The 113992-nt window shown below is 57.4% G+C and carries 107 protein-coding genes and 5 pseudogenes (1 of these 112 cut by a window edge); 64 read left to right on the plus strand and 48 right to left on the minus strand.

Annotated elements, in window-relative coordinates; all coding sequences use genetic code 11:
* The 3 genes and pseudogenes from R6X40_RS17070 to R6X40_RS17080 all read left to right on the plus strand — a co-directional run.
* Positions 1-709 (plus strand): DUF4082 domain-containing protein (locus R6X40_RS17070; RefSeq protein ID WP_318415001.1); only part of this gene is annotated, 709 nt, incomplete at its 5' end.
* Positions 710-799: 90 nt separating this feature from the next.
* Positions 800-1984 (plus strand): GTP-binding protein, encoded by a 1185-nt coding sequence (locus R6X40_RS17075; RefSeq protein ID WP_318415002.1) that lies wholly within the window; start codon positions 800-802, stop codon positions 1982-1984.
* A gap of 260 nt (positions 1985-2244) precedes the next feature.
* Positions 2245-2441: pseudogene (locus R6X40_RS17080) on the plus strand (IS6 family transposase); the annotation flags it as partial.
* 158 nt (positions 2442-2599) lie between these two features.
* Here the strand turns inward: R6X40_RS17080 and R6X40_RS17085 are convergent.
* Together R6X40_RS17085 and R6X40_RS31610 are read right to left on the minus strand one after the other, a co-directional pair.
* Positions 2600-3883, minus strand: coding sequence for a type II toxin-antitoxin system HipA family toxin (locus R6X40_RS17085; RefSeq protein WP_318415004.1), 1284 nt, complete (start codon positions 3881-3883; stop codon positions 2600-2602).
* Positions 3873-4214, minus strand: coding sequence for a helix-turn-helix domain-containing protein (locus R6X40_RS31610; RefSeq protein WP_412178400.1), 342 nt, complete (start codon positions 4212-4214; stop codon positions 3873-3875). Before R6X40_RS31610 ends, R6X40_RS17085 begins: the two co-directional genes overlap by 11 nt.
* A 1034-nt stretch (positions 4215-5248) precedes the next feature.
* Here R6X40_RS31610 and R6X40_RS17090 point away from each other — a divergent pair.
* The 5 genes from R6X40_RS17090 to R6X40_RS17105 all read left to right on the plus strand — a co-directional run bounded on the left by R6X40_RS17090 (position 5249) and on the right by R6X40_RS17105 (position 7125).
* Positions 5249-5725 carry an Hsp20 family protein gene (locus R6X40_RS17090; RefSeq protein WP_318415006.1) on the plus strand — a complete coding sequence of 159 codons (477 nt, stop codon included), beginning with the start codon at positions 5249-5251 and terminating at the stop codon, positions 5723-5725.
* A 74-nt stretch (positions 5726-5799) separates the two neighbouring features.
* On the plus strand, positions 5800-6099 hold the full coding sequence (locus R6X40_RS17095) for a DUF982 domain-containing protein (protein WP_318415007.1): 300 nt from the start codon (positions 5800-5802) through the stop codon (positions 6097-6099).
* A 20-nt stretch (positions 6100-6119) separates the two neighbouring features.
* Positions 6120-6365 (plus strand): hypothetical protein, encoded by a 246-nt coding sequence (locus tag R6X40_RS17100; RefSeq protein WP_318415008.1) that lies wholly within the window; start codon positions 6120-6122, stop codon positions 6363-6365.
* Between the two features lie 256 nt (positions 6366-6621).
* Positions 6622-6726, plus strand: a complete 105-nt coding sequence (locus tag R6X40_RS31615) for a hypothetical protein (RefSeq protein WP_412178401.1) — start codon at positions 6622-6624, stop codon at positions 6724-6726.
* Positions 6727-6945: 219 nt separating this feature from the next.
* Positions 6946-7125 (plus strand): ATP-binding cassette domain-containing protein, encoded by a 180-nt coding sequence (locus R6X40_RS17105; protein ID WP_318415009.1) that lies wholly within the window; start codon positions 6946-6948, stop codon positions 7123-7125.
* 202 nt (positions 7126-7327) lie between these two features.
* Here the strand turns inward: R6X40_RS17105 and R6X40_RS17110 are convergent, their stop codons facing one another.
* Entirely contained in the window at positions 7328-8221 is an 894-nt protein-coding gene (locus tag R6X40_RS17110; protein ID WP_318415010.1) for a LysR family transcriptional regulator, read from the minus strand.
* Positions 8222-8330: 109 nt separating this feature from the next.
* Between R6X40_RS17110 and R6X40_RS17115 the strand changes: the two genes are divergently transcribed.
* Together R6X40_RS17115 and tnpC are read left to right on the plus strand one after the other, a co-directional pair.
* Positions 8331-9437, plus strand: coding sequence for an aldo/keto reductase (locus R6X40_RS17115; RefSeq protein ID WP_318415011.1), 1107 nt, complete (start codon positions 8331-8333; stop codon positions 9435-9437).
* A 1-nt stretch (position 9438) separates the two neighbouring features.
* Positions 9439-10098, plus strand: a pseudogene (gene tnpC / locus R6X40_RS17120) (IS66 family transposase); the annotation flags it as partial.
* On the opposite strand, the gene R6X40_RS17125 reads toward tnpC, so the two are convergent.
* A complete protein-coding gene (locus tag R6X40_RS17125) occupies positions 10067-10312 on the minus strand; it encodes a DUF6429 family protein (protein ID WP_318415012.1) in 246 nt (81 codons plus the stop codon). The pseudogene tnpC and the gene R6X40_RS17125 sit on opposite strands and share 32 nt — an antisense overlap.
* A 32-nt stretch (positions 10313-10344) precedes the next feature.
* On the opposite strand from R6X40_RS17125, the gene R6X40_RS17130 reads away from it, so the two are divergent.
* Positions 10345-10584, plus strand: a complete 240-nt coding sequence (locus tag R6X40_RS17130; protein ID WP_318415295.1) for a PfkB family carbohydrate kinase — start codon at positions 10345-10347, stop codon at positions 10582-10584.
* Here R6X40_RS17130 and R6X40_RS17135 read toward each other — a convergent pair.
* The 4 genes from R6X40_RS17135 to folE all read right to left on the minus strand — a co-directional run bounded on the left by R6X40_RS17135 (position 10581) and on the right by folE (position 13967).
* Positions 10581-11747, minus strand: coding sequence for a DUF3095 domain-containing protein (locus tag R6X40_RS17135; RefSeq protein WP_318415013.1), 1167 nt, complete (start codon positions 11745-11747; stop codon positions 10581-10583). The two genes, R6X40_RS17130 and R6X40_RS17135, sit on opposite strands and share 4 nt — an antisense overlap.
* A gap of 286 nt (positions 11748-12033) precedes the next feature.
* Positions 12034-12399, minus strand: a complete 366-nt coding sequence (locus R6X40_RS17140; RefSeq protein WP_318415014.1) for an SIS domain-containing protein — start codon at positions 12397-12399, stop codon at positions 12034-12036.
* A 208-nt stretch (positions 12400-12607) separates the two neighbouring features.
* On the minus strand, positions 12608-13315 hold the full coding sequence (locus tag R6X40_RS17145; RefSeq protein ID WP_318415015.1) for an SDR family NAD(P)-dependent oxidoreductase: 708 nt from the start codon (positions 13313-13315) through the stop codon (positions 12608-12610).
* 43 nt (positions 13316-13358) lie between these two features.
* Positions 13359-13967: a GTP cyclohydrolase I FolE gene (gene folE / locus R6X40_RS17150; RefSeq protein WP_318415016.1), complete on the minus strand. Its 609-nt coding sequence runs from the start codon at positions 13965-13967 to the stop codon at positions 13359-13361.
* A 158-nt stretch (positions 13968-14125) separates the two neighbouring features.
* On the opposite strand from folE, the gene R6X40_RS17155 reads away from it, so the two are divergent.
* The 4 genes from R6X40_RS17155 (at position 14126) to R6X40_RS17170 (ending at position 17168) form a co-directional block, all read left to right on the plus strand.
* Positions 14126-15115 carry an NAD(P)/FAD-dependent oxidoreductase gene (locus R6X40_RS17155; protein WP_318415017.1) on the plus strand — a complete coding sequence of 330 codons (990 nt, stop codon included), beginning with the start codon at positions 14126-14128 and terminating at the stop codon, positions 15113-15115.
* Entirely contained in the window at positions 15112-15552 is a 441-nt protein-coding gene (locus R6X40_RS17160) for a DUF3429 domain-containing protein (protein ID WP_318415018.1), read from the plus strand. Before R6X40_RS17155 ends, R6X40_RS17160 begins: the two co-directional genes overlap by 4 nt.
* 309 nt (positions 15553-15861) lie before the next feature.
* Entirely contained in the window at positions 15862-16527 is a 666-nt protein-coding gene (locus tag R6X40_RS17165) for a sigma-70 family RNA polymerase sigma factor (RefSeq protein ID WP_318415019.1), read from the plus strand.
* On the plus strand, positions 16491-17168 hold the full coding sequence (locus R6X40_RS17170; protein WP_318415020.1) for a ChrR family anti-sigma-E factor: 678 nt from the start codon (positions 16491-16493) through the stop codon (positions 17166-17168). Before R6X40_RS17165 ends, R6X40_RS17170 begins: the two co-directional genes overlap by 37 nt.
* 367 nt (positions 17169-17535) lie before the next feature.
* On the opposite strand, the gene trpB is transcribed toward R6X40_RS17170, so the two are convergent.
* The 4 genes from trpB to R6X40_RS17190 all read right to left on the minus strand — a co-directional run bounded on the left by trpB (position 17536) and on the right by R6X40_RS17190 (position 23210).
* Entirely contained in the window at positions 17536-18741 is a 1206-nt protein-coding gene (trpB, locus tag R6X40_RS17175) for a tryptophan synthase subunit beta (RefSeq protein WP_318415021.1), read from the minus strand.
* A gap of 567 nt (positions 18742-19308) precedes the next feature.
* Positions 19309-20451, minus strand: coding sequence for a Fic family protein (locus R6X40_RS17180; RefSeq protein ID WP_318415022.1), 1143 nt, complete (start codon positions 20449-20451; stop codon positions 19309-19311).
* A 504-nt stretch (positions 20452-20955) separates the two neighbouring features.
* Positions 20956-22164 carry an MFS transporter gene (locus tag R6X40_RS17185; protein ID WP_318415023.1) on the minus strand — a complete coding sequence of 403 codons (1209 nt, stop codon included), beginning with the start codon at positions 22162-22164 and terminating at the stop codon, positions 20956-20958.
* 59 nt (positions 22165-22223) lie between these two features.
* Complete coding sequence (locus R6X40_RS17190; RefSeq protein ID WP_318415024.1) at positions 22224-23210, minus strand: AraC family transcriptional regulator; 987 nt, start codon at positions 23208-23210, stop codon at positions 22224-22226.
* A gap of 1174 nt (positions 23211-24384) precedes the next feature.
* Between R6X40_RS17190 and R6X40_RS17195 the strand changes: the two genes are divergently transcribed.
* Positions 24385-25473, plus strand: a complete 1089-nt coding sequence (locus tag R6X40_RS17195; RefSeq protein WP_318415025.1) for a GSU2403 family nucleotidyltransferase fold protein — start codon at positions 24385-24387, stop codon at positions 25471-25473.
* A 95-nt stretch (positions 25474-25568) separates the two neighbouring features.
* Here R6X40_RS17195 and R6X40_RS17200 read toward each other — a convergent pair whose 3' ends face one another.
* Positions 25569-26264 carry a GntR family transcriptional regulator gene (locus R6X40_RS17200; protein ID WP_318415026.1) on the minus strand — a complete coding sequence of 232 codons (696 nt, stop codon included), beginning with the start codon at positions 26262-26264 and terminating at the stop codon, positions 25569-25571.
* 188 nt (positions 26265-26452) lie between these two features.
* Here R6X40_RS17200 and R6X40_RS17205 point away from each other — a divergent pair, with 188 nt between their 5' ends.
* From R6X40_RS17205 to R6X40_RS17230, 6 genes are all read left to right on the plus strand, one after another.
* A complete protein-coding gene (locus R6X40_RS17205) occupies positions 26453-28390 on the plus strand; it encodes an ABC transporter substrate-binding protein (RefSeq protein ID WP_318415027.1) in 1938 nt (645 codons plus the stop codon).
* A 78-nt stretch (positions 28391-28468) separates the two neighbouring features.
* Entirely contained in the window at positions 28469-29455 is a 987-nt protein-coding gene (locus R6X40_RS17210) for an ABC transporter permease (RefSeq protein WP_318415028.1), read from the plus strand.
* The gene (locus R6X40_RS17215; protein ID WP_318415029.1) at positions 29452-30603 is read left to right on the plus strand and encodes an ABC transporter permease; all 1152 of its coding nucleotides are present in this window, start codon (positions 29452-29454) and stop codon (positions 30601-30603) included. Before R6X40_RS17210 ends, R6X40_RS17215 begins: the two co-directional genes overlap by 4 nt.
* Positions 30600-32303, plus strand: coding sequence for an ABC transporter ATP-binding protein (locus R6X40_RS17220; RefSeq protein ID WP_318415030.1), 1704 nt, complete (start codon positions 30600-30602; stop codon positions 32301-32303). Before R6X40_RS17215 ends, R6X40_RS17220 begins: the two co-directional genes overlap by 4 nt.
* A 4-nt stretch (positions 32304-32307) precedes the next feature.
* Positions 32308-33516 (plus strand): D-mannonate dehydratase ManD, encoded by a 1209-nt coding sequence (manD, locus tag R6X40_RS17225; protein ID WP_318415031.1) that lies wholly within the window; start codon positions 32308-32310, stop codon positions 33514-33516.
* A 13-nt stretch (positions 33517-33529) separates the two neighbouring features.
* Positions 33530-34684: a mandelate racemase/muconate lactonizing enzyme family protein gene (locus R6X40_RS17230; RefSeq protein WP_318415032.1), complete on the plus strand. Its 1155-nt coding sequence runs from the start codon at positions 33530-33532 to the stop codon at positions 34682-34684.
* A 504-nt stretch (positions 34685-35188) separates the two neighbouring features.
* Here the strand turns inward: R6X40_RS17230 and R6X40_RS17240 are convergent.
* The 5 genes from R6X40_RS17240 to R6X40_RS17260 all read right to left on the minus strand — a co-directional run bounded on the left by R6X40_RS17240 (position 35189) and on the right by R6X40_RS17260 (position 43020).
* Entirely contained in the window at positions 35189-35992 is an 804-nt protein-coding gene (locus tag R6X40_RS17240) for a DUF3313 domain-containing protein (protein WP_318415296.1), read from the minus strand.
* Positions 35993-36828: 836 nt separating this feature from the next.
* A complete protein-coding gene (locus R6X40_RS17245) occupies positions 36829-37734 on the minus strand; it encodes an alpha/beta hydrolase (RefSeq protein WP_318415034.1) in 906 nt (301 codons plus the stop codon).
* Between the two features lie 56 nt (positions 37735-37790).
* The gene (locus R6X40_RS17250) at positions 37791-40865 is read right to left on the minus strand and encodes an efflux RND transporter permease subunit (RefSeq protein WP_318415035.1); all 3075 of its coding nucleotides are present in this window, start codon (positions 40863-40865) and stop codon (positions 37791-37793) included.
* The gene (locus tag R6X40_RS17255) at positions 40862-41947 is read right to left on the minus strand and encodes an efflux RND transporter periplasmic adaptor subunit (protein WP_318415036.1); all 1086 of its coding nucleotides are present in this window, start codon (positions 41945-41947) and stop codon (positions 40862-40864) included. Before R6X40_RS17255 ends, R6X40_RS17250 begins: the two co-directional genes overlap by 4 nt.
* On the minus strand, positions 41944-43020 hold the full coding sequence (locus R6X40_RS17260; protein ID WP_318415037.1) for an efflux RND transporter periplasmic adaptor subunit: 1077 nt from the start codon (positions 43018-43020) through the stop codon (positions 41944-41946). Before R6X40_RS17260 ends, R6X40_RS17255 begins: the two co-directional genes overlap by 4 nt.
* 106 nt (positions 43021-43126) lie before the next feature.
* On the opposite strand from R6X40_RS17260, the gene R6X40_RS17265 reads away from it, so the two are divergent.
* Positions 43127-43753 (plus strand): TetR/AcrR family transcriptional regulator, encoded by a 627-nt coding sequence (locus R6X40_RS17265; RefSeq protein ID WP_318415038.1) that lies wholly within the window; start codon positions 43127-43129, stop codon positions 43751-43753.
* A 177-nt stretch (positions 43754-43930) separates the two neighbouring features.
* Here the strand turns inward: R6X40_RS17265 and R6X40_RS17270 are convergent, their stop codons facing one another.
* Both R6X40_RS17270 and R6X40_RS17275 read right to left on the minus strand, forming a co-directional pair.
* Positions 43931-45256: an adenylosuccinate lyase family protein gene (locus tag R6X40_RS17270; RefSeq protein WP_318415039.1), complete on the minus strand. Its 1326-nt coding sequence runs from the start codon at positions 45254-45256 to the stop codon at positions 43931-43933.
* 62 nt (positions 45257-45318) lie between these two features.
* A complete protein-coding gene (locus tag R6X40_RS17275) occupies positions 45319-46290 on the minus strand; it encodes a tripartite tricarboxylate transporter substrate binding protein (RefSeq protein WP_318415040.1) in 972 nt (323 codons plus the stop codon).
* A gap of 146 nt (positions 46291-46436) precedes the next feature.
* Between R6X40_RS17275 and R6X40_RS17280 the strand changes: the two genes are divergently transcribed.
* From R6X40_RS17280 to R6X40_RS17295, 4 genes are all read left to right on the plus strand, one after another.
* Positions 46437-47552 carry a GntR family transcriptional regulator gene (locus R6X40_RS17280; RefSeq protein ID WP_318415041.1) on the plus strand — a complete coding sequence of 372 codons (1116 nt, stop codon included), beginning with the start codon at positions 46437-46439 and terminating at the stop codon, positions 47550-47552.
* A gap of 24 nt (positions 47553-47576) precedes the next feature.
* Positions 47577-48035, plus strand: a complete 459-nt coding sequence (locus R6X40_RS17285; RefSeq protein ID WP_318415042.1) for a tripartite tricarboxylate transporter TctB family protein — start codon at positions 47577-47579, stop codon at positions 48033-48035.
* A gap of 11 nt (positions 48036-48046) precedes the next feature.
* Positions 48047-49549 (plus strand): tripartite tricarboxylate transporter permease, encoded by a 1503-nt coding sequence (locus R6X40_RS17290; RefSeq protein WP_318415043.1) that lies wholly within the window; start codon positions 48047-48049, stop codon positions 49547-49549.
* Positions 49550-50165: 616 nt separating this feature from the next.
* Positions 50166-50423, plus strand: a complete 258-nt coding sequence (locus R6X40_RS17295) for a hypothetical protein (protein ID WP_318415044.1) — start codon at positions 50166-50168, stop codon at positions 50421-50423.
* Positions 50424-51085: 662 nt separating this feature from the next.
* Here R6X40_RS17295 and R6X40_RS17300 read toward each other — a convergent pair.
* The gene (locus R6X40_RS17300; protein ID WP_318415045.1) at positions 51086-52231 is read right to left on the minus strand and encodes a helix-turn-helix transcriptional regulator; all 1146 of its coding nucleotides are present in this window, start codon (positions 52229-52231) and stop codon (positions 51086-51088) included.
* Positions 52232-52430: 199 nt separating this feature from the next.
* Positions 52431-53162, minus strand: a complete 732-nt coding sequence (locus R6X40_RS17305; RefSeq protein ID WP_318415046.1) for a GntR family transcriptional regulator — start codon at positions 53160-53162, stop codon at positions 52431-52433.
* 244 nt (positions 53163-53406) lie between these two features.
* Here R6X40_RS17305 and R6X40_RS17310 point away from each other — a divergent pair, with 244 nt between their 5' ends.
* A complete protein-coding gene (locus R6X40_RS17310) occupies positions 53407-54420 on the plus strand; it encodes an SIS domain-containing protein (protein WP_318415047.1) in 1014 nt (337 codons plus the stop codon).
* Positions 54421-54548: 128 nt separating this feature from the next.
* Positions 54549-55361, plus strand: coding sequence for a PfkB family carbohydrate kinase (locus R6X40_RS17315; protein WP_318415048.1), 813 nt, complete (start codon positions 54549-54551; stop codon positions 55359-55361).
* A gap of 69 nt (positions 55362-55430) precedes the next feature.
* Here the strand turns inward: R6X40_RS17315 and R6X40_RS17320 are convergent, their stop codons facing one another.
* From R6X40_RS17320 to R6X40_RS17350, 7 genes are all read right to left on the minus strand, one after another.
* Positions 55431-56183 (minus strand): amino acid ABC transporter ATP-binding protein, encoded by a 753-nt coding sequence (locus R6X40_RS17320; RefSeq protein ID WP_318415049.1) that lies wholly within the window; start codon positions 56181-56183, stop codon positions 55431-55433.
* Positions 56184-56197: 14 nt separating this feature from the next.
* Positions 56198-57082 (minus strand): DMT family transporter, encoded by an 885-nt coding sequence (locus R6X40_RS17325; RefSeq protein WP_318415050.1) that lies wholly within the window; start codon positions 57080-57082, stop codon positions 56198-56200.
* Positions 57072-58043 (minus strand): amino acid ABC transporter permease, encoded by a 972-nt coding sequence (locus R6X40_RS17330; RefSeq protein ID WP_318415051.1) that lies wholly within the window; start codon positions 58041-58043, stop codon positions 57072-57074. Before R6X40_RS17330 ends, R6X40_RS17325 begins: the two co-directional genes overlap by 11 nt.
* A gap of 21 nt (positions 58044-58064) precedes the next feature.
* A complete protein-coding gene (locus R6X40_RS17335; protein WP_318415052.1) occupies positions 58065-59345 on the minus strand; it encodes an FAD-binding oxidoreductase in 1281 nt (426 codons plus the stop codon).
* A gap of 55 nt (positions 59346-59400) precedes the next feature.
* A complete protein-coding gene (locus R6X40_RS17340; protein WP_318415297.1) occupies positions 59401-60225 on the minus strand; it encodes a transporter substrate-binding domain-containing protein in 825 nt (274 codons plus the stop codon).
* A gap of 329 nt (positions 60226-60554) precedes the next feature.
* The gene (locus R6X40_RS17345) at positions 60555-61328 is read right to left on the minus strand and encodes a Fic family protein (protein ID WP_318415053.1); all 774 of its coding nucleotides are present in this window, start codon (positions 61326-61328) and stop codon (positions 60555-60557) included.
* A gap of 382 nt (positions 61329-61710) precedes the next feature.
* The gene (locus R6X40_RS17350) at positions 61711-62604 is read right to left on the minus strand and encodes an IS630 family transposase (RefSeq protein ID WP_412178402.1); all 894 of its coding nucleotides are present in this window, start codon (positions 62602-62604) and stop codon (positions 61711-61713) included.
* Positions 62605-63428: 824 nt separating this feature from the next.
* Between R6X40_RS17350 and R6X40_RS17355 the strand changes: the two genes are divergently transcribed.
* The 13 genes from R6X40_RS17355 to R6X40_RS17415 all read left to right on the plus strand — a co-directional run bounded on the left by R6X40_RS17355 (position 63429) and on the right by R6X40_RS17415 (position 80493).
* The gene (locus R6X40_RS17355) at positions 63429-64073 is read left to right on the plus strand and encodes a response regulator transcription factor (RefSeq protein ID WP_318415054.1); all 645 of its coding nucleotides are present in this window, start codon (positions 63429-63431) and stop codon (positions 64071-64073) included.
* Positions 64074-64315: 242 nt separating this feature from the next.
* Complete coding sequence (locus R6X40_RS17360) at positions 64316-65635, plus strand: nucleotide sugar dehydrogenase (RefSeq protein ID WP_318415055.1); 1320 nt, start codon at positions 64316-64318, stop codon at positions 65633-65635.
* A gap of 11 nt (positions 65636-65646) precedes the next feature.
* Positions 65647-67125 carry a glycosyltransferase gene (locus R6X40_RS17365; protein ID WP_318415056.1) on the plus strand — a complete coding sequence of 493 codons (1479 nt, stop codon included), beginning with the start codon at positions 65647-65649 and terminating at the stop codon, positions 67123-67125.
* 18 nt (positions 67126-67143) lie between these two features.
* A complete protein-coding gene (locus tag R6X40_RS17370; RefSeq protein ID WP_318415057.1) occupies positions 67144-68262 on the plus strand; it encodes a pilus assembly protein PilZ in 1119 nt (372 codons plus the stop codon).
* Between the two features lie 59 nt (positions 68263-68321).
* Positions 68322-69734: a mannose-1-phosphate guanylyltransferase gene (locus tag R6X40_RS17375; protein ID WP_318415058.1), complete on the plus strand. Its 1413-nt coding sequence runs from the start codon at positions 68322-68324 to the stop codon at positions 69732-69734.
* Between the two features lie 9 nt (positions 69735-69743).
* A complete protein-coding gene (locus R6X40_RS17380) occupies positions 69744-71258 on the plus strand; it encodes a right-handed parallel beta-helix repeat-containing protein (RefSeq protein ID WP_318415059.1) in 1515 nt (504 codons plus the stop codon).
* 5 nt (positions 71259-71263) lie between these two features.
* Positions 71264-72712 (plus strand): MBOAT family protein, encoded by a 1449-nt coding sequence (locus R6X40_RS17385; protein ID WP_318415060.1) that lies wholly within the window; start codon positions 71264-71266, stop codon positions 72710-72712.
* A gap of 13 nt (positions 72713-72725) precedes the next feature.
* Positions 72726-73871, plus strand: a complete 1146-nt coding sequence (locus tag R6X40_RS17390; RefSeq protein ID WP_318415061.1) for an alginate O-acetyltransferase — start codon at positions 72726-72728, stop codon at positions 73869-73871.
* Positions 73864-74640 carry a hypothetical protein gene (locus tag R6X40_RS17395; protein ID WP_318415062.1) on the plus strand — a complete coding sequence of 259 codons (777 nt, stop codon included), beginning with the start codon at positions 73864-73866 and terminating at the stop codon, positions 74638-74640. The genes R6X40_RS17390 and R6X40_RS17395 overlap by 8 nt, the downstream gene beginning before the upstream one ends.
* Positions 74637-76001: an alginate O-acetyltransferase AlgX-related protein gene (locus R6X40_RS17400; RefSeq protein WP_318415063.1), complete on the plus strand. Its 1365-nt coding sequence runs from the start codon at positions 74637-74639 to the stop codon at positions 75999-76001. Before R6X40_RS17395 ends, R6X40_RS17400 begins: the two co-directional genes overlap by 4 nt.
* Complete coding sequence (locus R6X40_RS17405; RefSeq protein WP_318415064.1) at positions 75998-76627, plus strand: alginate O-acetyltransferase AlgF; 630 nt, start codon at positions 75998-76000, stop codon at positions 76625-76627. The genes R6X40_RS17400 and R6X40_RS17405 overlap by 4 nt, the downstream gene beginning before the upstream one ends.
* A gap of 30 nt (positions 76628-76657) precedes the next feature.
* Positions 76658-79405: a tetratricopeptide repeat protein gene (locus R6X40_RS17410; RefSeq protein WP_318415065.1), complete on the plus strand. Its 2748-nt coding sequence runs from the start codon at positions 76658-76660 to the stop codon at positions 79403-79405.
* A complete protein-coding gene (locus R6X40_RS17415) occupies positions 79402-80493 on the plus strand; it encodes an alginate lyase family protein (RefSeq protein WP_412178403.1) in 1092 nt (363 codons plus the stop codon). Before R6X40_RS17410 ends, R6X40_RS17415 begins: the two co-directional genes overlap by 4 nt.
* 16 nt (positions 80494-80509) lie before the next feature.
* Here R6X40_RS17415 and R6X40_RS17420 read toward each other — a convergent pair whose 3' ends face one another.
* The gene (locus R6X40_RS17420) at positions 80510-80758 is read right to left on the minus strand and encodes a hypothetical protein (protein WP_318415298.1); all 249 of its coding nucleotides are present in this window, start codon (positions 80756-80758) and stop codon (positions 80510-80512) included.
* A 589-nt stretch (positions 80759-81347) separates the two neighbouring features.
* On the opposite strand from R6X40_RS17420, the gene R6X40_RS17425 reads away from it, so the two are divergent.
* The 4 genes and pseudogenes from R6X40_RS17425 (at position 81348) to R6X40_RS17440 (ending at position 83980) form a co-directional block, all read left to right on the plus strand.
* Positions 81348-81527 carry a hypothetical protein gene (locus R6X40_RS17425; RefSeq protein WP_318415067.1) on the plus strand — a complete coding sequence of 60 codons (180 nt, stop codon included), beginning with the start codon at positions 81348-81350 and terminating at the stop codon, positions 81525-81527.
* A 172-nt stretch (positions 81528-81699) separates the two neighbouring features.
* Positions 81700-82635 carry a DUF3991 and toprim domain-containing protein gene (locus R6X40_RS17430; RefSeq protein ID WP_318415068.1) on the plus strand — a complete coding sequence of 312 codons (936 nt, stop codon included), beginning with the start codon at positions 81700-81702 and terminating at the stop codon, positions 82633-82635.
* A 129-nt stretch (positions 82636-82764) separates the two neighbouring features.
* Positions 82765-83363: pseudogene (locus R6X40_RS17435) on the plus strand (DUF1419 domain-containing protein).
* A 92-nt stretch (positions 83364-83455) separates the two neighbouring features.
* The gene (locus R6X40_RS17440; RefSeq protein WP_318415299.1) at positions 83456-83980 is read left to right on the plus strand and encodes an acyloxyacyl hydrolase; all 525 of its coding nucleotides are present in this window, start codon (positions 83456-83458) and stop codon (positions 83978-83980) included.
* A gap of 20 nt (positions 83981-84000) precedes the next feature.
* Here R6X40_RS17440 and R6X40_RS17445 read toward each other — a convergent pair whose 3' ends face one another.
* Positions 84001-84183: a DUF3606 domain-containing protein gene (locus tag R6X40_RS17445; RefSeq protein WP_318415069.1), complete on the minus strand. Its 183-nt coding sequence runs from the start codon at positions 84181-84183 to the stop codon at positions 84001-84003.
* A 554-nt stretch (positions 84184-84737) separates the two neighbouring features.
* Here R6X40_RS17445 and R6X40_RS17450 point away from each other — a divergent pair.
* From R6X40_RS17450 to R6X40_RS17485, 9 genes and pseudogenes are all read left to right on the plus strand, one after another.
* The gene (locus R6X40_RS17450; protein WP_318415070.1) at positions 84738-84935 is read left to right on the plus strand and encodes a hypothetical protein; all 198 of its coding nucleotides are present in this window, start codon (positions 84738-84740) and stop codon (positions 84933-84935) included.
* A 39-nt stretch (positions 84936-84974) separates the two neighbouring features.
* The gene (locus R6X40_RS17455) at positions 84975-85598 is read left to right on the plus strand and encodes a plasmid pRiA4b ORF-3 family protein (protein WP_412178404.1); all 624 of its coding nucleotides are present in this window, start codon (positions 84975-84977) and stop codon (positions 85596-85598) included.
* 117 nt (positions 85599-85715) lie between these two features.
* Complete coding sequence (locus R6X40_RS17460; RefSeq protein ID WP_318415071.1) at positions 85716-86069, plus strand: hypothetical protein; 354 nt, start codon at positions 85716-85718, stop codon at positions 86067-86069.
* Positions 86070-86231: 162 nt separating this feature from the next.
* A pseudogene (locus tag R6X40_RS31620) lies at positions 86232-86369 on the plus strand (DUF7007 domain-containing protein); the annotation flags it as partial.
* Between the two features lie 344 nt (positions 86370-86713).
* Positions 86714-87298, plus strand: coding sequence for a hypothetical protein (locus tag R6X40_RS17465; RefSeq protein ID WP_318415072.1), 585 nt, complete (start codon positions 86714-86716; stop codon positions 87296-87298).
* A 305-nt stretch (positions 87299-87603) separates the two neighbouring features.
* Positions 87604-88539: an ArdC family protein gene (locus R6X40_RS17470; RefSeq protein WP_318415073.1), complete on the plus strand. Its 936-nt coding sequence runs from the start codon at positions 87604-87606 to the stop codon at positions 88537-88539.
* Between the two features lie 480 nt (positions 88540-89019).
* Positions 89020-90168 (plus strand): annotated as a pseudogene (locus tag R6X40_RS17475) (IS110 family transposase).
* Positions 90169-90724: 556 nt separating this feature from the next.
* Complete coding sequence (locus R6X40_RS17480; RefSeq protein ID WP_318415074.1) at positions 90725-91048, plus strand: DUF736 domain-containing protein; 324 nt, start codon at positions 90725-90727, stop codon at positions 91046-91048.
* A gap of 133 nt (positions 91049-91181) precedes the next feature.
* A complete protein-coding gene (locus R6X40_RS17485; protein WP_318415075.1) occupies positions 91182-91493 on the plus strand; it encodes a DUF736 domain-containing protein in 312 nt (103 codons plus the stop codon).
* 47 nt (positions 91494-91540) lie between these two features.
* On the opposite strand, the gene R6X40_RS17490 is transcribed toward R6X40_RS17485, so the two are convergent.
* Both R6X40_RS17490 and R6X40_RS17495 read right to left on the minus strand, forming a co-directional pair.
* The gene (locus R6X40_RS17490; RefSeq protein ID WP_318415076.1) at positions 91541-91834 is read right to left on the minus strand and encodes an HU family DNA-binding protein; all 294 of its coding nucleotides are present in this window, start codon (positions 91832-91834) and stop codon (positions 91541-91543) included.
* Between the two features lie 434 nt (positions 91835-92268).
* Entirely contained in the window at positions 92269-93471 is a 1203-nt protein-coding gene (locus R6X40_RS17495) for a DUF1173 domain-containing protein (protein ID WP_318415077.1), read from the minus strand.
* Between the two features lie 268 nt (positions 93472-93739).
* Here R6X40_RS17495 and R6X40_RS17500 point away from each other — a divergent pair, with 268 nt between their 5' ends.
* Positions 93740-93883 carry a hypothetical protein gene (locus R6X40_RS17500; RefSeq protein ID WP_318415078.1) on the plus strand — a complete coding sequence of 48 codons (144 nt, stop codon included), beginning with the start codon at positions 93740-93742 and terminating at the stop codon, positions 93881-93883.
* Positions 93884-93951: 68 nt separating this feature from the next.
* Here R6X40_RS17500 and R6X40_RS17505 read toward each other — a convergent pair whose 3' ends face one another.
* Both R6X40_RS17505 and R6X40_RS17510 read right to left on the minus strand, forming a co-directional pair.
* On the minus strand, positions 93952-94329 hold the full coding sequence (locus R6X40_RS17505; RefSeq protein ID WP_318415079.1) for a hypothetical protein: 378 nt from the start codon (positions 94327-94329) through the stop codon (positions 93952-93954).
* Positions 94326-95036: a ParA family protein gene (locus R6X40_RS17510; RefSeq protein WP_318415080.1), complete on the minus strand. Its 711-nt coding sequence runs from the start codon at positions 95034-95036 to the stop codon at positions 94326-94328. Before R6X40_RS17510 ends, R6X40_RS17505 begins: the two co-directional genes overlap by 4 nt.
* A gap of 477 nt (positions 95037-95513) precedes the next feature.
* Between R6X40_RS17510 and R6X40_RS17515 the strand changes: the two genes are divergently transcribed.
* The 3 genes from R6X40_RS17515 (at position 95514) to R6X40_RS17525 (ending at position 98469) form a co-directional block, all read left to right on the plus strand.
* Positions 95514-95912, plus strand: a complete 399-nt coding sequence (locus tag R6X40_RS17515) for a plasmid mobilization protein (protein WP_318415081.1) — start codon at positions 95514-95516, stop codon at positions 95910-95912.
* A 317-nt stretch (positions 95913-96229) separates the two neighbouring features.
* Positions 96230-98296 (plus strand): conjugal transfer protein TraA, encoded by a 2067-nt coding sequence (locus tag R6X40_RS17520; protein WP_318415082.1) that lies wholly within the window; start codon positions 96230-96232, stop codon positions 98294-98296.
* An 11-nt stretch (positions 98297-98307) separates the two neighbouring features.
* Positions 98308-98469, plus strand: coding sequence for a hypothetical protein (locus tag R6X40_RS17525; RefSeq protein ID WP_318415083.1), 162 nt, complete (start codon positions 98308-98310; stop codon positions 98467-98469).
* 57 nt (positions 98470-98526) lie between these two features.
* Here R6X40_RS17525 and R6X40_RS17530 read toward each other — a convergent pair whose 3' ends face one another.
* From R6X40_RS17530 to R6X40_RS17590, 13 genes are read right to left on the minus strand one after another with little or no spacing between them, the layout of a single operon-like run.
* Positions 98527-100545, minus strand: a complete 2019-nt coding sequence (locus tag R6X40_RS17530; protein ID WP_318415084.1) for a type IV secretory system conjugative DNA transfer family protein — start codon at positions 100543-100545, stop codon at positions 98527-98529.
* Positions 100542-101570: a P-type DNA transfer ATPase VirB11 gene (gene virB11 / locus R6X40_RS17535; RefSeq protein WP_318415085.1), complete on the minus strand. Its 1029-nt coding sequence runs from the start codon at positions 101568-101570 to the stop codon at positions 100542-100544. The genes R6X40_RS17530 and virB11 overlap by 4 nt, the downstream gene beginning before the upstream one ends.
* Positions 101536-102786: a type IV secretion system protein VirB10 gene (virB10, locus tag R6X40_RS17540; RefSeq protein WP_318415086.1), complete on the minus strand. Its 1251-nt coding sequence runs from the start codon at positions 102784-102786 to the stop codon at positions 101536-101538. Before virB10 ends, virB11 begins: the two co-directional genes overlap by 35 nt.
* Positions 102786-103598, minus strand: a complete 813-nt coding sequence (virB9, locus tag R6X40_RS17545; RefSeq protein ID WP_318415087.1) for a P-type conjugative transfer protein VirB9 — start codon at positions 103596-103598, stop codon at positions 102786-102788. The genes virB10 and virB9 overlap by 1 nt, the downstream gene beginning before the upstream one ends.
* Entirely contained in the window at positions 103598-104290 is a 693-nt protein-coding gene (locus tag R6X40_RS17550) for a type IV secretion system protein (protein ID WP_318415088.1), read from the minus strand. Before R6X40_RS17550 ends, virB9 begins: the two co-directional genes overlap by 1 nt.
* 34 nt (positions 104291-104324) lie before the next feature.
* Entirely contained in the window at positions 104325-105350 is a 1026-nt protein-coding gene (locus R6X40_RS17555; protein WP_318415089.1) for a type IV secretion system protein, read from the minus strand.
* 9 nt (positions 105351-105359) lie between these two features.
* Positions 105360-105572: a hypothetical protein gene (locus R6X40_RS17560; protein WP_318415090.1), complete on the minus strand. Its 213-nt coding sequence runs from the start codon at positions 105570-105572 to the stop codon at positions 105360-105362.
* Entirely contained in the window at positions 105562-106263 is a 702-nt protein-coding gene (locus R6X40_RS17565; RefSeq protein WP_318415091.1) for a type IV secretion system protein, read from the minus strand. The genes R6X40_RS17560 and R6X40_RS17565 overlap by 11 nt, the downstream gene beginning before the upstream one ends.
* Before the next feature lie 9 nt (positions 106264-106272).
* Positions 106273-107361 (minus strand): lytic transglycosylase domain-containing protein, encoded by a 1089-nt coding sequence (locus R6X40_RS17570; protein ID WP_318415092.1) that lies wholly within the window; start codon positions 107359-107361, stop codon positions 106273-106275.
* Positions 107352-109766: a VirB4 family type IV secretion system protein gene (locus R6X40_RS17575; protein ID WP_318415093.1), complete on the minus strand. Its 2415-nt coding sequence runs from the start codon at positions 109764-109766 to the stop codon at positions 107352-107354. Before R6X40_RS17575 ends, R6X40_RS17570 begins: the two co-directional genes overlap by 10 nt.
* A 5-nt stretch (positions 109767-109771) precedes the next feature.
* Complete coding sequence (locus R6X40_RS17580; RefSeq protein ID WP_318415094.1) at positions 109772-110071, minus strand: type IV secretion system protein VirB3; 300 nt, start codon at positions 110069-110071, stop codon at positions 109772-109774.
* A 3-nt stretch (positions 110072-110074) separates the two neighbouring features.
* On the minus strand, positions 110075-110413 hold the full coding sequence (locus R6X40_RS17585; RefSeq protein ID WP_318415095.1) for a TrbC/VirB2 family protein: 339 nt from the start codon (positions 110411-110413) through the stop codon (positions 110075-110077).
* 18 nt (positions 110414-110431) lie between these two features.
* Positions 110432-110926 (minus strand): lytic transglycosylase domain-containing protein, encoded by a 495-nt coding sequence (locus R6X40_RS17590; RefSeq protein ID WP_318415097.1) that lies wholly within the window; start codon positions 110924-110926, stop codon positions 110432-110434.
* Positions 110927-111482: 556 nt separating this feature from the next.
* Between R6X40_RS17590 and R6X40_RS17595 the strand changes: the two genes are divergently transcribed.
* The 5 genes from R6X40_RS17595 to R6X40_RS17615 form a co-directional block, all read left to right on the plus strand.
* On the plus strand, positions 111483-112073 hold the full coding sequence (locus R6X40_RS17595; RefSeq protein ID WP_318415300.1) for a hypothetical protein: 591 nt from the start codon (positions 111483-111485) through the stop codon (positions 112071-112073).
* Positions 112070-112609: a thermonuclease family protein gene (locus tag R6X40_RS17600; RefSeq protein WP_318415098.1), complete on the plus strand. Its 540-nt coding sequence runs from the start codon at positions 112070-112072 to the stop codon at positions 112607-112609. Before R6X40_RS17595 ends, R6X40_RS17600 begins: the two co-directional genes overlap by 4 nt.
* Complete coding sequence (locus tag R6X40_RS17605) at positions 112606-113283, plus strand: thermonuclease family protein (protein ID WP_318415099.1); 678 nt, start codon at positions 112606-112608, stop codon at positions 113281-113283. The genes R6X40_RS17600 and R6X40_RS17605 overlap by 4 nt, the downstream gene beginning before the upstream one ends.
* 23 nt (positions 113284-113306) lie before the next feature.
* A complete protein-coding gene (locus R6X40_RS17610) occupies positions 113307-113852 on the plus strand; it encodes a hypothetical protein (protein ID WP_318415100.1) in 546 nt (181 codons plus the stop codon).
* Between the two features lie 136 nt (positions 113853-113988).
* On the plus strand, positions 113989-113992 hold the 5' portion of the coding sequence (locus R6X40_RS17615) for a helix-turn-helix transcriptional regulator (RefSeq protein ID WP_318415101.1). 485 nt of this gene lie beyond the right edge of the window; only the first 4 of its 489 coding nucleotides appear in the window; the start codon lies at positions 113989-113991; its stop codon lies off the right edge, out of view.

Here is a 113992-nt window from a genome sequence, read left to right on the forward strand (position 1 = left end):
CCCCGACAGCGGCGACACGCTGACCTTCACGGCATCGGCCGCCGACGGCTCCGCACTTCCGGCCTGGCTGAGCTACAACGCCACGACGCGGACCTTTACCGGCACGCCGACAACAGCCGGCACTTATGGCATCCGGGTGACGGCGGCCGACCTTGGCGGCCTGAGTGCCAACGAGACCTACAATATTGCCGTAACCGCGGCCCCCACGAGCTTCAGCCTGTTCACCGCGGCCAACACACCAGCCCAGACCAGCCTCAACGATGGCCAGCAACTCGAGGTCGGCCTCAAGTTCCAGTCGAATGTTGCCGGTAGCATTACCGGCATCAAGTTCTACCGCAGTGCCAGCGACACCGGCCAGAACGTCGTTGATCTGTGGAACACAGCCGGCACCAAGCTCGGCACCGCAACCTTCACCAACACCACCGCGAGCGGCTGGCAGACGGTAAACTTTGCCACGGCAGTCGCGATCGCCGCCAACACCAACTATGTCGCGTCGTATCACACGACCGGTGCATATGTGGCGACCAACAATTTCTTCACCAGTAACGTCACCAGCGGCCCGCTGACGGCACAGTCAAGCGCTTTGGCCGGCGGCAACGGCGTCTACCGCTACGGGGGATCAGCAACCACCGGGATATTCCCCAATTCCACCTTCGGCTCCGCAAATTATTGGGCCGATGTGGTGTTCCGGCCGCAGCTTGCCGCATAAACCATCGGAGGGGTGCCGGATGACGCGAACACGAAGCAAATGCCTGCCGTGCCAATGGCCGCTTCGAATGCCGATGGACAAGGGATGCCGATGAACAGGACCGATCGGCTACCCGTTACTGTACTTGCCGGCTTTCTTGGCGCTGGCAAAACGACGCTTCTCAGCCACGTTTTGAACAATCGCGAGGGTCTTAAAGTTGCCGTCATCGTCAACGACATGAGCGAAGTCAACATCGATGCCAGTCTTATTCGAAACATCGACTGCAACCTGTCGCACACGACCGAAACATTGGTCGAGCTCAGCAACGGCTGCATCTGCTGCACGCTCCGCGGCGACCTTCTGACGGAAGTGCGGCGACTGGCCGAAGAAAAGCGATACGACTATCTGCTGATCGAAGCGACCGGTATTGCCGAACCGCGCCCCGTCGCGGCGACCTTTTCCTTCCGCGACGAGAACGGGGTTTCCCTTTCCGATTTTGCAACGCTCGACACGATGGTAACCGTCGTCGATGCTGCTAGCCTGCTTGCCGACTACAGCAGCGCCGATCTGCTTTCCGACCGTGGCCTGCAGCGCGACGGCGAGGACGCGCGGACCCTCATCGACCTCCTGGTCGACCAGATCGAATGTGCCGACGTCGTCGTGATCAACAAGATTTCGGACGCGCCCGAGGCCCTCCGCGCGGAAGTCCGCAAAGTGGTTGCCGCACTCAACCCGGATGCACGTCAGGTGGAGACGGATTTCGGAACGCTCCCTCTTGCAGCGGTCCTCAATACCGGACTCTTCGATGAGGAAAAAGCCGCTGCACATCCCCTGTGGCACAAGGAGTTGTACAGCCCCGGAGCCCATGTTCCGGAGACCGAAGAATATGGGGTCTCGAGTTTTGTCTATCGCACAAGGCGTCCCTTCGACCCGGTGCGCTTTCGAGCCTTCCTGGACGATCCGTGGAGCGGTGTCATCCGCGCCAAAGGTCATTTCTGGCTGGCCACGCGCCCGCGTCACGTCGGTTTGCTGTCGGCCGCAGGGGTACAAAGGCGCTGCGAACCCATGGGCCTTTGGTGGGCCGCGGTTCCCCGGCAAGACTGGCCGGAGCATCTGCAGTTTCGCCAGCACCTGCAAAGCCAGTGGGACGCCGCCTGGGGCGACCGTCGCCAGGAACTCGTGTTCATCGGCGTGGGCATGGACGAGACGGGCGTTCGTGCTGCGCTTAACGACTGTCTGGCGAGCCCCGATCCGCGCGGCTGGTCCACTCTCAAAGACCCGTTTCCTGCCTGGTAACATCCGGTCGACGGGATCGTCGCTGCGAGGCGGACCCGTCTTGCAACCGCCGGCCACCATTTTGCGGCGCGGGTGTCGCTAAGTCAGACCCTTTGTAGCCTTGTCCAACGGAAATCAACGTCGTCGCATCATGTCTGCCTGCAGCAGGAACGGATTTTTCACGACGTCTTGGGCTTGTCAGTTGCGGAATGGTTGGCCGCCATGACCACGATAATTATCAGCCATAAGAACCATCGCTTCCGGCCGCTAGCCTCGCTTAAGCAGTCTGGCTCTGTTTCAGGTTCCCGCTGGGCTTTCGGTTGGTCGAGGAAATGCTGTTGGAACGCAGAATCATAGTCTCGTATGAAACGATCCGGTCGACGAAATGGTGGTTTCCATTAAATGCAGGAAACCGTGGCTAGGGCGGGCCGTCGATGCCACTCGTTATGTTCTCGATGCTCTGATCCGGAGCGGCCGGACGAGCAGGGTTTGGCGCAGGGCCAAATTCCGATCGAACGACAGTGGCCTTCCGCTTTCGCGTGGCGTCGTTTTTTAACTCGCGGACATAAGCTACGTGTTTTTGGATACCTCACACCACAAAGTGCATATCCGAAAACGAAGTCTGGGCCGCATTTCTCATTCGCCAAGCCTTGGGACAGGGCCGTACCCGTCGAAGGCATAGCTGTTGAGGATCTGGCGCCCCTCAAAAAAACGCCGTTCAATCGCCGTCATGCCAGCCTCCTCGCAGATTATGTGCCAGTTGGCGATGATTGCGGCGGTCTGATCATCGATAACCGTGCGAGCTTGCGCCTGTGATAGCAAAAACGACGGCGCGACCGCCAAGACGTTCACCAACTGCGCAGCGCGACTTCCTCCAGCGACAATCATCGCTTGGTTGGCTTCCGGTGTTCCACGGCGTTGCGGGGCTATATCATATGCGGGCGTCAAGTTGAGTGTATCCCCGTCCCAGAAGGCGGCATGATTTCTTGCATGGTCGTCGGTGTTTCCAACGAGAATGTTGAAGCAAAGCCTCGAGAAAAGTTCGGTCAGGTTTTCCAATGGATCGGAAAACCGAGCTCGAATGATTTCCGCAAGCATCTGATACGAGATATGGTGGGCAGCGAGTTCATTCTCCTGTGTCCAAGTCAAGGCAGAGACCATTGCACGCCTCTGCCATGACGCTCCGACTGAAATGCGGTCGAAGCGTTCGACGAGAAGGACATCGCGATCCAAGACCCGATCTATTTCTACCGCCGCCACGGTCATACCAGCACGTGCTGCCAGGCGCATGGTTGCAAATTCCGCCTTGACCATCGCGAAGGTGTCATTCGTGGCCGAGAATTTCGCGATCAGCTTCCTCGGTTTTCCCGCCTGGTGGTCTTCGACGAGGGCCTTTGGCCGCGCACCGCCGATCGAACTGCCATGAAGGATGACACGGCCCAAGCCTTCGGGAACCGGCTCCCCGGCTTCCACTTTGTCGGCGAAACTCTGCAATTCCTTCAGCGTCGCATAGTCGCCCTCTCGCGCAATGTGCTCAGTCGCGCCCTCCTGAAAATCCAGCGCACCGATCCTGTCTGAGCCGGAATGACGCATGAAAGTCATTTCTCCGAAGGTGTCCTCGTCGATCGCGTCCCGCTTCAGTCCCAACAATTCATTGACGATAACGCGCCGGCCCCATCGGTCAGGCAATGCGTCGCGCAGGGATGGTGCGAGAAAATGATCGGCCGGCGGTTCGATGATGCCCGCGCCGAGCGGCAGGTCGAGATCAAAAACGGCGATTGCGTTTTTTCTCTCGAGGTAGCTGCGCCCATAGTTGAAGAAATAGCGATCCCTCTCACGGACTACGCGCCCCGCGACAACCGGCTCGACTTCTCCCGGCAACCATATCCAGACGTAAAGTTCGGTGGGATCAGAAATCATCTTTCAGCTCCGGCTTTTGACGGCGGACGCGTGCAGGCAGAAGCTGGAGTTTTGTCCTGGTTTCCGAAAGTCGGGCTTTGGTCTCAAAGGTGCCTCCGAACAAGGGCAACCCAACCATCGTCGCTGCTTCTAAGATGTATCCGACTGCAACTGTTGGTTTGCCGGCTTCGATCGCGCGGATCGTCAGCCGCGAACATCCGGTTCGTTTGGCGAGATCGACCTCCGTCCATCCGCGAAGCTTTCGAGCCGCCTGAATCTCGGCCGCAAGCAATTGCAACGCTGATCGGCTGGCAAGTGAAAGCGACAAAAAGGAATTCGCATTGTCTGTCATGGCATACACAAATGATGTTAATATCTATTTTAGGAGATATCACGTCAGGAGATCGATAGCAAGATTCCGGTGGTTTTATCTGTCTTAGTAGATATTATCGGCTATAATGTATATTATAAAAGACAAGTTCTGAGAGTGCGGTCGATGGATGCCAATTAACGTGAATGTGATGCCTTTTGCTGAATTTTCAACCGAAGCAAGTCTATTGCTTGAGTACAACACACCGTGGGCAAGAATTTCATCCACTCCCTCCTGAAAGCGACCGCGCACCTCACCAAAAAACGACAATGTTTCAGCTTTGACATCCATCGGTGCATTCAAATCAAGCTGCGCCAGTCGCCGCCCGTCAAAGCGATCTGCACAGCTTTAACTGCATCCGGCTCCTGTTGAGATGGTTGCGTCCCAACGTTGCACCATTGAAACTTTAAGTAGTGCAAATCAACCTGCCCGGGGAAACCGTGTCCGTGCTTTCTTGAAGGGCTTGTGGTTCAGTCAGCACGGAACTGGCGGGGCAGCGGTTCGAATAGGTTCAAGACCTGGAAACATACTTCGACACTGTGCTCACCGCCGGCTGCGATCCGTTCTCAAAGACGGATTTGTGCCCCAATCTTGAGCTTTGCAGGCTTTCCAGCAAGTTCCGAAAGCTGACGGTGCTGCAGACTGGCGCAGTTGAGCGATCCTGTGTTTAAACATGGAACTTTGACCCCTTTCGGCGCCGAAGGTTGACCCCGGTGGGCCTATTCTAATACGCGGTAAGATAACAGGGTCTTTACACGCGACCGGGGAGAAGCTTCAGCGCGCCGTGTGGGGTTAAACGCGGCGACGAAACACACCTCTGATATTACTTAGCAGCCACCCGCAAACCCGTGTTTGAAAAAATCAGACGCGACGCGCAGAATTTTTTCTGACGGGGTCTTGAAACGAAATATCTTCGAACAAAAATCATAGTCACGGCCGCTCGTTGAGGGCCGGATACACCGGAGGCGATCCCTTTTGCGCCTCCAAGTCCATGTTGCTTTACGGAGGATATGGTTATGGCAACAGCTTATGATTATGCACCGCTTTTTCGCTCCAGCGTGGGCTTCGACCGGGTGTTCAACTTGCTCGAAAACGCCCAGCGCGGCCGCTCGAGCAACGACTGGCCGCCCTACGATATCGTCAAGACCGGCGATGACACTTATCGGATCGCTGTGGCGGTGGCTGGTTTCTCGCAGGACGAACTCACCCTGACATTCCAGTCGAACCTTCTGACAGTCACCGGAAATAAGGGCGAAGCGCAGCAAGACGGCTATCTGCATCGCGGCATTGCGGGCCGCCCGTTCGAACACCGGTTTGAGCTTGCCGACCACGTGCGCGTAGCGGGTGCGGCACTCGAAAACGGTTTGCTTTCGATCGATCTGGTGCGTGAAATTCCGGAAGCTATGAAACCTCGAAAGATCGAAATCAGCGGTAAAACCGAGATGGCCGAGAAGGGCCGTCCAGCTCAGATAGAAGCTGCGAAGGCCGCTTGATGCGTCACATCCGGGGCGCCGTGGTATCGGCGCCCCTTCCTTTCAACGATCGGGCTTGAAAAGGAGACACGACGATGAAACCCGATAGGTTTGAGAAGCCTGTAACTATTCTGACCGGTCTTGGTATTCCGACACCGGTAAGGTCGGTCATGCAGGCCTATCGCGTACTTTGCGATTGGCCGGAAGGACACCGCGACCGGGCACACACCGTCGCACTGAACGCTTGTCATGCAGCGCTGAACGGCATCGTTGAGGCCGAGACCGCCCGTAGCTTGTTTGTCGCCTTTGCCGAAAGACAGGACGTGCTCGCACCGGATCTCGATACCCTGGTGGCAATACGCGGCAGATCGAAAAGCGATCCGCATATCAATTAGAGCTTCGAAAGCAGAGAGCGTTGAAAAACGATATCGCCAATCTCGATCAGAATGGCTCGGCGGCTGCGGCAATCTCCGCGGCCGCACTGCTTAATCCCGCACGTCACTTCTCCCATCTAAGCAAGGTTGTCAGCGCTCCAGATCTTTCGGTGGGCGAAAAACGCGCCATCCTGGCGTCCTGGGCTTCTGATCTTTATACCCTTGAATTAAAGCCGACCATGCGCATTGTTCCAGCGGGGTCCCGGAAAACAACCGATATGACGTGATTGGAAAACACTCGGATCGGACTTATCCAGTTGCGATAAGCGCCCACGTGAGCTGACCAGCGTTTAACAGGGGTACGCAAGTGCGGCATTCCGTCCAGGATTGCTTCAATGACAATTTTGAATTCGGGGCCGTCAGAGCTTTCCGCCAAAGGGGCGAGCGGGTCCGGGCCTATTCTCGCACTGCATGACATCAGAAAAAGCTTCGGTGGGACGCTCGCGCTGAACGGCGTGAACTTGTTTGTCAACCAGGGGGGAAGTGCACGGCCTCATCGGCGAGAACGGTGCGGGCAAGTCGACGCAGATTAAAAACTCTGTGCGCAATCGTGAAGCCGGATTCTGGGGTAATCACTTTTGCCGGTGAAGCCTATTCGTCACAGACGCCACGGGATGCAAAGGCTCGCGGGTTGCAAGTTGTCCACCAGGAATTCAATCTGCTTCCGTATCTTTCAGTGGCGGAAAACATCTTTATTGAGCACCGTCCCCGAAACTTCATGGGTGTTGCGACGCGGGAAGCCACAACGAGCGCGCTCGCGTAGGGCTTGACGCCATCGGGCTTACCGATATCGACGTGCGCTGGCCCGTGGAGAGGCTCGGAATCGCGCATCGCCAGTTGGTGGAAGTCGCTCGCGCTTTGATGACCGAAAGTCGGGTGCTAATCCTCGATGAGCCGACTGCAACGTTGACCTCGCGGGAGACCGAGCGATTGTTCTCGATCGTTGGAGAGTTGACAGGAGCGCAGCGTCTCGGCGCGAACTGGTAATCAGCGTCACGCCGTACGTCGCGGCCTACGCGGTAACGGAATAATCGGTTCGGATTCTTCGCGTCCTCCATGGCGCGCAGGAATGGCCTAACACTACGCCAGCCAGCTAGACTTCGACATCAATGCCGAAATCAAAGGGTCTGCGGTCCGACTCCCTTCAAGGCGACGGGATCGGATGTGGCACCTGTTCGAACCGTGACTTTCAACTGTCGACTTTTAACGCAGCGATGAGAGCACGCAGCGCCGGCGGCGACTGGCGGCGGCTAGGGTGATATAGAAAGCAGCCCTGAAACATCGGACACCACTCGTCAAGAACCTGTATCAGACGTCCCGAGGCGAGATCCTCGGCAACGTCATCTTCCAGCAGATAGCCTAGGCTCGAACCAGCTCGAACCGTCGCGGCCGCCAGATCGCCATCGTTGCCGATAAAGGACCCGGAGGTCCTCATCTTGATCTCGCGTCCGTCACGCGCAAATTCCCAGGGAAGAAGTCCGCCTGAGCTTGCAAGCCGATAGCCGATGCAATTGTGCTCTTCCAGGTCGTATGGTGTTTCTGGCTTGGGATGATGTTCGAAATAGGACGGCGTCGCGACGACGATCGTCCTCAGGTCGGGGCCAACGCGCACGGCGATCATATCCTTGGGAACCGTCTCACCGAACCTGATTCCGGCATCAAAACCTTCTGCAACGATGTCTGTCAAATGATCATCAATACTCACTTCGACCTGGATTTCCGGATGCGCGAGCAGAAAAGCCGGAAGCTTGGCCACCAGTACGGTTTTTGCAGCATAGGAGAAGGTGGTTATGCGCACCTTTCCTGTAGGGCTGTCGCGCCATTCCGCCATCGCACCGAGCCCTTCCTCGATGGTCGCCAGCGCAGGCCGTATGGATTGTAGCAACCGAGTGCCCGCTTCGGTCGGTGAGACGCTGCGGGTGGTTCTGGCCAGCAGCCGGACGCCGAGCCGTTCCTCCAGACTTCGCATCGCGTGGCTAAGCGCAGACGGCGACATGCCAAGTGAGGCCGCCGCCCGCGTAAAACTTCGCTCGCGCGCGACAGAGGCAAAGGCCATGAGATCATTCAGTTCGCCTCGTTCCATTGATGCAGTGTGCTCACAAGTTCATGCGGCGAGCAATGGCTAATGTGGCCACGGGCTTCCCGCTAGGATCCGCCCAAGCATGCAGCCGAAACAAAGAAGGAAATTGATCATGGACCTGACAAGCTACCGCACTCTTGGCCGATCTGGCCTTGCCGTCAGTCCTCTTGCCCTCGGCACGATGACTTTTGGTGCCGAGCGCTGGGGCGCGGGCACCAAGTCAGCACGTGCACTCTTCGACACCTATATCGACGCTGGCGGGAACTTTTTCGACACGGCCGATGTCTATTCGGCCGGACGCAGCGAAGAGATGTTGGGAACCTTCGTCGCCGATACAGGTCTTCGCGACCGCGTTGTCATTGCAACGAAATCAGGTTTTTCGCGCAGCCAAGGGACGCCGCTGCACGGCGGCAACGGCAGCAAAAACATCCGGTTGGGGATCGAGGGCTCGCTGAAACGGCTGCAGACAGACTATCTCGACATGTACTGGATGCACGTCTGGGACCGGACCACGCCCGCCGAAGAGGTGCTCCAGACATTGAGCGATGCGGTTCGCAGCGGAAAGATCCTCCACTACGGGTTCTCCAATACGCCATCGTGGTATGCCGCAAAGATAGCGACGCTGGCAGCTGCCCACGGACTTCCTGTGCCGATCGGGATGCAATACGCCTACTCCCTCGTTGATCGGGGCATCGAGCTTGACATACTCCCGGCAGCAGTCGAATTCGGGATGGGGCTTGTTCCTTGGAGTCCTTTGGCAGCCGGTCTGCTCACCGGCAAGTATGGTCGCGACATGCTCGCTCATGCGGGCGAAAGGGGCGGGATGCCGAACCAGGCTTCGGGTGATGAGGCACAGGAGAGCAATGGGCGGCTCAACGGCGACAATCCGTTCGGCGGCATGCTGTTTACTGAGCACAACTTTGATGTCGTGGATGTCGTGCGACAGGTCGCCATCGAACTGGATCGACCTATGGCGGCGGTGGCGCTGGCGTGGACCATTCAGCGCCCCGGCATAGACACCATCTTGATCGGGGCCAGCAGGGCCGAACAGCTTTTACAGAACGTGGAGGCTCTTGATGTCGCCCTGACGTCTGATCAACTGGCACGGTTGGATCGGATCAGCGCGCCGCCTTCGTTCAATCCTTATTTCATCTTCGACCTGCCAACCCAGGTGATGTTTGGAGGGCAGACAGTTCGACCATGGATAAAGTCAGTGTAGTTTCAATCCGCTCTTTGATCGGACCAAGAAACAAATCCCGGTGACGCCGGCGTTCTGCTTTGCCCATGCGCGCCGAAAGTTCTTCGAACTGGCCGATGTCTCGCGCAGTGCCCGGCGGGGCAAGGGCTTGAGGCCTGTCTCGGCGACAGCGTTGGAAGCGGTCAAACGCATCGATGCGCTGTTTGACATTGAGCGTGATATCAATGGCAAAAGCGTCGAAGAACGACTTGCCGTGCGCCAGGAAAAGAGCAAACCGCTGCTCGAAGAGCTGGAGGCCTGGTTGCGGCAGGAGCGTGAAGGCTTGTCGCGATCCTCGCCGGTGCTTGAGCCGATCAACGACATGCTGTCGCGCTGGCAAGACTTTGCCAGATACGCCGATGACGGCAGGATTTGCATGACGAACAACGCGGCGGAAAGAGCCCTGCGCGGCGTGGCCTGCGGTCGAAAAAACTGGAGCTTCGCCGGGTCCGATCGCGGCGCAGACCGGGCTGCCATCATGCTGACCCTTATCACCACCGCCCGTCTCAACGATATCGATCCGAAGGCTTGGCTTACAGACGTGCTGGCCCGCATCGCGGATCTGCCCGTCTCCCGCCTGCACGAGCTGTTGCCGTGGGAATGGAAGAAGATCAGGGCGGCGGCGATACCGGTTGCTGCGTAAATAACTGCCGAAAAAGCTCTTCCGATCGGCGTAGTCCCTCATCCGTCAGAACAAGCGACTTCGACTTGTTCACCGGATCGCCAATCAAGCCTTTCTGATGCAACCGATCCGTCGTTCCCCAGTCAAAACCCTTCCAGGCGCAACGCCCGTTGTGAAGCGTCAGCCATAGCAGCGCCAAAACCGCATCATCGATTTTGCCTTCGTCGATCTCCATTCCGCAATTTACCACGCGCGAAAGCAAAAATCCTGCGGTCCACCTCGGATGGATACTGGCTAAATGAGGTGACCACACGTGGAACGGTAGCCGCGCGATACGTGCAGAAACGGTTTGCTACGACCGGCGCGGGCGACGCATTCAACCGCGGATATCTTGCTGATCGCGTGACCGGCTTACCCATCGAAGCAGCCTGTCGGCCGGCACATTGCGTTGCAGCGGCTTCTGTGGGCACCAAAGGGGCATTTACGGTGATGAGCGAACCGAATTAAGCCGCACTCAACGGAAAGTTTTGCTTCAGGTTGCGCGCAGCAAGCGCGTAGCCACCGCCTGCACCATCAATAAAATGCACGTGGTCTCGTGCCGAAATGCTGGGGACGAAGCACGTCATCAATGCGTTGTCTTGCCTGTGAATGCCATATCTACAGCACCGCCTTTGTGCGGCTTCTTGAAGGATTTTTTCGATCGCCTGGAACTGCTCGTCGCGAATATCGACCGTCATTTTCAATCCATCATCGAATTTGCGAAAATCAGAGTTTGCGGAAACCTCTGCCTTGTAGCGCTTTGCATTGAACCCGCCTATTTCGAGATTGAGGCGGTCGAGGAGAAGAGCAGCAACTGTCTTTGAAACCACCAAGATCTTTTTCCACAGCTGGCTTCCCCCAGGTGCAAGCGCGGCGGCCTCATATTTCAGGCCGCTGGTGGTAAATCGAAGTGGTGGCCCTTCAGCGGGGAGGGGATGGCCTTGCCGCTGCTGCTCGCTCATCAAGCCGACAATCGTCAAAATCAGATGGCGAAAGGCATCGCCTGCACCCTGATCTCCTGGGACGACAATAAGCGAAACAATTTGGCCTTTCGAAGCAGGAATGGGATCCCAACGGCAGGACAGACCCGTAAGATCGGGCGCAGAGATATCCAACGCCCCTTCGATGTGGAAATGGCCCACCTTCATTTCGGACTCCGCCCAGCTTATACCGCCGCCTGAGAACATCGCATAACTCACGTCGGGGCTGACGCCCAGCCGCAGCACACGAACGTCTTGGCCTGCCGCCCGGATACTGTGCACATGCACCAATGCTACGCGCAGTTCGAGTTCGAGCGCCTCTTTTGCCCATCCTTTCACTGCAGCAAGAACGTCCCTCGCGTGAGTTTTTGCAGAGCCAGGCAGCGCCACTGATGCACCATCGCCTCCAAACGCATATGGATAATCTGAGCGTCCAAGCGCGTTCAGAAGAGCCGAAATGACACTCACTCCGGCCATATTGACCGCTTTGTAACGGCCCGCGTCAATTGCGCTCGATGAATCAACCACATCGGAGAGCGCAATGACCCAATCCTCCGGCACAGGGGTGTAGTTGGCTGGATCGGCGACTGCAGAAAATTCAGTTACCACGACAAGGCTGTTCAAAAAGGCGTCATCGATAGCATTGCTCAAAAGCTCCTCCCCGTTTCGTCGCGGAATGGCGGAATGATTGTGTCTGTAATCGGCAGGTCTTTATAGCACGCTGGCAGGGTTCGAGGCCCCCAAAATTCCCCGCCAGCCAATTTTGCGTGAGGCATGTGTTCTTCGAGTGCGACGTCTACATCGATCAGAGTGTATTGAAGAACTCCATCCATTGGTTGAAGCGGAAACCGCTTCATGTGCAACGCGCCTTCTGCGTGGAGGCCCGGCGACCTTCTTTCAGGCGATCTCGAGATCGCCTGCATGCGCACGCTCTGAGCTAGCCATGAGCGGTGAGATAGGTGGCAATAGCCGTCGCCAATTTTTCAGCGCGCTTGAGATTATCCGGATCGGTTAGCAGATATTCAAAGACCCAGGCTTCGATCAAACCCGTCGCCGGAACATTGCTGCTGGAGATCACCGGATGCTGCGCTGGCGCCAGCAGAAGATCATCCGCATATCGCGCTATCGGCGAAGCGATGGAATCCGTGAGTGCCACGATGCGGGCGCCGTTGTCGCAGGCGTAACGCACCATATCGACAACATCCCTCGAGTAACGCGGGAACGAGATCGCAACGAGCAGGTCGCCACTGGTAACCGAGATCAGCTGTCCGGGATTGGCACCGGCAATGATATCGCCGTCCATCCGCTTGGCTTCCTCGGCAATCAGGACGGATCGAATTTTCGTGATGGATGTTGGTTTCCGCTGCTGCGTTGGTTCCTTGGGCAATATCGCTCACGACCGTCTCTTTATGAAAGGGTCAGCACCGTTTGCGTGGGGTCTAAGCGCAAGATGCAGGAGGCATATACTTTTGTGATGCAGTTATTAACACGCGTTCCACGCGACGTGGCGGCTACCAGACAATAGGCGTTCCGTCATAGGCGTAGAACTTTCCAGTGTCTTCAGACTTTAATTCGTCAAGCATACGCAAAATGCGGCTTGCTGCTTCATCGGGCTCCGACCTTGCGTGACCGGACGAAAACGGCTCCGACAGGGAAGTGGATACTGTTCCTGGATGCACTGCGACGATCAATGACGAGGGGTTGATCCTGGAAATCTCAATCGCGGCGGTGTGGACGATCTGGTTGAGTGCAGCCTTCGAAGAACGGTACGAAATCCATCCGCCAAGCGCGTTGTCGCCGATGGATCCGACCCGTGCAGACAATAGCGCAAAAATGACCCGCTTTTTTTTCGCAATCAGCGGAAGAAAATGTTTCAGAATCAGGGCTGGTCCAACGGCATTGACGGCAAATTGGGCCGTCATCGACGCGTACGTTATCTGCCGTATCGACTTCTCGGGCCCCAAGCCGTCAATCGTCAATGCACCTGTCGCGCAGAAGATGAGATCAAACTCCTCCGTCTTGAGCGCTTCTGCAGTCCGATGTACCGAATTCTCATCCGTGACGTCGAAACCATCTTTGCGCCTTGATAGACGGACGACCTTGCGGCAGTTGCCGTCCATCTCCAACTGCCGTGCCACAGCGCTTCCAATGCCGCCGCTGGCTCCGATCACCAACGCAGAATACCCGGCCGCCAGTGACGTCATCAGTTGGTCGGTCATTGAGACCTCCTTGTTTGCACTGGGTTGCCTCCTAGTGCCGCCACTATCCGCGAGCGAGCATGATAAACCGCGACTGATCCGTAGCGGAGGTCTCGAACAGCCCGGTAAAGCTTGTCGTCAGCGTCTTTGCCCCTTGCTTGCCGATGCCACGCATCGCCATACACATATGCTCGGCCTCGATCATCACCGCAACGCCTTTCGGTCTCAAGCTTCCATCGAGCGCATGGGCGATCTGGGCGGTCATGGTCTCCTGGGTTTGCAAACGGCGGGCGTACAGATCGACCAACCGCGCCATCTTAGACAGCCCAAGCACGCCGCGGTCTGGAATGTATGCGATGTGCGCAATCCCATGAAACGGGACCATGTGGTGCTCGCAGTGGGAATGAAACGGGATGTTCCTGACGATTACCATGTCTTTGTACCCGGCGACTTCCGAGAACGTCTTCGACAGCACATCTTCCGGAGCCATGTCGTAGCCGGAGAACAGTTCGCGATAGGCTTGCGCAACACGCCTCGGCGTATCGAGCAGGCCTTCGCGTGATGGATCTTCGCCAGCCCACCGTATAAGCGTGCGCACCGCGGCCTCTGCGTCTTGCTGGGTCGGCTGTTCTGAGGCAGGAAAAAGCGCGCTGTCCGTGATGATCGCATCCATGAGAGATACTCCAAATATGGATAGGTGATGCGGATACGGTTGCGTCGGGGTTTCAGATCAAATCAGATAAAAACGGGCACATCGCTATCGCAAATCCGCGCTTTGATCTGATGCGGTGATGGGTTCGTAACCGCACGACTCTCACAGGGACTTTGACAATGTCACCTAAAATCGCAATCATTGGCGCCGGGATAGCGGGATTGACGGTCGCACGAGCGCTGTCGGCCATTGCCGATATCCGAATTTTCGAGAAGAGGAGGGGTGTCGGAGGCCGGATGGCAACCCGACGGATTGCGGACGTCTCGCTCGACCATGGCGCGCAGTACTTCACCATAAGGGACCACCGTTTCCGCGATTCACTGAAGTCCGCGCAGGCCAACGACGTGGTTCAGTCATGGAAAATCGAGTTCGCGTCGCTGGGCGACGATGGAACGGTACGGCGCGTTAATCCTCACACGGAGAGATATGTCGGCATGCCGTCGATGAGCGCTCTGCCGAAGTTAATTTCCATCGGTCTTGATGTCCGACTCGACTCGCAGGTTGCCGCGATCACCGGGGATCCCTGTCGATGGTTTCTTCACCTAGCGGATCGGCTGGAGGGCCCGTTCGACTGGGTTGTTGCCGCTGCGCCAGCACCACAATCTGCAGCCGTGCTTCCATTCCGATTTGCACACCACGACGCTATCGGCGTCGTCGAGATGAATGCATGCTTCACGTTAATGATCAGGCTGACGTGCGACGGCAGATTGCCTTACGCCGCTGCTCGAATCGACGACCCTATCATCGATTGGATTTCCCGCAACAATACCAAACCGGGTAGGCATCAGGCACCCTGCCTCGTCGTGAACTCAAATGCCGTTTGGGCCGACGCCAACATCGACAAGCCGCTCGAAATTATCCGTCATCACATGCTTGCGGCGGTGCAACGTAACATCCCGCTTGCGCCGATCGAAGCTGATACCGCAGTGATCCATCGCTGGCGATATGCCAATGTTCAAAAGCCTGCGGGACAGTCCTATTTGCTGGATCGGGCATCGCAACTGGCCGCCTGCGGTGACTGGTGCATCGGCGGGCGAGTGGAGGCAGCCTATCTAAGCGGGGCTGGCCTTGGAGACGCGCTGTGTGAAATCATCGAGGCATCGGAATGAACGCCACCGCACGCAATGTAGCGACCGCTCTGACTTACCTGGGCGCATTGCCATTCTGGCTGCTTATGCTTTCTCCGGAGACCTTCTTGGATGTGAACACAGCATCGGTCTTCTTGTCGTATGGCGCAATCATCAGTTCTTTCATGGCTGGGACGCTTTGGGGAACCGCGCGCACTGGCCGAGGCGACTTGTTGATTATCATGGCGAGCAATGTGTTCGCACTGGCCGCCTTTGCAACCCTCGTGCTCGGTCTGTCTTTGACCACACTGATCGTTCAGATGGTGCTATTCGGAATTCTGCTTTTGGCCGACCACAAAACCCGTGCCGGGCGGGAAGATCAAGGCTGGTATTTGCAACTTCGGCTGCGGGTGACCTTGATCGTAGCCGTTGCCTACGGCGTCGTGCTGATTGACCGCGCTCTGTCTGTGAGTGGCTGATGGCGATATCTGAAACCAGATTATCAGCAGCGTTAGGAACGCCGGAATAGGGACTGTCGGATACGGTCAAGAACAAGGTGGTTCTTGTATGGCTTTCAAGCGCGGGTCGCTCGCTGTAAAGACTTTCGACCGGTCGCCTGCCTTGCCACTCTTGTCACGATCGCGTCAAAAAAGACCTTGTTGTCGACATCCGGGATATGATCCAGCCTTGAACTGTGAAGTTCCTTAGGCAAATGCCGCGCATCGTTGTGTTCGAATGAGAATTGTGCGTTTGTTTGATCCATATGCACAAACAGCCGTAATAGGGCGATGAAAACAACCGTGCCAGCTCATTCAGATCCCGTTGAACAACTGAAGCGTGGGAACGTCATTTGGTTGCCTGCAACGTTCAATAGGAGAATTAGGCATTTGGACAAGCCAAGGCAGGGTGTGGATGAGGTGGAGATCACCCGGCTGCTGACTGCGGTTGCGGAGCGCGGCGACGTCGATGCGTTCGAAATGCTCTACAATCACTTCATGCCAAAGATACGCGCCTACATGTCGAAGATCGGCGGGAAAGGTATTTCGGCCGAAGAAATGGCGCAGGAAGCCATGCTCAAGGTCTGGAAAAAGGCCAAGCTGTTCGATCCAGAACGCGGCCAGGCTTCAACCTGGATATTTACCATCGCACGGAATGTGCGGATCGACGCCCTGCGCCGCGGTCCACGGCCGGACTTCGATCCGAACGATCCGGCCTTCGTGCCGGATGATACGCCAGCGGCAGACACGGCACTCGATCGATTTCAGGAGGCGGAGCGCCTGCGGGCGGCAATGGCGTCGCTGCGACCCGATGAGGTGAAGGCACTCAAACTGTCTTTCTTCGAGGACATGACCCACCCGGATATCGCCGCAACGCTAGGCATTCCGATAGGAACTGTGAAATCAAGGATTAGAAACGCATGTCTCAAGCTGCGCGCACTACTCAAGGACGCGTGATCGTCCGGCATCACGTCAGCGATGACATGCTGATGTCCTATGCAGCCGGAACACTGTCGGAAGGATGGAGCATCGGCGTCGCAACACATCTGCCGTTTTGCCCAGACTGCCGTAGACGTCTGGCCGAGTTCGAGAATATCGGCGGCTTTTTTCTGGAATGCCAGGATGCCGATAACAATGCTGTTTCCGGATGGGAGGACATGAAAAACCGCATCGAGCGGCCGGACGAAAGCGGCAACACTCACGTTATTCGTCGAGATCCGCTTTTGCCAAATCCCCTGCTGTCGTATGTTGAAGCCGCAGGCGGTCTGCGCTGGCGCTCTCTTGGCAGAGGTGCAAGTCAGATGAAAATACCGACATCGGACCCCGGCACCGTTGTCCGGCTTCTTAAGATCCCCGCAGGAAAACCTGTTCCTGAACACAGTCACAGAGGCTGCGAACTGACGCTCGTGCTTGCCGGAAGTTTCGGTGACTCGGTCTCGGTATTTAATCGCGGCGATGTCGAGCTCGCCGATGATGAACTCACGCACCAGCCAAAGGCAGCGCCGGGAGAGGATTGCATCTGTCTTGCCATAACCGAGGCCCCGCTCAGGTTCACGAGCCGGATCGTGCGGCTGCTACAACCGCTTCTTGGAATTTAACCATCATTCTGTGGTGGTACGTCGAGACCAATGTGTTCGGGTGTGGGTAGTGGCACGATGAAAAAGGTTTTGCAGAACGGCGAGTCCATTCGATTTCATAGGAGGGCCTAGATCTATGGGCTCGCTCATCAGTAATGGGCGTTGTCTCTCTCTTCGCACGAAGGCCGGACGCTCGCCGCTGTGGCGCGACGAGCACGCCCCTTACCAACAACGCCCATTCGAAGTGGAGTTGGAAACAGGCCCTTTAGCGCGTTATGCCGCTTGTCGTCAGAGGCGAAGCAATTCCAGACTACGCATCCAACAGACTTGCGTGCACGCTCATTCTCCTAACGTGTTCATCGCGCAGATTGACACCTTTTTTAAGATGTCAGCCGTTGAGTTGCAGCAGGTTTGAGACGGCGAAAATATCCTTGTCGCCACGCCCGCAGAGATTGACGATGATGATCTTCCCCGGCATACGCGGCGCGCGTTTGATAACCTCCGCGATAGCGTGAGAGGGTTCAAGTGCAGGTATGATGCCTTCTTCGGTGGAAAGAAGCTGGAATGCATCGAGTGCTTCCAGGTCAGTCGCCGACGCATAGGTCACACGCCCGCTCTCCTTCAGCCAGGCGTGTTCAGGACCGACGCCGGGATAGTCTAGCCCAGCTGAGATCGAATGGCCCTCGGTGATTTGACCATCCGCATCCTGAAGAAGGTATGTTCGATTGCCATGTAGCACCCCTGAACTGCCTTTCGTCAAAGACGCACAATGTTCTTGGGTGTCGAGCCCTTTTCCCGCCGGCTCCACTCCGACCATCGCAACGCTTCGGTCATTCAGGAAGGGGTGAAAAAGACCGATCGCGTTGGAACCGCCGCCGACAGCAGCCACAAGCATGTCCGGCAGGCGTCCCTCATGTTCGACGATCTGCTTGCGAGCTTCCCGCCCGATAACCGTTTGCAGGGTCCTCACCATCTCGGGGTAGGGATGCGGTCCGGCAACTGTCCCGATCAAATAGTAGGTGTCATCAACGTTGGAAACCCAATCACGAAGCGCCTCGTTCATTGCATCTTTCAAGGTTCCATTCCCGGACGTGACCGCCCGTACCTCCGCTCCAAGCAATTTCATCCGGAAGACGTTGGGGGCCTGACGCTCTATATCTTTTGCCCCCATATAGATGACGCATTGCAGACCAAATCTTGCTGCGACGGTTGCTGTCGCCACGCCGTGCTGGCCGGCACCCGTTTCGGCGATGATACGGCGCTTTCCCATCCGCCGGGCGACCAGGATCTGACCCATGCAGTTGTTGATCTTGTGTGAGCCAGTATGGTTCAGCTCGTCACGTTTCAGGTAGATGCGCGCCCCTCCCAGCCGACCGGTCAGCCTTTCCGCGAAATAAAGCGGGCTCGGCCGTCCCACGTAGTGCCGTGAATAGTCGTCAATCTCGTCCCAATACAAAGGGTCGGTCTTGCCACGCTGCCATTCCTCGTTCACCGCGAGCAGCAACGGCATCAGCGTTTCAGGGACGAAGCGCCCGCCGAACTTCCCGAAAAATCCATCAGCGTCGGGAAGCAAAGGACGTGAACTGTCAAACATTACTTGTATCTCCGGTTTTAAGCCGGATACGTATAGTCGGCGATGTCAGATTGATAAGAACTGGTGATTCCCGACGCTAATGCAGAGCACCTCGTCACAACAGACCGTGTCGGTCATCCCGGTTTCTCTTATCGGACAGTCGGAGAGCCCCAGCGATGGTTCCACACGCAGTGTGCAGTCGAGGCCTTTCCAACGGTGCTATAACTGCTTGTTGGGCGGCTTCCCAATGGTAAAGTGGCCGATAACGCTCACAAGGCCCGGGAATAGTGATGACGAAGTAGTGGATCAACATGCCGTAAGTCCTGTTCAAAAAAAAGCAGGCGGCGTGCCCGAACCATCTGCGGGCGCTCCATTACGAAGCCGCGACGATACTCCTCAAAACCAGGGGCCTTGGCATCCTTCAGACGAAAGATGCAGTTCCGCCAAAGGGCGCTTGAATGGAAACAGACTCACCGGGACGAACCCGAACAAATGTCAGACCCATGCGGCCGAGCGATCAGGCAATGCGCAAGGTGCTAGCTGTCCTCAACGAACGAGCCGAATGACGCAAAGCACACGCTGCCGAGCTTATTCGGATCGGGAGTGGCCGTCCTTCGAGACATCCAGTACCAGTTCGTAAGACGTACTGCGGCCGCCGGCTTCCCCTCTGCGCAAAATACCTTTGGTCAAGAGATAAGCGATGTCACGCGAGGCCGTGTCTTGGGATGCATTCGTCAATTTTGCCCATTTCGTTGATGTGAGCTTCCCGTCGAAATTCCCTTCCAGTAACCGGTTCAGAACCTTGGTCTGTCGGGGGTTGAGATCACACGCGGCGTGGGCCTGCCAGAATTCGTTTTTAAGCATGACGTTGTCGAGGGTCAGCAATGCGGCGCCCACTGCATTGCCCAGACGATCCAGAAACCATTGAACCCAGTTCGTAATATCGAGTTCCTCTTGAGCCGTTATCGATTGTAGTGCTTCGTAGTAACCGGTACGGGATTTCTCGATAGCTGCGGACATGGAATAAAGCCGCTGAAATCCCCCGCCACCGCGCGCAAGCGTCATGTCGGCAATGGCGCGGGTTATGCGGCCATTACCGTCGCCGAAGGGATGGATCGCCACAAACCATAAATGAGCGACAGCTGCCTTGACGAGAGGATCCATTTCCTGCGATCCGTTAAACCAATTGAGGAAGGCCGTCATCTCCGCCTCCAGACGGTCGGCGGGTGGTGCAACATAGTGTACCTTCTCGCGTCCGAATGCGCCGGACACGATTTCCATGCGGCCACCGGAATCGTCCCGCCAATCGCCGACGCGAAGCCTGTGTCCCCATTCGTTGCGGCCGGTCGGAAATAGGGCCGCATGCCATTGAAAGAGACGTTCGGCTGTCAATGGTTTGAAACAGTCGATCGTAGCATCTAGGGTTATGTCAACGATGCCCTCGACTGAGCGGTTGGGTGTCACGAAGCCGTCAATGCTTATGCCAAGTCGTCTGGCCAAAGAGGACCTTACCTGTTGCTCGTCCAGCCATTCTCCCTCGATCGCTGAAGATTTTACAACGTCATCAGTCAGAGCCCGCAGAAGTGTTGCTTCATGGGTGCGAAAACCAAGGAGCTCTACACGACCGATTAGGCGGCCCTGATCAAGGCGAACTGTCGCGAGACTGGCCGCAAACTCGTCTGACCGCCATTCAAAAACTGGCCAATTGGGAGACTGCCAAATATAGGTCATGTTTTAGAATAGTCCGCTGATGCGGAGAATAGCAAGTTTATTATCCGCAAAAATGCGGAGAATAATGAATGTTATCTCCGCAAGGCCGTCAAAAGGTGAAAGGGCAATCGTCTAATGCAAGCTGATTGGAATTTACAGACCAGTGGCGAGGCTCAGTCTAGCACTTCCTTGCACAACGTGCTTTTGGAGGCAGCTACATAGTTTTTCTAACCAACTGATTGACATCCACTACGAGCGTCAATGATCGACGCAGCGCAGGTTGAAAGTTCAGGTCCGTTCAAGGCGTCCTCCGCGCGAAAAATTGGAGCCGGGAGTGGAGCAGCGCCACAAACCGGGACAGGAACAGATTCCGTTCAACGGTTTGAGGTGTCACGCGCGGATCGATACCTTTGTGCACGGCGGTCATTGCGGAGCCGTACATCGCCTACCGCCATGCAGATGTGCCCATCGGCATCCCATCCATAAAAATGGTTGCCCGACCTACCCGCGCAACAGCAGCAAAGATCAGCTCCGGGGCTGCATCAGGGCCAGCCCGACTGTCGATGCGGCTAGGATGGCGGTAAGAGTTAACGGTCCCGTAGCGCCATAAGTATCAACGATATAGCCTCCAACAACCGCGCCAATTGTGATTGCCACCTGGAATGAGGTCACCATCAGGCTACCAGCAGCCTCCAGCGCGTCGGGCGCGGCGCGAGACAGATTGGTTGGCAGAACGACCGGCGCCATGCCGAAGGCGAAGCCCCACAGCGCCACAAAGCCGAAGGCAACACCGATATGCACACCCCAAAGTACCAAAGCAAGCGCCGCAAACGCCATCAAAGCGGCAGTGACTGCGAGGGCGATGCGGATATTGGCGTCGGCCATGCGACCACCGGCGATGTTCCCGATCACAGCGGCGATGCCAAATCCGAGCAGCGCCAGGGCAATCGGACCGGTTGTCAGGAGCGTAACCTGCTCGAGGAAGGGGCGCACATATACCGAACCGGCGAAGTGGCCCGTCATCAGCAAGAGGATCGCTAGCATGCCAACCTGAATGCCACGCCGCCGTGTCAGCCGGAAGACGTCGCCAAGGCTGTTGCTTGTGGTTGCAGGCAAGGTCGGCAGACTGAGCCACTGTAGCAACATCGCAAGTGCGGCCAGACCGGCTGTCATGGCCATGGCGGTGCGCCAACCCAACCAGTCGCTGATTAACGCGCCCATTGACGGAGCGGCGATGGTGGCGAGCGAGACGCCAAGAGTGACGATCGCCATGCCCCGCCCCGTTGCATTGGCGCCAACCAGTCTTGCCACGACGGCAACTGAAAGCGCCCAGAAAGCGCTGAGGGCGATGCCCAGACCGGCTCGACCTAACAACAATAGCCAAAACTCGGTCGCAGTCGCCGCAAGAATGTTGGAGCCGACAGCCAATGCGCTCAGACCAACCAGCACCGTCTTGCGGTTCAGTCGGCCAATTAGGACATTGCTCAATATAGCCGTAACGGCGCCGACAGACGCGGTGGCAGTAACGACCTGTCCGGCCATCCCCTCGGTAACGCCGAGATCGCGCGCCATTGGGGTCAACATGCCTGCCGGCATGAACTCCGCCGACACCAGGGCAAAGCTGGTTGCCGCCATTGAAACGACCGCGAACCAGGTGGCCGAGCTCCACGCGGCTGGCGGAGCGATATCGGGATCTTTTACTGCGTCTTCAAGCTGGAATGTCGTGTCCGCCATTGAGGTATCTCCAAGAGTTGGAGATCTTCATAGACGAGTTTTCTCGGATGTGATGTGTCTTAAAATCCGAAATCCATGTCCGTTCGTCCGGAAATTGTGCGACGCACAACGCCCGGCGAGACGCTGGTAATGCGCTTGAATGCGCGCGCGAAGGATGCCTCAGACTCATAGCCCAACCGGGTAGCGACATCGGCAACCGACATGCCGCTTTGGACTAACAACTCGCGGGCAAGCTTCATGCGCATGCGGGCAAGATAATGTACCGCGCCTTCCCCCAACACAGCGCTGAAGCGCTCGGCGAAAATCGAGCGCGATTGACCTGCCACGGCAGCGAGTCTTTCCAGGGTCCAGTTCTGGCCGGGGTCCCGGTGCATGGCTGCTAGCGCGCGGCCGATATTGGGGTCACGGATGGCGGCGAGCCATCCAATTGTTGGGGCGCCGCTGCAATTGACCCAGCAGCGAATGAGCCGCGCCGTGAGCAGGTCCGCCATTCGTGACAAGATCGTGGCGCTGCCCATCTGTGGATGGGTTGCCTCCACCGTCATTGCGGCCAGCAGCGGGCCAACGATCGGGTCGTTGCCGGCCACGTCACAGCCCTTGATGATTGGTGGCATCAAGGTGATCAAGGGATCGAGAGCACAAACGCCCAAGGCCATCGAGCCGCAGAAAAGGGTGCTGGTAGCCCCTGTCCCTTCTCGCACCACGTCGCAAACGTTGCTTCCCAACCTGGTCACCTGACATCCGTTGAGGGAGCCGTCGGCAACATCCGGCGCACTGGCAAGTCTATGGGCGACGCCCTGCGGCAGCAGCACCAGATCGCCATCGCGCAATTCCTGCCAGCCTAGCGTTGCCGTATGGATCCAGCAAGGACCTTGGCTGACAAAGTGAAAACGAAGCAGCTGTTGCTGCGGAAATTCGATGCTCCATGGGTGACGGAGTTCGCAACGGCTATAGTTAACCCCGCTCAAGCGGAAGTCCTGCAGGACTTCGCTCAGTGCATCTACTGGAATATGCGGGGAAGACGATTGGGACGAACGGTCAAGCATTCGCGTATTGTAGATGCTAAGCGTCCGGCAGGCAAATCGGAATCAAGGCCAGTAGATTTGCCAGTCCAATCACTTTCGGCGCCAAGGCGGGGCTAGGCGAACGGCGTCTGACAACACAGGGCGTCTTGCTTCAAATCCGGATTGCTTTATGTCTAAGTCATTATTTTTCAAAGAGTTTTGAAGCCAATAGAAGCATGCAAGACGTATCTTACCAAGACCAAACCGGTGGGCTGTGCTGCATTATCGAGGAACGGATCTGTTTGCGCCCCTGCAAACTTACCATCCGCTTTTTGATCGCTAACGATCACTTACACGCCCGTGAGGTTAGCGTGTTGGGTTCGATCCCCATCAAGGCGATGTATTGTTTTGATCCAATACTTTGGCGCTGGAGGATGAACTGGGCTACCCGAGAGCCGCTAGCGAAATCTGCTTACACTAAAATAAAAGCGACGGATTAAGTCGCAAATGCTGTAACATTAAATCCTTATTAAGCATTCCGGTGACAATCATGAGTGGCAAGCGGAAAATAACTACCCGCGACGGTTCGAAGAATATCTGATTTTAGAGAGGCCCAGCATCATATGCGAAATTCTCACATTCATGATCACCTGACAGTTGCCAAACTTAGCGCAATTGCGGCGCATGATACAATGCTCGCCTACTTGATCGATATGGCTATCATCCATGAAGCGCAGAGGTCGAAGCAAGACGCACCGAGTGCGGCAATCGACAAAGCGGCTTAGATCTCAAGCGCTGAGACCCAAAGCGCATCGACTTAACTCGTGGTAAGCCCCAATGCACCAGCGATGCGTTAACAGCGTCGGTGCATTGCGTTCGAACACAGTTGCAACCGATCTGCGCTTCCTCATCTCTGGATGTATTGATAATAGGATGTCCCGTTCCGATCTCGATACCAGCCTTAGCGGCAACACCGCGTCCGCCATCGATATTGAATCGGGCTTGCCGTTTGGTCTCTTATATCAGCGGGGCTGGGGAGGCGCGGACCAAACGTCCACATCCTCGATGCAGGTTCTTTTCGGTCCTCTATCGTAGAGGCAGAGTTTGGAAACGTTCGAGCCACGCGATCGATCCGATATGAGCATCCCAACTTGCTACATATCCACTCAGCCGTTATACTGTTTTTGAAAAACAGTATAACGGCGGATTCGAGCGCATGAAGTTAATCGACCTCATGTATCAGACGATGCTTGCCGAGCTAGGCCAGCGCTCGCTCGACGCCGCTTGGACGGCTCATTTCCCCTCGGAGGGTCGGTTCACTCCGGCCAACATCAAGGGGAGCAAGTACTGGTACTTCGACATTCCGGATGGACATGGTGGTACGAGACGTCGTTACGTCGGGCCTGCTGACGATCCGGACATCGCGCAGCGCGTAGCTGATCATAAGCGGGACAAGGACGATCTACGCGCTCGCAGGCGCATGGTTAACACGCTGACCCGCGAAGGCGGGATGGTCGCTTCCGACGCCATGTCGGGCGACATCGTTGAGGCTCTTGCCGACGGCGGTCTCTTCCGGCTCCGGGGTGTCCTAATCGGCACGCTGGCCTTTCAGTGCTATTCAGGACTGCTGGGCGTCCGCCTTCCCATGGCTGCAATCCTGACCGGCGATGCGGACATCGCCCAGGACTATGCCATCAGTCGGGAGGTTGAAGACAGCCTGCCTCCGATCGTTGAACTGCTACAGAGCGTTGACGCCAGCTTCCGGCCAGTTCTACATCGATCCGGCTCCGCAGCCTCGTCGGCGTTTCAGAATGCCGACGGCTACAGGGTTGAATTCCTGACGTCGAACCGTGGTTCGGACGACTACATCGACCAGCCGGCGAAGATGCCCGCCCTCGGCGGCGCCAGCGCGGATCCCCTACGCTTTCTCGATTTTCTCATCAGGGATCCCCTGCGGACAATGCTACTCCACCGAAGCGGTGTCCCAGTCGTCGTCCCTGATCCGTCCCGATATGCGATCCACAAGCTCATAGTCGCCAGCCGTCGTCACGCTGACGGGCAGGGACCAGCGAAGCGAGACAAGGACGTTCGTCAAGCGGCGCTACTCTTTGAAGCCCTGCAGCAGACGAGGCGATCTGCCGACTTGGCACTCGTCTACAACGAGGCGTGGGGGCGCGGCCCTGCTTGGCAGGAAGGTATTCGAACCGGGGCGGGAATGCTGCTGGCACAAGAAGCTGAGCGGTTCAAGACGGTCCTGATCGAGGGGGCAAAGAAAAACCGCGAAGACATTGAGCTTCCATTTTGAGGATGGCCTGCCCCGCTTCGAAAGCCAAGTAGCTGACTTGATTCGAAGTCGCGAAAACAAACAGGGTGTCGAGAGTTCGAGTCCGCGCAAGGCGCTCAATGTCCGCGTCTTGATAGCCGCATGCGCTCGATGATATGCCGGCCCGATCCTTCGACATGTTTGCCGATGGCCTGTGCCGCGCCCTCGGCGTCCTGCTTCTTGATGCAGTCGAGCAATTCCCGGTGCTCCGAAAGCACGTTCGCCTGGCGGCCGAGAGAGGTCGGAAAGCCGCGGCTGATCGCCCAGAGAATTTCACGGTGGCGGACCCAGAGATCGACAGCATGGCGATTGTAGTGTTTGTCATACATCAGGCGATGAAAGCTCATGTCGAGTTGCGAGTGCGCCAGTTCGTCGGTGAAATTGAGCCGTTCGATATCTGCCTGGATGCGCTCCAGGTCCTCGACATCGGCTTTTGTCACGATGCCAACGAACCAGCGCGTCAGGGCAGGTTCAATCAGGACTTCGATTTCACAGATATCGCGAACGAACTCCTCATCGATCGGGCGAACCCGGGCGCCGCGATTCGGCTCCATGATCACGAAGCCTTCGCCGCGCAGCTGTTGCAGCGCTTCCCGCACGGGATTGGTGGACGTCCCCATACGACTGGCGAGTTCGGATACCTTCAGCCGCTCGTTAGCACGTAGCCGCCCATGGATGATGTCGTCGCGAAGGCGCTCATAGATCGAGCCGCCGGCTTCGTCTGTTGTGTCTTCGTCAGTCGCCGATCGCGGCAGGGGTGTCATCGTGCTCATAAGACAACGTTTTAATGCAATCGCGTTGGTTTTGCCAAGTGCCAGCACGTGTCAAATGAATAAATTAATACATCTATCTTGACAAATAATGTACGATCTGGAAGTTTTCGTGCAGCACGAAGCCGGGAGGGTACCAGGCGAACGTGATGGAGGAGGCCGGTTGAGGCCGGTGATCAGGAGGAGAAGACATGGGTTACCAGCAAAAGCTGCGTGGCCTCGTCGTATCGACGGGGTTGCTGGGCGTTTCACTAATGGGTTTCGCCAATCCAGGCGTGGCGCAGGACTACAAGCAAGCGCCGATGCTTGAGGAAAAGGTAATGAGCAACGCTCTTCCTGCGGTAAGCGACCGGCTTCCGGAACATCCTTTCGTCGAGACGATGGTCGATGGTATCGGCAAATACGGCGGCACCCTGCGCACGACAATCCTTGCCAATGGCGACCAGTATAACCTGACGCGCACCATCGCCAATGAGCTTCTCGTTCGCTGGGATCCGCAGTGGAAAACGATCGTCCCGTCGCTTGCCGAGGACGTCAAGGCATCCGCCGACGCCACCACCTATACCTTCAAGCTACGCAAGGGCCTGAAGTGGAGCGATGGTCAGCCCTTCACCGTCGACGACATCATGTTCTGGTACGAAGATGTCTTCATGAATGACGCGCTGTCGCCGGCCAAGAACCCGACCTTCGTCGTTGCGGGCAAACCGGCAAAGGTGACGAAGATCGATGACGTCACCGTCGAGTTCAAGTTCGATTCGCCTTACGGGCTCTTCCTGCAGCAGCTTGCCTACGGCCAGGGCCATTTGCCGGTCATTTACCCCAAGCATTATCTCCAGCAATTCCATGAGAAGTACAACAAAGCAGGCATTCCGGAGCTTCTGAAAGCCAATCCGGCGGCGGGCGATTGGGTTGCGCTGTTCAACTCGAAAATTTCGATGACCTTCCAGCCGCCGTTCTGGCAAAACCTCGATCTGCCCACGCTCAATCCTTGGGTGCTCACCGTTCCCTACGCGGACAGCGAACGTGTCGTCGCCACCCGCAATCCCTATTACTGGAAGGTCGATCCGGACGGTAACCAGCTGCCTTATATCGACGGCATCACCTGGGCAAAACTTGACGACCCGCAGCTAATGGCGCTGAAGATGACGTCCGGCGAGTTCGATTTCGCCTTCCGTCATATCAACAATGCGACGTTCAAATCCGTACTTTTTGACGGCCAGGAAACCGGCAACTATCGTTTCGTCGATGTCAAGGACCTGCCGGCCAACGATGCTGTCATTCTCTTGAACCTCAACTCTACAGACGAGACGAAGCGGAAGATTTTCCAGAACAAGGATTTCCGCATAGCACTGAGCCACGCCATCAACCGGCAGGAGATCATTGATCTCGTTTATGTCGGGCAGGGCGCCCCGGCACAGGTTGCAACCCAGCCGGAACATGAGCTGTTCAACGAGCGCGAGGCAACGCAATACACCGAATTCGATCCAAAGACCTCCAACGGCATGCTCGACAAGATCATGCCGAAAAAGGATGCGGAAGGGTTCCGTCTCGATGACACGGGCAAGCGCTTCACCATCAACTTCATGGTCGCCGATGTGTTCGGGCTTTCCTATCCCGATGTGATGCAGATGGTGCAGAAAGACGCCAAGGCTGTCGGCATTGACATCCAGATCCGCACGACCGACCGCGCACGTCTTAACACGATGTGGGCTGCGAACGAACAGGACGCCTATATCTGGAACTGCGTCGGTGGCCTGTCCGAAGTTTACACCGATCCACGGTGCTACATGCCGTTCCAGAAGGCCGATATCTTCTTCGCCATGAAGTGGAGCGAATGGTATTCAAACCATGCGACGGGCGAAGAGCCGCCGGCCGAGATCAAGGCTTTGATGGCATCCTACGACAAGGTGAACGCCGCCGTCACCGACGACGAGCGCCGCGAGAAGATGAAGGAATTCCTCAATCTTTCGGCCGACAACTTCCTGAACATCGGGATTTCGCGCCCCATGCCAAAATACATGATGGTGTCGAAGAACCTGAAGAATGTCGTCGACGGTATTCCGATCACCGGCAACCTCTGGCATCCGGCGCCGACGCTGACCCAGTGGTATTTCGACAAGGCCAATTAAGGCTCCTCCCGGTGCCGGTGGGGGATGTCCTTTTTTCCCACCGGTCGCCCCTTCGATCAAATCGAACGGTTAGGTCCCATGCTCCGTTATCTCGCCAAGCGGCTGGTGTTCGCGATCCCGACACTCTTTGCCGTCTCCATTATTGCCTTCATCATCATCCAGCTGCCGCCGGGCGACTATCTCACGACGCTGATGGCCGACTGGGCAAGCCAGGGTGGTGCCGTCGAAGCGGGAACCGTGGCCGCCATGCGCGAACGCTACGGTCTCGATCAGCCAATCTATTTCCAGTACTACAAGTGGATCGCCGGCATCATCCTGCATGGCGACTTCGGCATTTCCTTTGAGCTCGGAAAGCCGGTGACCGAGCTGATCTGGAGCCGCCTCGGTTTCTCGCTGCTTCTGTCCTTCCTGACGCTCTGCTTCGTCTGGGCCGTAGCAATCCCGATCGGCATCCTCTCGGCAGTGCGCCAGTATTCAATCTCGGATTATTCCGCGACATTCCTTGCCTTCTTCTTCCTCGCCGTGCCGGACTTCCTGATGGCGCTTTCGGCAATGTACGTAATGTCTGCCTATTTCGGCCAGAGCGTCGGCGGATTGTTCTCACCGGCCTACGTTGATGCGCAATGGAGCTTCGGGCGTCTCGTCGATTTTGCCGGGCATGTCTGGCTTCCGGTGATCGTCATCGGGCTCGGATCGCTGGCGGCACTTGTGCGGATCATGCGCGCCAACCTGCTTGATGAACTGTCCAAGCCGTACGTCACCACGGCGCGCGCCAAGGGCATGTCGGAGTTCGAATTGCTTATTCGCTACCCGGTGCGGCTCGCGCTGAACCCGCTGATCTCAACGCTCGGCTGGATACTTCCCGCCGTCATATCCGGCGAGATCATCGTCTCCGTCGTCATGAGCCTGCCAACCACCGGCCCGCTTCTGCTGCGCGCGCTGCTTGCCCAGGACATGTATCTCGCCGGCTCGCTCATTCTCCTGATTTCCGTGCTGACCATCATCGGCACGCTGATCTCGGACATCCTGCTTGCCCTCACTGACCCGCGGATCAGGTTCCAATGACAGATATCACCCATCTCCCACCCGAAACCGGGCCATCACTTGACCTGCGCGGCAAGGATATCGCCGTTGCCGGCCAGTGGAAACTGTTCTGGTTGAAATTCAAGAAGCACAAGATCGCACTCGTCAGCCTGGTGGTGATCTGCTGCATGTACCTGATCGCGATCTTCGCCGACTTCATCGCACCGTTCGATCCAAATGCCACCAATGCGCGCTTTACCTATGCGCCGCCGCAGGGCATTTCGCTGATGCTCGATGGTTCGTTCCGGCCGCATGTCGATCAGTTGTCAATGACGCTGAACACAGAGTCGATGCGCCGGGAATTCGTGGCTGATCCGACAAAGCCCGTTTCCATCGGGTTCTTCGTTTCCTCCGAGCCCTATACACTCTTGGGCTTCATCCCCTTGCAGACCAAACTGTTCGGTCTCACCGATCCACAGGTTGGCGATAGCCTCTATCTGTTCGGCGCAGACCGGCTCGGCCGTGACATCTTCTCCCGTGTTGTGCACGGCGCGCAGATCTCGCTGTCGATCGGGCTTGTCGGGGTGTTTCTCAGCCTGATCCTCGGCGTGACCATCGGTGGCATCTCCGGGTTCTTTGGCGGCTGGACGGACCTCGCCATCCAGCGGTTCATTGAACTCTTGCGTTCGATCCCCACCATACCGCTCTGGATGGGACTTGCTGCTGCTATCCCCGTTGGTTGGCCGCCGCTGCGCACCTATTTCGTCATCACGCTGATCGTGTCGTTGATCGGCTGGACGAGCCTTGCACGGGAAGTGCGCGGCAAGTTCCTATCCCTGCGCAGCGAGGATTTCGTGACCGCCGCCCGCCTGGATGGAATGAGCGAGATCGGCATCATCTTTCATCATCTTGTACCGTCGTTCATGAGCCACATCATCGCGACGCTGACGCTGGCGATCCCCTCGATGATCCTGGCCGAGACAGCATTGTCCTTCCTCGGCATCGGCCTGCAGCCGCCGATCATTTCCTGGGGCGTTCTCCTGCAGGAGGCGCAAAACATCCGAGCCGTCAGCCAGGCGCCCTGGCTTCTGTTCACGCCGGCCGCCGCGATCGTGATTTCGGTGCTGTCTCTCAACTTCCTCGGCGACGGTCTCCGCGATGCCGCAGATCCTTACGAGGCACTGACATGACCAACGACACTATCCTCAAGGTTGACGATCTGAAGACCTATTTTCCAACGCGCACGGGCCTGTTCAAGGCAGTCGACGGGGTGTCGTTCGAGCTGCAGCGCGGTAAAACGCTCTGCGTCGTGGGAGAGTCCGGCTCCGGCAAATCGGTGACGGCCCGTTCGATCCTGCAAATCGTCGATCGGCCCGGTCGCATCGAAGGCGGTTCCGTCATCTTGACGCGCGCTGATGGTTCCACGACCGATCTTGCCAAGCTTGACCCTCGGGGCAAAGAGATCCGCGGCGTCCGTGGCAAGGAGATCGCGATGATCTTCCAGGAACCGATGAGCTCGCTCTCGCCGGTCCATCGGATCGGCGCTCAGATCGGCGAGGGCCTACGCATCCATTTCGGTGTATCGAAAAAGGACCAGCGCGAGCGCGTGCTGGAATTGTTGCGGCAGGTTGAGATTCCCCGGCCGGAAACTGCGATCGATCGTTACACGTTCGAGTTTTCCGGCGGCATGCGCCAACGCGTGATGATCGCGATGGCGCTGGCCTGCAATCCGCAGGTACTGATCGCCGACGAACCGACGACGGCGCTCGATGTCACCACCCAGGCGGAAATCCTCGATCTCATCAAGCGGCTGCAGAAGAGCCACGGCATGGCGGTGCTGTTCATCACCCATGACATGGGCGTCGTCGCCGAGATCGCCGACGAAGTACTGGTCATGTATCGCGGTAAGGTGATGGAACGCGGACCTGTGGAGCAGATTTTTCATGCGCCGCAGGACGAGTACACCCGTGGCCTGATCGGCTCGGTCGTCAAGCTCGAGCGAAAGGCGGAAATCCGCCTGAAACGGCCGGAAATTCCCGCCGACACGCCGCCGCTGCTTGACGTGAAAAACCTGTCCATGACGTTCCCCACAGGCCTCAAGGCGGTGGACGATGTCTCGTTGATTGTGCGGCCAGGCGAAACGCTTGGTATCGTCGGCGAATCCGGTTCCGGTAAGACGACGATGGGCCGCTGCCTTCTGCGCATCTATCAACCCCAGAGCGGGGTGATGGACTTTCGGCGGGCTGACGGTGCGAATGTTGATATTCGCACCGCAGACCGGTCAGACCTCAAGGATATCCGCCGTGAGATGCGGATGATTTTCCAGGATCCGGTGGGCTCGCTCAGCCCGCGCAAGACCGTGGCCCAGATCATCGCCGAGCCGCTGAAGCTTGCTGGCGAAAAGGGGAAGGCGCTGGATGATCGTGTTGCCGAACTCATGCAGCAGGTCGGGCTAGAACCCGCCTGGCGCGAGCGTTACCCGCATGCCTTTTCCGGCGGTCAGCGCCAGCGCATCGGTATTGCCCGTGCGATTGCCGTCAAGCCGCGGTTGATCATTGCCGACGAAGCGACGTCGGCGCTCGACGTGTCCCTGCGCTCACAGATGCTTGACCTGATGATGAAGCTGCAGGACGAGATGGGCCTGTCCTATGTGTTCATTTCGCATGACATGTCGGTGATCCGCTACATGTGCGACCGCGTCGCCGTGATGTATCGCGGCAAGATCGTCGAGGCAGGTGACACCGACCAGGTCGTCAACAATCCGGCGCACGATTACACGCGCGCCCTGCTCTCCGCCATTCCCAATCCAGACCCGCGCGACCGCCGCATTCACAACCGCTTCCGTTACGACGAAGCGGCTGCCGCGCGCACTGATTCAGCCAACGGATAGACCGATGAAAATTACCGATGTTAAAATCATAGTGTGCTCGCCGGGCCGCAACTTCGTCACCGTCAAGATCTTCACCGACGAGGGCCTGACGGGTGTCGGCGATGCGACATTGAATGGCCGCGAAAAGGCCGTCGTCGCCTATCTCGAAGATCACCTGGCGCCGCTCCTGATCGGACGCGATCCGTCTTGCATCGAGGATACCTGGCAGTATTTCTATAAGGGCGCCTATTGGCGCCGCGGCCCGGTGACGATGGCGGCGATCGCCGGTATCGACACGGCACTTTGGGATATCAAGGCCAAGGCGGCGAACATGCCGCTCTACCAGCTTCTCGGGGGTGCCAGCCGTGAGAAGGTGTTGTGCTATACCCACGCCCAAGGCACCGATATCGCCGAAGCGGTGGAAGCCGTAGGCAGGCGCATTGACGAGGGTTACAGGGCAGTCCGGGTTCAGGTCGGTATTCCCGGCCTTCCGGATGTCTACGGTACGGGCAAGAAGTCGGTTACCAACAATGCCGAGGATGACGCTGTTCCACACGAGGAGACCTGGTCGACGTCGAAATACCTCCGCTATGTTCCTGAGCTCTTCAAGGCGGTACGTGAGGCGCATGGGTGGGACATAGAGTTGCTACACGATAGCCATCACCGCTTGACCCCGATCGAGGCAGCACGCCTCGGAAAGGATCTGGAGTTTGCCCGTCTGTTTTGGCTTGAGGATACGGTCGCTGCCGAACATCAGGAAGGGTTCCGTCTGATCCGCAAGCACACCACGACACCGCTTGCGGTGGGCGAGGTATTCAACACGATCTGGGACGCGCGCCTCCTGATGGAAGAGCAGTTGATCGACTATATCCGCATGACCACGGTACATGCGGGCGGCATCACCGCACTTCGCCGCATCATGGATTTTGCCAGCGTCTACAATGTCCGCACCGCCTGCCACGGCGCAATGGATATGTCGCCGATCTGCCTGGGCGCCAACCTGCATCTCGACCTCTGGGTGCCCAATTTCGGCATCCAGGAATACTCCGGCTACTTGCCGGAAATCTTAGAAGTCTTTCCCAGCGCATGGAGCCTGACCGATGGCTATCTTCATCCGGGCGACGCGATTGGCCATGGCGTCGATATCGATGAAACGCTTGCGGAAAAATATCCTTACCAGCGCGCCTATCTCCCGGTGAACCGTCTTGAAGACGGCACGTTGTGGCACTGGTAGGCGGGAGAAGACCATGAAGATCACAGCGATCAAGAGCTACGCCGTCAAGGTCGGCATCCGCAATCAGCTTCTCGTCAAGGTCGAGACCGACGACGGCATATTCGGCTGGGGGGAAAGCGGTCTGTCCGGCCGCGAAAAGGCGGTCGTCGGGGCGCTTGAGCACTACGCTGAATTTCTGCGTGGACGCGATCCCTTCCGGATCGGCGCACTCTGGCAGGAAATGTACCGGAGCCAGTATTTCGAAGGCGGCCGCGTGCTGCAGGCGGCGATCTCGGCGATCGACATCGCGCTGCACGATATCAAGGGGAAAGCACTCGGTGTTCCGGTCTACGACCTGCTCGGGGGCAAGCAGCGGGATCGTATTCCGACCTTTGCAACGACGTTTGCGGCGCCGGGACCGGAGATGATCGAACAGGCGAAGATGCTGATTGAGCACGGCTGGACAGCCATGCGGCTATCTCCGTCCGGCCATGAAGACCAACCTATCTACGAACCCCGTGAGCATATCGCCACCACTGCGAAATGGTGCGTCAAGGCGCGTGAGGAGCTGGGCGGCGATATCGTTCTCGGTATCGACTACCACCATCGCCTGAGCGTCGCAGAAGCCGCAAGCTTCTGCCAGAAGATGCCATCCGGTACGCTGGATTTCCTTGAGGAGCCGATCCGCGACGAGTCGCCCAGTTCCTATGAGGCCTTGCGCCGACTGACTGATGTGCCCTTTGCGATCGGCGAGGAATTTGCCTCCAAGTGGCAGTTCCAGCCCTATATCGAGCGCGGTATCCATCAATATAACCGTCTGGACGTTTGCAATGTTGGCGGGTTGACTGAGTCCATGAAGGTCGCGGCCTGGAGCGAGACCCACTACGTTGACATGATGCCACACAATCCGCTTGGACCGATTTGCACCGCGGCGACGATACATTTTTCCGCCGCCGTGCCCAATTTTTCCTGGCTCGAAACGCGTTCAAGTCCTGCGGAGGTCCATCTGGGGTTTGACAATTCCGATTTCTTCCCGGTCCAGCCATTGCTTGACGGAGCCCATTATAGGGTGTCCGATGCTCCAGGTCTTGGCATCGAGGTCAACGAAGAGCTGATCGCCAAGCAGAGTTTCGAATTCTGGGAAGCGCCACATCTGAAGCGCCGCGATGGATCGGTCACCAACTGGTAGCCCGCACCTGAAATCTGCTGTCTAGTTGCTTAAACTACTTAAGATTGAGATATGTAGCTGTGTATTTAGACCCCGGGTGTTGTCACGTCTTTCGACTGCGCGACATCGCGGATACGGTGAATGGGGGTGGCAAGGGCTGAGCTTTTTTGGTGTGGAGCAAAGAAAAGATTTCGTGCCGCCTAAAAGACTGAAACGACGCGTTGCACGCCGCCGAGCAATCGAAATGGCACCGTAAATTAAACAAATTGTTTAGAAAACTCGCGATCCGCTTTCACTGAGGCCGCTGATCATTGTTATTTGAACGACTTTTTGGTTTACGAAATCACATTTCACCCAATGACGATTTTCACGATTTGGCGCCAACTGGTCTTATGTCCAATCTTGGAAGGTTTGTTGCATTTGGGAGGTCAGCGTAGCGGGTGGCAATGATTGGCATACACGCCGTCAGCATTCCGCGATCGCGAGGTTACACGAAAAGGAAATTCGCCTCACCGAGGTGAACTCTCAAGAATCGGGGGCCCATTGACCTGCGCTCTTCGGCTGTTTGTCAGTCCATTGCGGTGGTGCCCCAACCTTGTCGGCGACTATCCCGGCCAGACCCGGAGATCGGCCAAAAACATCACAGGCAGCGAATTTTGGTTTACCGCCGAGTACGGAGTTCACTCTGTGCGCCGATGGCAACGAGAGGTCAAGGCCCTTCGGCTCCTCCCCGCTGACAAGCATGCGGGACAAATATTTTCCGAAATTCGACGCCAGACTATACGCATCACCGACTTCGGACGCTCTTGCACTGTTGGTGATGGAGTTGGCACCTTTCGACCAGACAACCGCAACACGCTGGATGCCAGTAAAATCAGTTGCCTCTGCTTCGACTGCCAGGCCTCCTAGACCGACGGGCAGGCGTGGGATACCAACTGGGAGAGCGATATTGCTCCCGAGCGAAACTGCTGTGGAGACCCCGGCCATGGTTTTGTTGGTTGCAACTATATCGGTCACGACGGTCCGAACCGTGAGGTCTGCTGGTTGGCCGGCATGGACGATCTGGTACTTGTCGCTCAGAGAGACGCAAACGGCACGGTCTAGAGCATTCGTAACGAGCGCCCGGTCTTGTGGAGCCTTTATTCGGGAAGCCGCTTCCAATGTAAACATAGTGGGCACGATCGAGACCGTTATGACGGTCGCCAGCCCCTTGGAATCGACAAAGGTGCGGGATTTTGTGAATTTGCCCTTTACCGGACTCAGCTGGGTGTAGGAGGTCAGTGTTCCTCCTTCTTTGAGGGGAACCGACGTGCAGGCGGCAGGGACCATTGCGATAGCAAGGGCAAGCCAAGCGAACCTGAACCTGTCTATTGTTATGTTTCGGTGTGGGTAGAGGCTAGCCTCTGCATTATCCTGATTGTTTGCCATGTTGCCCTTTTTCAATTTCATAGAGTTGTAAGAAAACAATTGCGCCAATATTGCCCGAGATGCGGTCCACTGCTTTAGCCAATACGAGTTTCAGGACTGTCTTCTTGCAAGCCGAACTCATTCACGCGAGCCCAAGCCGAAATCTTCCAGCGTCCCCTTCATGCGTCCGACCGCCATCGACGTGTTAGAAGTTCCGCGCTCTGAGGTCGTTGCGGTGCCACAAAACCTCAGAGCAGAAAACCTAAGGCTCTTCCAAAAACTGGAGGGAAGACAAATCTCCGGTACTCATTTCGTAGAGATATCGTCTACTGACTTTCGGCGTTGCACGTTCGACGATTTCAGTATTTGCCGGACGTGACCAATGCAGAGATTAAAGGTGTTGGCGATCTCGCGAAGCGTCGCTCCCGAAAAATAGGCCGCCGCTATTTTTTCACTTCGCTCCCGAGCGTCCAACCTGGGCCTCCGCGTCGTCGTGTGGATAACCGCAACCAAGCCGTCACTAACGAGCAATCTGTTCTGCCACCTTAAATGGGCTGGCCACGACCGCTCCCGCAGCTTGAAACACCAGCGCCCCAACATTGCCTCCACGACGGCTTTGCGCTTCTGCCTTTCGCAGCTCACCACTAACCCGTGCCAGCGCGGCATAGCGATCGTGTCCGAGACCGTCGGATGACGCGGCTGAAGTTACGTCTATTATGTTGACATGGTGAGCCATCGCCGCCTGTCGGATCATCGGATCATCGGATCATCGGATCGTCGATATCTAGTCGACCTATGCGCGGTCGCTCACCACCAATGACGCTGGAAATTGTCAACGCCCGGTCGGTCTTTGACACAAGAAGGGTAATGGGTGTCTGCATGTGTCCAAGATCGCGCAGTTGAGACCTGAACACGTCAACGTCTATATCAGGTGCGGCGAGCACTATCTGCAGCTTTGCCATTACATCGCGTCTACCCTGAAGTTTAAGCTGGGCTGCGGCTTCCATCGACAAAAAGCCGCCCATGCTGTGGCCGAACAGGACGATGCGTTTGACCCTGGAATCCTTCGCGAGTGCGCCAAGAAGGCGTTCCAGCTCCCCACGTGAATAAAGAGCCGCGTCCCTGTCCGTCACATAACCGGTGACGCTGGCCGCCGAAGGCCAGGAAAAAAGGATCGGGGGGCTCAGCGTGCTGGCATCAGCGGCCATCTGCGCCGTTCTAAAGAGCGCCTCCTGGTAACTATAGTTGTAGCCATGGACAAAGACCGCGACAGTGCCGTCGAAATTAGCCGCGCTCGTTGCGTCGTCTATAAGTTCGCTATCCAATAGTTGCTTGCGTGCCGTGACCACAAATTGGCGGCGCGGGTCCGGATTTTTTGATGGGTAAACAATGGCGGTGGACTTGCGCTCCGAAGGTATTGAGAACCTATATTTCTCGTATGTGAGTTTCGCCGCCCAACGGCTTCCAAACCCCTTTCCGTCACTTTCCCGGTCGCGGTTTGTGATGGCGAGCAGCGTAATCTTCTCGCTTTCGTTTTGTACGAGCCTGACAGGCTGGAGAACAGATGATGGCGGCCGCGAAGCGCACGACGAGACGCCGGTCAGAAGTATCAACATTGGAACCATAATCAGATTACGGCCAGGCTTGGTATATTTGACAATCATCGACAACACGCCTTGCTGGATAGAGAGATGGGAAACGATGCGGAAAGTCTTCGAATCTAGTGGGCCGCGACTTCGGGCGTCGCCGACGCATCGTCTTCACGCTTTATGCGGAACCAGGCCACGTAGAGTGCCGGCAGGAACAAAAGCGTGACGACCGTTCCCACGACAATGCCGCCCATCATGGCATATGCCATAGGTCCCCAGAAGATCTCCCTCGATATGGGAATGAGGGCGAGTGTCGCCGCTGCGGCGGTCAGCATAATTGGCCTCATCCGATGCTCGGTCGCTTCGACGACGGCACGCCATGGCGGTATGCCATCGCTCCTGAGAAGCTCGATCTGGACAACAAGAATCACCGAGTTTCTGATCAGAATGCCGATCAGAGCAAGTATGCCGAGGATCGCAACAAAACCCATCGGCGCGTTGCTCAGGAGTAGCGCCGCGACGACGCCGATCATTGCGAGTGGCGCCACGGCGAACACAAGAAAGAGGCGGCTGAAACCCTGGAGCTGGATCATCAGGATGGTGGCCATGGCGAACAGCATCAACGGTGCAACGGCGGCAATCGGTCCCTGCGCGTCACCGCTCGCTTCGACAGAACCGCCCACTTCCACCTCGTACCCTACGGGGAGGGATGCCTTGAACTTCTCGACCTGCGGCTTTAGCTGTTCAACGATCGTCGCTGGCTGCGTCGGACCTTGGACCGCCGCCTTGATCGTTATGGTGGGTATCCTGTCGCGCCGCCCGATCATGGGTTGTTCGAGTTCGTAGCGGAATTTTGCTACGGCCGAGAGGGGTACAGATTTTCCATTCACTCCGGGTAGCTGTAGGTTGCGAAGCGTCTCAATGGAGCCCCGTTCGCTGTCTTGAGCCCTCCCGATGACATTAATCAGATAGATGCCGTCCCTTACCTGCGTCACTGAGGACCCTTCTACGATCCCGTTCAGAGTTGTCGCGATTTCTTCTGAGGTGACGCCGAGTTGACGCGCCTTGTCCTGGAGGACATCGACTTTGACGACCCGTGTCGGCTCGTTCCAGTCATATGCCATGTTGATGATACGTGGATTGGCGTTGACGATCGCTCCGAAGGACTGGGCGATTTGGCGAACTTTCTGGATGTCGGGCCCGCTCACCCGATATTGTACCGGCTTGCCGACAGGAGGGCCGATGTCGAGAAGCTTCACGAACGCATCGGTTCCCGGGAACGTCCTGGTAACATACTCCTGAAGGTTCCCGCGAAGTCTTTTCCTCGCTTCGAGATCGTTTGCGACGATTACGACCTGACCGAACCATACAGCAGGTGTCTGGACGTCGTAGGACAAGATGAAGCGAGGCGCTCCTTGGCCGACGTAAGTCGACCAATGGTCGATGTCAGCGTTGCCTTCAAGCACTTCGTCCTCGAACTGCTTCATCTGGCGGCTGGTTTCGGCGATTGTGGTGTTCTGCGGCATGCTCCAGTCGACGATGAGTTCGGCGCGGTCGGACGCCGGGAAGAACTGTTGCTGTACTAGCCCTAGTCCGGCAATGGATAAGGCGAACGCGGCGCATGTCGTGATAATGGTCACCCACCGCCAGCGCATCGCGAGGCCGAGCATCCACGAGAAGGCGGTCGCTATGCGTCCCTTGCGCCCGTGGTTTGACTTCATAGTTTTAGGAAGGATGGTAACGCCGAGCAGGGGTGTGAACAGGACCGCCACAATCCAGGACACGACGAGAGAAACCGCGATGACAACGAAGAGTGTGAAGGTGAATTCGCCAGCGGCACTGTTATTGAGCCCGATCGGAATGAACCCCGCGACAGTCACGAGTGTTCCCGTCAACATAGGGAAAGCGGTCGAGGTATAGACGTAGGTCGCTGCTTTTCGCAGATCGTCACCGACTTCCAACCGCGCAACCATCATCTCAACCGCAATCATGGCATCATCGACGAGAAGGCCCAGAGCGATGATGAGCGCGCCGAGCGAGATACGCTGGAGCGAGATACCGATATATTCCATGAAAACAAACGTAATCGCCAGGACGAGGGGGATGGAGATCGCCACTACAAGCCCGGCTCGCGCGCCCAGACTGATGAAACTGATAGCAAGCACGATTGCAATTGCCTCGAACAGAGCGGTCGTAAACCCGGACACAGCTTCTTCCACAACTGCGGGCTGGTCCGAAACACGCTCGACGTCCACCCCGATCGGCAAGTCAGACACAACCCGTTTCATTCGGGCGTCGAGCTCCTCTCCGAAATTTAGAAGGTTCGACCCGGCCGTCATGCCGATAGCAAGGCCGATCGCCGGCTCCCCCTTGAAACGGAACAGCGAAGTCGGCGGATCGACGTAGCCGCGCTTTATCGTGGCGATGTCGGTCAGCGGAAAATATCGATCGTTGACCCTGAGATTGATCGCCCTGAGGCTATCTTCCGAAGTGAACTGTCCGCCGACCCGAATTGCGATCCGTTCGGGGCCTGCATCCATGAAGCCGGACTGCGTTACCGCGTTCTGTGCCTGCAGCGTGTCGATGACGGACTGACGATCGATACCGAGGGCAGCGATCTTGCGTGTGGAGAATTCGAGGTAGATTGCCTCGTCTTGAGCCCCAACGACGGCAATCTCGCCGACATTGGGGACAGTCAGCAGCTTGGCGCGCGAGTCTTCGACAAGATCGCGGAGCTGACGCTGTGTCAGGCCGTCCGCCGTGAAGGCGTAAATGTTACCGAAGACGTCGCCGAAGGTGTCGTTGAAAAACGGGCCCACGACGCCTCTCGGAAACTCTCCCTTGATGTCGTTGATCATGTTTCGAACGCGAAGCCAGTTCCCGGTGACGTCCTTTGCCTTGGTCGTTGCCTTCAGTTCAAGAAAAACAGTCGTCCTTCCGGCCGTTGTCTCGCTGCGGGTGAAATCGAGCGCGTCCAGTTCCTCGAGCTTTTTTTCAATCCGGTCGGTGACCTGTTGCATCACCTCTTGAGCGGACGCACCCGGCCACTGGGCGCTGATGGTCATCGTCTTGATGGTAAATGCAGGGTCTTCCTCTCGGCCAAGATTGAAATACGAAAGTGTACCTGCAAGGATAAAAACGATCATGAAGTACCAGACGAGCGAACGGTGCTCGAGTGCCCAGTCGGAAAGATTGAACGATTTCACTGGTTGATCTCCCGCTCGATGCGAACGGTCTGACCGTCTTCAAGCTTGTTGACACCTGCGGTGACGACACGGTCACCAAGCGCGACCCCCTCTGTCACCGTGACGGCTGTTTGCGTAATCGGATCGCCATTAATGATGACGGGGCGGGAGGAAACTTCCCCTGTCTGGTCATTGACGACCCATACAAAAGGCTTTCCCTCCGCGATGCGAATCGCAGACGATGGGAGCCGAATGGCGGGCGGCGAGGTTGCGGCTGCGCTGGCAGTAATAACCGCTCCGAGCCTGAGCGCTTCTGGAGGATCGACCAGCGTGAGCTTGGCGCGACGGGTTCGCGTCGCGTCATCCGCTTCGGGGGCTACCTCGCGAACGATGCCTTTTGCGTGGATCAAGGGATCAAGCTGCAATGCGACATCGAAGGCCGTGCCCTTCGCCAGCAGCAAGCTGCCGGCTTCCGGCATGTCGATCACGGCATCTCGCTGTTCCGGTCGGGCGACTTTGGCAACGCTCTGTCCTGCAGAGACCACTTGGCCAACTTCCGCTGAGGTTGCCGTCACGACGCCGTCGAATTCAGCCATCAAACGAGAATAACCAAGTTGCTCTTCGGCTTTGTCGAGATTTGCATTGGCTTTGGCAACAGCTGCCTCGGCCGTCCTGCGTTCCAGCTCAGCGGTCTCGTAGGTGGCCTGCGCTCCCGATTGTTTTTCGAAAAGCGTTTGTTGCCGTTTCTCTGTCGTCCGAGCGTTCTTAAGCTGCGCCAGGCTGTTAGCAAGGTCAGACTGTGCGCTCTTGACGGAGAATTCGAGCGCGAGCGGATCGATGGCGGCGAGAACATCGCCTTTGTTCACCAGATCACCGACCTCGACATTGCGCGCGACAAGGCGCCCGAGGATTCGGAAGCCAAACTCCGTTTCAACCCGTGCCTCTACCGTTCCGGCCAGAACGATCGTTGCTGCGGGGAGACGCTTGATGACCACCGACATAACAGGGCGCGGCTGTGCTTTCGGTACTTCTTCTTTCTGACACGAGGCAAGGAGTGTGGCCGCCGATAGTAGTAATATGGAAAGACGTTCTGGGCATTTCATTTATCGGCTCCCTCGAATTCCACGACTTGGCCATCGCTTAGGAACTTGGTGCCGTTGGAAACGACGATGTCGCCCTGAGCGACGCCTGAGCGGACAGAAAAACGTTCGGTACGGTAGTACAAAACGTCCACGGGGCGGAGCGATACGGAATGTGTCTTGGGGTCCACGATCCAAACTGCGGGGCGGCCAGCATCGGACCCCATGGAGGACCAGGGCAATTCTATTGTCTCGGTGGGCACATAGCGCGCCGTGGCAAAAACCGGGCTGCCGAGATGAGCGTCGCCAGCATCGTCGAGGCTCAGCTTAAGCCTAACTGTTCCCGTCGAGGTGTCTATGGTCGGCGATACTTCTCTGACCGTTGCCTTAAACGTTTTGTCACCCGATAGTAGTCTGACGTCCACGTCGCTCTGGATCGGGCGTCCAAGAAGCGCGGACTCGTCAGCGTTGATCACTGCGTCGCGCGGCCCGTCGTGGGCAAGCGTGAAGACAACCTCCGCCGCTTGAGCGAACTGACCGACTTCCGCGCTGCGGGCGGTGATGACCCCGCCAGCATCCGCCTGGAGGTTCGTTTGATCGAGTGCGTCGCGCGCGGTGTCGATCTGTGACTGTGCCGACTGAACGGTTGCCTGCGCGGTAACCACTCCCTCCTGCGCATCGTCGAGCGCCGCCTGAGTGGTGACACCTGTCGTGAAAAGGCTCTTCTGTCGCCTCAAAGTCTGCGGTGCTTGGGTTTGCTGGGCCCGCGCGGACTGGAAGCTGGCCAGTGCGACCTCGAGGTCGGCGTTCTGTTCTTCCGGATCAATTCGTGCGAGCACTTGCCCAGGCTTGACATGGTCGCCCACGTCTACACTTCGTTCTTTGATCCGTCCGCTGACCCTGAACGACAGATCAGTCTTGACCCGCGCGCTGATCTCGCCTGTCGTGGAGATGGTGTCGGAGGCCGAGGTAACTTTTACGACGACCGTCTCTACGTACCTGGCGCGCTTATCTTTTGGTTCGTCTTGGGGGGTGCAGCCTGCCAAGACGATCACTGAAAAACCCAGAATAACTATGTCGGTAAATGCTCGTCCCATAATTCGCCTCTTGAACCGGATGAGGGGCGTGATACTATTGACTGACTCGATAGTCAATGAAATTTGAATTGCGTTTGTTGATTGAAAGTTGGATCCGGTGAGGGCGATGCAAAATTTAAAGAAACTTACGCGGGCTGAACAAAAGGCCCTGAGGCCCATCCAGATCCTCGACGCCGCTTTCGAAGAGTTCGTCGAGCGCGGCTTCACGGCCACGCGGGTGGAGGACATCGCTGACCGGATTGGGGTAACGAAAGGTACGATTTACGTCTATTTTCCGACCAAAGAAGAGCTTTTCTCCGCGATGATCAGGCACATTTCGGTTCCATTCGAAGCTGTGCTTGCGGAAGCAAACGACCTGTCAGGCTCGTGCACCCAGCGTCTCAAAGCCCTCGTGCACTTGTTCTACGAACGAGTGCTAAAGGATCGTAAAACCCGAGAAATGCTTCGTTTCGTCGTGTCTGAAGGATCGCGCTTCCCCGAGGTTATCGACACACACTACCGAGAACTTATCGCACCGATATTTGAGCGAACACAGGCGCTGCTAGATGAGGGCATGCGTTTAGGCGAGTTCAGGCGGGCGCCAGCCGCTCGTGCCAGCATTATCGTAGCTCCCGTTTTGTCGATGGCCGTCGAGACGCTGATCTTCAGCAACCGCAGAGATCTCGACCTGCCGGGCTATATCGAGGCTCATCTGGATATAATCGTCAACGGGCTCGCGGTTGCCCAGAGTTAGGCTCTTATGCAATCCACCCGGCAGCAGACTTGTTCTTAGTGATTACCACTCAGTGCCAGCCACTGCGTTGAGTAGCCTTTCGGGACAGGTGTGGCGACACTCGAATTTTTCGACAACGGATTTCCCGTTGGAGCATGGTTGGCGCTGATACCCTCACATCGAACCATCCTACGATGATCAGCTATGTTTAGCCAGGCGATCAACAAGCGTGCCCGACTGGCCCGTGTATCCGTCGACGTCCAAAGTCACCATGTCGCGTCCCTGCATTTCGGGGTGATTGGCGATTGCGTGGGTGAATGGCACGTTCTCCATCACGGAACGCTGGGCGGCTTCATAGAGTAGGTGGTGCGCATGATGACGTCCGATGCTGTCTGAAAGCTGCATCATAGCAGCTTCGGAGACGATAAGACCGTTAGTGATTTCGGCATTCTTGCGCATCGCGTCGACGTGGACATCAAGTCCGGTAACCAGCCTATCAAGAGTAGCGGCAATCGAAGCGCCGAGGATGCCGACTTCGGGGATCGCGACATCGCTGACGTTCGATGCTGAGGAATCGCCTTCGTCCATCCGCACCATCGACCCGATCACAAGGGGAAGACGGACAGACATCATGCGGCAGAGGCTAATGAGCATGAGTGCGGTCGAGGGGTTTCGTTTTTGGGCCATTGTCGAGCTACCAACTTTTCCCATGTGAAAAGCTTCCTCGATCTCGCCGATCTCGGTCCGTTGCATGAAGACTACGTCGTGCGCAATTTTTTCCGCAGTCCCTGCGAGCAAGGTGAGGGCACAAACATAATCGCTGACGCGGTCATAAGAAGACCGCATCGGCAGGATCGCTGGTTCGAGGTCGAGGATTGCCGCCATTTCCGCCTCGACGGCCGGTCCTTTGTGACCCATGGCCGCGAATGTACCAATAGCCCCGCCCAAGCAAGCAACGAATGACGGCCTAAGTCGATCATGCAGACGTCGGCGATCACGGCGGATCTCCTCCAGCCAGCCGGTCACTTTGAAGCCGAATGTCATTGGCAAGGCGTGCTGGCCATGGGTGCGGCCCGCCTGCAAGGTGTCGCGATGATTCGTTGCCAGCAATGATAGAGCTCGCTCAACTCCTTCGAGGCTGGCGTCGATCAGCGCCTGCGTTCGCTTCATCTGCAAGGATGCGCCGGTATCAAATATGTTCTGTGTGGTCGCGCCCCAGTGAATATATCCGGCTGCTGGCTCGCCGCTGAATTCTTCGAGTTGACGCAACACCGGAACAAACGGATGCTGGGCGTGGGAAATCTCACGGCTGAGGCGCTCGGTATCGAAACGCTCATGGCGGCACGCCGCCTTGATGACAGGCGCGACCTCCGCGGGAATGACGCCCAGCCGCGCCTGTGCCTCAGCTAATGCTGCCTCTACATCCAGCCAGGCCTGTAAGGTCTGAACATCGCTCCAGATCTCCTTTGCTTCGGGACTGAACCAATAGCGAGTGATGAAGGAGTCAAACATTCCTACAGTCATGACATATCCGTTTTGTTGCAGTGCGTGGGTGGCGCTCCAAACACGTCGGAGCGCCGATGTCGTCACTCTATCGAGATGGCCGAGTCCTTGACGATCTGTTGGTAAATATCGGCTTCTTTTTCGATGAACCCGGTGAACTCGCCCATCGGCAATGGGGCAGCGACGAAACCTCCGTCGGCCAGCCGCTTCTTGACGTCTTCGTTGCCGAGCGAGGCGACGATTGCCTCACTGATCTCTTTGGCCACAGTCGCGTCCGTACCGGCCTTGACGAAAATGCCTTGCCAGAGTGGCAGAGCCAAGCCTTTGAACCCCTCGATTTCTGTCAGGGCCGGGACATCGGGCAGGGCGGCGGAGCGTTCGGAACTGGTAACAGCGAGAACCCGGACTTTCCCCTCTTTTACGAATGGAAGCGCTGTCGACGTTGTGAACACAGCGGAATTCAAAAGCCCAGCGAGGATATCGTTGGAAACCTGAGCGCCACCCCGGTACGGCGCGTGGAGCAGCTTCACACCTGCACGGTGGCTGATCATCTCACCGACAAAGTGTTGCGCGGTGCCAATCCCTGGCGTTCCGTAGGTGATGGACTCCGGGTTTTCTTTGGCGGCCGCAACGAGATCCGTCAAGGTTTTGTAAGGGGATTCGGCTGGCACAGCGATCGACATGGAGGTCAAAGCCGTACGGCCGACAGGCAACGTGGCTTCCTTCCAGTCGATACCGACCGCCTTGTTGAGCATCGGGACTGCAACGGTATCATGTCCGCCGTAGTATAGCGTCGAGCCATCAGCCTTGCCGTTGACGAGCTTCTGCAGGGCGATCATGCCACTCCCACCCGTGGCATTCTCAACGATTACGGATCGACCAAGCTGTTTCGACAGCTCCGAAGCGACCACACGGGCAGCGTAGTCGGCGCTGCCGCCTGCGGAATAACCGACCAAAAGGGTCATTGGACCAGAGCTTTGAGCCGATGCAATGAGTGGCATTGCGACGAGCGCGGCCACTGTTGTCATGGCGGTGATGAAGCGACGACGGAACATGTACTGCCTCCCTGGCGATTGGCAATACAATTTGTATTGCCTCCAATTCCTCTGAATGGTATATAGATGATGCAAAGTTGCGCCTCAAGCGGCAAGACTAAAATATTTCTTGCCATATTGTATTATATTGTATTAGGAGTTTTCCTATGGGAGAGACGACCAAGCTTCAGTCATATTTGAGATCCGTCGCCATGTCGGCGGAGGAGGGCGATCGCTTGCCGACCGTCAGGCAGTTGATGCGCGACTTTTCGCTGAGTCAGCAGGTTGTCCAGCGCGCGGTGAACGATCTGAAAGCAGAAGGTCTGATTGATGCCCATGTCGGCCGCGGCACCTTCTTCACCAAAAGCAAGGCCCATGATGTTGCGTTAGCGCAGCCAGCCGCACCTGGTAATGACCTCAACGGCGGGCAACGCAGCGTGATCATGCTTCGCCGGTCCTCAAGTAATCTTCGGGGCAGGGTAGTGCTTGAATCGCTACAGCGTCGCCTGAACGACGCTGGGCATGTCACGCTTGAAGTGGGCTATTCCGATGCAGAGCATGCCAAACAGGTGCTTCATACGCTTCCTAGATTCGATGCCTGCATTGTTCAAAATTCCTTCGACATCATGCCCGTCGATATGATCACGGCCATCCGCCGCAAGACCGATACGATCCTTGTCGATGGAGCATGGCTGGTGGGCACGGACATCGATGCCGTGGGGTTTGAGTGGGGCCAGTCGGTTGAAACCGCCGTCCGCCGTTTGGTGTCATTGGGCCATGACCGCATCCACTACATCACCACTGCCAGCTTTTTCCTCGCAAACGAAATGGGCCTACATCGTTGGCGCAATCTTCGAGATAACGCTGATTTAGCGGCAGTGCTGCAGCCCGAAATCAAGATCGCAAAGCTCCCTGCTGGAGACTACGAGGAAGCGGCAGTTGCTGCACTTCTTGCAGCAATTGCCGCAGGGCCTGAGGCTAAAGCCCCGGCCATCGTGATCTGGGGTATCGAGGACGGAGCCCGCTTCAAAAGGATTCTGGAGCACGAGAGGCTGGCTATTCCTTCCGATATCTCGGTGATCCTCCTGGGGCGTACCGATCTGGATCCGGAGGCCGGAGGGTTCTTTCACATGATTGGTTACACGGCCGCCGACCAGGTAGACGGCATATTCAACCGCCTCACCGAACGATGGCTGAAGAGCAAAGCGCCGTTCGGCCTGCGGTTGCTGCCCATGAAAGAGCGGCCCGGATTATCAGTCGGGGACCACCGGCCTCAGAAATAGCTTGCCCCAAGGGAGGACCTAAAAATGATCCGCATCCGTGGAGAAAAGGACATTGGAATAGGAGCGATTTATCTCGCTCTCGGCCTGGTGGGTTTTATTATCGCCCGCAACTACAGTTTCGGAACCGCGGGACGGATGGGTCCCGGATATTTTCCAACCATTATCTCATCACTTCTCGTCGTTTTCGGCGTCGTAACGGTCGGGAAAGGGATGCTTCGCGATGGGGATCCTATTGGTACGATCAACTGGAAGGGTCTGGCGCTCGTTACCCTGTCGGTCTGTGCCTTCGGGTTTCTGCTTGAAAGAGCAGGCCTGTTCATTGCCCTGGTGGTTCTTATATTGGTTTCCGCAGTTGCCAGTGAGCGCTTCAGGTTTGAATTTCGCGCGGCTATCGGTCTCGTGGCGCTTGTCATCTTTTGTGTTGTTGTCTTCGTTGAGGGTCTGGGTGTGCCTATGCCGATCCTCGGTGAATGGTTCAACTAGGGTCGGATAAAATGGAAATCTTTGCAAACCTCTGGCTCGGTCTCTCAATCGCCGGCACCTTCTACAATCTCTTCTACTGCCTCATTGGCGTGTTCCTGGGAACCGCAATCGGCGTGCTGCCCGGTTTAGGTCCGGTTGCTACGATCGCTATGCTGCTCCCGATTACGTTCGGTCTGCCTCCGGAATCCTCCCTCATCATGCTCGCCGGCATTTACTATGGCGCTCAATACGGCGGCTCGACTACAGCAATTCTGGTAAACCTGCCCGGTGAGCCGTCTTCCGTGGTGACGGCTTTGGACGGCTACCAGATGGCCCGACAAGGCCACGCTGGCCGTGCGTTGTCGACGGCGGCCATCGGGTCCTTTATCGCAGGCACGATCTCCACGATCTTGATTGCCGTTTTCGCTCCCGCGCTCGCAGCCGTTGCCCTACAGTTTGGCCCGGCTGAATACTTTTCCCTGATGGTCCTTGGTCTGATCGCCTCTATCGTAATGGCATCTGGGCAGCTCTTGCACGCTCTTGGGATGATCCTCGTCGGGTTGCTTCTCGGATTGGTCGGTACCGACGTCAACTCCGCCGTGCCTCGATACACGTTTGGCATGACCTCACTGGCAGAGGGTTTGAACTTCGTGGTTATAGCCATGGGTGTCTTCGGCCTCGGTGAAATCATCGCCAATTTGGAAGACGAAGCCGACCGTTCGGTGATGACGAAGAAAATTACGGGGCTCATGCCAACCAAGGAAGACTGGAAGCGCATTATTGCACCCATTCTTCGCGGGACGGCGCTAGGCTCTCTCCTTGGCATCTTGCCGGGAGGAGGGGCGGCGCTCGCTTCGTTCGGCTCCTACGCTCTTGAAAAAAAGATGTCTAAGCATCCCGAAGAATTCGGAAAAGGCGCAATCGAAGGCGTCGCCGGGCCCGAGTCCGCCAACAATGCTGGGGCACAAACATCCTTCATCCCGATGCTGACGCTTGGTCTGCCGACGAACGCCGTGATGGCACTGATGATTGGGGCGATGATCATCCAGGGCATCCAGCCAGGTCCCTCGGTGATGACTGATCAGCCTGAACTATTCTGGGGGCTCATTGCCTCCATGTGGATCGGCAATCTCATGCTTCTCGTGCTCAATCTGCCGCTGATCGGGCTTTGGGTACGGATGATCGCAATTCCGTACCACTTTCTCTTTCCCATCATCATTGTGTTCTGTGCAATCGGCGTATTCAGCGTCAACAACAATATCTTCGACGTCTACGGAATGGCTGTATTCGGTGTCGCCGGTTACATTTTCCGAAGACTGGACGCGGAGCCTGCTCCCATGTTGCTGGCGTTCATCCTCGGTCCGATGATGGAAGAGTTTCTTCGCCGCGCCCTGCTGTTTTCCAAGGGCGACCCGGTAGTGCTCTTGGCCCGGCCCATCAGCGCGGGGTTGCTCTTGGTGGCCGGAGTGCTTTTGGCGTTGGTGCTCTTGCCTACCATCCGCCGGAGCCGCAAAATTGCTTTCCAAGAGGAGTGATCCCGGCCAAATATCACGCAGAGGCGACAACCATCGGCAGGCGCTCCATTACGAAGCCGCGACGATACTCTTCACAAGAACCAGTGCCAGGAACGAAAGCTGCTTCAGGAACCGGGGACTTAAACTGCGTAAATGGTTGGCATCTAAGCGCGCAGCAGTGACAGTCGCCCGAAACTCGCTATTATCATGCACAGCCTGCTCAAAGCAGGAAAAGTTTTGAACGCATTAACTGACGCTACCGCATCAGCGAAGGTGCCAGCCTTCTCACCTCAGCGCATCAAATCTAATTTGGGGACCTTGGGTTCAGTTCTGCGGAAGTGGGTTGGATCATGCCGTCCAACGAGGCTCAAGCTCGAATAAATTGCGCCGAACACATATGAGGCTTCACCCTGCGAAGACCAATTACGCGGCGACGCTGTGTCGACCGCGAAGACAACCTTGCTCACCCGGCAGTATCATTTCGAGCAGTGGCTCTTCACCTATATTGATTTCAGTTTCAGTTTCAGTTCCAGCTCAGCGCAAGCCTCAAATGGTATGAGGTGGACCATGCGCTGCCGGACCCTGCCGCGCTGTCGATCAAAAGCGATTTCTTGTTTAAGATGGAAAGGGTTCACCCATGCACTCCACAATGTCGTCGAGCCAATTCCTCGCTCCTGAAGATTTGGCTCTCTTACAGACCTTTCTGGAAGCATGGTGCATTGAGAACTTGGTAGACGTCAATGATAAGGCGGCCCAGGACGTGGCAGCCGGGTTGATCCACTGGTATCAAGACGGCCAGTCGGACAAAAGCGGGCTCAAGGCGCATATTACCGACGTTGGTTCACTGCCGCCCGCATTGCAAAGGCTGGTAGACACGCTTTCCTACACGGAATGACAATTCAGTCAAAAGGCTGCTGCCATCGAATGTTTGCGCCTGCCTCCTGCATGCGCTGACTTTCGGTGGCGTGGAGCCTGCTGCGAGCATCGGCGCATGGCCTGCTATATCCTGTTTCCGGATTTGCGTATCGATATTCCGAAGGTGAAAGCGCGGAATGCTCAGTGAGCTTGGTCCGCTGCTTTTTCATTGCAAACAACCCGGCGCGCAGATCATCTTGCAATAGTTGCGTTCATTCGAAGCGTCGTATTTTCGGACATCGTCTGGAATGCGCCCCTGCCGTCGGCTGACGAGCATTTCGGTGCCGACAGGACCAAGATGAGCGGATCGCGGACTGATCGGACCAGTGTTCGACTATGAGCAATCGTAGAAACCTTCCTTTCAGGCCGTACCTAATGAGGGCTGTGGTCCGGCGCCTTTTCAATCGGCAAAGGTTGTAAGATGGAGACCTCGCCATACTATCGAAAACGATGGATCCGAGAGGAGCCTTTACGTTCAAGCCAACGCTCCATCCATCGGTGTCGCAATCCCGCACTTTTGCCTGGCATTCCTCATCCAATCCCGCCCTTGCACGGTCAACCCTTAAGGGCTTCATTCGCGGACAATCGACGCCATAAGGTGAGAGACGTACCGTGCCAAACACAGGGCTGCAGTTTTAACGATTATCCCGACATGGCTAGTGCGACCAACTGGCTTTGCCGATTGGTGTCAGTTTTTGCAAAGACCGTCTTCAGTTGAGTTCTAACCGTTTGAACGCTGAGGGTACGGCTCTCGGCATATTCGCGAAGAGACATACCCTGGGCAATCGCCAATGTCAGCGCCAGCTCAGCAGGAGTCAGCCTGAATTCTCTCAGCGTTTCCGACCGATCCGGCGTTCTTGGATCGCGCAAGGTTAACAGTGCAATTGGAACATCTTCGAAAACCCGGTCAAACATCGTCTTTATTGTCCGACGCTCAAGAGGAACCACGCTTGCCGCCAACGGTGTTTTCCCGTTTCGCCGCACTGCGAAGCCTCCTTTCAAATGGAGGAAGTCGGCATTGGCGATTTGATGCAATGCTGCTTTCAAACTACGGTCAGCTTTGGGATCGAATAGTTTAAGGCAGCCGTGGCGATCAAGCCAAAAATTCTCACCGTTGAAAGGCAGGCCCGTCCCGGCATTGGTCAAATGCACGACACGCCCCCGTTTATCGAGGAAGAAAGCAGATTGCTGACCGGCTTCTGAAGAGTGGAAGTTCTGTGCTTCCAACTGCAGGGCCGGCATCTGTCTCATAAGCTCAAAGGAGCGCGAAATATGCGGTCCAACCAGATCAAATATCTTCCGCAGAACTGGTGGGACATGCTCCATCTCCTTATCGGTCAACGTACCCGATAGTACGAGCACGGCGTCTTCTGATCGCTCCAGTATCAGCGCACTGGCTCCGATGAAGCCTCTCGGACGTAAGAAATCGTTATAAAACTCCGTTCTTACCAAATCTCTCCTGTCGAAAATCTCGTCCGCGTGAACGGTGCGTCCAATCTGAATATCGGTCAAACCCGGCATCCAGACGTTTCTTGCGGCGTAGTATTGCTCATAATTACTTTGAACACTCTGATCTGTTTCAGATGTTACGGTTCCGAGACTGGCGTTCGCCTGGAGACTGTGAGCTTGTAAACTGATCACCGTTCCGCCCAGTAAACTGGAGAGCATTTCGATGACGTCAGACCACAGCGTAGGCTGAGTTGCGGCCCGGTAAATAGCGTGCAAGAGCTTGTCGTAGTCGTCCAGGGAAATTTCTCGCATGACCACGCTTGCCCCAATCTCAGCCATCTACAGGTACCTGAGAAATCTGATTTCGTCACCTCGGGCCGTGCTCGCCCACACCGGGCATCACTTCGCTTGGCCATCTTGCGTTCGCCTGTTCGTGGCGACTGTCGCCCATGAGAGGAGGGTACAACATAGCGAACTTGGTTGGAGTGTCCTTGCCGCCAGGCGATGAGCCTCAAGTTTTCGTCTGCCGCTATGGTGACTATTTACGCACGAGACTAAAGGAAAAATGGCTGCCGCGGTGATAGTCGATTGCGTAGATGACGGGTATTCCTACAGTGTTGAAACAGGTTTCGGTGATCAGCAGGGCAGGGCCGAAGTCCCTAAGGTCGTTGCGTTCCACCACATCGCTCGGAAGCATCACGGCCGTCACGGCTGCGGAAGACATGCGCGGCCGCTGCTTGTGCTGTTCAAGCAGTGACAAAAGCGAACCGCTCCAGTCTATATCGTAAAGGCGCGCGGGCACGATACTGCGGGGCACGTAATCAAGACAGTACATGATCGGCGTATCGTTCTCCAGCCGAAGACGCTCAATGCGGATGACGCGCTCGCCGACATCAAGGCGAAGTTGCTGGGCAATGGTCTCGTCAGGCGTCTCTTCGGAGATCGACAGAACCTTGTTGTGAGGCTTGTACCCATAATGGCGCGCCATATCGGTGACGCTCTCGAACACAGTGATAGGGCGGACGACCTGGACCGCGGAAATCGCCGATATGAAGCGACCACGCCCATGCTCGACATAGATAACATCGTCCTGCTCGAGCAGCTTTAAAGCTTCGCGCAGGGCCGGGCGTGAGATCTTGAACCGTGCAGTCAGCTGGGCTTCCGTCGGCAGTTTGTCACCCGGCTTGAGATCTTCGTCCCGGATCAGGTCGGCAATGCGGTCGCGTAGCTGAATGACCAGGGTGCGCGTATCGCGAATGGGCTCGTCCAAGGCAGTCCTCACGAGTTTCAAAAATTTCCATCTCCTTGTCTGACAAATAAGCAAAGGTCAAGCAAGGGTCTTGGAGAGCGCAAGCCGCCGGTAGAACGGCGGTCAATGCGTCGCCGGACAAAGAAACTGCTAGGGCGCTTGACAGCCGAAAATCAAGATGTCAGTTGTCTTACAACATTGTCGGACTCGACAAGGTGCTGAGGCGATCACGGGTAGCCATGGTCATGACAACAGAGAGTTTTCTATGCTGAATTTTGACGAAGAACGATTCCTGCGCATCCAGTCCGGCGCCGCCGGCCTCGCAAAGCGGTTCGACAAGGTCATTGAGGGCTGCCTGGCTGCTGGTGCCGAAAATGTCTTCTTCCTCGGAACCGGGGGGGCTGCCATCCTCATGCAGCCAGCGTACCAGCTGTTGCAACGCAAGTCCCGCTTCCCGTCCTTCATCGACCTGACCGCCGAACTCCTGATCAGCGGATCGGCCAATCTCACGACAACATCCATTGTCGTCATGCCATCATTGTCCGGGACGACCACTGAGAGTGTTGCGCTGCTGGCTAAAATCAAGAAAACCGGCGCTACTGTGCTAACGCTTGTTGGCCATGAGGAAACGCCTCTCGGCAAGGGCGGCGACCATGTGTTCGTGAATTTTGCGGCAGACGATACGTCGTGCGAGTCCTTCTATCTTCAGTCGCTGTTCATTGCGCTGTCGATTATGAAACACCGCGGCGAGATCGCTAATCACGAGCAGATCATCGCAGAGTTGCAGAGTCTCCCAGAGCTACTGCTTGAAGTGAAGCGTGCCTATGAGGACAAGGCGGAAGGGTTTGCCAAGGTCCTCGCCGCCTCCAACTATCATATCGTTACCGGCGCCGGAAACGTCTGGCCCGAAGCCTTCTATTACGGCATGTGCATTCTTGAAGAGATGCAGTGGATCCGTACCCGTCCGGTTCACGCCTCCGATTTTTTCCACGGCACGCTTGAGTTGGTCGAGAAGGGGGTTAGCGTTATCCTGTTCAAGGGTGAGGATGAATGCCGTCCGGTTGCCGACCGTGTGGAAAATTTTGCGCCGAACTACACTGACAAGCTCACTGTACTCGATACGGCAAGTTTCGAACTGCCCGGCATTTCACCAAACGTTCGCGGCCTGATCTCGCCAATCCTGCTCGCAACGGTGCTTGAGCGCATCAGTGCCCATCTCGAAGTCATTCGCAATCACCCGCTGACAACGCGCCGCTATTATAAGCGGGTTGCCTACTGAGCGGCCATCAGCATGATAACAAATCGGTAGCCCTGGACGTCATTAGATTGCCGGGTGCTAACATCCAGGCCGCGACAGTCGCCACGACAGTCGCGGCACAGCCGTTGTGAAAGAGCACTCGAGGTCTCATGTCCCGTCTCCGTTTCGCCGCCGTCGGCGATAATTGCGTCGACCGTTTCCAGCCACCCGTCGGACAATCGCTTATCGGTGGCAATGCCATCAATGTCGCCGTCCAGCTCGCGCTGCTCGGCCATGAAACCTATTATTTCGGCGCAGTCGGCTGCGATCAGGATGGCGAGCGGACACGCGACCTGCTTGTCTCGAAGGGGGTACGCGTCGATTACCTGCAGATTCTGCCGGGTGAAACCGCCTATACGAATATCGACATTACAGAAACCGGCGACCGTATCTTTGCTTTCGAGGAGTTCGGAGTGTGCGCAGACTACGTACCGAGTGAAGCGGATTTGATCGCCCTCATCGGCATGGATCATGTGCACATTGGGTGGATAGCCGATAATGGCCTTGTCCGTCGCAGGGTTGCCGGTGCCGGCACCAGCGTCTCGCAGGACGTCTCTGTCAACAACGACCCCGCCCATCTTGACGTCGAAGGGCTCCGCATCGCCTTCGGTTCAGCCGGTGAGGACCGCCAGAAGGCTGAAGCGATGATGCAGGGGTATCTTGCAAACGGTGCCAGGCTCGCGGTTGTCACGCGCGGAGGCGAAGGATCGGCGGCATTGGAAGGCAGGGAACACGCCGAGACCGGTATTACTGGCGTCGACGTCATCGATACCACGGGAGCAGGCGACAGCTTTATTGCCGGTTTCCTGCATGCGTACGTGTCTGGCGGCAACCTAGCAGCCAGCCTTGTATCAGGCCGCCAGTCCGCCGCGTGGACATGCGGCCATTTCGGCGGGTTTCCGCAGGACCCTCAACCGCTCTAAAACATGGCGTGATGCCCGTCAAAGAGGAGGCCGGCGGAGCATCGCCGGTCCCTTCATCGCATCAGTTGGTCAGTGCAGGATCTGGCTCAAGAAAAGCCGGCTGCGTTCATTTTGCGGGTTGTCGAAAAACTCGGTGGGTGGAGCCTCCTCCACCACGCGGCCCTGGTCCATGAAGATCACCCGGTCGGCGACCTGGCGGGCAAAGCCCATCTCATGGGTAACGCAGATCATCGTCATACCTTCCTGCGCAAGCGACACCATCGTATCCAATACCTCCTTGACCATCTCTGGATCGAGTGCCGAGGTCGGCTCGTCAAACAGCATGACCCTGGGGCTCATGCAGAGCGCGCGGGCGATTGCGACACGTTGCTGTTGCCCACCGGACAACTGTCCGGGAAATTTATCGGCCTGTTCAGGGATGCGAACCCGCTCAAGGAAGTGCATGGCGATCTCGGTTGCCTTGGGTTTGCTCACCTTGCGCACCCACATGGGAGCAAGAATGCAGTTTTGCAGTACGGTCAGATGCGGAAAGAGATTGAAGTGCTGAAACACCATGCCAACTTCGCGGCGCACGTCTTTGATGTTCTCCTCGTCTTCGTTCAAAACAACGCCACCGACGGTGATGGTCCCCTTTTGGTGCACCTCAAGCCGATTGATACAGCGGATCAGTGTGGATTTTCCCGAACCGGAGGGGCCGCAGATCACGATCCGTTCCTTCTTGGCGATCTCCAGGTTGATATCTGCGAGTGCATGGTACGATCCGTACCATTTATTCACTCCATTCAACGCGATCTCGATCTCTGGTTTGGATAATTGCAGCATCAAAATTCCTCCGGTTATTTCAAGACCAGCCAGCCTGAGGCGATAATAATCGCAGCGCCGGCGAGCGTATGGATTTCAACCGGCCCGCCAAATACGAGCGCCCCGGCAAGGCATCCCCAAATGATTTGGCTATATTGAAAGGGTGCAACGACCGACGCTTCACCGATGCGGAAAGCGCGCACCAAAAGCGCGTGACCACCGAAAAGCATCAGACCGGCCGCAAGAACGAGCATGATATCGCCCATTGCAACAGCTGCGAAGCCACCGTCGGCAAGAGTAACCCCGAACGAGAGCAGGCCTAGAACCACCAGCAGGGTCGCCACCAGCGCCGTGTCGGACTCATTCGTTTGCGTTCGGCGCAAAAGCACCAGCGAAAACGCAAACAGCAGAGCCGAACCGATTGCGGCTGCATGTCCGATGTTCATCGGTGCAATGCCGGGTTTCAATGCGACGACCACACCGGAAAAGCCAAGGAACACGCCGATCCAGGCCACCCGCGAGAGCCGCTCGCCCAGCAAGGCAAAGGACAGCACAGCGACGAGCACTGGTGACAGGAAAGCCAGCACATAGGCCTCCGCCAAGGGAAGGGCGGCGAAGGCATAGTGGATGAGCAGCGTGTCGGCGGCAAGCAGTGCTGCACGCACGAAGGCCAGAGGGGGATAACGTGGCCAAAGCGCCTGCCCAGGCCGCGCGGCCATGGCGGTTCCCGCGACAAAGACGAAGGCTGCAGCAGTGACCATGAATGTCACCTGCGGCACCACAAACCGCTCGGTCAGGAGCTTCACAATAACATCTGTTCCGGAAAATAAGGCGAACGCACATAAGACGATTGCCGCCGCCTGCATGTTCGCCCGCGTCGGGCTTGCACCCGAAGTCAGAACAGTCGGATCAGCGGGCATTGAATCGGCCGAAATGAGCCTCAATGCGCGACTGCAGGAATTCAAGACCCATCGACAGCACCCAGTAGATCATAGAGGCCGTGATCAGCATTTCGATATGCCGGAACTCCGTCTGACCTTGGGTGCGGGCGAGATACATGATTTCCCAGACGCCAACGACGGATACCAGCGATGAGTCCTTCAGCATCGCGATGAACTGATTGCCGGTCGGCGGGACAATCACCCGCATTGCCTGCGGCAGGATGACGAGAAACATCGTCTGATTGGGGCTGAGGCCGAGCGCGGTCGCGCCTTCTGTCTGGCCTCGCGAGATGCTCTCGATACCGGCGCGGAAAATCTCCGTCATATAGGCACCGTAGCATAGCGACAACGCCAGAATACCTGCGGGGACTGCGCTGATCACATAGCCGACCTGCGGCAGACCGAGATAGATGATGTAGATCTGCATCAGAAGGGGAAGGCCGCGGAACAAAGACGTGTAGAACGTGGCTAGACCGTAGACAACACCGTTCTTCGAGAGTTTTGCCATGGCGCCCGCCAGAGCGATGACGGTGGCAATCGCAATCGAGATGGCGGAAATGTAGAGCGTCGTGACCACCCCTTGCGAGATCATGAAGCCGATCTTGCGGGCGATGAAGGAGAGGGAGAGGTCGAACGAATAGAAGAACAGCATCAGCAGGACGAACAGCTCGATCCAGACGGTCACGATCTGTTGCCGGCGCGGCAAAAGCTGAAGCAGCTTCCAGTTGAATGCGATGATCAGGGCAATGGCGATTGCAGAGAGGGCGCGCCCGAGCTGCTTGTTGTCCTTGAGCCAGTCGATGGCCGGCGGAAAGAGCTTGCCGATCCAGGCGGAGCTTATTCCAAGCGCAAAAAGTGCTGCTGCAACCAGCGCAAAAATCAGCAGGACGCCGATGCGGCGGGCCGCGGTGGGATAGTCGAGTATCAGTCTTCCAAGCATCGGTTTCCCCGCCGTGTTTGATCAGGCCGCGCGCTCGCGCCACCAGTCCTGCGCCTGCAATTTCCAATAGGTGAGTTGTGCCGTCGCAAGGCCCGCAATACCGCCCGCCCAGACAAGGCCGAACGGTTTGAAGAGCTTGTAACGCTCCGATTGACCGAGAATGCCCTCGGCAACGACCTTCCCGCCAATGGCTGTGGTGTTAAGGCCGTGACCGCCGAAAGCCGTGCAATGCCACACACCAGGTTGCATTTCCCCGATCTGGGGCATGAGGTGACGGGCGTAAGACATGAGGCCGGACCAGGCCAGTTCGGTTTTCAGGTCTTTAAGTTGCGGATAGGTCGTCGTCATTTCGCGACGAAGTTCGCCCGCAAGTGCCGCAGGGGAGGCTGCCCGGGTGGTGATGCGGCCACCCCAAAGAATACGTTTTCCATCCTCAACGAGACGGTAATAATCGCCCGCGCGGCGGTTATCGCCGATTGCGTCACGGGTCACGATCGCCTCACGGATGAGGTCCGGGGCTTCTTCCGTCAGCATGACGTATGTGGCAATGGGAAGGTAAGCGCGATCAAGCCTGCCGACGAGTGAAGACGTATAGCCGCCTGTGGTGAAGACCACCTCACGGGCGCTGACCTGTCCGTCGCGGCATGAGACGCGTTTTTGAGCGCCAGTGAGAATGCAGCGCAAAACCTGTGATTTCTCGTAGATGTGGCCACCCAGCCTTTCGATCTCCGCCGCCAGCGCACGCAGATAGTTCAGCGGGTGCATATGAAACGCTTTCGGATCGCGGAGACCCTGAAAATAGCGGTTCGACTTCAATCGGTTGCGTACGGCATCAACACCTAAAAACTCAAGATCATAGCCATAGTCGCGGCGCATGTTTTCGGCGTGGGCTTTCAAATTCGCGCTGTCATCGTACCGTGTCACGCTCATGATGCCGGCCTGGGTTTTGGCATCAGTGATACCGAGCTCCCGGATCGTGTCACGGATGAAATCAACCCCTTCTATCGAAAGGTAGTGAAGCTTGCGGGCTCCATCAGGTCCTGCAGCACGAGCGATGGCGTCGTTGCCTGTCGCAAAACCGGGGCTGACGAAGCCCCCATTCCGGCCCGAGGCTCCAAAGCCGACGCTATTGGCCTCGAGAACGACGACAGCGCGGCCAGCGCGGGCAAGCTGGAGGGCGGTCGTCAAGCCAGCGAGGCCACCACCGATGATGACCGTGTCGCAATCGACGGAGCTCGAAAGCGTTGGGCGCTCGAATACGTTCGCCAATGTGCGACGATAATAGGTGTCTGGATAGGTCATGTGAGGCTCATCTGGCGAGGAGATGCCGGGCGTTAGCCCGGCATTGTTGGAATTGTCAGTCGGCACTGTAATCCTTGCCATACCATTTGGTCGTAAGGGCGGAGAGCGTGCCGTCCTTTTTCATGTCGGCAATGAACCCGCCGATCTTGGCAGTCCATTCCGGATCCGTCTTTTCGCCGATGACAACCAGCGGCTCACGGAATGCATAGCCGTCCTCGAGAATGCGCAAAGGATAGCCATTCTTGATCGCATTCTTGGCGGTCTGCTCAGGCGCAATGACCGCATCAAGGCGGACACCGTCACCCAGACGCAGATCGTCGAAAGGCAGCATCGAATCGGCGAATGTGCGAATTTCGCCCTGTTCCAGTTTGTAATCGATGGGCGGCAAGCCAGGCGCATCGATTTCCAGCTGACGGCGGATGAAATCTTCAGATGTCGTCGCCGTCTCAACGCCGATGACCTTACCCTTCAGATCACCCACTGCCTTCGCGGCGCTGTCTTTGTGAACCACATAGACGTACGGGCTGTAGTAATAGATACCTGCAAAATCGATGACTTGCGCACGCGCTTTGGTCGGGGTGACAGAGCCGACGCCAATATCGTAACGCCCCTGCCAACGTCCGCCGGTCAACGTCGCCCAGTCAGGTGTCTGGAAGCTCACCTCGACACCAAGACGTTTGGCGATTTCCCGGGAAACATCGATATCGAAACCAACCATTTCATTGTTGTCATCGAGAAAACTCTGCGGCGGCCAACTGCTATTGGTCGCGACGACCATCGCTTTGTTTTCCATCACACGGTCAAGTGTTTCGCCCGCAAGAGCAGAGTTTGCGGCAGCCAGCAGCGCAGTACTGGCAATAAGCTTCGTGAGAAAATTCATGGTGCCTCCCAGCATGTTCAGCGACATTTTGTAAGATGTCTGACAACTGTCATGGAGTGGGCTTGCGCTTATGTCAATGAACGCATGCTCCTGACTTGATGAGAAATAACGATGAGAATGTGCCAAGGGGTCACAAAGTAAGCAGTGCAGCAATTTGTGCGCCGCATGAAAACGTACCGTCACAGGGTAAGCGAGACCGCGAATTGGGCGGCGATTCAACTCTTGTGAAGGTGACCCCGCAAGTTCAGGTAAGGTACTGGAGAAAGCCCGTTTTCAGTGAAAAATGCGGTTCAGTTCCCATCAAGGCGACCCATTCAGGATCCCATTCATCAGGAAAGACCGTACCAGGCGCCGCGACCGGCACCTTGCAAGACGAGGTACCCTTGATCCACGAGCGCCTTGAGATGATCCTTGATGGTGTGACGGCTTGCATCGGTGCTCCGTGCAGCCTCCCCGACGGTGATCCGCCCGTGCTCGCGTGCCAACTCGAGCAATGTGACGGATAATGCCGGCATGTCGGCGAGGATGATACGCTCGCGCTCCATTTTCTTCTCAAGCCGCGTATTCTGCCGATGCAGGGCTCTCAAAAAGAACTCGATCCAAGGATTCCAGTCTGGCTCGGCGCTGCGGATCGTTCCCTGCGTGCGCCGAAGCGAGATGTAATAGCTCTCCTTGCTTTGCTCGATGATGCTTTCGAGCGAGCTGTAGGGGACGTAAGCGTAGCCGCCACGCAGCAGCAACAGTGTGGTCAGAATACGCGATAGGCGACCATTGCCATCCTGGAATGGATGTATTTCGAGGAAAACGACAACGAAGATCGCGACGACCAAAAGTGGATGGAGCCGCTTTTCTCGCCCTTGCTCATCCAGCCAGGCGATCAGTTCCTTCATTCGACGCGGCGTATCGAACGGCGATGCCATTTCGAAAACCATGCCGAGGCTTTCTTCCTGTTCGTTAAACGCTTCCACGTTGTTGGAGAGGGTTTTGTAGGCGCCGCGATGCCGCTCCTCCTTTGTGGAATGCGCAAGAAGGTCTCGGTGGAACTGACGGATATGGTTCGCGCTCAACGAAATAGCTTCGTAAGCACTGAAGATGGTCTCCATCACCTCCGCACAGCCGGCCACTTCTTGTTCGTCGCGTGTCGTAAACGATCCCGAGCGAATGTTTGCCAGCAGTTTTTCGACCTCTCGGTCCGTGAGGCGTGCACCTTCGATACGTGTGGAGGATCCGACACTTTCGACGTGGCAACACGCCGGAGACTGGACAGCCGCTCAGGTGCGATCCGGCCGATCGCACACCAAGCACCTTTGAATTCATCGATTTCGGCGACCAGCGACAGGATTTCAGGCGAGATCCGGACGGTCACCGTGTTTAGAAATTCCATTTGCTCATCCGTTCCCATCCAATTCCTGCGATGTTGTGATGCACTATTTATCCATCCATTTTCCACGAGAGAGTTTGTCAGATCTTTGAGTTGATCGTGAGCTAAATGACCGGCCATTCTTCACTCGAGCGGCCCCAGACTTTTGCTGCGAAACGAGAGAGGATGTGCGAGGGCCGGAATTCTAAGTGTCTGACGCCTTTAAAAGTTCGGCTGAGATCGACGCGGAACAACAGCGGGGTCGTAGGTCCGACCCCGCTCATGGCATGCGTATCGCACCACGGCATGACGAGGGCTGCGGCCTTGCCAAACGTCGGACATATCGCACCGAAGATATAGGCGGACCTTGTCCGCTGATCGTGGGGAGCAGATGGCCGTGTCCCCCGTTTGGCCCACCGCCTGGTGATCTTGTTCTTCTGACCGATGCGGGCCTCGTCTTGGAACCAAATCTCTATTTGCTTGCCTTTGGCGGCCCCGCCAGCAATTTCTGCCACTGCAGCGGAGATTTTTTTAAATTCCTCAATCGCATCAGTCTCTTGCGTATGATGCTTTGGGCGGGCGCTCGGTTTTCGATAGCCCAAGGCATTCAATTCGCGCCCAAGCGTCTGACGACTGATGGAGATGCGATGTTCCTGCCAAAGCCATTGGGCCAGATCGACAAGTCGCCAGCGCACAACGCCATCGAGATAGGGAACCGGACCCCTCTCAACGGCATCGATCAGCGCCTCCCGCTGTTGATCATTCAAAAGAGGTTCACGTCCTTTCGCCTTTCCCGTGTTCACACCATCAGGACCGAGCAGATTGAAACGCTCAACCCAGTCACGGACGATCTGCAATCCAACACCGCCCAGCGATGCTGCCTGACTGCGAGAACCGCCTTCGTGGATAATCGACAGGGCTAACAACCGGCGCGACAAATCCGCATCCCGACTTTGCCTTGCCAGCCGACGCAGATCGTCTCCCGTATAGTCTCCACGAACGGACAGTGCTGTTCCCATGGCGAAATCTCCTTTCGCCATGTTGAATCATGAACGAAAATGGAATCGCGTGAGTCACCCTGATCACGCGCTGGTATTCGGGGCGGCAGGTCAAGACAAGTCACGCCGGCATCGTAAACACAACGGTTACGGGTCGGGAAACGATCCTGGCCTCATTGCGATCGCTTGTTATCCATCGTGCCGCCAAGGACATTTCGCCGCCAGCAGGGCGGGCTACTCCCGTGTGTTTGCCCGAATGTCATGTTTTACGCTTTAAGGTTGCTCTGGCATAAAATAGTTAACGTGGAAAACCGTAATAATCGAGCGTTGATACGATCGTCACAAAAATAATATGACATGCGGGATAAGAGTTAAAATCTAGATGGTCAGCGATAGAGAATAGTTTTTACTGAATTACTTTTGTAAAACTATAAATCCCCTTCGAAATCTCAAAGTTCTATCGCGCCAGGAAAAACATACCGGTCCAGACCCGCCTGGAGAGACAAAATAGGAACCCAAGCCCAGAGACCGCGCTGACGGGAAAGTATCCCTCTTTCGCAAAGGGGTACCTGAGCGCACTATAATGCCGCCTCGGCCAGTTAGGCTTATCGAGCGTTGGCCCGGATGGGGGCCGCAATGGCTTTCTGAAGATAATAAGACAAATGAAATGAATAATTGTGCGGCGCAGCAAGTGTTTTATACGTCTGTTGCATTGCAGCATCTTGACACTCTCAAACTTCCTCTGAATATACAGAGCCGAAGCTTGAGAATTGCCTTCCCGCCCGACGAAAGGGGGGATTTTCAACCGATCGGGCGAGCAGAGGTGCCGATTGACTGGAGCTGCGATGGAAAATGCGCGCAAGATAAGGGTGCTCGTCCTTGACGATAACCCGGTCTTAGTGGACGGCCTAAGCTTCGTTATAAATTCGACACGCCAACTCACGGCGTTGGTCATGACCCAGCGCGACCAAAACTTGAACGACGCCGTCAAACGGCTGGCGCCGGACGTCATCGTTGCAGAGCCGCGTTTCCTTGAACGTCTTTTGCGAAACAGCGACATGACTTTGCTTCACTTGCAATCGAAGGCTCGTATCATCGCCTATTGCGATACGCGCGACGCCCAACCGAGCGAAATCTATATTGCAAAAGGTTACTGCGCCATCTTGACGAAGACGGTTGCGAGTGCCCGGCTGCTTGGTGCCATCAAGAGCGTCAACGCCGGCGACGTGATCATCGACGCCGCGCTACCGCCCCAATACGAAACACCGGTGTTGAAAATGGGGTTCGAGCCAAACAGGCTCTCCAGCAAGGAAGAACTGGTTCTGCGTCATGTGGCGCTCGGCAAGGCAATGAAGGAAATCGCTGCCGATATCCAGCTTAGCGCGAAGACAGTGGAAACATACAAGTATCGAGCGATCAAAAAACTCGATCTTCGGACGCGGTCGGATATAGTAACATATGCTATAAGTGTGGGTTGGCTTCAACATTAATCGGAATGATTAAAATATAGGCGCCGAAAACTTAAATTTTCGGCGCTTTTTCTATGCGTATAACGCAGGTAAATACTTAATTATAATATATAAAATTTTAATAATAGGGATTTTCCCGACAAATTGCTGTTTTTCCTGACTGTCGGATCGGGATTTTCAATGCCTAGTCTACGTTAGACGTTAATAATTCATTAACCGAGGCGAGGGCCGCCAAGACCGGCCACCAAAGACAAGGGCAAAACATGGCTAGGATTAGCGTATTCGGAATTGGCTACGTCGGCGTGGTCGCAGCGGCCTGCCTGGCCAAGGATGGGCACGACCTCATAGCGGTCGATATCGACCCGGCAAAGGTCGATACGATCAATCAGGGCCGGGCACCGATCGTCGAAAAGGGCCTCGATCCGTTGATCGAGGAAATGGTCGCCAGCGGCAAGCTGCGCGCCACGCTCGACATCAAAGAGGCGATCGCGTCGACGGAAATGTCGTTCATCTGTGTGGGCACCCCCAGCGCTGCCGATGGCGCGGTCGGTCTGGCCTACGTCAAGAATGCCTGTGAGGCAATCGGCGCTGCCATCGCGGCCAAGGGTTCATTCCACTCTGTCGTCGTCCGCTCAACGATCGTTCCAGGCAGCATGGAGGCTGTCTGCATTCCAGCGCTCGAAAGCAGCTCCGGCCTGAAGGCTGGAACCGACTTCGGGGTCGGCTACTACCCCGAATTCCTGCGAGAAAGCACAGCGATCGAGGACTATTACGATCCGGGCTTGATCGTCTTTGGCGCCATCGATGAGCAGACGGACCAGCTCCTGCACGAGATCAACAGCAACCTGCCATGCCTCTGCCATTCCGTCACTTTGGCGACGGCCGAAATGATCAAGTACACAAGCAATTCGTGGCGCGCGGTGAAGGTCACATTTGCAAACGAGATCGGCAATGTCGCGAAGGCCTGCGGTGTCGATGGCCAACTGGTCATGAAGATCCTGTGCTCGGACCTGAAGGTTAGCATATCGCCGTACTTCATGCGCCCCGGTTTCGCATTCGGCGGATCCTGCTTGCCCAAGGACGTGCGGGCGCTTCGCCATCTCGCTGCGCAAAAGCATGTCGAATCCCATTTGCTCGACGCCGTTCTGGAGGCCAACGAGGCACAGATCGATCGCGCCGAGACGATGGTCTCGCGCATGGGCGGCCAGACCGTCGGCATGGTCGGTATCAGTTTCAAGACCGGCACGGATGATCTGAGAGAAAGCCCACTGGCCAGCCTTGCGTCCCGGCTGATCGGTAAGGGTTACGACCTGAAGATCTACGACCCCTTCGTCAAGCAGGCCTATGCAGAGGGCATGAGCGGCGCCGGGCGCGGCAACGATACCGCCATTGATCTCGAAAACCGGTTGGTTGGCGATGTCGATGACCTGATCGACAGTTCTGACATCATCTTGGTGGGTAACCACTACGACGAGGTCATGTCAGCGCTTGCCACCTGCAGCGACACGGTACCGATGGTCGATCTGCTGCGGATCCGACCGGGCATACGGTCGGCCGGCACCTACCAGGGCATTTGCTGGTAAGGATCGCAACGATGCTCGCCCACATCATTTATCTGCTGTCGATGGTAATCATAATGCTGGGCGTGCCTCACCCGACGATGGAAAACGTCTCGGGTACGCTGATTACCGTCGGATTAATCGGCCTGTGGCGGTACTCTTGGGCCGGAGCAAACCTTGCCAGGGCGGCCTACTATCTCAACATTGCCTATCCTCGGCGACGGGCGAGAGCCGCCGAGGCCTACGCTGCCCGCGGCCTCACCGATCACACCTTCTTCCTGGTCACCACCTACAAGATCGCGCCGGAAATCTCGACCCGGGTCTATCGTTCGATCTTCGAGGCAGCCTACCAAGCCAAGGGTGGTGCCTCGATCGTCGCTTCGATCGTTGACGAGGCGGATGCCCGGCTCATTCGCCAGGTGCTGGCCTCGGTCGCTGCCCTGCACCCTTCTGTGCGCGGCAAAGTCGCGCTAAAGATTGACAAGATCGCCGGAACCGGCAAACGCGACGCGCTGGCAACATCGCTTCGCTCCATCGCCCGCCTCAACCCAGGCCGGAACGACATCGTCATCTTCGTGGATGGCGACAGCTGCGTACCAATCGACGTGATTGACCGTAGTCTCCCCATGTTCACCGATCCGGCCGTCGGCGCCGTCACCACAGACGAATACAGCGACACCCAGGGCGGGCGCCTGTTCCGTGACTGGTTCGACCTGCGCTTCTGCCAGCGTCACGTGATGATGTCGTCGATGTCGCTTGGCGAACGGGTTTTGACCCTCACAGGGCGCATGTCGATCTTTCGCGCAAGCCTTGCCATGGATTCCGGGTTTGTCGATATGGTCCGCAGCGATTTCATCGATCACTGGCGTCTCGGGCGTGTGCATTTCCTGACGGGCGACGACAAGTCGACATGGTTCTGGCTACTGCAGAGGGGTTACAAGATGCTCTATCTGCCGGACCTCTGCACCGTCTCGATCGAGACCCAGCCGAAACCTGGTTTTATGGACTCCGCCACGGTGCTGATGACCCGCTGGTTCGGCAACATGCTACGCACCAATGGGCGTGCGCTTGCACTTCCTGCATCGCAGATAGGCTATTTCACCTGGTGGTCGATCCTGGATCAGGGCATTTCGATCTGGACCACGCTCGCCGGACCGGCCAGCATCCTGCTTTCGGCGATCTTCATCAGTCCCTGGATCCTGCCGCTCTATTTCGCTTGGGTCATGCTCACCCGCTACGTCATGTGCACGATTATCATGGCCTTTCGCGGCCGCAGCTTCCCGGTCTCGTTCCCTTTCCTGCTCTATTTCAGCCAGGTCGTCGGCGCGTTTGTCAAAAGCTTCATCCTGTTCCGCCTCGACCGGCAAAAATGGACCCGTCAGACAACCGAAAAGTCTAGCAGGAGCCGCGTCGGCTTCACCCAGCGCTTTCGGACCCTCAGCTCCAGCTACATGCATTGCTTGGCCCTGGGGTGGCTGATCCTGAGCGTCGCCTATGTCGGCAGCATCATTTAACCTTTGAAGGATTGTACCATGGACATCGAGAAAAAAGCCTCCCGGGACAATGCCGCTCAAGCCTTTGACGGCCAGCCGGAAGTCTGGACAGCGCTGCTGGACACCGGCACGGAGCATCCAAAAACCAACATTCCCTTCGCGGCCATCATCGACGGCCGGCATTTCAGCGGGCTCAGCCTTTCGCTCGTGTCCGCCGTCGTCTCCGGCCTTTCCGGTCCCGACCTGCAGGGCAAGCAACGCATCGCCGTGCTGCGGTTCGATTTCGACGGCTACACTATCTCATTGCAGGTGAATGTCGGCATCAGCCGCACGGATGCCGAGACCGGACAGCTTGTTCTCGATTTCATCGAGCCGACCGGCGAACATCTTCCGACCCTGCGCTACCTTCTGAACGCCTACATCGCGGGTGATATCACCTCGCTGGACGGGATTATCAGCCTGAGGGACAAGGCAGGTGTCGCGAACGCTAGGAAGCAGAGCGGTGAAAAAACGCTGGGCAGCTATTTCGCCAATGCGGTGCGGCTGACCGCCACGGCCATACTCAGTATCGGGCTTGCCGCGTTGGCACTCGACCTCGTTTACGAGCGAATCTTCTCCAAGGAAGTCCAGCAACTGGCTGTGCTGTCGGCCGGCGGGCAGCCGTTGCGCGCCATCGCCAACGGCCAGATTTCCTATCTCAACACCAAAGCAGCCAAGGGAGACGTGGTCTACACGATCCAGGCGGTCTCGGGCGATACGCTCAGCATCAACATGCCCTGCGACTGCAAGATCCTGCTCGGCGCCATCACCGAAGGCGCAACCGTGCTGGCTGGCGATACCGTCGCCGAGGCCGTCGCGCTAAACGCCACGCCTGTCGTCCTTGCCGCGGTCAGCGCCGAACAGTCCAAGCTTTTGGTTGGTGGCGATGTCGCCGAACTTCGCTTTCAGGACGGCAGCCTGGCCTATGCCAACCTCGCAACCGGCTCACAATCATTGGTTCCTTCCGGCAATGGCGAGGTGCAAACGGTTCTCGCCCCGACCTCGCCGGTCAACCAGGAAGCGATCGGCACTCCCGTTTCAGTCCGCATTATCAACGCTCGTATTTTCGCGCTTCGCCAGAAGCTCGGCCAGATGTTTTCAGAAGTCACGAATAGCTGACGATCGGCGGCGGGGGACAATCGCCGCGCGGTCACAGACATAGATTTAAAGGAGCAGGCATGCAGAACGTTCATCCCCTCATCTTATGTGGCGGTATCGGCACCCGCCTTTGGCCGCTTTCGCGCACCGAGCATCCGAAGCAGTTCCAGCGGATCGATGGACATTCCGAGGTCACCTTCTTCCACGCGACCGTCGAGCGTCACCGGGCGGTTGGTTTTGCTGATCCGATCGTCGCCGTGAACAGCGCCCATGTCGCAACGGTGCTTCGCCAGTTGACCGATATCGGTTGCCCGGCCCGCATCATTGCCGAACCGATATCGCGCAACACCGGTCCGGCCGTGCTCGCCACGGCGCTTGTCCTGGCCGCAACGGATCCCGGCGCGCTCATCTGCGTCATTCCTTCCGACCATATCGTCAAGGGTGACCTCGCCGCCAACGTCCTTGCCGCCCGCGAAGCTGCCGAGCAAGGCTATATCGTGCTCTTCGGGGTTCCGCCGGAATATCCGGAAACGGGATACGGCTATATCGTCGACGGTGGCGCGCTCGACACGCTTGGCTGTGCACGCAAGGTCGCCAGCTTCATCGAAAAACCGCCGGTCGAGATCGCGGCCGCCCTCATCGCGGCCGGCGGCGCCTATTGGGCATCGGGCATCAGCTTGTTCCGAGCAGACGTTCTCATTTCCGAATTCCAGCGGCTGGACCCACTGACGTTCGAAGCCGTGAGCATGGCGATCAAACTCGGTTTGCAGACCGAACATGCCCTCTACTTGAATGCCGACGCACTTTATCCGGCAACCAACCTGCCGACCGAATCGATCGTCTTTGAACATTCGCCCCGCACCGTTGTCGCCCCACTGCTCGTCGCCTGGAGCGACGTTGGAGCCTGGAACGCGCTGCATCACATTGCCGAGAAAGACATCGACGGCAATGTCCTGTCCGGCGACGTGATCAGCATCGACAACCGTAACTCCTATATCCGCTCGACGAGTAAACTGGTCGCCGTCGTCGGCATGGACGACGTCGTCGTGGTCGATACCGATGACGCCCTTTTGATCACCACGCGCGCTCGGGCGCAACAGGTCAAACAGATCGTCAAGAAGCTCGAATCGATCCAGCGCAGAGAATTGGCCGAACATGTCCGAAACCAGATGACCTGGGGGGAAGTGCGCCGCGTCCACAGCGGTCCCGGCTACGAATTGCGGATGATAACGCTAAGGGCAGGCACGACCTTGCCGATACTCGAAGACGCAAAACTCCATCGAATGCTAACCGTCGCCGGCGGCACGGGCCTTTTGAAGACGGCGACCACGGCGCGACCACTGCATGTCGGGGAGAGTTTTGAAATTCCAGCGGGCGAGGCCGGCGTTGTGTATTGCGGACCGGGGAGCGAAATGCAGCTCGTTGAAGTGATCTGCACGCAACTCGAGACGACACCCCTGCGCGGCGATAGCCGCCATCTCGTCAACAGCTGAGGCCCGATAATGGTAAAGGGCACCTTCCTCCTGTTATCTGGTCTGCTCGCATTCGCAGCGACGAGCGCGCGGGCCGATGCAATCGATTATGCCGAGCGGGCGGGACTGTCGCGGCAGCTCAGCGGGATCGCCAGCCGTGCCGCAATGCCGCTAGCGCGCATGGAGAGTCTTTCACCGTTCCTGACCGAACGGCTCGCCGGGATCAGGCCATCTGAACCCATCGCAAAGGGACGGGCTGAGGTTGGCAAAACGACAACCAGCGCCACCCTCAACAAGATCCGCGTCGACTTTATGACCACGCAGCTGACGCCGCAACGGGCGGAATTCAATGCCCATCTCGATGAAGCGCTGCCGCCGAATGCCGTTGCCCTGTTCATTCGCGGTGGTCCGATCAGCCTCAGGCAGCTGGCAGAAAAGGCAAGGGCAGACTTTCCGGGCGCATTGGAGATGAACGGCAGCACTTACACCGCGCACTGGCCGATCATTGTGTGGTCCGACGCAGCGCTGACACTGGACGCTGGCGACCGGCTGAACCTGTCGACAGAGGAAGGCGTGTTCATGCTCAACAACGGGCTGTTGAGCGTCAGCGGCGCGACGATTGCCAGTCATGGCGCGCGCAATTCCGGCAGGGCGGATTTCAGGCCGTTTATCGTGACTGCGATGATCGGCGCAATGCAGGCGACGAAGGCACGCTTCAGCGATCTCGGGTTCCCCGGAGCCGACGCCACCAGCGGCATAGCGATCATTGGCGCGGCGCTGTTTCCGGCAAAGTTGCACACCTACTTCATCGACAGCGATTTCAGCAATGTCGGCAGCCTCAACCTGCTTAATACGCGTGATGTCCTTGTCTCCGGCAACCGCTTCGCCGAACCGATAGGGCCGGCCGTCGGCTTGAAGGGGGTTTCGCATGCGCGTATCGTCTCGAACATTGTCACCGGAGCCCGCGAAACGCAGGGCATCAGCCTTGAGAGCGGCACGTCGAACGTCGAAATCGCCAACAATGTCGTGCTCGGCAATCGCGGCATCGGCATATTCCTCGCCAACGGCGTCCGCTCCATTCAGGTTTCAAAGAACCTGGTGGCAGGCAATGGCCGCGGTGGCATTTCGCTCGTCGGCGGCACGTGCGTCGATATCACCGGTAATGTGGTGGTTGAAAACAAACAGGCCGGCATCAAGGTTCGCAACAGCGACGCGGTCATGGTGTCCACCAATCAGCTGATCGGCAATGCCGGTGCCGGGGTTTCGGTCGTCGAACAGGCAGCGACCGCCCGTCTGACAATCGATGGCAACGCGTTCATCACCAACAGATCCGGCGTCTATGGGGGGGCGGCGAGCGCTGTCGCGCTTTATCGCAACGACTTCTCCGGACAATCTCCGATCCTGCTCGACGGCGAATTTGCTGCCGATGTACCAAGATTGCTGCGGACCGCCGCCGGTCAGACCGACACGGCAGCACGCACTCCCCTCATTTTCCACGCGACCGACCAGTCTTCCGTTCGGAACGACTGCCAATCAGGGAGCTGACGCCAATGGTTTTTTCCTCCGAGACATTTCTATTCCTGTTTCTACCGCTGTTTCTGGCGGCCTATTACCTGACGCCGGATCGCCTACGTTCCTGGACAATCATGATCGGGTCCTACATCTTCTACGCGTGGTGGCGCGCGGACTTCCTTCTGCTTTTCATCGCCGTCACAGCCTGGGCATATGGATGCGGCCTGCTGGTGTCGCGGTGGGATGGCCAGCCGCGATCCAGGAACACGATGATCATTGGCATCATTGGCTGCCTGATCGTTCTCGGCATCTTCAAATACCTGAATTTCTTTGTCGACAGCTTTGCAGCCCTGATCGGAACAACACCCGACGAACTGGGTGTGCACTGGCGGATGATCCTACCGATCGGCGTGTCCTTTTATGTGTTTCACGCCATCGGCTACATCGTCGATGTTTATCGCAAGGATACACCGGCGACGCGAAACTTCATCGACTTCGCGGCCTTTATGGCGCTTTTCCCGCACATGATTGCCGGTCCCGTACTGCGGTTTCGCGATCTCACTGATCAGTTCATCTCGCGCGTGCACAGCCTGCCGATCGTCACGTCCGGCTTTTACATCTTTACGATCGGGTTGGCGAAGAAGGTACTGATCGCCGACACGGTAGCGCCGATTGCCGACCAGGTGTTTTCAATGGCAAATCCGACCATGGTCGAGGCATGGCTGGGTGCCATTGCCTACATGCTGCAGCTCTATTTCGATTTCTCGGGCTATTCAGACATGGCGATCGGCCTCGCCCTGATGATGGGATTCCGCTTCAAGCCGAATTTCAACACCCCCTATCTCAGTCTGTCGATCACCGAGTTCTGGCAGCGATGGCACATCAGCCTATCAACCTGGTTGCGCGACTATCTCTACATTCCGCTTGGCGGCAATCGCAAAGGCCCCGCCCGCGTCTATGTCAACCTCTTCCTGGTCATGCTGCTCGGCGGGCTCTGGCACGGCGCCAACTGGACGTATGTTCTGTGGGGGGCATGGCATGGCACTTGGCTTGCCATCGAGCGCTATAGCGGCGTTGGCAAGCGCGCACAAACCCGTGCCCTTGCCTTGCCTGCAACGCTGCTTGTCGTTCTTATCGGCTGGGTGATGTTTCGGGCGACAAACGTCAGCGAGGCGATCACCGTCTATGGCGGCATGGTCGGCCTCAATGGCGTGGCTCCGGGTATCGAGTTCCTGGCAAACGTCACCCGCGAAAACCTCCTTTTCATGGCTCTAGCAATCTTCGCGGTTTTCGCGGAGCCCTATTTCAAAAAGCTGACCGATGCAGAAATCGTCGCCGGTTCGCATAGCCTGTCCATATCTTCGGATGGCACGGCAACAGCCAGCCCGTCGCTTGCCTATCCCATCGCCATGAGCCTTCTATTGGCCGTGACGGTCGCCCGTCTGTCAGAGCAGTCGGTCTCCCCCTTCCTCTACTTTCAGTTCTGACAGGAGCTAAGATATGGCCAATACCCGTACCAATATCGCAACCTTGCTTCTGCCGACGGTGTTCTTCGGTTACGCCATCTACGCCAACTCCGCATTGCTGCTTTCTGCCGACCCCAGGGCCGACATGCTACCAGCCGGGGACTTCTCCTTGTTGAATGTCATCGATGGCGCGACCACCCGCGATCTCGATGCCCTCTACAAGAATGAACTGCCCCATCGTGCCTCGTCGGTCGGGATCGTTGGCAATGCCCGCTATGCCTTGCTTGGTGCCGGCCGAAAAGGCGTTGTGATCGGCGACGATGGCTGGCTCTTCACCGACGAGGAATTCAAGCGCATCAAGGCGTCCGACATCGAGGATGCTGTCGCCAGGATTGGCAAGGTTCGCGAAGAGCTACAAGAACGGGGCATCGAGCTTGTGGTTGTTCCCCTGCCGGCAAAGTCCGACGTCTATGCCGAGCATCTGCCGTCCATGATGAAAACCGAGTATATGGCGCAGGCCTACCGGGACTTTTTCGCCGGGCTGGAAAAATCCGGCATGACCGTGGTTGACACCCGCTCGGCGTTGATCGACGCCAAGACCGGGGGGGATCTGTTCTTGCCCTCCGATACCCATTGGACGCCTGCGGGTGCGAAGGTAACAGCGCAGGCCGTGCAGATGACAGTTGAGCGCGCCGGTCTTGCACTTTCGGCGACGCAGATTTCCGGCGAGCAAGAGGCATCCGTTAATGTCTGGGGCGATCTCACCAAGTTTATCACCTCGCCGGACTATGCTCCTGAGATCGGACTGAAGCCCGAAAACGTAGCGATCTTTCGCACCGTCGCCACGACTGCCGCTGACAGCACCGACATTTTCGGCGGGGATAGTACCGTTCCGGTGATGCTTGTCGGCACAAGCTACAGTGCCAACGAAAACTGGTGCTTTGCCGATTATCTGCGCCAGTCGCTTTCTGTGGACGTTGTTAATGTTGCCAAGGAAGGCCTCGGGCCCGGCGTCCCCATGCTCGAGCTCATCGACAGCGATGTCCTGGACCAGGCGCCGCCGAGCATCATGGTCTGGGAGTTCCCGGTCCGCTATCTCGGCAAGGGTGCGCTGTGGAGGCGCAAGGATAGCGGGGAAACGGGCGGGCATCACACCGGCGCCGGAGAGAGCAATGTTTGAGAGAACGCTCCCCACCCTGATAACAGCCACTGTCGCGGCGATCTTGGCGCTTCAACCCGCATCGATGTCGGCGGCGCCTTTGTCATCGGGCAAGCCATCGGTCAAGCCGGTCCCCATCCAGGCCAGTGTGGCGGCCAAATCCGCGCAATCCGAGTTGCCGACGGAATTGCAAATGGTGCGCAAACGCGTGCTTGCCGGCAAGTCTGTGTCGTATCGTCAGTTGCAGGCTTTGGCGGACCACGGCGACAGTATCGGCGCTTTCCGGATGGGTGAAAGGTTGAACGCCATGAACGATCCGGGACTGGCGACAGATGCGCTGCATTATTTTTCCATCGCCGTCTTTCAGGATCGCGCCTATGCCGTGGGTCAAATGGTGGAGATTTTGTCCAGAACCGACGTGAAAATTGCACCGGCCCACCTCACGCAGGCCGAACTCGCACTTGAAACACAAGTCCGGCGCGGAAACGAAAAAGCAATCGAGGCGCTGATCCGCTTTTACATAGAAGGCCGGCCTTTCGGCACGAAACGGGACCAGCTGGAAACTCTGTTAAACGCCGGCGGCGGCGGCAAGAATGCGGAAGCAGCGTTTCGGATGGCCGTGATGCTTCTGTCTGGGTCCGATAGAACACCGGACAAGGAGCAACAGGCAGAACGTTATCTGAAAATCGCAAATGAGAACGGAAGCATCGGCATCCGGGCCTCTGCGAGCAGCTTGCTGGCCACCATCGGCAATACCGAAGCTAAGAGCGAACCAGGGGTAGGACCATGAACAACGGGAAACGATATGGGGTCGCTGTGGCGGTCGCCCTGTGCATCACGGGGAACGCGCGGGCGGCGGTAGCACAAGCGGCGGAAGATTCTCCTTCCGGTTACGGCTGCACCAATATCGAACAAATATCCGAATTGCAGATGATTGAGGGCAGGGGCGGAATGTTCTTTCGTATCCTGGCGGATATCAGGCTCCAGCATGCCTTCACTGATCAGACCATTGATCATATTGCAGCGATGGCAAAGGCCCTTGAAACAAAGGGTACCACGCTGATCTACATGCCGCTGCCAACCAAATCCCAGGCTATGCCCAAACTGGTTCCCGCAAAGGCAGCGCTTTATGGATTCGATGCGGACATCGCAGCCAATGTATATAATGATGTGGTACGACGGCTCAGCGAAAAGGGCGTTGCCGCTGTTGATGTCGCCACACCGATGCGGAAGAACGAGACAAATGCGTTCGGCGAATACGCATTTTTCAAGTCTGATTTCCATTGGACAGCTCATGGCGCAGGCATCGCAGCGCAAGCCGTTGCCGACGTTATAAGGTCGCTCCCGGCCTATTCCGATGTAAACCCCGTTCGCTTCGATATGCTGGAGGTGGCGCCAGAGCCTGAATCATCCAGCATGCGCGAGCTGCTGCAAAAGCACTGTGTCTCCAACCTGCCCGCAGTGGCCGCGCATAGTTATGGTGCAGTTCGCCGCGAGGAGGCGAAAACCGGAGAAACCAAATCCCTCGACATTTTTGGTGGGAGTGACAATTCCTCAATTGCGCTTATCGGTACAAGCTATTCGGACAAGCCGATCAGCAACTTTGCGGGGTTTCTTGAACATTCAGCCGAGATGCCGGTTGAAAACTATTCTATTTCAGGTGGCAATCAGTTCGGTTCCATCCTGTCTTTCGTGACGTCGCGAGAGTTTCAGCAACAGCGCCCACGATTTCTCGTCTGGGAAAATCCAATCTACAATAATCTCGGCCAGTTCGGGGCGGCGCCCTGGATGGAAATTATGGCCGCGTCCTTGAACGAGTGCAGTGCACCGCTCGCCGCCTCACCGGTCGACGGGAACACGGTCGGCACGGACCTTTCCGGCATCACGTTGAGCGCGAACGACGTCCTGCAAGCGGATTTGGGCGAAGATCTCGGGCGCAAGGCCGTTTTCACCCTCACGGATGGCGATGGCCAGGTCCACCGACGCTCAATAGAGCGCGGCGATCGCCTGAGATCCACGGGGCGCTTCTACTTCTCGCTGGCCGATTTTCAAAACAAAGCCTTCAACAAGGTCGCGGTCTCATTTGATTCACCTGTTGGCGAGCGAACAACCCTGTCCATATGCAAGACAAAATCTGGAGAAGATTCATGACCCCTCGCTTCCCTATGACATGGATAGGCGTTGCTGCGTTGCTCGCAGTCGGACATCCGGCTGTCGCCGATGACGGTGCGCTTTACGCCAAGCCGATCGACCCCAAAGCGGCCTTTGTGCGCGTGATAGCACCGGGCTCCTCCATCGCGTCAGTCAAGAGCAGTTCCTTCAACCAACTGACCGGCGGCGTTTCGCCCTATGTTGCCGTGACGCCGGGTGAGGTGTCTGTTTCATCGAGTTTTGGGCAAGCCAATGTCTCGGCAAAGGCCGGCAAGTTCTATTCCGCAGTCCTGACAGCCACAGGCGAGACCACCGTCGAAGACGATATGACGAAGAACCCGGCAAAGGCGACACTTACGCTCTATAATCTTACAGAAAGGGCGCAACTTGACCTGTTCGTGCCACAGGCAGGCGCCGATGCTGTGTCAGATGTGACAAGGGGGGCATCGAAATCAGTCGCGTTGCGAGCGCCGCTGGATCTTGATCTTGTCGTGCGCGATGGCGAAACGGAACTCGCCAGGATTGGCAAGGTTGAATTTAAGAGGCTGGCTGGCATCGCTGTTGTTGTGACGGAAACCGGCGATACGATTAACGCCATAGCCGTACCGAGCACCATTGCACGCTAACCGCATTTTACGGGATCCCGGAGGTTCGTTATGATCGCAAAGACACTGGCCAGATTGTTGCTTTTGGGAGGAATGCTTGCCGCTACAGCAACACCGGGACGAAGCGAACCGATCGAGGTAGGGTTCATGCCACCGGAGATCGAGATCCCAAAGACAGCCGTATGTGCTCCCCGGATCAGTGACGAAGATGTCATCACCTATTGGAACAACTGGGATCGCAAGGCGCTGCCCAAGCGCAGCACTTATGAGACGATACGCGACATGAACCGGCTGCGTGACATTGGCGCTAAACGGTTTGAGAAGATTATAGGCCGGATGCAGGAGTTGCTGCCAACGATCAAGGCCAACTACACCGACGAGGACGCGCTCTTCGACAAAGTCAAACTCATGTTAGCCTTGGGCCAGAGCGATGAGGTGAGGAAACAAGGGCTTATCCAAAAGCTGCTTGCAAAGAAAGATCTTTCGACGGGCATAGCAAATACCTTGGCGGACTACCTGATCCAAGGCAAAGGCGTTGATCCCGATCGAGAAAATGGTCTCAATCTGAAAATTCACGCAGCGTTTGGGGGCAACACCGATGCGATCCTTGATCTGGCAGGCTTGACGATACGCGGTGAAAAGATTGATCAATGGGATATCGAGCCGGAACTGGCCGTTAACATGGCCTTCGGCTCGCTCGTCGGGGCGCTCGACGAAGGCATCTGCGACCGCGTTGGACGCATTGCGCGCGAATATGACGGTGGCGGCGACATTGTGAAGGCCAATCCTGTCACCAGCTTGGCTTGGTATCGTCTTGCTGCCGACCTTGGTGACAGCTACGCTGCCTGGAAGGTGGCAGAATATAACCTGCTGAGCGAAAAGATCGTCAAGGACAACAAGGTCCTTCTTAAATACCTGACCATGGCTGCCGATGGTGGCAATATGACTGCGATACTGGAACTGGGAAGAACCTATGCAGAAGGTTCGATAGTGGACCAGGACCTAAAGAAGGCTTTCTATTATTATCGCATAGCGGAAAAGGCGGGCAACCAGGTCGGGCTGGTGAGGCAGATTCGGCTGCATGAAAAGATGAAGGACGCTTCACCGGAAGATGCTGCCGCCTATGAAGCGGGTCTGCGAAAAGTGATCGAGCGAAAATCCCCGCCGCCATGGGCGTTCGCGCGGTTGGCGCGGCTTATTCAAATTCGTGACGGCGTATGGCAATCGATGCCAGAGGCCCGGATGCTTCTGGAAAAGGCGGTGGAAAATGGCGACGTCGAAAGCAGGAAGGATTTCGTCGATTTGCTTCTGCGAGAAAGCCCTGATGACGCTGCCTTGATCAAGGCAATCGATCTCCTCACAGACTCGATCGTCAATCATGGCGAAATCAATGCGATAGCGAAGCTCGAACGCATCTACTTGTGCCTCACGCCGAAAGGACCGGAGTTGGCGTCTGCATCCTATTGGTCCCATACGGAAGATACCGCAGGCAACGAAACCCTCGTCCTTAACGCCACCCAGGCCGAACAGCTTTCCGCAGTGCCGGATCCCCTCGTGATAGCCACACTTCAGACCCAGGCGCTCTATGGCCGGGCTAGCGCAATGGCGCTCTACCAAAGATATCTCGAAAGCACCGGCCACTCGGAAGCGGTTTTGAAGTTCTGGCAAGCACGCGCGGAAGGGCAGCCTGGCGCAACGGCTGAAGCAGCGTTGCTTCAGTTTAAGCTGAACCTCGGTAGAGGTCAGCTGGCGCAGGCGAAACAAAGCATTCCGTTGGGCGACGAGCCCATCAGTCCCGATGCCGGCCTAAGCTTTGCGCGTTTCCTTATCGAGAACTATGCCTCTGACAAGCAGAGCCTTGAGCTTGCAGAGCACATTCTTCAACCTCTTGCTGACCAAGGTTTTGGACGGGCCGTCAGCCTTATCGAGGAGATCGAGGCCGCGCAGTCTCATTCCCCATCTTTGACACGTGATGCCTACAGCGAGGCAATGGAACGGCGAGGCGACATGGCGGCCCAGTTGCTCTTGGCTGAAGCCGCGTCTGACGTGGCAAACCGCGACAAATACTACCGGCGGGCGATTGGCTCGCAACGCTGTGATTACGACGATTCCATGTCGCTAGCGGAATTTGCCATACGCAAATATCCTCAAGATGCATCACGCTGGCTGACGATTGCCACGCACATCGCTGCAGATGACCAATGGCGCAAGGTCAAGATTGGTGAACTGTATCTTTCGCTTAACACGCAAGAGTCAGTTAAAACAGCGTTGCATATGTTTGACGAGGCGCGCTCCAAGGGCGAAGCCGCGGCATACTATCGTCTGGTCCGATACTATTCCGACAGCAAAAGCGAAGCCTACAATCCGCGCGCTGCAGGCGACATTTTCGTTGAGCTTTTACAGCGGTCCGATACCGCGGCAATGCCCGAAAAGCTGCTGATGCTGAACAGTGTGAAACCCGAGATTCGACGCCAAGTCAGTTTGAGGGTCGATATCAAAGCACTGTACGAGCGCTCGGCCAACACCGGACAGCCTGTTGCGATGCGAGAACTGGCCAAATTGATGCTGTTGGATTCCAAGGACAGCCGTGCTGCGGGCAAGGCTTTTGTCTGGATGAAACAGGCTGCCCAGGCCGGAGATGCGGAAGCAATGTATCTGCTTTCGCAGTCCTATGCCATTGGGTCAGGTACCAGGCCATCACTGCAGGAGGCGCAGCTATGGATGCGCAAGGCTGCCGAGGCAGGTAATCCCGATGCAGCCCATATGCTTGTGCTTACAGAAGCCGGAACGGGGGGGTGAATTTGTCCGATTTTCTTAAAGGAAAAGGGACTGCCGGATGGGCAGTAACAACTGGTGCGCTCGTGCTTTTTGTCGGAATGACCAACATTGCTTCGGCAAAAGCGAAGTGCCCTGACGTTCCCGATCCGGTCGTCAGTCTCGAATTCGGCAGTCGCTACAAAGCTGATTCAAAGACCCGATCCGACATCGACGCCGAATCCGATGCCGAAGTGACCAGCGTCCTGAAAAGCATTGACCGCTTCATACAAGGGTTGACGCGGCAGATCGGCAAGGCGCAAGCCGAAGACGATCAGAAGAAACAACTTATCATGTCGTCTTGCGTGTTAAATGCCATCCATGCCTGGGCCAAAGCGGATGCACTGAGCGATATGCGCACGGCCAACGCCAAGCTTGCGGTCCCCTCACGAATTGGCGGCATTGCCATCGCGTATGCGGAGACAAGGAGCATGGTCCCGGGTATGGAGGCAGAAAAACAGGCGATCGAAACGTGGCTTCTGGCCCGAGCCAAGGCAACTATGGACTTTTTCGACAACGACGCAACGAAGGGGGCAAGCCGCAATAACTTACGTGCTTGGGCCAGCCTCGGTGTCGGGCAGATTGGCATTCTCTCGAAACAAACCGAGCTCGTCGATTGGTCGATTGATAGTAACCGCACCATGGTCACGGGCTCAGCCGCAGATGGTAGCATCCCACTTGAGATGAGGCGTAAAAAATATGCCCTGCACTATCAATTGCACGCGTTGACGCCGCTCGTCACTTCAATCGCCATGATATGCGATGCAGGCTATGGCAATGGACAGGCGGATCTCGAACGGCTGAAGATCATCGCAGGCTTTTCACTTAATGGCGTGAGAAATCCAAAGATTGTGGAGGCTATTGCCGGAGAAGCCCAAACGGTAGAGCCAGGTTTGAAAGCGAACACGGAATCTCTGGCTTGGCTCGAGCCGTATGCCAGTCTAACGGGCGAGAAAGATGTAAACGCCGCGCTGTTGGAAATCCGGCCGCTGTTGAATTCCAAGCTCGGAGGAGATGTCACTCGCATCTATGGCAATCGCCATATTGACTGCGAGACGCGTACCATCCGCTGAATCAAGAGAAGGTCAGTCAGGTCGAGGTAAGGCGTATGGGATGGCCAATCAAGGGAATATCATTCGTAGCCGGCTGGCGGCGTTCGCTGTTCCACTCTGCAACTTCGATTGCCACGAGCGATCTCACGGAACCAAGCAACACGTCCCGCCCATGCGTACCGGCAAGCGCCAACTTTAGACGACCGGCAAGGTCGTCTGCGTCGATTTTAAAAGACTGCGTCACCTTATCATGTTCCTCCGGCACCCCTATTTGGCCAAGAACCATCAAGCCTTCATTCCCATATAATACTCGAATGCTATGAAACACTTAAAAATGGCCATGAGTGGACGGATTTCATGAAAATCGTGGCGAGGGCCTCAATCGCGTGAGTCTGCGGCGGCCCGTTGAAGCTGTGTGACGGATAGGGAGCTGAGATCGCTCCTCGTCTTTGAAGCGAGGGAACGCCGTTCGCGGGCTCAGCAAGTATCATCCCGCGGGCTTTCATCACGCAAGCACGTCTCGGCGCAGCAGCGATCCAGATGCGATTTTGGCAATCCGGCTGTCATAGGCAAGGCAGTACAGAGCCCGATTGCTATCCGGAGATTTTAGCGCACCAGCTAATCGGCTGATCGGCTGATCGGATGGGTGGACAGTAATTTCCACCGAGCCCGAGCACGCTCCATCCATGGGTCTTGCCAATCCCGCTCTCTTGTCTGGCATCCCTAATCCAGTCCCGCCCTTCGACGGTCAACCCGCAAGGGGTTCGCAGCGCCTGCGACCTCTGCGGCTGCGCCTCAGAGGTGACCGCGGTCGTGACCGGCTCACTCGGGCGCCATCGAGCGGGGATTGGCCCCGCCAATGGATGGAGCCTTACATGTCGGATCTCAGCCTTGCACAAAACCACGCATTCGATCTTGCCCGGACCCTGATGGTCCCGGTCACGCTCTTTGAAATCGATGGCGAGATCGGCGTCATGCTTTCCGCCGAGTATGATGGCGATGAAGACGCCATCATCACCATTTATGATCCCTTTGCTTACGGGTCGGCTCATTGAGCCGACCACCCCTTCGGGGATGGCGTGCCGCTTGCGCTGATGCACGCGCAAGGGAGGCTTTGCCGCGCTCTTGTCCCGCAGATCTGCAGGTTGCGAACCGCGCCCTTGCGCGCTTCCATCTTCGCGCCTGGGCGCCGGAAGCTGGAATAATCAGGACAACAGAGGAAGCGTGATGGAGAAGAGCGACATCGAGGACTTGCGCGCACGCGTCGGCTGCGCCGCAGTGCTGGAGCACGAGGGTTTCGCCATAGACCTGAAAGAAAGCACCAGGCGCGCCGTCAAATTCCGGCGCGCCGATGAGATTGTCATCGTGATCCATGCCGACAAGGGCTGGTTTGACGCGCGCTCCGATGCCAAGGGCGATGTCTTCGCGCTCGCAAGCTACCTGCTTGGCGTCGGCTTCACCGACGCGCTAGCAGCGGTTGGTGATCTGGTGGCGTTCCAGCCCAAGACACCCTCCTGGAAGGGACCGGCCGGCCGGCCAAGGGAAACGGGCTCTGTCAGTGACCGTTGGGCCTATCGAAGATCCCCATGGCGGACATCTGCGACCTGGACCTATCTCCGGCAGTGCAGGGGGCTGCCATGGCAGGTCGTCTCTGCGGCAATCGAAGCCGGCATTTTGCGGGAAGGGCCGTTCGGCTCGATGTGGGCAAAGCATGTCGATGAAACTGGTAGCGTTATCGGCTGGGAGGAACGAGGGCCGGAATGGCGCGGGTTTTCGACCGGTGGCGCGAAATCGCTGTTCCGCTTCGGCAAGGTCAACGCTCGCCGGATCTGCGTGACGGAGGCCGCTATCGATGCCCTCAGTCTGGCGGCGATCGAGGCGATAAGGCTTGACACGCTCTATGTCAGCACCGGAGGCGGCTGGTCGCCGCTGACCGCGCAGGCACTGGCGATCCTGGCAGCACGAGAGAACGCACATCTTGTCGCAGCCACCGACAACGATGTCCAAGGAGAGGTGTTTGCCGATCGAATCCGGCAGATGGCCGCGCTCGCGGGTTGCGACTTCTCGCGGCTGAGGCCGCGATGCGAGGACTGGAATGAGGCATTGAAGGCGATGAGGGAGAAAGGAGCGCTGCTGCATACGCGGACAGCGCATCAACGGTGAAGGTGCCGGCCGCCAGATGGCGGCTTGACCAGCTGCCCGCGACGCGCCGGCCGAGGAGGGGTATTCGGTGGACTGAAGGAGAGGGCAAAACGGCTTCGGCCTCAGTCGCAACCCACATAGGAGCCGCAGATGTTCAATCCTCCCCCCATCCGAAAGGTGTTCGAAGGTGGCACCAGGCGCCACAAGATTTACGCCCTGTTCAATCGCCAAAGCCAGTCGCCGTTCGATGATGATCGCATGAACGGCACCCGATACCTCGGCGAAAGGTTCGAGATTCTGGACGCTGACCACGACCATATGTTCGAGATCCTAGCCCCGTTGTTTACCGCGGTGACATGTTCGCCATGCGCGCCTTTCTGGCGGCCAGCCTCACCCGTGTCCTCTTCAATCTCAAGATCGATGACCGCACCCGCTGGTGCACGGCTATCGCGATCTCGGCGACAAGAAATCCCCCGATCGCATGCGCCGGGATCATCGCTCGTCAACCGCGACCGGTGCGGGTCATGGCCCGTCTGGACAAGCGCGACCACATCTGGAGCGTCACGAGAGCGGATTTCCGCAAGTACAACGACTTGGAGACGTCCAGCTACGCAAGCGCCAGATCGTTCTCGTCGTCCCGGCCGCCCCAGGGCAAAGTCTGGAACCTGTTCGATGATGGCTTGACGAAAGTTCCATCTTACCAGGATCTCATCAGGTGGCCTGGAACAAGCGGATCTCCGCGCGAATAGCTTTCTCAGCCCGCGAGAACTGATGGACAGGTTGAAGACGGGATGTAATTCTTTCAAGATTGATTCGAGGAGGTTCGATGCTTCGCCAAGTAATGTCGACTGTGGCTGCCTTCGGCTACTTTTCGTGGCTACTGCCAGCGTCTGCAGGGGAGATCTTTGATGAGGTTCGCTTTGGTGCGAACTCTTCAATAGAAAGCGCAAGATCAAGCGATCACGGGCCAATTGGATCAGCTGAAATCTACCTCGCACCTTTCTCCTCATCTCGAACAGGCGTGGCCAAAATCCTATTGGAGCCCCGGATACAAGTTGGTGTCTCTGGTGGATCTGGCGCGACGGATCAAGTCTACACTGGCCTGAACTGGCATGTGCCCCTTACTGAAACCGTATTCGCTGAGTTTGGAGCGGGTGGCACGGTGCACAATGGTAACCTAGACAGCGGGTCAGGTCCTCGCCTCGGGTGTCGCCTGTTGTTCAGGGAGCACGCCGCACTCGGCGTGAAGGTCACCGACACCGTCAATGTCTTGGCAACTGTCGATCATTCCTCGAACGCCAATCTTTGCGATGGCCCCAACGATGGGCTGACACACGCTGGGTTGGCGCTGGGTCTCACGTTTTAAACCTGCCGATCCTGAACCTTCTAGTGATGGAACCTTTGGGCCGCCCGATCGGCCGCGTCGCGGTCTGAGCCGTGGGCTTTGATGAGACGCATTGCATCCTTCAAGGAAAGCCCATGTTTTTGTGCAAAGTACGCGACATCGTAGCTTCCACGCGGCGATAAAGGCTTCTTTTCGAGTGCGGGTCTGACTTTGGGGTTGGACATATCTGTTCTCCTTACAGATACGAAACGACGTCGGGCACTCTCCAGTTCCCATGGCACGATTGAGACGCCCTTGGGCAAAGGACCATGTTTTCCACAGCGATCAGGCTACGTCAGAAGACGTAGTGCAGTGCAGCAGTTCGGGAACGGTACCGTAATCGTTCCCGCGGCGTTCCGGGTTGGCTTAGGGTTCACTCATTTTCGGCCTGTCAAGTCAGTGGACGACCATTTCAGCCGCGTCGACCTTCCCTAGTCGGGGGCGCGTTTCGGGAGGGCCAGAGGAAGACCTTGTGACCCGAAGGGGGGAAAGAGCAGTTCACTTGTCGTGTTGCCCACACACCCGGACCTGCAAAAAGGGGCCTAACGTATGACCATTGCTACGCTCTCCCGCGAAGCACGTTTTGCCGCAACGCCATCTGCACCAACCATCGCCCGATGATCGAGGAACTACGCCGCACCAGCGAGCGTAAGATCATCCCCGAAAAGCTGGCAGCCTGGGAAGACAAACCGCCCAGCAGCGCGCGCTGATTCAGGACTTGCAGATCAAGGAACGACGCATGGTGACGGAAAACGCCGTCCTGCTGAAGCGCATCCTCGAAGTCGAGACAGAGGTCGAGTGCCAGAAGCGTTTTAACACGCGCCTGATTGCCGAAAGCGATCGCGGCGCAAAGCCCGTTTCGCTTCCGCAAAAAACCAAAATCCTGATCTCGTCGACGGCACCTCTTCGGACCGAGATACTAAAAATTGGTGACTGATCCATTGCCTGCAGCCACTGCGCCCGGCATGATCGGCTTATGTTTGACCCAGACAACATCATTGTGCGAGCCGAGGTTCGTATCCTCGACATCGAACCTGAGATCAGCCGTATTCTCGAGCTGCCAATCTCCCTTAACCTCGCTGAACTTCACGAAGTTCTGCAGGCTGCCTTCGGCTGGACTGACAGTCATCTGCACCAGTTCAACATCGGCGGTTTGATTTACGGTGCGTCGGAGTTCGATGAGGATGGTATGTTCGACAGCAAGATCTTCGAGGCAACCCAGGTCAGAATGATCGACCTCCACTTTCCGTACACCCGTGACGAAAGCGATCTGACAATCCTCTACGAATACGATTTCGGCGATAATTGGCGTCATCTCCTGCGTTTGGAGCGTGTCGCCGGCGAGGATGGTGTGAAATATCCCCGCTGTATCGCCGGCAAACGGTCAGCACCTCCCGAAGATGTTGGGGGCACTTCAGGTTATGCCGACTTCCTCGACGCCTGGCTCGATCCCGAGCAGGAGGAACACAAAGACATGCGGCGATGGGTCGGCCGCAAGTTCCAACCGGAAACCTGCGATCTCGATCAAATCAACAAAGCAATCGCCACGGCCATGCGCAAATCAAAAGGTGACTACCGGTTCCGCCGCGAAAGTGCGTGATCGACGGTCCTGAGAGGACTGTGAGGCCAAAGATACACTCGAAATACCGGTCAGGGCTGAAAAGGCTTCATAATAGCATCATTCGGCCAACGCGCTGGAGACCGCCGCAAAAGCGGCGTGGGTGCCTGGCCGGAGCAAGGTGAAGGACAAGCGCGTTGCACTGGTCGAGCATTTTGCCGAGGGCAGGCTGATCCATCCTCCAGCGAACGTGGCCCATCCGCTGACCAGATCGGCGAGTGGTGGGCGGAATATGCCGCGCTATCATCCGATGGAGACGTTGCTAGTGACACCCAGGCAATCGTCAACGGCATTCCGGCCGCTCCTGAGGAAGCCAATATCCGCCAGGCAAACCGGGCCGATTACGAAATTGTCGATGAGAATTTCCGTAACGCCGCGGAGGTGCACCACAATCAGACCCTTCGAGAATCCGTCGTCGGCCATCTGCCGGCGGCGTTTCCATGTCCCTTGTGAGAAAGGACGTCGTCATGACCGAGATCCAAGAGACCGATGGTGCCACGCAAGCGGAGCATGAACGCGAATTGTTCGCTCTCAATCGCCCACCCGTTCCATCAGATATCTCGACGACGTGGGGTGGGCTCAGGCATCGACCCGGTTTGACGCGACGTCACTTTTGCTTCAACGGCCATCCATGGCGGTTTCCATCCCGACGCCGCGGCCAATGCTGTCCTGCCCGCGCCCTATCGCAACAGCAACGGTTGGTACGAAGCGGCATTGGTCAGGCTGTTGAGGCAGACGCCAGCGGCGCCATGATGTAATCCTTCTGGCGATTGCCGGAGGCGATGAAATCCTGATGTTCCGCCGGCAAATCCCCTCGGTTTTGCTCCGGTCTGACATGGTCGCGTCCCGCGCCAAGGCCGCTGTGCGCCGCGGTGCGGCAGGATCATCGCGCCGGCGCCAAGGCAGGGCCGCGTGTGTCGCAAACCACGCTCGTGGCCCGCGCCATCCGCAACCCGGCCTCGCTGGTCTTTGCGGTGACCTGACCTTGGCTCGAACCGCTACCGCCCATGTCCTTTTGACCGCACCCGAGGGGATGAGCCGGATGAACAATCGGCCCCCCGGGCTTTGCTGAAACATCGCTTCAAGAGGATCACATCATGGCACCGCTCAACCGTTCCACTCCTAAAAACCAGCCAACAAAGCCCCAGCGCGCCACTACACTCGAAATGGTCAGGCACGCCTGCCCGGACACCACCCAGGCACTGCGCATCTCCGAGAGCTTTGGCTTGGCCCTCGTCGATAGCGACGGCATCCGCGCGCTCCATCGCCAGCAACTGATCGACAGCGCTGAAGCGCTGACGGACGGCCTTGGCGAAAAGGCCATGCAGATCCATATGCAGCGCATCGTCGGATCCTTCGTCGGCTCCGCCTATGGCGCAGGCCAATTCTATTCCCGCTCTGTCACCGAGGCCCGGGACCTCACCACGAAGCTCTCCAACGATTTCCGGGACGAGGACCGCGACGGTCCTGTCGGCTTCGACAGTCGGGCGCAGCGCAAGCGCGAGTTTGCCGCCGACATGGGCCTGCAGGCCCACGTGCTGCGCATGGCAGCCGAAGGAACAGTGGCTGCCTACGAAGACATCATCGGCGAGGCCTGGAAGCCATACGCCCGCACGGTTGAACAATCCGTCACTTCCGTCGACCAGAAGGCTGCGACCGCACAGATGGCAGCGTTCGAATAGATCGCAATCGCGGGGCCTTGGCCCCGCTTTTTCTTGTTCCACATGAGATGGCCGGCGCTGCTGGGCGCCGGCTTTTGTTGTGTCGGTGCTGACCCGCGCCCATGCGGTCCGTCCCGGATCGCGGTCTAGCTTAGGCCGAATCGGGGCCGGTGCAACGGCAAGCCGTCCTCCACTCCGTTTCGGCCCGGATCGCACATCCCGATATCACCCATGACGCCATCCGGGTGCGCCGCCTCCGGCCTTGCGCTCTTCAACCGCCGTGACGGATCGCGATGGGCGCGGTTCTCAAGACCGAGGAGAAGAGCATGAGACACGAAAATAAGATCAACGGTTCAGGCAATCGCGTCGATATATATACAAAGATCACGGGCCGGATTATTGCGGCATTGGAGGACGGCGTGCGGCCCTGGGTCCAGCCCTGGAGCACTGGACATCTCGAGGGCCGCGTCACGCGGCCACTGCGTCACACTGGAGAGCCGTATTCCGGCATCAATGTTCTGCTGCTCTGGAGCGAGTGTGTGTCGCGCGGTTTCCAATCGTCAACCTGGATGACGTTCAGGCAGGCGGCCGAACTGGGTGGCCATGTTCGCAGGGGCGAGAATGGCTCGACCGTCGTCTACGCCAACCGGATCCGCAAGACCGAGACCACTGCGGCTGGCGACGCGGTGGAGCGGGAGATCCCGTTTCTGAAAGCTTACACAGTCTTCAACGTCGAGCAGGTTGACGATCTGCCCGGCGATTATAGGCCGGTTGTTTTCGATAGTCCTGAAAGCACTGTCGCGCGCATCGCTGAAGCCGATGCCTTCTTTGCATCCACCGGCGCCATGATCCGCCATGGCGGCAACAAGGCATTCTACGCGCCCGGCACAGATCACATCCAGATGCCGCCGATCGAGGCATTCCGGGATGTCGAGAGCTATTATGCCACGCTGGCGCATGAGAGTGTCCATTTCACGGGTGCCAAGCACAGGCTTGATCGTGATTTGTCACGCTATTCGAAGGACCGGACCGAGAGGGCGCGCGAGGAACTGATCGCCGAACTTGGCGCGGTTTTTTTGGCAGCCGACCTCGGTATCGTGCCCGAACTCGAGCCCCGTCCTGATCACGCGAGCTATCTTGCATCCTGGTTGTCGGTATTGCACAACGACAAACGCTTCATTTTCCAGGCCGCGGCCCAGGCACAGCGCGCCGTCTCCTACCTGCATGATCTGCAACCACGGGCTGGACGGGTCGCCGCCTGATCCACGGAACTACTGTTACCGCGCGGCCGTCTCGACAGGCGGCCACGCACATGCCGGCGTTGGAAACGAGCGAGGTCTAGCGGCGCAATTCGCACGGACACCAAGCCGGGTCCATCGTGTCGGATCACGTCTAAAGGCTGCACGCCGACGATTGCCAGTGCTGTTCACCCTTCGACGGATCGAGCCAACGCGGTCTCGACGGGGCTTGTCTGACCGAAGACCGCCTCGCACGCTCGGCTCGTCCGGCTGGCGCAACGGCCGGATCGTTTTCTTCCCCTGTGCGCGGAAGCGCCCATTCCTCGCGATGACCAAGAAAGCCTCACCTTTTGGCCGTCCTCCACTGTGTTCCGGCCCTTCGGATGCGGGCCGATCGTCTCCGGTCCTATCGACTGCCATCGAGATCATGAGTAATGGCGGCGATCTGTTCTGATCTGGTTGACGTCAATGCCGTTGCAGAAAGGAGCAGGACGATGTCGCAGGATGGTGTTCATGCAGCAGGGGACTACGCAAAGAGAGCTCGGCGCGATTTTCGCCTCGATCGAGCTAAGCAAAAAAAAACGTGGCTACTAACTTCGATGTCACCCGGGGGTCGGTGAGAAGATGTCTCGCCACATAATTGCCGGTGGCGATATTACCGGCCTTTTTGCCCAACTCGCTATGTTGCGGCGAAGGGTGCTCGACCGAATCGGCTCCGATTATCCGTTCGTCATTATACAGGAGGCCGGCCTCGATGGATTCTGGGTCCACCGCGCGCTAACGGCAGAGGGCTACGAGAGCCATGTCGTTGACGCGGCCTAAATTGCTACACCACGCCGCAGGCGGCGGGTGAAAACCGATAGACCGGATGGTGAATCTCTCATCCGAGCGTTGCTCGCCTTCAAGCGGGGAGAGCCGCGGGTCTGCTCGATGTTGCGCGTGCCGACCCCGGATGAAGAAGATCGCCGTCGCATCCTCCGGGAGCGAAAAGTTCTGATGGAAGAGCGTATTCGACACAGCAACCGTATCAAAGGTCTACTCTTCTCGCAGGGTATCACTGGCTACGATCCCCTGCGACGTGATCGCCGCGAACAGTGGGAGACGCTTCGTACGGGCGATGGGCGGGCTTTGCCGCTACACATGAAGCAGCAGGTCTTGCGTGAGCTGGCCCGCATGGAACTGCTGATCAACCAGATCAAGGAGGTTGAGGCAGAACGCGATGAAATGCTTGCGGAGGAACGGCAGTCGGCTCGCGAAGTGGTATTGCTGTCGAAGGTCGTCGGTATCGGGCCAGAGTTTGCTGCAGTCCTTTGGGCTGAGGGCTTGTTTCGACGGTTCGAAAATCGGCGGCAAGTCGCCGCGTACGCGGGGCTGGCGCCAACGCCTTGGCAGAGCGGATCGATTGACCGGGAGCAAGGGATTGGCAAGTCCGGGAACCCTCGGCTTCGATCGACCCTGTTGGAGATGGGCTGGCTCTGGTTGAGGCATCAGCCAGCATCAACGCTCGCCCGGTGGTTCAATGAACGAGTCGCGCAAAATGGCGGCCGCTTCAAGAAGGTGATGATCACCGCACTGGCGCGCAAGCTGGTTGTGGCGTTGTGGAAATATGCCAGCGCGGGCGTCGTGATCGAGGGCGCGGTGGTCAGACCGTGACCGTTTAAGCGCATACCAGTTCGGCACAGGTCTGATCAGCCTCGCCGGAACCAGCTGGACGACCGCATCGCGGCTTGGCTTCAAATGCCGTCATCGAGAATGGTCTCGTCCTCCTGAGCCCTAGCCGCCGCAGGCGGGATTGTAGTGCGGCCGTTGAAACGGCGACCGGATATGAGGTTGATACGTGCAGGGCGCGGATCAAGAAATGGGCTCAGACCGCAGGTTCTAAAGGCGAATTCGATGCGCAACCGGTGCCGGTTCATGGTTGGAAGATCGTTGTCCAGCATCGTTCTCGTGAGAGACCGGTGTCCGGGAGCAGCCCCATGCGACCTCTCTTCAGGCTGGTCTGACGCCAATCTGTCCTGATCCTGCAACGGCTTCTCCGAACTTCTTCCCCTGCGGCGTCGCCGCATTCCTCGCGAGACAACAAGTTCGGCTTTCGCCGTCCTACGCTTAGCGCTGCGGTCCCTTGGGATGCAGTCGGCCTGATTGGCGCCTCACGACCGCTATCGAGGCCGCAAGGGGCGGCTTCGGCACCCCAGTCAGGAGAACGACAATGGCTACCATCGGAACCTTCCAACAATCCGGCAACGACTTCAGCGGCGAGATCGTCACCCTTTCCCTCCAGACCAGAAACGTGCGCATCGTTTCCGATACGCGCTCCAGCGGCGAAAACGCCCCCAGCCACCGCGTCTTCGTCGGCCGGATCGAAATCGGAGCTGCCTGGTCCAAGCAGTCCAACGAGGGCCGCAACTACCTCGGTCTCAAACTCGACGACCCGAGCTTCACGGCTCCGCTCTACGCAAATCTGGTCGAAGACGAAGATGGCAAGGCCTTCAGCCTTATCTGGTCGCGGCCGAACCGCCGCTCTGGCGACTGACCGCTCTCATTGTGACGCCCCACACGTGGGGCGTCACGAAAACCGCAACCCGCCGCTCGAAACAGCAGCTTGACGAGTGGCTCCTCATATGAGGCCGCAATGGCGCGGCCCGAGAAACAGAAGGACGACAGCAATGGCAACCATAGGCTCTTTCACCACTTCCGAAAACGGCTTTTCCGGCACGATCAAGACCCTCAACCTGAACGTCAAGGCCAAGATCGTCCGCGTCGAACGCTCGTCGGACGACGCCCCAGACTTCCGGGTGCTGGCAGGGACTGTCGAATTCGGGGCCGGGTGGCAGAAGCAGTCTCGCGAAACCGAGCGCGACTACATCTCCGTCAAGCTGGATGACCCGAGCTTCGCAACTCCGATCTACGCAACGCTCACCGAAGTCCAGGGCCAGGAAGGACTGCAACTGATCTGGTCGCGCAACACCCGCCGCTAGCGGCGGAACACAAAGGCCCCGCCCGGTCCGGGCGGGGCCCTCTCGTGTCACTTGTTCAACGAATCCTTCAAGGCCTTGGCAGGCGTGAAGGTCAACTTCTTTGCGGCGGCGACCTTGATGATCGCGCCGGTTGCCGGGTTGCGCGCATCGCGCTCCGGCGTATCCTTGATTTTGAATTTGCCAAATCCTGGCAGGGACGTTTCGGTGCCGGCAAGGGCGGCATCGGTGATCGAGGCGATCACTGCCTCGACAACAGCTTTGCCTTGAGCCTTGGTCAGGCCATGCTCAGTGGCAACCTTGTCGGCGATTTCATTCGTCGTCGTCATGTTTTTGCTCCGCATCGTGGTTGATGTCGAAAACCGTGACAGTCAATCGGGGCGCTGTCATTGACGCGGTGCGGAAAACGACTGCCATCTGCTTGGATGTCCACAGATTGCGCGCGGTCGGTAGCCTCTTTTTTGCTTTTGCATCGCAAGATGACGAAATAGACTGACAGCCTGCCGCTCGTCTTCAAACGGATGACCTTCATAAGACCGCTGGTGCCGGTGCGCCGAAGCGGTGCAAAAGCGATTCCTCACCGAACAATGCCGGCTGGATCCACCGCGTATAATACCGCGCCATGGTCCTGGCGGCATCGATCCATCGACCTGGAGATGATTGGGATGTGCAATCCTGCTGGCGGGATCGTGTGTCTCCGGATATCCGTCCAATAACAATTCTGAATCAGTGGGCCGTGATCGATTGACGATTGTGATGACATACGAAGCGCGGCTGCTCAGGACAGGGGCAAAGCCGGCATCTCACCGTCTGCGACGCGCCAGATCCAAGGCTCGACATCCGGCCTTGCTGCAATCATGTCCGCAAGCGCTGCCTCGAAATCCTCGTCCGCATCCGCAGGTACGATATAAAGCGCTGCCGGCGACGGCCGCCGCTGCGGAAAAGTGACAGCGGCCAGTGGCTGCCCCGACGAAAGATTGAAGCGCAAACCCTTGACGCTTTTGAGGCTGACCCTTGCCAATCTCTCGACCAACTGTTGCTCGTCGGCATTCTCGATCGGAAGCCATTGTTGCGTCACTGTCATCAAAGCAATCTCGTCGATGCCGGCAATACCGGACTGCGTCATGCCAAAGGTCGCGATGACGATGAGATGGAACGCCTCATTTGCCTGCCAGAGTTCTAGTTCCGCCGCATATCGCGACTGGAGCCGGCGCCAAGTGCCATCCTCGATCATAAGCGGAAAACCTGGCATATGCTTGATGACGATCTTCTGCCCGCTGCGCGCCGGTGCAAACTCCTTCACCTCGCCGACCAGAAGCATCAGCTTGCGTGACCCGGATGCAGGCGCCCGGATATCCGCAAGTGCAAGAGCCCGTCTTTGCTCGATCCCCGCTTTTTCATCAAGTCTGAAGGTCTCCGGCACGAACAGGCGGCCGACAAGCGCGTCGCCCTTGACGGTCATGGTCGTGGCCGCGTCCAGAAGGTGGCTTCGCACCTGAAACCAATGCCGCTTGCCGACCCAATGCGCCGTCCATTCGGTCAAGCCACCCTGATGCCAGAGATAATGCAGGAGCGCGCGCAGTGACAGCTTCCTGAACGCATTTTTGACCGCTCCCTCATTTTGGGCCGGTCCGGCTGTAGCCGTCTGCGCACGGTGCTTTGACAACGAGAAATCGAGTTTGAGCGCCGCCAATCCGTTGACCGGGTCGAGTTGAATGGCGCCACCAATCAATGGCCCAAGGCCGGACAGCTCGTAGGGCGGTTCATAGGATGGGCATTGTGGATCGTGGTCTCCCCCGGACAGCGGCATGCGCTTGATGACAAGTATCTCGCCTATGCGCGCCACATACATAGACACACCGTGGTCACAGCATAGGCAAACCGGACGCTGTCGCGCGCGGTAAACTTCGTCCAGGACGCTGCCGAACTCCGGGTCCTCATCATCGACGATCACGTGTCCGATCCGGTAGCGCCTGGTCACCGATCACCTCCGCCAATCAAATTCCGGCCGTATTGCCGAGCGTGTGGGGGGCATACGAGACAAACCCCTGTCTGCTGAGATGGGCGATTGTGACCCAAGGAAAATGCCGCCTCAAGGCCGCGCGGCCCCTCCAATTTTGCCGGCGCGCTGCGCCGACAAAATCGGTTCCTCCGCACGCCGGCTCCGCCGGTCGCTGGCGCGAACCTTGACCCGTCATCTTCCTTGGCCCGCGCAACTGTCATCTTTCACAAACGTCAAGGAGACGACGATGACGATCGAACAGCACATCGAAGAACTGCGCGCCGAACTGCGCAATGCACCAAGCCTCGAAGAGCGTCGCCAGATCGAAGTGGACCTGAGAGCTGCGAACGAAGAGCGTGATGCCCTGGTGGCAGATCTGCCACCTCATTAGGGGGCATGTCCGTCGGTCAGGTCCGACACTTGCGCCGGATCGACCGGCGCCATTGTCGCCAACCGCGCTCAATAGCCGTTCTCCGATAGATAGTAATCCAGTGCCGCCTTCACCACAGCCGTCATCTTGACATCGTTTTCCTGGGCTGCACGCTGCAAACGGGTTTTCAGATCGTAGTCCAGGGCGACGTTGACGAAAAATTTGACGGTGCGCTGTTTTGAGCGCTTCAAGTTCTTCAGGCTGGTGCGCACATCTTCCTGTGCGACAGCCCGTGTTTCGGCCGCCGCGCGCCGGTGGTTCTCATTGAGCCTGGGCAACATTGGCGCGGTTGGCTTTTCCGTAGGCAATGGCGCGGCAGTCGTTGCAGCGGAAACCACGTCCCGGTTTCTGTCCATTTTACGAGGAGCGATCGAGAAATCGTCCAGACCAAGCCCTGCCTTGCTCACGCTACGTCCTCAATTCGCTCCCGGTTCCTGTGGTGTTCAATCTCATCGACCAGAGCCTGTACCTCCAGTCTCGCCTTGCGCACTGGATCTGTCAGCGCCTGCATCTGCAAACTGCCAAGACCGTTTTGGATCTCGCGGTAGATGTTGCGTTCAAACAGCTCGGTGTCGAGCAATAGCGTTCGATAATCTGCCGCGATCAGACCTGCAACGAAGGGCCTGATGTAACGATAGGCTTCCAGATTGCGCCCTGGGACAGAAATGCGCGTGCGGACGTTGAGATGGTCAACGGAGAGGCCGAACCGGTCATTGATCTCGGTTACCGCGGCAACAGCCTGTCCTGCGGCTTCCAATTCCTTGATTGCGGGTTGGATCGGCGAGATCACCAGTTCGGCCGAGCGAATGATGGTCGTCTGTAACGAGCTGTCCACCCCAGGCGCGTCGATGATGACAAGATCGAATGCACGGCCGATAGTGTCAATCGCCTGCTCGACCGACCTCTGCGTCGAGGCAACGGTGACTTCAATATTATCCGGCACGTTGATTTTTTCCGCACAGAGCCGCCACCAGCCGGCAAGATTCTGCCGATTGTCCGCATCGATCAACAGCACACGCTCCCCACGCAGTGCATATTCGCCACCGAGTAAAGTGACGAGCGTGGTCTTTCCAGCGCCGCCCTTGTTGCTCACGGCCGCATAGGTTCGGGTCATGTGATCGTTTCCGCTCCCTCTGTTGGGTGGAGATTGTGCTTCGAACCCACGAGGCATGCAAGCAAAAAATGAATGGTTCATGTTCATATCACGCGAAGGTATTTCAAATGCCTACGGTTCGGTTGCGCAGTGTGGAATATATTCCACACGCCCCAAATGCTCGCCATTTCGATGGTGTAGCGATGTAGTTGTTATATGTAGAGAGCCAATGAGTACCGTTATAAAGCAGTTGGTTCACATGGATGTTTACAGTGAGAATTGGTGCTCGCACTCGGCGCGTCCGTGACGAACGTTCTGGCGCCGAAACGGGTATCTGGACTCGATCTCCGGTGTTTTCTGATTATCAAGTGGCTTGAAAGAGTGTTACCGAAACGGTATTGTCCTTTTGGCAGGATACGCAAATTTGTGATACAAATTTGCTGACGATCGACGGACCAGCCGTCGATGAGGCCTGCAGCCGGCCGAAGGGAAGGTCCGATGAAGCTGCCTGCACTCAACGACCCGACAAAAGAACGCAGGCGCGAAGTCCTGCATGCGCGGTTCAGCAAGGCTGAGATCGAGCGCATCAGGTATGCTGCAAAAGATGCCGGGATGACGGTCTCGGGTTTCCTGCGGTCTCTGAGCCTGGAAGGCGCCGGCGTGCGTCCGTTCTTCACGGACACGGATCGGGCGGTGCTTTCGCTGCTTCTGTTTGACGTCAAGGCTGTCGGCGTGAACCTCAATCAGTTGGCGCGGGCGCGAAACAGGGGTGACAACGGCCGGTCGCAGGAGGAGAAGGCGGTGATCGATGGTGTTCACCGCGTCGTTGCCATCGTCCTGTTTGAACTGCGGTCCTTTTCCAAGCGCGGCGCTCGCCGGCATGTGGGGAGCGTTTGATGGAAATCTTTCTCGGCGCGTTCACGGCTGAATGGGAGCAACGCAAGGCGGCGTTTCTCCATGATCTGACACTCGGGCGACGCTCCCAGCCGGAGGAAGAGCGTCGCCGTCGGGGTGGGGCCGTCCCGCCTGCGCGCCCGGCGGATAACGCGAAGATATCAGGTTTTCAGTCTCGGGCGGGAGGGAGGCGCGGGCTGGACACCGTCCACCGGCGTGCCGACCGGCCGATGCGCGCCCGCTTTGCAGGGCTTGCCTCGGGCAGCCAGCCGGCCGTTGTCAAAGTGGTGTCGTTTGGCGGCGGGTCGAGGGTGGGCGCTATGATCAACTATGTCTCCCGCAATGGCGCCGTCGTGGTCGAGAACGAGCGCGGCGATCAGCTTGCCGGTCGTGAGACGCTTTCGTCTATCGGCGGCGAATGGGATCACCTGTTGAAAAACCGGGCTGAGAGCCGGGACATCGGCCTGTTCAAGATCTCTGTCACTGAGAGTGGAGGCGCGAGTGGACGCGCGGACGACACCCTCTTTGATCGCGCCCGGGAGATTGTGAAGCACGGACTGGGCGACCGCTCATTTGCGTTTGCGGTGACCGCGCGGGCGGATGGAAGCGGGTTCGACATTGACGGTGTAGCGGTTTTGAGAAACTCGGGCGGTGAGCGTCTTACGGCCGACGACAAAGCCGCAGCGATTGTGCAGGGACGGATGGATGCCACGGAAAGCATCGAAAGCGCAGCGTTTCGGTTTGCCGGCCACGGCAACGGCACGGACTATGGCACCACCCAGGTGCGCGCGCTGGTGGCGATGCATAGGGGCAGTGTCCAGGACGAGAAAGGGCGCGCAATGACGGATGCCAAGCAGGCGGGCGATCTCGTCCAACTCGAATGGCGGGATCAGCTTCACAGCCGCAAGCCGCGCGACGTCATGCACCTGATCCTCTCGGCCCGCGCAGGAACGGACACGGCCGCGTTTCAAAATGCCGCGCGGGATTTTCTGGGCGAACAGTTCACAGGCCACCGGTACGTGTTCTCGATGCACGATGCAGGCAGCGATCCAAAAGCGGAGGCGACAGGAGGCAAGCGTCCGCACGTTCACGTGCACGCCATTATCGCGATGCGATCGGATGCCGGTGGCCGCGTCGAGACGAGCATTCCAGCGTTTCGTCAGTGGCGTCTTGTCATGGCCGAAAAGGCGCGGGCGCATGGTATCACTATGGAGATGACCGACCGCCGTGACCGCGCCAGCGCCCCCGCTTACTCGAAGAACCAAGTGCGTCCGGTGAACATGATCGGTCGCACCAGACATGAGGGCACAAGCGCTGCGGCGGATCGGCGTTACGAGGCCAAGCGTGCCGATTTTCCCAGTCGTGCGGCAACAGCGCGAAGTCAGGCCTACGAGCATCGGGCCCATGAGGAGTGGCGAGGAACAAAGAGCGATATGGATCGTGGAGCGCAACACGACTTCATCCGTTCGCAAATGGTCCGGCTGGAAGAACCCAGCGTCGCAGCCGAACGACGGACCATGGCGAGCGGCGAAACGACAGATTCCAGCTCGCAATCTCGAACATATTTGGTAAAGTTGGCAGAGCTCGTTTTTGAGGGGGACGATATGCGCCACATGACGCGACCTGAATTCGAGGCCTATGAGAAGCGCGTTGAGACGGCGCTGTTTCAAGCGGAGAAAATCATGCCGCCGCAGGAGCGCAAGGATTTCGAGGAGATCGCCCAGGCCGCGCGTGAACACGTCAATGTTCGCCGTGAGATCGTCGAGCTGATTGAGGAGCGATCGACGGCCAAGGATCCGGATCAACTGTCTCACGGACCGGGCAGCAACACCCCGCATGATGACAAACAGCGGTGGGACGCCGTCGTGGCGCGACATGGTCTCGCTGCCACCGATGAAGCCAACACAGTTCTCCTCGACATCGAGCGAACCCGAGAAGCGATCGAGCGGGTCACCGCGGAGCGGCCAGACGATGTTTCTGCTTTGCGAAAAGAACTGGGCGCCCATATCTCCAAGGCAGCGGAGCTTGCCATTTCTGGAAACGCCATTGTTCGTGAGGTTGCAGAAATCGATCAGGATTTGAAAGCTGTGCTTCAGGCACTTGAACGCGATCGTCAAAAGATCCTGCAGGAGAAAACGACGCCAAGGGCTCATTCGACCGAGGCGGCGACCACTGGCCGCGGCACGCCCCACGGTGAGCAGGTGCAGGCCACGCCTGACAACGGCGAAGACCCACGACAACACGGCGTGATGGAGACCGCTTCAGAGATAGAAGGGGGCGATACGACCAAGAAGGATCCTGTGAAACAGAAGGTCTCTCGATTGGAAGAACTTCAACGCGAGGCGGACGAACGGAACCAGCGCGACAAAGGTGATCGCCAACAATAGGAGAGGCTATTATGCGTGACGAGAGACGGATCATCGTGGTTGAGGAAGACAGCAAGAAAAATGAGGGGTTGGCGCACGTGTCCGCGATCGTCATCTTCGTTGTCATGGTTGTTGCAATGGTCGATCGCGGGCTCACATTGGCGTGGACAACGGTTTCGGCATGGTTCCATTAACCTTCTTCGTGACCCAAGTCCCTCACAATTGGAAGAAGTCAGGCAGCCTTTGCGGATTTATGAGAGCCCCACCTCGGCAGGGTCAGGAATCGTCTGTTTCAAGATTTCACTGATGCTGGCCCTGTTTCGTGCCGACACGGCTAGCGACAACTTTGCATCGATCGTGTGGCGCAGGCGTTCTGCTGTAGGCTCCAATCTGGCCTCAATTTTTGTCACCTGACTACCGAATGCTTCCTCGAGACCACCCGTGACGTCGAAACTCACGTCGTTGCTGTCCTTGGCTGCAGGGGCCATGCGCAATGTCTTGGCGACAGCGGTCGGCACGTATTCAGGCAAAACCACGTCTTTGATTGGACCTTCCTCCGCTTTTATCGGCGTTGAAATAGCGCCATATGCGGCACTCACTGCCGGAACCCGCAACACTGTAACGAACTCAGCTTCCGGTACGGAAGGCTGGTTCTCAACAGAAAATTGCGCTGCGGTCTTGAGCGTAGCTATCTCATGGAAACGAACCTTGCGTCCACATATAGGTCTTTGCCCTTCGACGAGCAGGATGATTTGATCCTCCGGCAATTGCCGAACCTCCTGTGGCATCATCAGGTCGCGTTCGCGAATCTGCTCGACCTTCGTTCGGCGCGGTAAGCCCATCCGTTCCAGTGTTCGAGTCTCTGACTGGTACCGGATGGTTTTCTTGCCGAGCGCGCGTGAGGCATACTCTGCCGTTGCCTGGTCGTTGGCGCCGAGAATGAGCTGCAGCCCGCAATTGCCAAGCAGGGAATGACGGGATGTTTCTCCATAAATTTCGTCCAGACTTTTCAGGTCCTGAATGATGAAGGCCATCTTGATGTTGTAGCCAGCCACGTAAGGCAGCTTGTTCATGATCTCGTCCATCCGCTTCAACTGCCTGAATTCGTCGAGCAGGAAGTACGCGGGCTGGGCGCCGGGATCGAAATCACGGGTGAGCAGGTCCATGCTCTGTTGGACAAACAGTGTCAGCAAAGGGCGAAGGATAGTGACGTCGCTGATGTTCGGCGCAAGATAGATCGACACCGGTCGCCGGCGCATCGAAGCAAGGTCGATATCCGTCACATTCGTCGCTGCGATGACCCGCTCGTTACGGAATGGCTGCATCGCTTTCTGGATATCGAGCAGCGCCGACCGGGCGGCCCGCTCGTTGAGGGAAATGTAGGCATTGAAGCTATCGGTGGTGAATCTCGAAAGATCCGGCTCCTTTTCCTTGATCAACTTCATCAAGACCTGCAGGTCAACGCCCGCATTGAAAATGCCGTTGACTTCACCAAGGTTGCGGCGATTTTTATAGTGGCTGCTTTCCAACACATAGCTGATCACGCCGGCAATGACTTGCTGGGCTGTTCCCTGCCAGACGGCATTCTCGGACCCGATCGTTTCTGGAATGAGAATGCTGGCCATATTCTGGATGTCGATCGTGCGGCTTCCACGGTCCTGCCGGATAAAATCCATCGGGTTCCATCGATGGGTGTTTGGTGCGCCTGGCGAAAACAGAAAGACCTTGTGCCCGTTCGCCCTGCGATAACCCGCAGTCTGCTGAAAAATCTCACCTTTGAGATCGGTGACAATCATTGATCCGGGAAACATCAAAGCGTTCGGAATGACATATCCCACCCCTTTTCCTGATCGGGTCGGACCAATGACGAGATGGTGCCGGTCATCCAGACGCCGCAGTATCTTGGCGCCCACCTTGCCGAAGATGTGACCGTCCTTGCGAAACCATTTTCCGCGCCGGATAGAAGCAAGGTCCTGAAACGCCGCGTATCCCAGCGGGTTGGACGGCTGCCTCAATCCGAATGTTCCGGCTGCCACAGCAACGGCAATTGCGGGAAGGAAGGCACCTGCTGCAGCGATCTGCAGTGTGTGATTGTCTGGATAGAGCCACAGCTGTTGTAGCGGCGCAAAAGGATTGGCCGTGACCGTCAATTGGAGAATACGGCTGTCCTTGAACACGAATTGCAAGATCAAGGCATAACCGATGGTCCACACTGCAACGGCGATCAATCCGCAAAACACCAGATAGGCGGCGAGATACGTCCTGCTCATGCGCCGTGCCTGGCGTAATAGATCTCGGAAACGCCTCGACGGCCACCTTCGCGGCGCAGTTGGATGACGACCGGAATGACCATCTGGATGTATGACATCAGATCCTGTCTGGTGTATCCCGATGACATCCCGCCTTGCTGCACCATCATTGCCAACTGTTCGTAAGCGCCAAGAGGGGTATCGGCATGAACTGTCGACATGCTGCCGGGGTGACCGGTATTAATGGCACGCAGGAAGGCAAAGGCCTCGGATCCCCTGATCTCACCGACAAACAGGCGGTCGGGTCGCATGCGGAGTGACGCCTCCAGGAGTGATTGAATTGTTACGTGTGCCGTGCCCTGATCGCCGCGCGAGGCCAGGAGATGGACCGCGTTCTTTTGCGGTGGGAAAAGCTCCCGGGTATCCTCCAGTGTAAGGATGCGCTCGAACGGGTCGATGGTCTTGAGACACGCATTGAGAAAGGTTGTTTTTCCGGTCGACGTGCCACCACTGATCAGGATCGAGATGCGCTGCTGGATCGCGGTTTTAATGAAGTCATAGATGCGCTCGGATCTAAGATGATCGATGAGCGCCTGTTCTACTTCAGTCAGACCGCCAACGGCGACCGACACCTTGTCCAGAGAGCCATTGTTTCGATATTGTTCGAGGGTGAAGTCGCTGGTCACTTGCTTACGGATGGAAATGGCGCCGCCGTCAGCCGCTGCCGGCGGAAGCACGATCTGAATCCGTTCCCCGGTCGGCAAGGCTGCGCTCAGGATCGGGTTTGCACGGCTGATGAACTGATGCGTGGCGCCAGCGACGCGTTCGCCGATGTTTTCGATCTCTGCCATGGTCAGGCAGGGAATTTCATGATGCTCCATCACATCGGCGCCGAGGCGTTCAATATAGACGTGCCCTGGTCGATTGACCGAAATTTCCACCACGGTCGGATCGGACAAAAAGTGGGAAAGAGGGTCAAGCGATCGTCTGAGGAAATAGTAGGGACCGTGATTAGCGGCCTCGATTTTGACGGATGCCTCGCTCATGCTTGATTTCCTTCAGCGCTTCCTCGACTGGGTCCGGATACATCGCGGAGAAGTCGAGGTCCTGGCGGACATAGACAAAGATGCGCTCGCCTTGGTGAACGCTGATCGTTGGCGGTATTTTGAGGTTCTCTGCCAGTGCCTGGTTGGCCATGTCGGAGAATGTCTGAGCGATGGTTTCTCGGGCGAGCTCGGAGGCACGGTCAGATTCGGAATCGCCGTCTCCGCTCGCTGCGTAAGATCCGCTTCCATACCCTGTCAGATACGAAGAGCCGGCGCCCACGATCGACAACAGAACGGCCGATCCGAAACGCTCTCGCCATTTGTTGTCGATTATGCCCGTAAGCCCGGATCGCCCCAGGCTGTCGGTACCGATGCTGTTGAGACGAACGGTCACGCCATCATCTCGCAATAAGCGGGTCCAGATGACAAATATGCGCTTCTGTCCCCGGGTGACCTCAGACTGGTACTCACCGATCAGCCTTGTGCCAGCCGGGATCAGGATGCGACGGCCATCGAAGGAAAAGACATCCTGTGAGGTGATCGCGCGGATTTGACCGGGCAGGTCGCTGTTGATCGCTGTCTCGAGAATGCCGGGGATCAAAGTTCCCTCGGAGATCATTGCATCGATGCGATCGATCTGCCGGGCTTTGGCGGCGCGATCGCCGATTGCAGACGTGGAAGCCAGAAACTTGCTGTTTCGATCCTCGCCTGCAACTGTTGGTCCGCCCTCGGTGCTACCAGTGCCCAGGGTGTTGCGGTCATTGTCCGCCTTGGTCGCGTCGATGACCACCTGTTTCGACAAAAAGCGTTTTGGAAACGCCTCACCCTGGATAGGCTGGACAGCTGTTTCATCACTCGTGTCGACGACGCCGGGGGGCGCGGGTACGTCGAACGTCGTGGTATCAGACGGTTCCTCTTTTTTCTCTTCAACCGGGGGATCAGGCAGTTTGATGATCGGTTCAGGTTCCTTTTGCGGTTGTTTTTCTCCCTCGCGAAGGAACGACGGCGGACGGAATGTCGTCGTGATGAATTCTTCGTCTCCGCTGACGCTCTCGGGCCTGCGCTGTTCGGGCGCAAACGCGACGACATAGGCCAGCGCTGCTCCGCCGAAAACGAGGGCAGCGCCGCCCAACATTTGTTTGCGTCGGGCACGCCTGTCACCAACTGCCGCCTCGTCGCCGGCCAGCATCGCTTCCAGTTCCGGAGACCGTTGCATCAGTTTCCACTCCTTCGGCGCATTTTTGCTCTATTGTCCAGGATTGGCCCCATGATGTCGGGGTCAGCCGCGCCAAAGTCCGGTTTTCTGAGATTGAAAATGCAGGTCCACTGGTTGCCACTGCGCAGCGTGTACTGGGTCGTGGTCCCATCGACGACGATGTATTCGCCCTCGCGCCGAAAGTTCCGCAGGGTCTCTGTAAAGTCGGCGTTGACAGCAAAGATCGCCGGTACCGTCGCGCCGAATTTGAAGAACGTTTTCTTCCCGTCGTCAAACACCATCGACGGCTTCAGCGTGCCATCGCCTGAGAAGGAATAGTCGATATTGACGTTGGCTTTGTCGATACCGGCCATGTTCGGATAAGCTGCGCGCGCCTCCGCCTCTTTGCGCAGCGAGGCGTTCAAATCCTTTTCAGGATAAACGAAACGGATGCCGAAGACCTTCTTGTTGTCCTCCGGTGCGTAGTCGTTGAGCTCGAGATAATAGATCCGCTTCGTGGTCACCACGTTCATATTGGTGGTGACTTGCCTCGCTGTCGGCTTCACGAAGAGGATGTTGCCCTTGTCGGTGGGTACCACATCCCAACTCTCGGTGTCGCCGAGCGCGACGGTCTCGAACTTTTCATCTTCGTCGAAAATGATCATCGTCGAAATGCCGTAGGTAGCAAAGACGCGCACGACGTTGTTCGGTTGATACACGACGCTTGTCACGCGCGGATCCAGCCGGCCAGACGCTGGCGTCTGCGCTGCAAAGGCAGGGGACAATGATCCAATGACCGTCAGAGTGACACCAAGAAGAATGCGAGGGATCATCAGCGGCTTCCCTCAGTCACCGTCTCTTGATCGCGGCGATAGTCGTAAACCTGGAATCCAAGCGGGTTTTCAAAACGCCATTCGTTGGTTGCCGGCGTGTCGGTGTAGCGATAGCGTACGACAGAGATCCAGTGGCGCGGAATGGATTCCGTTTCAGATTGCTCGACCGTCGTGAAGCGGACGATCCCGGTGCTGGTATTGGGAAAGGTAACCGAGGCGATCTCCGTCGTTACGCGCTTGTTGCGCCCGTACACTCTTGCAGGGTTGTGGAGATTGGCGGCGCTATAGAGATCCTGCAGCTGGCGCGCCGCAGTGCCTGTCGATAGAAGGGCCGCAAGTCCGAAATTATGCTCGATCGCAAATGGGTCGTAACCCTCGCGCGAGCGGATGTATCGGACGATGTTGGCTTGGGTAATGGCCTGCTGCTCGGTCAGGTTCGTCGGTCTTGTGAGGCCAGTCTTGACCTCGATATAGCCCGTATTCTTGTCGACCTCGACGATATAGGGCTCGAAGCTCTTCAGCGGCACGAGCATGGCGAGCGTCGCAAGGCTGACAATTGTTATGGCACCGAAGAGAGTGGTGACAAACCACGCAAGTGCTCTCGATCGTTTGGCTTTCTTGATGACCTCCTGTTCCCAGATGTCGCCGCTCTGGTAGTAGGTTCGCAAGCGTTCGTCATTTGTCTCTGCCATTGCCGCTTATGCCCTCCGAATATATGTGCCCGCGTTAGGCAGGTGTACTGTTCTGGGTAATCTTGGTCTGCATTGCAGCTTTGGTCCCGGATTGATCCGTATCACCGTCCCTGCGGTAACGATCTCGAAGTGAATGGCCCGCGCGGTAAGCGGCGCGGGCTGCTGAACCAACACCTCGACCGGTAGCCATTGGGGCTGTTATGCCGAACCTCCTGGCTATCCCGGTGCCAAAGGAGCCAACGCCGGACGATATGCCGCCAGCGATGCCTTGGCCGATCGACTGGACGTACAGCATGACAAAGGCGCCGGCCGCGCACAGCAGAACGAAACCGGCGATATTTGCGAGTGTGAGCGTTCTGGATCCGCTGGCCACATCGATCTTGGTCAGTTCCGGGTTCATCGCGGTAATCAGAAACGAGGCGACGACATAGAAGAACAGAGGAATCAGTGCATAGGTCAGGACCTGATTGAACCAGCCAACCCCGTAACCGCGGGTCCTCTCAAACAGCATGCAAGCGATGAAAATAGGCGCCGTACCGATCAGGACCCACAACATTACCTTTGCAAGGATCAGGATTGCCAGCGCTACGGCGATGAAGATCCCGGCGCCGACTATCATCAACACGCCGATCATGCTTGGTAGGATTGAGAAGTAGCCCGATTGCTCGGCGAATACCGACGCTGCCTGATTGGCGGTTCGCCAGATCTGAGACAGGCCATTGGTGGGCTCAGTAATTCCAGTACCGGAGGCGGCCAGGATCGCACGCCCGACATCCTCGGGCGTGTCGTTGATCCATTGATAGAGAAGGGTGTTGAAGTTCGCCCATGAACTGACCAGGGCGAGGATAATCATCATTCGAACGATGCGGCCAACGATGTCCGACACGCCGATACGCGCCGTACCAAGAAAAAGCTGCAGGCCATAATAGGCAACGTAGGCGACGAGCATAACCTGCAGGAGCGGCATGATCTCCTGCCCAACAACGGTGTAGGCTTGCTCGGAAAATGACGTGCCCGAATCCTCGATGCGCTGAAGCAGATCTCCCAGAAAGTCTTCCATCGTTGTCCCTTACTTCAAACCGATCGCGGCAAAGGCGCTGGCCGGGTCGTTCACGTTTTGCATCGGCCCACAGCTTTGCCGGGGATCGTGCGCATAGGGCATGAGTTCCGCCGGCCGCTTGCATGGGGCAGTCTTTTCCCTGGACGTCCCGCAGCCCGTGAGCAGAGCCAATGCGAGCAAGAATCCGAATACGGGGCGCCTCGACAGGTCGTCACTCGCCATAGGCGAGCGCCTTTTTGCTGTTGGAAATATCGGTCAGGCGCCGTTGATTGTCCGCTTGCAGGGACGAAACCGCCGCGTTCATCACGCCGATCATTTCGTTGAGCGTTAGCCCGGATTGCACCTGCAACTGGGTGTTCTGGTCGATGGAGCCTTTTATATCCTCGGCCGTGCCGATCTTTTGGCCGGCAGCCTCGAAGGCGCTCCGGCGCGTTTCCGTCGCCTTTTGTGATCCGTTGATCAGGGCGGAAACGCCAAGGACCGTGTTGACCAGTTGCTCGTAGGATTTATCGCCAGAGAAGGTGCTGTTTTCCTTGCCGGAGAGGGACTTCACCAATTGCAGGCCATTGATGAATGCCGTTGCGGCTTTCGAGACGTCTCCACCCATATTTCCGAAGTCTGGAACACCGCCCTTGATGAGGCTGTCGAGTGACGGCATGGAGGCGACGCTGAATCCCTGGCCGATGGCAAGGTTCTGCATAGATTGGGATGTGCTTCCCCTGTCACCGGTCACGGCTTTGAGCGTGTCCTCGACAGTTTTTAGAATGTTCTTGTTGGTGTCGAGGATTTTGGTGGTTGTGTCCGCCGTCTCCTTCGCGATCTCATAGTTCTTCTTGTCGATCACCGGCACATCGGCATAGGCGGCGCCAAGCGGCAAAATGGCGAGTGCGGCAGTCATTTTTATCAGCTTCATGATTGGCTCCTATTGCGGTTGCAGCATCAGCTGGACGTTCGCGGCGTCTTCGCGTTGTTCGACGCAGGCCCGTTCCCTGATATCCCAAATGAGTTTCTGCCTCGGGTCGCACAGACCCGTTGTGCTACGAGGCGGGTCCCTGTCCGTGTTGGTCGATCCTGACTGCAACGCGCCGGACAGTTCGGAGGTCGTAACGGCGTTGCGCGCATTGATGAGGTCGGCCATGGCGGCGCCAAGCTTGATGACGTTGTTCATCATTTCAAGATTTGCGTTGCGCGCTGTGGAATTGTGGTCCCAGCTATCCTGAACCGTCCCGGTGTGCAGCCCCGCCAGTTGCTGGTACCAAATCGCGACGTTCGACAGGCTTTGTGAGGTGGCCGTGGTCGTGCCCATGGTGTTTAATGTTGAATTTCGCAGGCCGGTATAGGCTGTTTCGCCACCACCAAAGTTGAGCGGCATGCCAGATTTGTCGGATCCACCAAACGCTGGCAACCAGTCCTGCATGATGCTGCGGACATAGCCTTGCGTTTCCTTGAACGGAGGAATGCCGCCATATTTGTTGACGTTGCCAGCACCCGAATTGTAGGCGGCAAGCGCCAGGGCCACGTTGCCGTTGAAACGCCGGCGTTGCTGATAGTAGTAACGGGCACCGCCGCGCAGGTTGTCCTCGATATTGTTTTCGTTCACGCCGAGCTCTGCTGCCGTGCCGGGCATCAGTTGCGCCAGCCCGGTCGCACCGACGCCGGATTTGGCGCAAGGGTTGAACCGGCTCTCCTGGTACACGAGCGCTAAAAACTCGTTTTCATTGACACCCTCTTCGCGGGCGACACGCCGCACCAGGCCGGAGATTTCTGCATTTTGCTCTGCAGCGCCAACCGGATCGTTGCGGCGGGAAGGCCGGTACATCGAGCAGGTGACCGACGTGTTGATCGTGTGACGATCCTTGTCTGTCGTTTCGATCTTGCGCGTCGTCTCGTCGCGCGCGCTGTCTTCCTGCAGAACCGTGTTGTCGATGACTAGGACATCAGCCCAGACGAAACTGGGAGTTTCGACCGCCGCGGCAACCAGCAGGGGGAGGGTGAAACGTCTCATGGCCATGCCCCCCATCCACAAAACCGGGGAAGCCATGCAAGTGGGTCATCACCGAGCTCGTTGCGTAGCTGCGCGCATTCCTCGATGCTTTCCTTGCGGCCGGACAAGACTTTGACGATATCTGGCATGGCGTTCAGATCGAGCCTGGCAATGACGCTGTCATTACCGTGCTTGATCAGGAACGTCCGTTTCTCCGGAGGAGTCGTGCGAATGAAATTGAATTCCTTCACCGTCAAACCGAAGCGCCGGATGTAACTTTCCTCGTCCGCACGCGGATTGGGGAAGTGGATGTTGGTTGCGGATTGCTCGATCAATGTGTGTGACGCCGGCGCCCGCACGATATCGGCCGCCGACTGCGTGCCGAACCCGACGATGCCATTCAGCTTGCGGATCGTCTTCATCTTGTCGACGATGAAGTCGCTGAATACCGGATCCCGCAAAAGGCGCCAGCCTTCGTCCATGAAGATCATAACCGGCTGTCCGTCTAGCAACTCGTCGAGGCGATGGAAAATATACATGAGGGCAGGCGTTCTCAGCTCCTCATTATCAAGGATGCTGGTCATGTCGAAGCCAAAGACCCGGCGCCCGGAGAAGGAGAGGACATCATGCTGAGCATTGAATAGCCAGGCTTTCTCGCCGTCGATCCAAGGTCTTAACCGCGCGCTCAAGTCGTTTGGACCAGCGCGCGCGCGACCGATTAGGAGACCGGCGAGGTTTGAGAGATTTCTCTGGGCAGCCGGCTCCTGCATCAGCCGGAGCAGCGCCCTTTCAAGAGTGTCCTCCTCTTCCTGATCAAGGACTTTGCCATCGTCGCGGCCGAGCATTGCCTTGAGCAAGCGAAGGAGGAAATCGCGGTTGGACCCGTTGTTCTCAAGCTGGAGCGGATTGAGGCCGGCCGATGCGCCCGGCGTAAGAACTTCGTACGCACCGTTCATGGCTCGCACGAAGATCTCGCCACCCCGGTCCTTGTCGAAGAAAACAGCTTTGGGACCGGGTTGGACGCGGAATGCCTGGGCGAGCAGGAAGGTCATGACGACGGTCTTTCCCGAACCCGTTGGCCCGGTCACGAGAAAATGGCCGATGTCCCTTCGGTGGAAGTTGAACCAGTAGGGTGTCTGGCTGGTCGTTTCCAGAATGGTGATCGGTGTGTTCCAATGGATGCCTTCTGTCTGGCCGCTGGCAAAATTGTGCATCGACGACAGACCGGCGTAGTTGGCGCTCGACAGGAGGGCCTTGCGGGCGATGTAACTATGGTTTCCGGGAAGCTGCGCCCAGAAGCCGGCCTCAAGATTGAGGTCCTCTCGGAGCCAGTTCACGTTCATGTCGGTCAGGCAGGCGCCAAGGTCTGAAACAGATTTGTTGATGCCGTCCAGATCGCGCGAGAGGCATAACAAAGTCATGTGATGGAGGCCGAAGACTGCCTCCTGGTTCATCAGGCTGTTCAATGCAAAGTCGATATCGGCTTCGACATCGCTACCGGCCTCGTCCGAGGCCGCAATCTGCCGTTTCAGACGCGAAATGCGCTCCTGTGCGATCGGCTTGTCGGCAATGGTGAACGATTGCGTCAGGATGAACTCGTGGTTGACCTGCAGCAATCCATCCAGCATGCCCGGGCCGGTGAACGGAGGATATTCCTTGATCGACAGCATCGCGCCAAAGCGGTCGTCGTACTTTGTCGGTCCCTGGGCTTGCATCGTGCGTCTGGAAAAGTGCAGACGCGCGCTTCCGACATAGTTGCAAATGCTCATGCGGGGCAGGCGCATTCGACGGGGAATACCGCAACTGAGGATGGTGTGGAAGAACTCGCACGGCTCGGAATAGGGTTCTTGCCTGCGATGAACAATGCTGAGCGGCTGGGCGCCGTATTTCTGAAGATCCTTGCAGATGTTGCCAACAAGTTCTTCGAGTTCGCTCACCGATTCACGCAGCTGGTCGTCCGCCGCGTCCCGCGACCCCACTTTGCCGACGAGCCGGCGCACCGTGTCTCCAACAGCCAGCGCACCGCGCATACCAGACCGGACGACAGTCAGATAGAGTTCGTTAGCGAACATGCGCTTTTCGCTCAACTGCGCCATGTAGCGCCGATTGAGCAGGTCACAAAACGGATCGTCGAAATGACCGTCCAGATCGCTTTCCACCTGCCGTCTGATAACCGTCGACCAAAGAGAAAAGCGGCTTGATCCGAGCGCCCTGATCATGGTGTTTTGCACGACGGAACGCATGTTGAGTTCGGCTTGATCCTCCGTCTGAAAAAACAGACCATTGAGGCGGACAACCGAAAGCAGCGCACCACTCTCAAGTTTCACGACAGAGTCAGACACATGCCGCAGGTACGGTATATGCTTGGCCATTGGCTTTTCTCGTCCGAGTTTGTCGCCAAACCCCAGTTCTTCCCGGATAAGCTTCAGCATGAGGATCACGGTCCGTAAGAGTTGGCGCCCCAAAAGGATGTGTTGGGCGTCTTTGGTGTCATGCGCGATGCGATTTGCAACACGTCGAGGATCCGGCTGTCCCTGGTGCACAGCGTAAACAGGATCAGATAAGCGAGCGGTGCTGTCAGCAGCGCCCAGACAGTATTGGTGGCGAGCCAAGCGATGATCGTCAGGCCGATGACCATGACCACTGCCATGTACGGAACGCCCCACAGCGTCGGCGATCGGGTTAGGCCGATGATCAGTGGGGTAAGGACCGGTCTGTCGTCTTCGAACTCCGTCATCTGTCAGTTCCCCACCGTTGACATAAGCTCGTCGACAATGGCGGGCGCGCCAAAGACCAGGCCGATACCGAGAACGACTGCGCCGGCGGTGAACCAGCTCAAGCGGCCGGCAAACGCCAGAAAGCCCAGTCCAATGACTGCGATAATTGCGACCAGACGGCCAAAGGGACCTGTAATGAAGTCGACAACGGCCTGCACCACAGTCTGAAGGGGGGCGAATGCCTGGTTGGTTGCCTGCGCTATTGCCACGTCGGCGGTGACAAGCTGCGATGCGGCGAGCGCAGACATGATCGCGGCGGCCTTCACCACCGTTTTATAGTTGGGAGATAGGCTGGTATTCATTCTACGTCTCCTTTGGATTCAGAACTTCATGACGCCCTGGACGAACCGGCTGCCTCGGGCGCCGAGCACATCGCTGGCCAATTCGTCGGAAGAGGCGGCCACCCCACGCGCAAAAGACGTCCGGGGTATTTGCAAGCCCATTTGATGATTGATGACAGCGGCGACGTAGCGGACGGTCTCGGGGAACGGTGGAACGCCACCATTGTCGTAGACGGCTTGCGCACCCGCATTGTATGCGGCAGCGGCAAGGATCGGGTTCTGGAATTCGTCAAGCATCAGCTTGAGATGACGAACGCCACCGTCAATATTGGACACCGGATCGCAAATATCCCGGACACCTAGTCCGCGCGCTGTGCTGGGCAAGAGCTGCATTGCTCCGCGGGCGCCCTGGTCGCTGTTGCGGGTTTGATCGAACCTGCTTTCTGTCCATGCGATTGCCTTGGCCAGCCCGGTATCGACGCCATAAGTCTGGGCGGTCTGGACGACGAGCTGCTCAATCTCCGCTGCAGTCATCGGAGATGGCCCGCATTCGCCATCCGACTGCAGCCTTCCAGCAGGATCTGAATATCGCGTGTTCATATTTAGGTCTGATCTCGCACCCGGTACGCGCTTCTTGATGACGCGCTTCGAATCTCGAGTTTGCATACCGGTTGGACCGATTGTGTTCACGTCTGCCTCGCCCGGGATTTTGTCGATCCCACCCGATGGCTCTACCGCAAACTGGTCTCTCTGATGAAATACCGAAGCGCCGGTTTCTATTCGCTCCAATTCGTTTGCGTAAAACCGATTGTAATCAAACGAATATGCAGGATAGGGTCCAAAGGCGAGGAGGCCTACGCCGAAAGAGGCTGATAATATCTTCAACGGGATGGCCCTTCTTGGTTTGCGCCGCCAAGTTATCGACGCGATATGAAGCTCGATCTCAATCAGGTGTGCTGTTTTTTCGTTTGATTAAATTACCGTTGGTGTTCATACTTACATCGAAAAACTCGAGTCGAAAAGTGAAAATATTCATTTAGGGGTTGAAATGGTGAGAACAGAAAACGTAACGAACAGCATCGGTGCAGCTATGGTTTCAGTATGTGCCATCCTCGTCGCGCCGACATGCTGGGCGTCTGGAACGGTCGACCCGGCCTATGTGAAATCGCTGGCGGCTCCAGGGAAAACCGTTCTGGTCGTGGAGTACTATGACCCCGACGGAAAGGTCATCGATCGAAGGGGCTTTGCCTCCACGAACGGCTTTGCCGTCAAGACCCCCGTCGACATTGCTATCGATCCGGACACGGGTTTGCATCTTTACGGGCTGGAACCCTGCGGCGGCGATATGGTCAACCAGAAAGAGGGGTTCGCGGGGACCTGCGCCGACTATGCGCGCCAGGAGTTGGAGGTTATGGTCAAGGCGGCGAAGGTCATTTTTTGCCGGGCGTTCATAACCGAGCGCGATGTGCCGCTGCAGGACGCCACATGCTTCGGATATTATCATTATCCAGGGTCCTCGGATTCAGTCGAAAATCTTGAAGAACAGTTGGTCTCTCTTGGCGCGCTTCGGCTTTCGAAGAAGCCTGATGGCACGCCGATGCGACCGGACCTTTCGGAGGCGGAAAAAATAGGCAGGGCTGGCTTCGGCATGTGGGCCGATCCGCGCGTTCAAAAACAATGAAGACGCGGTTGTTTGGCGCTATAGCCCTGGCATTCGCGACGAGCCACGCCGCAATCGCTGCGCCAACGGGCTATTTCGACTTTACCACAGGGACTGTGCTCGAGACGGGTGACACTTGGGTATCAGCCGGTCGGCGATACCGGCTTTACGGCCTGCAGTCTTGCCTGCGCGGGACGGGGTACACGGACGCTATCGGAAACAGGCGCGATTGTGGAGAGGCTTCCATTGCCGTGCTCGCAGCGTTTGTGAAGGATACCAGACCGGCTTGCGCTCCGGTCGCTGGACGCAAGGATCTCACCTTCGTGGTCTGTTATGCGCTGGTCGGCGGCCAGAGACTTGATCTCGCAATGATGATGATTGGAGCAGGCTACGGTTTTGCGAGCCTCAACGAAGCGGGGATGCCGATCTCCTCCACCTATGCTGTTGCAGAGCAGAGGGCTCGAGAGACGCGACGCGGCCTCTGGCAGTTCGATGACGTTCACCATCCCGCCATATTGCTGAGCCGTGCGGCCAGAAACCAGGATAGAGGGCCATGATCCGCAGCTTTGTCCTGTCACTCACAATTCTGATCACACTCCCTCACGGATCGGTCGGAGCCGATCTGGTGGCCGGAGAGTTTCCGAGTTCCATCGAATCTTCTCCGCGCTTGATGGTGAACGGCCGGGTTGCGGTTGTCGATGGGCGAACGCTTTGGTTTCCTGCTGACCGTATACTCCTCCGACTGGCCGGCATCGACAGTTGCGAATTGGTGCAATGGTCATTTGATCCCAAGGCCGCTGCAGCGACCGCTCAATCGCTTGCGCCGGTACCATGCGGTGCGCTGGCAAAGGCGTGGCTGAAGAGGACAATTGGACACCGCGCTGTCCGTTGTAACACCGTGGCGGATGGTCGCACTTTCGAATCACGTGGCGTTTGTAAAGTCGGTGATCAAGACATCGCGCTTGAAATGCTCCGGGTCGGATGGGCGAAGGTGGACACCGCGGTTGCGCGCGACAGGCGTTATGTTGAGGCGCAACGGTCTGCGATTGCAGCGCGCTACGGAATGTGGAGCACCTATGTGCTCGACATGCAGGAGTGGCGTGACAGAGCGATCGATAAAACCTTGGGACGCATACCGCAGGCCGACATCAATCTCCTCTCCGAGCGAAACAGCGAGATATCGCCACCGTTCCTGGACGCTCGGCGCCAGCCTGCGCGTCGGGACCGATAGTCTATTGAGTAATGGAGCTTCCCATGAAGAATCGCTTTGCATTGATCACGTGGCTCGCTTTCACCGGCTTTACCTCGGCACCTGCGGACGCGAGCGAATGGGGTTGCGAGGTTCTGCTTTGCGCGGCCTCGTCTGGTCCTTCTTGGCGAGGTGTGGAAAGCTGTCACCCGCCGATGGAAAAGGTCATATCGGCGATGAAAAAGCCCGGGTTCTCCTGGCCAACTTGCCCTGAGGGCGGGGCTGGTAAACCGGGCTATGAGCAATACGGAGACTGCCCAGCGGGATGGGCGCCCACCGACGGGGATCTGGGCTCGACTTTCAGCCGCGGAAAGTCCCGCTGCATGCGGGCTGTGAACCAGTGCAAGGGTGGACGGCGCTTGTTCGGCTCGTCGAATGGGGGGCAAAGCCGTACGAAAGAAGATGGCGTGACACGCATCTTTTCTGGGGCGAATTCCTGCTCATTCACCGAGTATAAAGCCCGCCCGCTGCGTAGCGCGCCCTACTACTTCGACATAAAAGACGAGACGGACGGGCAAACCAACCGCTTTTGGTTTAACCTGGAACGTTGATCGCTATGAAAAAATAATAGGAATACGGCCTGAAACGTGCGCCGTAGGAACAATCCATGATACGCACACGAAGGGCGTAGCCTTTGGCCGTGGACATGATGTATGTTTCTTGCGCCATGTTTGAATCGAATGGAATATGA

Source organism: Rhizobium sp. PL01 (assembly GCF_033447125.1).
Taxonomy (GTDB): domain Bacteria; phylum Pseudomonadota; class Alphaproteobacteria; order Rhizobiales; family Rhizobiaceae; genus Pararhizobium.

What these genes read in the sequence shown, in the direction of transcription:
- R6X40_RS17075 (WP_318415002.1), top strand. Translation starts at nt 800, where the DNA reads ATGAACAGGACCGATCGGCTACCCGTTACTGTACTTGCCGGCTTTCTT.
- R6X40_RS17085 (WP_318415004.1), bottom strand. Translation starts at nt 3,883, where the DNA reads ATGATTTCTGATCCCACCGAACTTTACGTCTGGATATGGTTGCCGGGA.
- R6X40_RS31610 (WP_412178400.1), bottom strand. Translation starts at nt 4,214, where the DNA reads ATGACAGACAATGCGAATTCCTTTTTGTCGCTTTCACTTGCCAGCCGA.
- R6X40_RS17090 (WP_318415006.1), top strand. Translation starts at nt 5,249, where the DNA reads ATGGCAACAGCTTATGATTATGCACCGCTTTTTCGCTCCAGCGTGGGC.
- R6X40_RS17095 (WP_318415007.1), top strand. Translation starts at nt 5,800, where the DNA reads ATGAAACCCGATAGGTTTGAGAAGCCTGTAACTATTCTGACCGGTCTT.
- R6X40_RS17110 (WP_318415010.1), bottom strand. Translation starts at nt 8,221, where the DNA reads ATGGAACGAGGCGAACTGAATGATCTCATGGCCTTTGCCTCTGTCGCG.
- R6X40_RS17115 (WP_318415011.1), top strand. Translation starts at nt 8,331, where the DNA reads ATGGACCTGACAAGCTACCGCACTCTTGGCCGATCTGGCCTTGCCGTC.
- R6X40_RS17125 (WP_318415012.1), bottom strand. Translation starts at nt 10,312, where the DNA reads ATGGAGATCGACGAAGGCAAAATCGATGATGCGGTTTTGGCGCTGCTA.
- R6X40_RS17140 (WP_318415014.1), bottom strand. Translation starts at nt 12,399, where the DNA reads ATGGACGGCGATATCATTGCCGGTGCCAATCCCGGACAGCTGATCTCG.
- R6X40_RS17145 (WP_318415015.1), bottom strand. Translation starts at nt 13,315, where the DNA reads ATGACCGACCAACTGATGACGTCACTGGCGGCCGGGTATTCTGCGTTG.
- folE (WP_318415016.1), bottom strand. Translation starts at nt 13,967, where the DNA reads ATGGATGCGATCATCACGGACAGCGCGCTTTTTCCTGCCTCAGAACAG.
- R6X40_RS17155 (WP_318415017.1), top strand. Translation starts at nt 14,126, where the DNA reads ATGTCACCTAAAATCGCAATCATTGGCGCCGGGATAGCGGGATTGACG.
- R6X40_RS17160 (WP_318415018.1), top strand. Translation starts at nt 15,112, where the DNA reads ATGAACGCCACCGCACGCAATGTAGCGACCGCTCTGACTTACCTGGGC.
- R6X40_RS17165 (WP_318415019.1), top strand. Translation starts at nt 15,862, where the DNA reads ATGAAAACAACCGTGCCAGCTCATTCAGATCCCGTTGAACAACTGAAG.
- R6X40_RS17170 (WP_318415020.1), top strand. Translation starts at nt 16,491, where the DNA reads ATGTCTCAAGCTGCGCGCACTACTCAAGGACGCGTGATCGTCCGGCAT.
- trpB (WP_318415021.1), bottom strand. Translation starts at nt 18,741, where the DNA reads ATGTTTGACAGTTCACGTCCTTTGCTTCCCGACGCTGATGGATTTTTC.
- R6X40_RS17180 (WP_318415022.1), bottom strand. Translation starts at nt 20,451, where the DNA reads ATGACCTATATTTGGCAGTCTCCCAATTGGCCAGTTTTTGAATGGCGG.
- R6X40_RS17185 (WP_318415023.1), bottom strand. Translation starts at nt 22,164, where the DNA reads ATGGCGGACACGACATTCCAGCTTGAAGACGCAGTAAAAGATCCCGAT.
- R6X40_RS17190 (WP_318415024.1), bottom strand. Translation starts at nt 23,210, where the DNA reads ATGCTTGACCGTTCGTCCCAATCGTCTTCCCCGCATATTCCAGTAGAT.
- R6X40_RS17195 (WP_318415025.1), top strand. Translation starts at nt 24,385, where the DNA reads ATGAAGTTAATCGACCTCATGTATCAGACGATGCTTGCCGAGCTAGGC.
- R6X40_RS17200 (WP_318415026.1), bottom strand. Translation starts at nt 26,264, where the DNA reads ATGAGCACGATGACACCCCTGCCGCGATCGGCGACTGACGAAGACACA.
- R6X40_RS17205 (WP_318415027.1), top strand. Translation starts at nt 26,453, where the DNA reads ATGGGTTACCAGCAAAAGCTGCGTGGCCTCGTCGTATCGACGGGGTTG.
- R6X40_RS17210 (WP_318415028.1), top strand. Translation starts at nt 28,469, where the DNA reads ATGCTCCGTTATCTCGCCAAGCGGCTGGTGTTCGCGATCCCGACACTC.
- R6X40_RS17215 (WP_318415029.1), top strand. Translation starts at nt 29,452, where the DNA reads ATGACAGATATCACCCATCTCCCACCCGAAACCGGGCCATCACTTGAC.
- R6X40_RS17220 (WP_318415030.1), top strand. Translation starts at nt 30,600, where the DNA reads ATGACCAACGACACTATCCTCAAGGTTGACGATCTGAAGACCTATTTT.
- manD (WP_318415031.1), top strand. Translation starts at nt 32,308, where the DNA reads ATGAAAATTACCGATGTTAAAATCATAGTGTGCTCGCCGGGCCGCAAC.
- R6X40_RS17230 (WP_318415032.1), top strand. Translation starts at nt 33,530, where the DNA reads ATGAAGATCACAGCGATCAAGAGCTACGCCGTCAAGGTCGGCATCCGC.
- R6X40_RS17240 (WP_318415296.1), bottom strand. Translation starts at nt 35,992, where the DNA reads ATGGTCCCTGCCGCCTGCACGTCGGTTCCCCTCAAAGAAGGAGGAACA.
- R6X40_RS17245 (WP_318415034.1), bottom strand. Translation starts at nt 37,734, where the DNA reads ATGATTGTCAAATATACCAAGCCTGGCCGTAATCTGATTATGGTTCCA.
- R6X40_RS17255 (WP_318415036.1), bottom strand. Translation starts at nt 41,947, where the DNA reads ATGAAATGCCCAGAACGTCTTTCCATATTACTACTATCGGCGGCCACA.
- R6X40_RS17260 (WP_318415037.1), bottom strand. Translation starts at nt 43,020, where the DNA reads ATGGGACGAGCATTTACCGACATAGTTATTCTGGGTTTTTCAGTGATC.
- R6X40_RS17265 (WP_318415038.1), top strand. Translation starts at nt 43,127, where the DNA reads ATGCAAAATTTAAAGAAACTTACGCGGGCTGAACAAAAGGCCCTGAGG.
- R6X40_RS17270 (WP_318415039.1), bottom strand. Translation starts at nt 45,256, where the DNA reads ATGACTGTAGGAATGTTTGACTCCTTCATCACTCGCTATTGGTTCAGT.
- R6X40_RS17275 (WP_318415040.1), bottom strand. Translation starts at nt 46,290, where the DNA reads ATGTTCCGTCGTCGCTTCATCACCGCCATGACAACAGTGGCCGCGCTC.
- R6X40_RS17280 (WP_318415041.1), top strand. Translation starts at nt 46,437, where the DNA reads ATGGGAGAGACGACCAAGCTTCAGTCATATTTGAGATCCGTCGCCATG.
- R6X40_RS17285 (WP_318415042.1), top strand. Translation starts at nt 47,577, where the DNA reads ATGATCCGCATCCGTGGAGAAAAGGACATTGGAATAGGAGCGATTTAT.
- R6X40_RS17290 (WP_318415043.1), top strand. Translation starts at nt 48,047, where the DNA reads ATGGAAATCTTTGCAAACCTCTGGCTCGGTCTCTCAATCGCCGGCACC.
- R6X40_RS17295 (WP_318415044.1), top strand. Translation starts at nt 50,166, where the DNA reads ATGCACTCCACAATGTCGTCGAGCCAATTCCTCGCTCCTGAAGATTTG.
- R6X40_RS17300 (WP_318415045.1), bottom strand. Translation starts at nt 52,231, where the DNA reads ATGGCTGAGATTGGGGCAAGCGTGGTCATGCGAGAAATTTCCCTGGAC.
- R6X40_RS17310 (WP_318415047.1), top strand. Translation starts at nt 53,407, where the DNA reads ATGCTGAATTTTGACGAAGAACGATTCCTGCGCATCCAGTCCGGCGCC.
- R6X40_RS17315 (WP_318415048.1), top strand. Translation starts at nt 54,549, where the DNA reads ATGTCCCGTCTCCGTTTCGCCGCCGTCGGCGATAATTGCGTCGACCGT.
- R6X40_RS17320 (WP_318415049.1), bottom strand. Translation starts at nt 56,183, where the DNA reads ATGCTGCAATTATCCAAACCAGAGATCGAGATCGCGTTGAATGGAGTG.
- R6X40_RS17325 (WP_318415050.1), bottom strand. Translation starts at nt 57,082, where the DNA reads ATGCCCGCTGATCCGACTGTTCTGACTTCGGGTGCAAGCCCGACGCGG.
- R6X40_RS17330 (WP_318415051.1), bottom strand. Translation starts at nt 58,043, where the DNA reads ATGCTTGGAAGACTGATACTCGACTATCCCACCGCGGCCCGCCGCATC.
- R6X40_RS17335 (WP_318415052.1), bottom strand. Translation starts at nt 59,345, where the DNA reads ATGACCTATCCAGACACCTATTATCGTCGCACATTGGCGAACGTATTC.
- R6X40_RS17340 (WP_318415297.1), bottom strand. Translation starts at nt 60,225, where the DNA reads ATGAATTTTCTCACGAAGCTTATTGCCAGTACTGCGCTGCTGGCTGCC.
- R6X40_RS17345 (WP_318415053.1), bottom strand. Translation starts at nt 61,328, where the DNA reads ATGGAGACCATCTTCAGTGCTTACGAAGCTATTTCGTTGAGCGCGAAC.
- R6X40_RS17350 (WP_412178402.1), bottom strand. Translation starts at nt 62,604, where the DNA reads ATGGGAACAGCACTGTCCGTTCGTGGAGACTATACGGGAGACGATCTG.
- R6X40_RS17355 (WP_318415054.1), top strand. Translation starts at nt 63,429, where the DNA reads ATGGAAAATGCGCGCAAGATAAGGGTGCTCGTCCTTGACGATAACCCG.
- R6X40_RS17360 (WP_318415055.1), top strand. Translation starts at nt 64,316, where the DNA reads ATGGCTAGGATTAGCGTATTCGGAATTGGCTACGTCGGCGTGGTCGCA.
- R6X40_RS17365 (WP_318415056.1), top strand. Translation starts at nt 65,647, where the DNA reads ATGCTCGCCCACATCATTTATCTGCTGTCGATGGTAATCATAATGCTG.
- R6X40_RS17370 (WP_318415057.1), top strand. Translation starts at nt 67,144, where the DNA reads ATGGACATCGAGAAAAAAGCCTCCCGGGACAATGCCGCTCAAGCCTTT.
- R6X40_RS17375 (WP_318415058.1), top strand. Translation starts at nt 68,322, where the DNA reads ATGCAGAACGTTCATCCCCTCATCTTATGTGGCGGTATCGGCACCCGC.
- R6X40_RS17380 (WP_318415059.1), top strand. Translation starts at nt 69,744, where the DNA reads ATGGTAAAGGGCACCTTCCTCCTGTTATCTGGTCTGCTCGCATTCGCA.
- R6X40_RS17385 (WP_318415060.1), top strand. Translation starts at nt 71,264, where the DNA reads ATGGTTTTTTCCTCCGAGACATTTCTATTCCTGTTTCTACCGCTGTTT.
- R6X40_RS17390 (WP_318415061.1), top strand. Translation starts at nt 72,726, where the DNA reads ATGGCCAATACCCGTACCAATATCGCAACCTTGCTTCTGCCGACGGTG.
- R6X40_RS17395 (WP_318415062.1), top strand. Translation starts at nt 73,864, where the DNA reads ATGTTTGAGAGAACGCTCCCCACCCTGATAACAGCCACTGTCGCGGCG.
- R6X40_RS17400 (WP_318415063.1), top strand. Translation starts at nt 74,637, where the DNA reads ATGAACAACGGGAAACGATATGGGGTCGCTGTGGCGGTCGCCCTGTGC.
- R6X40_RS17405 (WP_318415064.1), top strand. Translation starts at nt 75,998, where the DNA reads ATGACCCCTCGCTTCCCTATGACATGGATAGGCGTTGCTGCGTTGCTC.
- R6X40_RS17410 (WP_318415065.1), top strand. Translation starts at nt 76,658, where the DNA reads ATGATCGCAAAGACACTGGCCAGATTGTTGCTTTTGGGAGGAATGCTT.
- R6X40_RS17420 (WP_318415298.1), bottom strand. Translation starts at nt 80,758, where the DNA reads ATGGTTCTTGGCCAAATAGGGGTGCCGGAGGAACATGATAAGGTGACG.
- R6X40_RS17425 (WP_318415067.1), top strand. Translation starts at nt 81,348, where the DNA reads ATGTCGGATCTCAGCCTTGCACAAAACCACGCATTCGATCTTGCCCGG.
- R6X40_RS17430 (WP_318415068.1), top strand. Translation starts at nt 81,700, where the DNA reads ATGGAGAAGAGCGACATCGAGGACTTGCGCGCACGCGTCGGCTGCGCC.
- R6X40_RS17440 (WP_318415299.1), top strand. Translation starts at nt 83,456, where the DNA reads ATGTCGACTGTGGCTGCCTTCGGCTACTTTTCGTGGCTACTGCCAGCG.
- R6X40_RS17445 (WP_318415069.1), bottom strand. Translation starts at nt 84,183, where the DNA reads ATGTCCAACCCCAAAGTCAGACCCGCACTCGAAAAGAAGCCTTTATCG.
- R6X40_RS17450 (WP_318415070.1), top strand. Translation starts at nt 84,738, where the DNA reads ATGGTGACGGAAAACGCCGTCCTGCTGAAGCGCATCCTCGAAGTCGAG.
- R6X40_RS17455 (WP_412178404.1), top strand. Translation starts at nt 84,975, where the DNA reads ATGTTTGACCCAGACAACATCATTGTGCGAGCCGAGGTTCGTATCCTC.
- R6X40_RS17465 (WP_318415072.1), top strand. Translation starts at nt 86,714, where the DNA reads ATGGCACCGCTCAACCGTTCCACTCCTAAAAACCAGCCAACAAAGCCC.
- R6X40_RS17470 (WP_318415073.1), top strand. Translation starts at nt 87,604, where the DNA reads ATGAGACACGAAAATAAGATCAACGGTTCAGGCAATCGCGTCGATATA.
- R6X40_RS17480 (WP_318415074.1), top strand. Translation starts at nt 90,725, where the DNA reads ATGGCTACCATCGGAACCTTCCAACAATCCGGCAACGACTTCAGCGGC.
- R6X40_RS17485 (WP_318415075.1), top strand. Translation starts at nt 91,182, where the DNA reads ATGGCAACCATAGGCTCTTTCACCACTTCCGAAAACGGCTTTTCCGGC.
- R6X40_RS17490 (WP_318415076.1), bottom strand. Translation starts at nt 91,834, where the DNA reads ATGCGGAGCAAAAACATGACGACGACGAATGAAATCGCCGACAAGGTT.
- R6X40_RS17500 (WP_318415078.1), top strand. Translation starts at nt 93,740, where the DNA reads ATGACGATCGAACAGCACATCGAAGAACTGCGCGCCGAACTGCGCAAT.
- R6X40_RS17510 (WP_318415080.1), bottom strand. Translation starts at nt 95,036, where the DNA reads ATGACCCGAACCTATGCGGCCGTGAGCAACAAGGGCGGCGCTGGAAAG.
- R6X40_RS17515 (WP_318415081.1), top strand. Translation starts at nt 95,514, where the DNA reads ATGAAGCTGCCTGCACTCAACGACCCGACAAAAGAACGCAGGCGCGAA.
- R6X40_RS17520 (WP_318415082.1), top strand. Translation starts at nt 96,230, where the DNA reads ATGATCAACTATGTCTCCCGCAATGGCGCCGTCGTGGTCGAGAACGAG.
- R6X40_RS17525 (WP_318415083.1), top strand. Translation starts at nt 98,308, where the DNA reads ATGCGTGACGAGAGACGGATCATCGTGGTTGAGGAAGACAGCAAGAAA.
- R6X40_RS17530 (WP_318415084.1), bottom strand. Translation starts at nt 100,545, where the DNA reads ATGAGCAGGACGTATCTCGCCGCCTATCTGGTGTTTTGCGGATTGATC.
- virB11 (WP_318415085.1), bottom strand. Translation starts at nt 101,570, where the DNA reads ATGAGCGAGGCATCCGTCAAAATCGAGGCCGCTAATCACGGTCCCTAC.
- virB10 (WP_318415086.1), bottom strand. Translation starts at nt 102,786, where the DNA reads ATGCAACGGTCTCCGGAACTGGAAGCGATGCTGGCCGGCGACGAGGCG.
- virB9 (WP_318415087.1), bottom strand. Translation starts at nt 103,598, where the DNA reads ATGATCCCTCGCATTCTTCTTGGTGTCACTCTGACGGTCATTGGATCA.
- R6X40_RS17550 (WP_318415088.1), bottom strand. Translation starts at nt 104,290, where the DNA reads ATGGCAGAGACAAATGACGAACGCTTGCGAACCTACTACCAGAGCGGC.
- R6X40_RS17555 (WP_318415089.1), bottom strand. Translation starts at nt 105,350, where the DNA reads ATGGAAGACTTTCTGGGAGATCTGCTTCAGCGCATCGAGGATTCGGGC.
- R6X40_RS17560 (WP_318415090.1), bottom strand. Translation starts at nt 105,572, where the DNA reads ATGGCGAGTGACGACCTGTCGAGGCGCCCCGTATTCGGATTCTTGCTC.
- R6X40_RS17565 (WP_318415091.1), bottom strand. Translation starts at nt 106,263, where the DNA reads ATGAAGCTGATAAAAATGACTGCCGCACTCGCCATTTTGCCGCTTGGC.
- R6X40_RS17570 (WP_318415092.1), bottom strand. Translation starts at nt 107,361, where the DNA reads ATGGCCATGAGACGTTTCACCCTCCCCCTGCTGGTTGCCGCGGCGGTC.
- R6X40_RS17575 (WP_318415093.1), bottom strand. Translation starts at nt 109,766, where the DNA reads ATGCTGAAGCTTATCCGGGAAGAACTGGGGTTTGGCGACAAACTCGGA.
- R6X40_RS17580 (WP_318415094.1), bottom strand. Translation starts at nt 110,071, where the DNA reads ATGACGGAGTTCGAAGACGACAGACCGGTCCTTACCCCACTGATCATC.
- R6X40_RS17585 (WP_318415095.1), bottom strand. Translation starts at nt 110,413, where the DNA reads ATGAATACCAGCCTATCTCCCAACTATAAAACGGTGGTGAAGGCCGCC.
- R6X40_RS17590 (WP_318415097.1), bottom strand. Translation starts at nt 110,926, where the DNA reads ATGACTGCAGCGGAGATTGAGCAGCTCGTCGTCCAGACCGCCCAGACT.
- R6X40_RS17595 (WP_318415300.1), top strand. Translation starts at nt 111,483, where the DNA reads ATGGTTTCAGTATGTGCCATCCTCGTCGCGCCGACATGCTGGGCGTCT.
- R6X40_RS17600 (WP_318415098.1), top strand. Translation starts at nt 112,070, where the DNA reads ATGAAGACGCGGTTGTTTGGCGCTATAGCCCTGGCATTCGCGACGAGC.
- R6X40_RS17605 (WP_318415099.1), top strand. Translation starts at nt 112,606, where the DNA reads ATGATCCGCAGCTTTGTCCTGTCACTCACAATTCTGATCACACTCCCT.
- R6X40_RS17610 (WP_318415100.1), top strand. Translation starts at nt 113,307, where the DNA reads ATGAAGAATCGCTTTGCATTGATCACGTGGCTCGCTTTCACCGGCTTT.